This window comes from Pseudomonas sp. WS 5410, assembly GCF_012985645.1.
GTDB classification, from domain to species: Bacteria; Pseudomonadota; Gammaproteobacteria; order Pseudomonadales; family Pseudomonadaceae; genus Aquipseudomonas; species Aquipseudomonas shahriarae.
Map to the genome: position 1 here is coordinate 56,604 of NZ_JAAQWS010000009.1, position 113,952 is coordinate 170,555.

Sequence of the window (113,952 nt, forward strand, 5' to 3'; positions counted from 1 at the left end):
TGGTGATTTTTGCCGCCGGTACCGGCAACCCGTTCTTCACCACCGACTCGGCTGCCTGCCTGCGTGCCATCGAAATTGATGCCGACGTAGTGCTCAAGGCCACCAAGGTCGATGGTGTCTACACTGCCGATCCATTCAAAGACCCGCATGCCGAGAAGTTCGATCATCTGACTTATGATGAAGTGCTGGATCGCAAGCTGGGTGTGATGGACCTGACGGCAATCTGCCTGTGCCGCGACCATAAGATGCCGCTGCGCGTATTTAACATGAACAAGCCCGGCGCCCTGCTGAATATCGTACACGGCGGCGCAGAAGGGACTCTGATCGAGGAAGGCCAACAATGATCAATGAAATCAAGAAAGACGCCCAAGCGCGTATGCAAAAATCCCTGGAGTCTCTGAACCACGCGTTTGGCCAGATTCGTACCGGCAAGGCCCACCCAAGCATCCTGGGCAGCGTGATGGTGCCTTACTACGGCTCCGACACCCCGCTGAGCGGCGTGGCCAACGTGACCGTAAAAGACTCGCGCACCCTGCAGGTCGTGGCCTTCGAGCGCAACATGCTCGCTGCCGTCGACAAGGCTATCCAGAGCGCTGGCCTGAACCTCAACCCGACCAACCTGGGTGAGTTGCTGCTGATCTCCATGCCGGCCCTGACCGAAGAAACCCGCAAGGGCTTCACCAAGCAGGCGCGCAGCGCAGCTGAAGATGCTCGTGTTGCCGTGCGCAACATCCGTCGCGATGCCTTGGGTGACCTGAAGAAGCTGGTCAAGGACAAAGAAATCAGCGAAGACGAAGAGCGTCGTGCAATCGCCGATATCGATAAGTTGACCAAGGAATCCGAGGCCCTGATCACCAAGGCCACGGAAGAGAAAGAAAAGGACCTGATGGCCGTATAAGGGGTCAGGACGCCTTCATGGAAAAGACCAAGCAGACTGTGCCCTCTGTGGTGCCGCGCCATGTCGCGATCATCATGGATGGGAATAATCGCTGGGCGAAAAAACGCTTTATGCCGGGTGTCGCCGGGCATAAAGCGGGTGTCGATGCGGTACGGGCCGTGATCGAGGTGTGTGCCGAGGCCAAGGTCGAGGTGCTGACCTTGTTTGCCTTCTCCAGTGAAAACTGGCAGCGCCCGGCCGAAGAGGTCAGCGCCTTGATGGACCTGTTCTTCAAGGCCTTGCGTCGTGAGGCCAAGCGTCTGAACGACAACAACATCAGCCTGCGTATCATCGGCGATCGCTCGCGGTTCCATCCGGAACTGCAGACGGCCATGCGTGAGGCTGAGGCTATCACTGCTGGCAGCAACCGCTTCGTCCTGCAAATCGCCGCCAACTATGGCGGGCAGTGGGACATTGCTCAGGCCGCCCAGCGCCTGGCGCGTGAAGTGCAGGCCGGTCATCTGCGGCCGGAAGACATCACGCCCGAGTTGTTGCAAACCTGTCTAGTGACCGGCGACCTGCCGTTGCCGGACCTGTGCATCCGTACTGGTGGCGAGCACCGCATCAGCAACTTCCTGTTGTGGCAGTTGGCCTATACCGAGCTGTACTTCTCCGACCTGTTCTGGCCGGACTTCAAACACGATGCCATGCGTAATGCGCTGGCCGATTTCGCTTCCCGTCAGCGTCGCTTCGGTAAAACGAGCGAGCAGATCGAAGCTGGAGCCCGGGTTTAATGCTTAAACAACGAATCATCACGGCACTGATCCTGCTGCCGATCGCCCTGTGCGGGTTTTTCCTGCTCGAAGGCGCAGGCTTTGCGCTGTTCATTGGTCTGGTCGTGACCCTGGGCGCCTGGGAATGGGCGCGCCTGGCAGGGTTTGCCGAACAACTGCCGCGGGTGGTGTACGCCGCCGTTGTCGCGTTGTTGCTGTTCCTGATGTACATCCTGCCGGATGTCGCACCCTGGGTGCTCGGGGCGGCGGTGCTGTGGTGGGCGTTGGCGACATTCCTCGTATTGACCTATCCGCGGACCAGCAGCAAGTGGTCCAGCGTCGCCTGCAAGCTGGTGATCGGCCTGCTGATCCTGCTGCCGGCCTGGCAGGGCCTGGTCTATATCAAGCATATGGCCCTGGGCAACTGGTTGATCATGGCGGTGATGGTCCTGGTCTGGGGCGCGGATATCGGTGCGTACTTCTCCGGCCGTGCCTTTGGCAAGCGCAAGCTGGCCCCGGCGGTCAGCCCCGGCAAGAGCTGGGAAGGGGTATACGGCGGGCTGGCCCTGACGTTGTTGATTACCCTGGTTGTTGGCGTTATGCGTGATTGGGGGGGCAAACAAATCCTCCTGGCCCTGATGGGCGCGGCGGTGGTCGTACTGATCTCGGTGGTCGGCGACCTCACCGAAAGCATGTTCAAGCGCCAGGCTGGCATCAAGGACAGCAGTAACCTGCTGCCGGGCCATGGCGGTGTGCTGGACCGCATCGACAGCCTGACGGCGGCGATCCCGGTGTTTGCCGTATTGTTGTGGATGGCCGCTTCGTGAGCCGCCTGCAGCAGGTAACCGTGCTGGGGGCAACCGGCTCGGTCGGATTGAGCACGCTGGATGTGATTGCCCGTCACCCTGAGCGCTACCAGGTATTTGCCCTGACCGGCTTCAGTCGCTTGAGCGAGCTGTTGGCGCTGTGCGTGCGGCACCGGCCGCAGTTCGCAGTCGTGCCGGATGGGACCGCTGCCCGTGGTTTGCAGGACGATCTGCGGGCTGCGGGTCTGTCGACCCAGGTGTTGGTCGGTGAGGAGGGCTTGTGCCAGGTATCCGCTGCCTCTGAAGTGGATACCGTGGTCGCTGCTATTGTCGGCGCCGCGGGTTTGCGTCCAACCCTCGCAGCGGTGGATGCTGGCAAAAAGATCCTGTTGGCCAATAAAGAAGCGCTGGTCATGTCCGGCGCGCTGTTTATGCAGGCCGTGCGCAAGAGCGCAGCGGTACTGTTACCGCTGGACAGCGAACACAACGCGATTTTTCAGTGCATGCCGGGCGATTTTGCCCGCGGCCTGAGTCAGGTCGGCGTACGGCGTATCCTGCTGACAGCCTCTGGCGGCCCGTTCCGTCAGACGCCGCTGGCCGAGCTGGAGCACGTCTCTCCCGATCAGGCTTGCGCTCATCCCAATTGGTCGATGGGGCGCAAGATCTCGGTGGATTCGGCCAGCATGATGAACAAGGGCCTGGAACTGATCGAAGCCTGCTGGTTGTTTGATGCCCGCGCCGATCAGGTCGAAGTGGTGATTCATCCGCAAAGCGTGATTCATTCCCTGGTCGACTACGTGGATGGCTCGGTGCTGGCCCAGTTGGGTAACCCGGACATGCGCACGCCGATTGCCAATGCCCTGGCATGGCCAGAGCGGATTGACTCGGGTGTGGCGCCCCTGGACCTGTTTGCTATTGCCCGCCTGGATTTCGAAGCACCGGATGATCAGCGCTTCCCTTGCCTGCGCCTGGCACGTGAGGCGGCAGAGGCGGGCAACAGCGCTCCGGCGATGCTCAATGCGGCGAATGAGGTCGCGGTTGCTGCGTTTCTTGATCGGCGCATCCGCTTTCCACAGATCGCGAGTATCATCGAGGAAATTTTGAGCCTTGAGCCGGTGGTTGCCGTGAATGATTTGGGCGCCGTGTTCGAGGCGGATGCCAAGGCCCGGGTCTTGGCCGAGCAATGGTTGAAACGCCACGCAGGTTAGTCGGCAGGCGCTGGATTGGAATGCGGAGAGATTAGATGAGTGCGCTCTACATGATTATCGGCACCCTGGTTGCTCTGGGTGTGCTGGTCACTTTCCACGAATTCGGTCATTTCTGGGTGGCGCGCCGTTGTGGCGTCAAAGTCCTGCGTTTTTCCGTGGGTTTTGGCATGCCGCTGCTGCGCTGGCACGACCGCAAGGGCACCGAATTCGTGATTGCCGCTATTCCCCTGGGTGGCTACGTCAAGATGCTCGACGAGCGCGAAGGCGAAGTGCCGGCTGATCAGTTGGATCAATCTTTCAATCGCAAGACCGTTCGTCAGCGGATCGCTATCGTGGCTGCCGGCCCGATCGCCAACTTCCTGCTGGCCATGGTGTTCTTCTGGGTCCTGGCAATGCTGGGCAGCCAGCAAGTGCGGCCGGTCATCGGTGCGGTGGAGGCGGGCAGCATCGCCGCCAAGGCCGGTTTGAGCGCCGGGCAGGAAATTGTTGCTATTGATGGCGAGCCTACTACAGGCTGGGGGGCGGTCAATCTGCAGTTGGTTCGCCGCCTGGGTGAGAGCGGCACCGTACAACTGGTGGTGCGCGAGCAGGGCTCCACGGCCGAGACACCGCGCGAGCTGGTCCTGGACAAGTGGCTCAAGGGCGCTGATGAGCCTGATCCGATCAAGTCCCTCGGCATTCGTCCATGGCGCCCGGCACTGCCGCCGGTGTTGGCTGAGCTCGATCCGAAGGGGCCGGCCCAGGCCGCCGGCCTGAAGACCGGTGATCGTTTGCTGGCCCTGGATGGTCAGGTGCTAGGTGACTGGCAGCAAGTGGTCGATCTGGTTCGTGTACGTCCTGATACGAAAATTGTGCTGAAAGTTGAGCGCGACGGTGCTCAAATCGACGTCCCTGTTACCCTCGCGGTGCGTGGAGAGGCCAAGGCAGCCGGCGGATACCTGGGTGCCGGGGTCAAAGGTGTCGAATGGCCGCCATCGATGGTGCGGGAGGTCAGCTTCGGGCCGTTGGCTGCAATTGGCGAAGGTGCAAGACGCACTTGGACCATGAGTGTGCTGACCCTCGATTCGCTGAAGAAAATGTTGTTCGGCGAGCTCTCGGTAAAAAACTTGAGTGGACCGATAACCATTGCTAAAGTGGCGGGCGCTTCTGCCCAGTCGGGCGTTGCTGATTTCCTGAATTTCCTGGCTTATCTGAGTATTAGCCTAGGAGTTCTGAATTTGTTGCCCATTCCAGTATTGGATGGGGGGCATCTGTTGTTTTATCTCGTCGAGTGGGTGCGTGGTCGCCCCTTGTCGGATCGGGTGCAGGGTTGGGGGATACAGATCGGTATCAGTTTGGTGGTCGGGGTGATGTTGTTAGCCTTGGTCAACGATCTGGGACGTCTGTAACGCTTCGCTGAATTGCGAATCTGCCGCATTTTGCGGCAGTTTGTTTATTGCCAGTTGGAATAAGAAAGGACTTCATGAAACGTCTGCTGCTAACTGCGGTTCTCACCGTATTGATGATCGCCGAAGTTCACGCCGAGTCCTTCACCATCTCCGATATTCGCGTCAACGGCCTCCAGCGGGTTTCCGCGGGTAGCGTCTTTGGCGCCTTGCCGTTGAACGTTGGGGAACAGGCTGACGACCGTCGCCTGGTGGAATCCACTCGTGCGCTGTTCAAAACCGGCTTCTTTCAAGATATCCAACTGGGTCGTGAAGGCAACGTCCTGGTCATCACTGTCGTCGAGCGGCCTTCTGTCGCCAGTATCGAGATCGAAGGTAACAAGGCGATCTCCACTGAAGACTTGATGAAGGGTCTCAAACAGTCCGGCCTGGCCGAAGGCGAGATCTTCCAGCGTGCCACCCTCGAAGGCGTGCGTAACGAGCTGCAACGTCAATACGTTGCCCAGGGCCGTTACTCCGCTTCCGTGGAAACCGAAGTGGTGCCGCAGCCGCGCAACCGTGTCGGCCTGAAGGTCAACATCAACGAAGGCACTGTGGCGGCGATCCAGCACATCAACGTGGTGGGTAACACCAAGTTCGCCGACGACGACCTGATCGACCTGTTCGAACTCAAGACCACCAACTGGCTGTCGTTCTTCAAGAACGACGACAAGTACGCCCGTGAAAAACTCTCCGGTGACCTGGAGCGCCTGCGTTCCTACTACCTGGACCGTGGCTATATCAACATGGATATCGCTTCGACCCAGGTGTCCATTACCCCGGACAAGAAACACGTGTACATCACCGTCAACGTCAACGAAGGCGAGAAGTACCGCGTTCGTGACGTGAAGCTCAGCGGCGACCTGAAAGTGCCTGAAGACCAGGTCAAGTCCCTGCTGCTGGTCCAGAAGGACCAGGTGTTCTCGCGCAAGCTGATGACCACGACTTCCGAGCTGATCACCCGTCGCCTGGGTAACGAAGGCTATACCTTCGCCAACGTCAACGGCGTGCCGACCCCACACGATGATGACCACACTGTGGACATCACCTTTGTCGTCGATCCAGGCAAGCGTGCCTACGTCAACCGCATCAACTTCCGTGGCAACACCAAGTCCGAGGACGAAGTGCTGCGTCGTGAAATGCGTCAGATGGAAGGTGGCTGGGCTTCGACCTACCTGATTGACCAGTCCAAGACCCGTCTTGAGCGCCTGGGCTTCTTCAAGGAAGTCAACGTCGAAACCCCGGCCGTACCGGGTGTGGATGACCAGGTCGACGTGAACTACGCCGTGGAAGAACAAGCCTCCGGCTCGATCACCGCCAGTGTCGGTTTTGCACAGAGTGCAGGCCTGATCCTTGGTGGCTCGATCACCCAGAACAACTTCCTGGGTACTGGTAACAAGGTTTCCATCGGCCTGACCCGCAGTGAATACCAGAGCCGCTACAACTTCGGTTATGTGGACCCCTACTGGACTGCTGATGGTGTGAGCCTGGGCTACAACGCTTTCTACCGCACCACCGACTACAAAGACCTCGACGTCGACGTTGCAAGCTATGCGATCGACAGCCTGGGTGCCGGTGTCAACGTGGGCTACCCGATCAGTGAGACTTCGCGTCTGACCTTCGGCCTGACCGCGCAGCAGGATGAGATCAAGACCGGTGTCTACACCGTGGACGAGATCTTCGACTTCACCCGTCGTGAAGGTGACAAGTTCCTCAACTTCAAGGCCTCGGCCGGTTGGTCCGAGTCTACCCTGAACAAAGGCGTGCTGGCGACCCGTGGTCATTCCCAGAGCCTGACCCTGGAAGCCACCACCCCAGGTAGCGACCTGTCGTTCTTCAAACTCGACTACCGTGGCCAGTTGTTCACGCCGTTGAGCGATAACTACACCATGCGCCTGCACACGGAATTGGGCTATGGTGATGGCTACGGTTCGACCGATGGCCTGCCGTTCTACGAGAACTACTACGCCGGTGGTTTCAACTCGGTACGTGGCTTCAAGGACAGCACCCTGGGTCCGCGTGGTACGCCAAGCCGTGGTGTTGCCGAAACCGGTAACGTCGGCACCGTGCGTGACTCGGACAATGATCCGCTGCCATTCGGTGGTAACGTGCTGATTCAAGGTGGTGCTGAAATTCTGTTCCCGCTGCCGTTCGTCAAGGACCAGCGTTCCCTGCGGACCTCGGTCTTTTGGGATGTGGGTAACGTATTCGACTCCAAGTGCGAGCAGATCCGTAACCCAAGCGGCTTGAAGTCCAACACCCAGTGCAACGACGTCAGCTTGAGCAATCTGGCCAGTTCCGTGGGTGTGGGTGTGACCTGGATTACTGCCCTGGGTCCGCTGAGCTTCGCCTTGGCGATGCCAGTCAAGAAACCGGATAACGCTGAAACCCAGATTTTCCAATTTTCCCTCGGCCAGACGTTCTAAGCGTCCGACCCAAGATAACGACAACGGATTCTGTAGGAGTGCATCGTGCGTAAGTTGACTCAATTGGTTCTTCTGGCAACTGTGCTGGTAGCGACCCCGGCGTTTGCCGAAATGAAAATCGCCGTCCTGAACTATCAGATGGCTCTGCTGGAATCCGATGCGGCCAAGAAGTACGCCGTGGATGCCGAGAAGAAATTTGGTCCGCAACTGACCAAGCTCAAGACCCTGGAAAGCAGCGCCAAGGGCATCCAGGATCGTCTGGTCGCCGGTGGCGATAAAATGCAGCAAGGCGAGCGCGAGCGTCTGGAGCTTGAGTTCAAGCAAAAGGCCCGTGACTATCAGTTCCAGTCCAAGGAGTTGAACGAAGCCAAGGCTGTTGCTGACCGTGAAATGCTCAAGCAACTGAAGCCAAAACTCGACAGCGCCGTGGAAGAAGTCATCAAGAAAGGTGCCTTTGACCTGGTCTTCGAGCGTGGCGCCGTGATTGACGTCAAGCCTCAATACGACATCACCCGCCAGGTGATCGAGCGCATGAACCAGCTGAAGTAAGCCATGACCGCGACTATCAAACTCGGTCAATTGGCCGAGTTCCTGGGGGCTACCTTGCGTGGCTCCCCGGAGAAGGAAATCACTGGGCTAGCCACCTTGCAGGAGGCTGGCCCAGCTCAGTTGAGCTTCCTCGCAAATCCCCAATACCGTAAATACCTGGGCGACAGCCAGGCTGCAGCTGTATTGCTGAAGGCCGCTGACGCCGAGACGTTTGCCGGGGATGCGCTGGTGGTGGCTGACCCTTACGCGGCTTACGCGCGGGTGTCGCACCTGTTCGATCCGAAACCCAAAGCGGCTCCTGGTATCCATCCTTCTGCTGTCATCGCCGATGATGCTCAGGTAGATCCTGCGGCGAGCATCGGGGCGTTTGTGGTGATCGAGAGTGGTGCGCGCATTGGCGCCGGTGTGACTGTCGGAGCCCATTGCTTTATCGGTGCCCGCAGTGAAGTCGGTGCAGGTGGCTGGCTCGCCCCGCGCGTGACCCTGTACCACGATGTGCGTATCGGGCAGCGAGTGGTGATTCAGTCGGGGGCCGTGATCGGCGGCGAAGGCTTTGGCTTCGCCAACGAGAAGGGCATCTGGCAGAAGATCGCCCAGGTCGGCGGTGTGCTGATCGGTGATGATGTGGAGATTGGCGTCAACACTGCCGTCGATCGCGGGGCCCTGGCCGATACCGTGATTGGCAATGGTGTGAAGCTGGACAACCAGATCCAGATCGCCCACAACGTACAGATTGGCGATCACACGGCCATGGCTGCGTGTGTCGGTATCTCTGGCAGCACCAAGATCGGCAAGCATTGCATGCTGGCCGGCGGTGTCGGCTTGGTGGGCCATATTGAAATCTGCGACAACGTATTCATTACCGGCATGACCATGGTGACCCACTCGATTACCGAGCCAGGGGCCTACTCTTCCGGTACAGCGATGCAACCCGCGGCCGAGTGGCGCAAGAGCGCGGCCCGTTTAAGGCAGCTCGACGACATGGCGCGGCGCCTGAAACATCTGGAAAAGCGTGTTGGGGACGTGACCCCTGGCAGTAATGTTTCATCAGATGGCTGATACCATTTCCATATCAAGTGTGCACAGCAGCTAGACTGCCTTCTTGATTTGCTAGAGGGGCGTGCCTTAGTCCGCGCGCTCCCAATCTTTATTACAGGCTTCCCCCCGAAATGATGGACATCAACGAGATTCGCGAATACCTGCCTCACCGTTACCCGTTCCTGCTGGTGGACCGTGTAGTGGAACTGAATGTTGAGGAAAAGCGCATTCGTGCCTACAAGAATGTCAGCATCAACGAACCATTCTTCAACGGTCACTTTCCCGCGCATCCGATCATGCCGGGCGTGTTGATCATTGAGGCAATGGCCCAGGCCGCTGGTATCCTCGGTTTTAAAATGCTCGACCTCAAGCCTGCCGATGGCACGCTTTACTATTTCGTGGGCTCCGACAAGCTGCGCTTCCGCAACCCGGTCACCCCAGGTGACCAGTTGATCCTGGAAGCCAAGTTCGTGAGCTGCAAGCGCCAGATCTGGAAATTCGAATGCCAGGCCTCCGTTGACGGCAAGCCTGTGTGTTCCGCCGAAATCATCTGTGCGGAACGCAAACTATGAGTTTGATTGACCCTCGCGCAATCATCGATCCGACGGCCGTGCTGGCCGCCGACGTTGAGGTCGGCCCCTGGTCGATCATCGGCGCAGGTGTGGAAATCGGCGAGGGGACTGTCATCGGGCCGCACGTGATCCTCAAGGGTCCGACCCGCATTGGCAAACACAACCGCATCTACCAGTTCTCCTCGGTAGGCGAAGATACGCCGGACATGAAGTACAAGGGTGAGGAAACCCGCCTGGTAATCGGTGATCACAACATCATTCGTGAAGGCGTGACCATTCATCGTGGCACAGTGCAGGATCGGGCGGAAACGACCCTGGGTGATCACAATCTGGTGATGGCCTACGCCCATATCGGTCACGACAGTGTGATCGGCAACCACTGCATCCTCGTCAATAACACTGCGCTGGCCGGCCATGTGCACGTTGACGACTGGGCGATTCTTTCCGGTTTCACCCTGGTGCATCAGTACTGTCATATTGGTGCCCATAGCTTTTCCGGCATGGGTACCGCTATTGGCAAGGATGTACCGGCGTTCGTCACGGTTTTTGGCAACCCTGCCGAAGCCCGCAGCATGAACTTCGAAGGCATGCGCCGACGTGGTTTCAGCGAAGATGCCATCCACGCCCTGCGCCGCGCTTACAAAGTGGTGTATCGCCAGGGGCTGACGGTTGACCAGGCGCTGGCCGAGCTGGCCGAGCCGGCGGCGCTGTTTCCAGAAGTTGCCATCTTCCGCGATTCGATCCAGGCATCGACTCGCGGTATCACCCGCTGATCATGGCCACGCTGCGTATTGCATTGGTGGCCGGAGAAGCTTCCGGCGATATCCTCGGCGCTGGCCTGATGCGCGCCATCAAGGCGCAGCATCCAGCCGTTGAATTCATTGGGGTCGGCGGCCCGCTGATGCAGGCCGAAGGCCTGACTTCCTACTTTCCCATGGAGCGTTTGTCGGTCATGGGGCTGGTGGAAGTGCTGGGGCGCCTGCGCGAGCTGCTGGCTCGGCGCAAACTGCTGATCCAGACCCTGATTGCAGAAAAACCGGACGTCTTTATCGGTATCGACGCACCGGACTTCACCCTCAATATCGAACTCAAACTGCGTCAGGCCGGGATCAAGACCGTGCATTACGTCAGCCCGTCCGTATGGGCGTGGCGGCAAAAGCGTGTGCTGAAGATCCGCGAAGGCTGCGACCTGATGCTGACCCTGCTGCCTTTCGAGGCGCGGTTCTACGAAGAGAAGGGCGTGCCGGTCAGGTTTGTCGGCCACACCCTTGCCGATACCATCCCGCTGCAGGCTGATCGCGCCGCCGCCCGCGCCGAGTTGGGCCTGCCCGACGGGCCGCTGGTGGCGTTGATGCCCGGTAGCCGTGGTGGTGAAGTCGGGCGCCTGGGCGCACTGTTTTTCGATGCGGCCGAGCGTCTGCTGGCCTTGAAGCCCGGGGTGCGGTTTGTACTGCCGTGCGCGAGCCCGCAACGGCGTGCACAGATCGAGGCCTTGCTGGTAGGACGTGACCTGCCGTTGACCCTGCTCGACGGTGGTTCGCACCTGGCCCTGGCGGCCTGTGATGCGGTGTTGATCGCCTCCGGTACCGCCACGCTGGAGGCTTTGCTCTACAAGCGGCCGATGGTTGTGGCCTATCGCCTTGCGCCGCTGACCTACTGGATTCTCAAGCGCATGGTCAAAAGCCCGTACATCTCCTTGCCCAACCTGCTGGCCCAGCGGTTGTTGGTGCCGGAGTTGCTGCAGGACGCTGCTACCCCCGAGGCCTTGGCCCAGAACATTCTGCCGTTGATCGACGGTGGCGAAGAGCAAACCCGCGGCTTTGACGAAATTCACCGTACCTTGCGCCGTGATGCGTCGAACCAGGCCGCAGACGCCGTGTTGACCTTGATCGGCCGCCAGCAGGAAACCCTATGAAGACGCAAATGGGCCTGGATTTCAGCCTGGTCGCCCAAACCCACGAACTGGTCGCCGGTGTCGATGAAGTAGGGCGCGGCCCGTTGTGCGGCGCGGTGGTCACGGCGGCGGTGATTCTTGATCCGAATCGTCCGATCCTCGGTCTCAACGACTCGAAGAAGCTCACCGAAGCCCGTCGTGAAAAGCTTTTTGATGAAATTTGCGAAAAAGCCCTCAGCTGGCATATCGCCCGGGCCGAAGTCGAAGAAATCGACGAACTGAACATCCTGCATGCCACGATGCTGGCCATGCAGCGCGCCGTCGAGGGCCTACACATTACCCCCAAGCTGGCGATGATCGACGGCAATCGCTGCCCGAAGCTGGCGATGCCGGCCGAGGCGGTGGTCAAGGGTGATAGTAAGGTGCCGGCAATTGCCGCCGCCTCCATCCTGGCCAAGGTCAGTCGTGACCGTGAGATGGCGGCGTTCGAATTGATCTATCCGGGCTACGGCATAGGCGGCCATAAAGGCTACCCGACGCCCGTTCATCTGGAAGCCCTGGCTCGATTGGGCCCGACGCCGATCCACCGCCGCTCGTTTGCCCCGGTACGCCAGGCTTATGAGGTGCGCGAAAGCCTGGTCGAGCTTTAGGCGCAGGCTGATGTTTTACTCAAGGCCCGGTACAATCCGGGCCTTGTTGTTTTCACACGTATCTAGACAGGATCACTATGCCGGCTTCATTCGTTCACCTGCGCCTGCACACTGAATACTCCCTGGTCGACGGCCTGGTACGGATCAAACCGCTGGTCAAAACCCTGGTGGGCATGAATATGCCGGCCGTGGCGGTGACCGACCAGAACAACATGTGCTCCCTGGTCAAGTTCTACAAGAGTGCCATGGGCGCCGGCATCAAGCCGATCTGCGGCGCCGACTTGTGGCTGTCCAACAAAGACCCCGATAACGCCTTGAGTCGCATCAGCCTGTTGGCGATGAACGGCGTGGGTTATCGCAACCTGACTGAACTGATTTCCCGCGGTTTTATCGACGGCCAGCGCAACGGCTCGATCATCATCGAGCGCGAATGGGTGGCCGAGGCCAGCGAAGGGCTGATTATGCTGTCGGCTGCCAAGGAAGGGGAGGTCGGCCTCGCCTTGCTGGGCGGCAATCCCCAGGAGGCAGAAGTGCTCGCCCGGGAGTGGATGGCGGTGTTCCCTGACCGCTTCTACCTGGAAGTTCAGCGCACCAATCGCCCCAACGACGAAGAGCACCTGCACGCTGCCGTGGCCCTGGCCGAAAAGCTGGGTGCGCCGCTGGTCGCCACCAACGATGTGCGTTTTATCAAGAAGGAAGACTTCGAGGCCCACGAAACCCGCGTGTGTATCGGCGAAGGCCGGGCGCTGGACGATCCGCGTCGCTCGAAGAACTACAGCGAAGAGCAGTACCTCAAAAGCGCCGAGGAAATGGCTGAGCTGTTCAGCGACTTGCCCGAGGCCCTGGAAAACTCCGTCGAAATTGCCAAGCGCTGCAATATCGAAGTGAAGCTGGGCAAACACTTTTTGCCCAACTTCCCGATTCCCGATGGCATGACCATCGACGAGTATTTCCGCAAGGTGTCGTTCGATGGTCTGGAAGAGCGTCTTTCCGTCCTGCTGCCCAAGGACACCACCGAAGACTACGAGGCCAAGCGCCAGGTGTATGTCGACCGGCTGAACTTCGAGCTGGATATCATTATCCAGATGGGGTTCCCGGGTTACTTCCTGATCGTAATGGACTTTATCCAGTGGGCCAAAAGCAACGGCGTACCGGTGGGCCCTGGCCGGGGGTCGGGTGCCGGCTCGCTGGTGGCTTATGTGCAGAAGATCACCGACCTCGACCCGCTGGAATATGACCTGCTGTTCGAACGGTTCCTGAACCCGGAACGGGTATCGATGCCCGACTTCGACGTCGACTTCTGCATGGATGGTCGCGACCGTGTCATCGAATATGTGGCCGAGAAATATGGCCGTAACGCTGTAAGCCAGATCATCACCTTTGGTTCCATGGCGGCCAAGGCGGTAATTCGTGACGTGGCGCGGGTGCAGGGCAAGTCCTACGGCCTGGCGGATCGTCTGTCGAAGATGATCCCCTTTGAAGTCGGCATGACCCTGGAAAAGGCCTACGAGCAGGAAGAAATCCTGCGCGACTTCATCAAGGTCGATGAAGAAGCCGCCGAAATCTGGGACATGGCGCGCAAGCTCGAAGGCGTGGTGCGTAACGTTGGTAAGCACGCCGGTGGCGTGGTAATCGCGCCGACCAAGCTGACAGACTTTTCGCCGATCTATTGCGACGAAGAAGGCGATGGCCTGGTAACCCAGTTCGACAAGGATGACGTGGAGGCGGCCGGCCTGGTGAAGTTCGACTTCCTCGGCCTGCGTACCTTGACGATCATCGACTGGGCGCTCAAGACCATCAACCGTGAGCGCGCCAAGGTTGATGAAGCGCCGCTGGATATCGCTTTTATCCCACTGGACGACAAACCTACCTACGCGCTGCTGCAAAAAGCCGAAACCACTGCGGTGTTCCAGCTTGAATCCCGTGGCATGAAGGAGCTGATCAAAAAGCTCAAGCCCGACTGCCTGGAAGACTTGATCGCACTGGTGGCCCTGTTCCGTCCGGGCCCGCTGCAATCGGGCATGGTGGACGACTTTATCAACCGGAAGCACGGGCGCGCCGAACTGGCTTACCCGCACTCCGACTACCAGTACGAAGGCCTCAAGCCGGTACTGGCACCGACCTACGGCATCATCCTGTATCAGGAACAGGTGATGCAGATCGCCCAGGTCATGGCCGGCTACACCCTTGGCGGTGCGGACATGCTGCGCCGGGCCATGGGTAAGAAAAAGCCCGAGGAAATGGCCAAGCAGCGCGGCGGCTTCATTGAGGGTTGCGCCACCAACAATATCGACGCCGACCTGGCCGGTAACATCTTTGACCTGGTGGAAAAATTCGCCGGTTATGGCTTTAACAAATCCCACTCTGCCGCCTACGGCCTGGTGTCGTACCAGACTGCCTGGCTGAAGGCCCACTACCCGGCGCCGTTCATGGCGGCGGTGCTGTCGGCGGATATGCACAACACCGACAAGGTCGTGACCTTGATCGAAGAAGTGCGGACCATGAAGCTGCGCCTCGACGCGCCGGACGTGAACGCCTCGGAGTTCAAGTTCACGGTGAACGACGAAGGTCGCATCATCTATGGCCTGGGCGCGATCAAGGGCGTGGGCGAAGGCCCGGTTGAGGCGATTACCGAGGCGCGCCAGGACGGTCCGTTCAAGGACCTGTTCGACTTCTGCGCCCGGGTCGACCTCAAGCGCATCAACAAACGTACCCTCGATGGCCTGATCCGCAGCGGCGCACTTGACCGTCTTGGTCCGTACTTCCATGACGAGCCGAAGGCCTACCAGGCCAATATCGACCGTAACCGTGCGGTACTGCTGACCGCCATGGAAGAGGCGATCAAGGCCGCCGAACAAACCGCCCGCACCCATGACAGTGGGCATGCCGACCTGTTTGGCGGGTTGTTCGTCGAAGAAGATGCCGATGTGTACGCTAACCACCGCAAGGCCAAGGAGCTGACCCTCAAGGAACGCCTCAAGGGTGAAAAAGACACCCTGGGCCTGTACCTCACCGGCCACCCGATTGACGAATATGAAGGTGAAATCCGGCGTTTTGCCCGCCAGCGCATCATCGACCTGAAACCGGCGCGTGATACCCAGACCGTGGCCGGGATGATCATTGCCCTGCGGGTGATGAAGAACAAAAAGGGCGACAAGATGGGTTTCATCACCCTCGACGACCGCTCCGGGCGTATCGAAGCGTCGCTGTTTGCCGATGCGTTCCATTCCGCGCAGTCGCTGTTGCAGACCGATGCGATGGTGGTGGTGGAGGGCGAGGTCAGCAACGATGACTTCTCCGGCGGCCTGCGCCTGCGGATCAAACGCGTAATGAGCATGGAAGATGCCCGCACCAACCTGGCCGAAAGCCTACGCCTGAAGGTGAAAACCGAAGCGCTAAAGGGCGATCAGCTACGCTGGCTGGGGGATCTGCTCAAACGTCACCGTGGTGCGTGCCCGGTGACCATGGAGTACACCGGCAGCGATGCCAAGGCGATGTTGCAGTTTGGCGAGACGTGGCGAATTGACCCGGCTGATGGCTTGATTCAAGCATTGCGTGACCAGTTCGGGCGTGACAACGTCTTCCTCCAATACCGTTGACGGTCAGGGCTGCCCTTGTACCCCTGACCTCGACTCGACATTTAATCTCGACCTTGACGCGCCTCTCCCTTAAGGTAGGGCGCGAATAGACAACCGGCTGGCCAGGCACTCCCTGGCCGTCGACCCAAGACGGACGCTTATGAACCCGAATTTTCTTGATTTCGAACAGCCGATCGCTGACCTGCAAGCCAAGATCGAAGAGCTGCGCCTGGTCGGCAATGACAATTCGCTGAATATCGGCGATGAAATCTCCCGCCTGCAAGACAAGAGCAAGACGCTCACCGAAGACATCTTCGGCAAGCTGACCAGCTGGCAGATCGCGCGCCTGGCCCGCCACCCGCGCCGTCCGTACACCCTGGACTACATCGACCACATCTTCACCGAATTCGACGAGCTGCATGGCGACCGCCACTTCTCCGATGATGCGGCGATTGTCGGCGGTATTGCCCGCCTGGATGACCAGCCGGTGATGGTGATCGGTCACCAGAAAGGCCGTGAAGTGCGCGAGAAAGTGCGTCGCAACTTCGGCATGCCGCGTCCTGAAGGCTACCGCAAGGCCTGCCGCCTGATGGAAATGGCTGAACGTTTCAAAATGCCGATCCTGACTTTTATCGACACCCCTGGCGCCTACCCAGGCATCGACGCTGAAGAGCGCAACCAGAGCGAAGCGATTGCCTGGAACCTGCGGGTGATGGCGCGTCTGAAAACCCCGATCATCGCGACTGTGATCGGTGAAGGCGGTTCCGGTGGTGCGCTGGCCATTGGCGTCTGCGACCAACTGAACATGCTGCAGTATTCCACCTATGCGGTGATTTCGCCGGAAGGCTGCGCCTCGATCCTGTGGAAAACCGCAGAAAAGGCCCCGGATGCTGCCGAAGCCATGGGGATCACCGCTGATCGCCTGAAAGGCCTGGGTATCGTCGACAAAGTGATTGCCGAACCCCTGGGCGGCGCTCACCGCGATCCGGCGGCCGCATCGGCCACCATCCGCGCCGAACTCTGCGCGCAGTTGGACATGCTCAAGAAATTCGACAACGAGGCGCTACTGGCCCGTCGTTACGAGCGCCTGATGAGCTACGGTCTCTAAGCCACTGCATTACCCCTGTGGGAGCGGGCTTGCCCGCGATAGCAATGTGTCAGTGCCAGATGGGTTGACTGGTACACCGCTGTCGCGGGCAAGCCCGCTCCCACATTGGCGTTGTGTTTGCTTGGCTAACGTATTCCAGTTTTGCGGCGGTAACGTGCGATGAAATCAACTCTAACCGCCAAACTCCTGCAAACCCTGGCCCCCTGGCGCGACGCCCCGGCCTGGCAGATCGCCTACTCCGGCGGACTCGACTCCACGGTTCTGCTGCACCTCCTTGCCGACCTGGCAAAAACCCAACCCTTGCCGCCACTGCAGGCTATCCATGTTCACCACGGCCTCCAGGCTGCGGCCGACGCGTGGCCAGCCCATTGCCAGGCGGTCTGTGATGCCGCCGGTGTGCCGCTGCGGGTCATGCGTGTGCAGGTGCCATCGGGTGCAAGCCTGGAGCGTGCGGCCCGTGACGCGCGCTACCAGGCGTTCGCCGAGGCAATCGGCCCAGGTGAGTTGCTACTCACTGGCCAGCACCGTGACGATCAGGCCGAGACCTTGCTGTTTCGCCTGCTGCGGGGCGCGGGAGTGCGGGGCCTCACCGGCATGCCCGCCCAGCGACCTTTGGGTGGGGGGCACCTGATGCGGCCGCTGCTGGAGGTGTCGCGAGCCGAACTGGAAACTTACGCCCGCGAGCAGCAGTTGAGCTGGATCGAAGATCCCTCCAACGGCGACCCACGCTTTTCCCGGAATTACCTGCGCCATCATGTGTTTCCCGTACTTACGGCGCGCTGGCCCCAGGCCGTGAATAGCCTGGCCCGTACTGCCGGGCATCTGGCGCAGGCCCAGGAGCTGCTCGATGAGTTGGCGCAACTGGATATGCAGGCCGCTCAACTGCCGTCGGCGTTTCCCTGGCTGGCGCTGCCATCGTTGGCACTTGCGCCACTGCGCGATCTTTCCGACGCCCGGCAGCGCAACGTCCTGCGCTATTGGCTGGCGCCGTTGACGGCGATGCCCGACAGCGAACATTGGGTTGGCTGGAGCGCCTTGCGCGATGCCAAGGAGGACGCACAGCCGGTGTGGCGTTTGGCTGACGGCCAATTACTGCGTTGCAACGATCGTATCTGGTGGATACCTACCAATTGGTCAGAGTTTTCCGGCAGTCCTTTGAGCTGGTCGCACCCGCAAAACCCACTACAGTTACCTGGCAACGGGCAGTTGTATTTCAGCGGGCATGCCCCTGAAGGCCCTTTGAGCATCCGCTACCGCCAGGGCGGTGAAGTCATGGACGTGCCCGGCCGTGGCCGGCGCGACCTCAAGCGTCTGCTCAACGAAACGGCTGTACCGGGCTTTATCCGTGGCAGATTGCCGCTGCTGTACCAGGGTAGCCGTCTGGTGGCCGTGGCCAACCTGGCAGGGGCCTCGACAGGGCAGGGGGATGACTGGCAATTACATTGGGCGCCACCAACCTGCGATCAAGGTTTGAGCTGATAGCGCCTTTCCGGTAGACTACGCTCCCTTCTTGATACAACTTCTGTGGATTCTCCTGAAACACAGTTGTTGCCGATTACCAAGCAGTCTTTGCTGGGCGATTCCAAAAAATGTGTAGCGATCAACGTACCGGTGTTCCATTGCTGGTCTGTCACAACGCGGCGGTTTTTTTGAAAGGTGCACTGTGATTAATGCAGGTGATCGGGGGCTTCGGCCTTCCTTCGCTTTCCCCGGCGGCTCCGACCGCTTTAACGCAGACTTCTAGGGTTTTTCATGACGCGCTACATATTCGTCACGGGCGGTGTTGTTTCTTCATTGGGGAAAGGCATTGCCTCCGCTTCGTTGGCGGCCATCCTGGAGGCGCGGGGACTTAAGGTCACCATGCTCAAGCTGGACCCGTACATCAACGTCGACCCGGGCACCATGAGCCCGTTCCAGCACGGTGAAGTGTTCGTCACCCACGACGGCGCCGAGACCGACCTGGACCTGGGCCACTACGAGCGGTTCATCCGCACGACCATGACCCAGAACAACAACTTCACCACCGGCCGTGTCTACGAGCACGTGCTGCGCAAGGAGCGCCGTGGTGACTACCTGGGTGCAACCATCCAGGTGATCCCGCACATCACCGACGAAATCAAGCGCCGCATCATCAAGGGTGCAGGCGATGCCGACGTGGCGATGGTCGAGATCGGTGGCACCGTGGGTGACATCGAATCCCAACCGTTCCTCGAAGCCATCCGCCAGTTGCGTTTCGAAGTCGGCGCCAAGCGCGCGATGCTGATGCACCTGACCCTGGTGCCGTACATCGCCACCGCTGGCGAAACCAAAACCAAGCCTACCCAGCACTCGGTCAAGGAACTGCGTTCCATCGGCCTGCAGCCGGACGTGCTGGTATGCCGCTCCGATCACCCGATCGACATTTCCTCGCGTCGCAAGATCGCCCAGTTCACCAACGTTGAAGAACGTGCGGTGATTGCCCTGGAAGACGCCGATACCATCTACAAGATCCCAGGCATCCTGCATTCCCAGGGCCTGGATGATTTTGTGGTCGAGCGTTTCGGCCTGCAGTGCAATGGCGCGGACCTGTCCGAGTGGGAAGCGGTGGTTGACGCCAAGCTCAACCCTGAGCACGAAGTCACCATCGCCATGGTTGGCAAGTACATGGAGCTGCTGGACGCGTACAAGTCGCTGATCGAAGCGATGAGCCACGCGGGCATCAGCAACCGTACCAAGGTCAACCTGCGCTACATCGACTCTGAAGACATCGAAAACCAGGGCACCGCGCTGCTCGAAGGTGTGGATGCGATCCTCGTGCCAGGCGGTTTCGGCCTGCGTGGCGTGGAAGGCAAGATCACTGCCGTGCAGTACGCTCGTGAGAACAAGGTGCCTTACCTGGGTATCTGCCTGGGCATGCAAGTGGCCGTTATCGAGTTCGCTCGTAACGTACTGGGCTGGAAAGACGCCAACTCCACCGAGTTCGATCACACCAGCGGCCACCCGGTCGTGGGCCTGATCACCGAGTGGGAAGATGCCACCGGCGCTGTCGAAACCCGTACCGAAAGCTCCGACCTGGGCGGCACCATGCGCCTTGGCGCACAGGATTGCCTGCTGGAGTCCGGCTCGCTGGTGCACGACTGCTACGGCAAGGACGTGATCGTCGAGCGTCACCGTCACCGTTACGAAGTGAACAACAACCTGCTGCCGCAGATCAAAGCGGCTGGCCTGAAAATCTCCGGTCGCTCCGGTGATGGCAAGCTGGTTGAAGTGGTCGAAGCCCCGGATCATCCATGGTTCGTCGCTTGCCAGTTCCACCCTGAGTTCACTTCGACGCCGCGCGACGGTCACCCGTTGTTCAGCGGTTTCGTTAAAGCAGCACTGACGCAACATCAGAAGAAGGCGTAAACCTGATGGCCCAGAAGATCATTCGCGTAGGCGACATCGAAATTGCCAACGACAAGCCCATGGTGCTGTTTGGCGGCATGAACGTGCTGGAAAGCCGCGACATGGCGATGCAGGTCTGTGAAGAGTACGTAAAGGTTACCGAGAAATTGGGCATCCCTTATGTATTCAAGGCCAGCTTCGACAAGGCTAACCGTTCGTCCGTGACCTCCTATCGCGGCCCGGGCCTTGAAGAAGGCATGCGGATCTTCCAGGACATCAAGCAAGCCTTCGGCGTGCCGATCATCACCGACGTCCACGAGCCTGAACAGGCTGGTGTGGTCGCCGAGGTATGCGACATCATCCAGTTGCCGGCCTTCCTGTCGCGCCAGACCGACCTGGTCGTCGCGATGGCCAAGACCGGCGCTGTGATCAATATCAAGAAAGCCCAGTTCCTCGCGCCCCAGGAGATGAAACACATCCTGAACAAGTGCGTGGAAGCGGGTAATGACCAGTTGATCCTCTGCGAGCGTGGTTCGAGCTTCGGCTACAACAACCTCGTGGTGGACATGCTCGGTTTCGGCATCATGAAACAGTTCGAATACCCGGTGTTCTTCGACGTGACCCATGCGCTGCAAATGCCTGGTGGTCGCGCCGATTCCGCCGGTGGCCGACGTGCCCAGGTACTGGATCTGGCCAAGGCCGGTATCAGCCAGTCCCTGGCTGGCCTGTTCCTGGAAGCCCACCCGGATCCGGACAATGCCAAGTGCGACGGTCCTTGCGCTCTGCGCCTGGACAAGCTGGAGCCATTCCTGGCCCAACTCAAGCAATTGGACGAACTGGTCAAGAGTTTTCCGACGGTAGAGACCGCGTAACCCGCGTTTCTCCGGTAAACTTTCCGCGCTTTATGCTCAGGCCCCCGGGCCTGAGTCTTGTCGTCTGCAAGCCTGCCCCGTTGTTCCACCCTTGCGGTCGGTCAAAAGATTTCCTTCAGCTGCGTCGTTTTCGTCAACTTTGGAGTGTTTACAACAATGGCAAAAATCGTCGACATCAAAGGTCGTGAAGTTCTCGACTCCCGTGGCAACCCCACCGTCGAAGCCGACGTGCTTCTCGATAACGGCATCATCGGCAGCGCCTGCGCGCCGTCCGGTGCTTCCACCGGTTCGCGCGAAGCGCTGGAACTGCGTGATGGCGACAAGAGCCGTTACCTGGGCAAGGGTGTCCTCAAGGCAGTAGCCAACATCAACGGTCCGATCCGCGACCTGTTGCTGGGCAAGGACCCGCTGGACCAGAAAGCCCTCGATCACGCGATGATCAAGCTCGACGGCACTGAAAACAAAGGCAGCCTCGGCGCCAATGCGATCCTCGCTGTATCCCTGGCAGCTGCCAAGGCTGCCGCCCAGGATCAGGACCTGCCGCTGTACGCGCACATTGCCAATCTGAACGGCACTCCGGGCGTGTACTCGATGCCAGTCCCAATGATGAACATCATCAACGGTGGCGAGCACGCAGACAACAACGTCGATATCCAGGAATTCATGGTGCAGCCAGTGGGCGCCAAGACCTTCTCCGAAGGCCTGCGCATGGGTACCGAGATTTTCCATCACCTCAAAGCGGTACTGAAGGCCCGTGGCCTGAGCACAGCAGTGGGTGACGAAGGTGGTTTTGCACCGAACCTGGCGTCCAACGAAGATGCACTGAAAGTGATCTCCGAAGCCGTGGCCAACGCTGGCTACAAGCTGGGCACCGACGTGACCCTGGCCCTGGACTGCGCGGCCAGCGAGTTCTACGAAGATGGCAAGTACAACCTGTCCGGCGAAGGCCAGGTGTTCAACTCCGAAGGTTTCGCGGAATACCTGAAGGGCCTGACCCAGCGCTACCCGATCATCTCGATCGAAGACGGCCTGGACGAGTCTGACTGGGACGGTTGGAAAATTCTTACCGACAAGATCGGCGAGAAGATCCAACTGGTCGGTGACGACCTGTTCGTGACCAACACCAAGATCCTGAAAGAAGGCATCGACAAGAAGATCGCCAACTCGATCCTGATCAAGTTCAACCAGATCGGCACCCTGACCGAAACCCTGGAAGCCATCCAGATGGCCAAGGCTGCGGGCTACACCGCCGTGATCTCCCACCGCTCCGGCGAAACCGAAGATTCGACCATTGCCGACCTGGCTGTGGGCACCTCGGCGGGCCAGATCAAAACCGGTTCCCTGTGCCGTTCCGACCGCGTTTCCAAGTACAACCAATTGCTGCGTATCGAAGAGCAACTGGGCGGAAAAGCCAAATACAACGGTCGTGGCGAGTTTCGCGGCTGAGTAGTTGATGGTAAAAAGACAAAGGATTGTGTCGGAAAACTCGCTGTAGAGTGAATTTGCGCACTAATCTGATGCCTATCAAGCACAAGCCTGGGTCTTCCAGGCTTCGTGCTATCAGTTGCTTCAAAAGTTTTGCATGGCTGTCTTTTTTCACTGGATACCCGATATTCGATGCGCAGTCCCAATTGGTTGTTCCTCGTCCTGCTCTTGCTGCTGGCTGGCCTGCAGTACCGCCTTTGGGTGGGCAATGGCAGTCTGGCGCAGGTGACCGACCTGACCCAGCAAATTGCCGCGCAGCACGCCGAGAACGAGGTGTTGCTGGAGCGCAACCGTGTGCTCGATGCCGAAGTGCTTGAGTTGAAAAAAGGCATGGAGACTGTTGAAGAGCGGGCTCGTCATGAGTTGGGCATGGTCAAGGAGGGCGAAACCCTCTACCAGTTGGCCCAATGAGCGCCTGTTTGCCGGCCTTCTGGGCCGTGATTCCTGCCGCGGGCGTCGGTGCCCGTATGGCCGCGGACCGTCCCAAGCAGTATCTGCAGTTGGGCGGGCGCACTATTCTCGAACACAGCCTTGGCTGTTTTCTCGACCATCCGAGCCTCAAGGGGCTGGTGGTCAGTCTGGCGGTCGATGATCCTTACTGGCCCAACCTGGCGTGTGCTGCCGACCCACGTATCCAACGTGCGGATGGCGGGGCAGAGCGCTCAGGCTCGGTGCTCAATGCTCTGTTGCAGCTCAATGCCCTGGGCGCCGGCGATGACGACTGGGTGCTGGTGCACGATGCTGCGCGGCCGAATCTGAGCCGCGAAGACCTCGACACGTTACTGACGCAGTTGGCGGACGACCCGGTGGGTGGCTTGCTCGCCGTACCGGCCCGCGACACCCTCAAGCGTGTCGACAAGCGGGGGCGGGTGGTGGAAACCATTGACCGTAGCCTGATCTGGCAAGCCTACACCCCGCAAATGTTCCGCCTCGGCGCCTTGCACCGCGCGTTGGCCGATAGCCTGGTGGCTGATGCGCTCATCACCGATGAAGCCTCGGCCATGGAGTGGTCTGGCCAGGCGCCACGCCTGGTGGAAGGGCGTGCGGACAATATCAAGGTGACGCGGCCGGAGGATCTGGAGTGGCTTAGGTTGCGGTGGGCTAATCGCCGGTAGGCTGCTGGAACGAGGTGACTTCATCGCTGGCTTGCCTGCGATGAGGCCAGGCCTGACACCCCAGATCACCCGCCATACTCTGGCCGCCCAGCCAACCCCTCCTTCAAGAACTCCACCAACTTGCGCACCTTTGGCGATAAATGCCGCTGTTGCGGATACAGCGCCCACACTGCCGTATTCGGCGGTTGATGGGCTTCAAGCAGTGAAACCAGCGCGCCGCTGTGCAAGTGCTCCAGCACGTAATAGTCCGGCAACTGGCACAACCCCACCCCTTGCAGCGCCGCATCCAGCACCGCTTGCCCACTGTTGCAGCGCCAGTTTCCCTGCACGCGCTGGGAAAATTCGCGTCCATCCTGCGCCAGTTGCCAAATATCCGAACTGCCGATCAGGCAGTTATGCCGGCTCAGTTCCGACAAGCTATGGGGGCGCCCGTACCGCTCCAGGTAGGACGGCGACGCACAGAGATACATGCGTCTCGGCGCCAGGCGGCTGGCGACCATTCGTGAATCCTGCAGGCGGCCCAGGCGAATCGCCAGGTCCAGGCCTTCATGCACCAGGTCGAGGGGGCGGTTGCTCAGTTCAATATCCACCCGCAACTGCGGATAAAGCCCCATGAAGCGTGTTACCAACGGCACGATAAAACGTTCGCCATAAGCCACGGCGCAGGTCATGCGCAACATACCCTTGGGTTCACTGGTCAGGTCGCCCACCGCGCGCAAGGCTTCTTCGCGTCCGTCTTGCAGGCGTTGGCAATGTTGCAGAAAGGTCTGCCCGGCCTCGGTCAGCGTGACGCGCCGGGTGCTGCGATAGAGCAGGCGGGTTTGCAGGCGTTCTTCCAGGCGTGCCACCTGGCGGCTGATATGGGACGAGGACACGCCCAGGCGTTCGGCGGCAGCGGTAAATTGGCTGCACTCGGCCACGGCGACGAACTCATCAATGCCTTCCCAGCGGTTTTCAAGCATGGTGATTATCCCAGTGCAGCAATAATGTTTTGCTTTTGCCTGGATTATTAATCAATGAGCCATGTTTTACACTGCCCGTCTTACTTTTTAAGCCCCAGGAGAAACCCGGATGATCAAGTCACGCGCCGCTGTCGCCTTTGAAGCCAAGAAACCACTGGAGATCGTGGAAGTGGATGTCGCCATGCCCAAGGCTGGTGAAGTCCTGCTGCGCGTGGTTGCCTCCGGGGTTTGCCATACCGATGCCTACACCCTGTCGGGCGCCGATCCGGAGGGTATTTTCCCGTCGATCCTCGGCCATGAAGGCGGTGCGGTAGTCGAAGCGATTGGCGAGGGTGTGACCTCGGTAGCCGTGGGTGACCACGTGATCCCGCTGTACACCCCGGAGTGCGGCAAGTGCAAGTTCTGCCTGTCGGGCAAGACCAACCTGTGCCAGGCCATCCGCGCAACCCAGGGCAAAGGCCTGATGCCGGACGGCACTACGCGCTTCTCCTACAAGGGCCAGCCGATTTTCCACTACATGGGTACTTCGACCTTTTCCGAATACACCGTGTTGCCGGAAATCTCCGTGGCCAAGATTCCTAAAGAAGCTCCGCTGGAAAAAGTCTGCCTGCTGGGCTGCGGCGTCACCACCGGTATCGGTGCGGTGATCAACACCGCCAAGGTCAAGCCGGGCGATACCGTGGCCATCTTCGGCCTCGGCGGGATTGGCTTGTCGGCTGTGATCGGTGCAGTGAAGGCCAAGGCCGGCCGTATCATCGCCATCGACATCAACCCGGCCAAGTTTGAAATCGCCAAGCAACTGGGCGCCACCGACTGTATCAACCCGAAAGACTACGACCGGCCGATCCAGGACGTTATCGTCGATTTGACCGACGGCGGCGTGGACTTTTCCTTCGAGTGCATCGGCAATGTCCAACTGATGCGCGCGGCCCTGGAGTGCTGCCACAAAGGTTGGGGCGAGTCGGTGATCATCGGTGTCGCCGGGGCCGGCCAGGAAATTTCCACCCGTCCCTTCCAGCTGGTGACCGGTCGCGTCTGGCGCGGTTCGGCTTTCGGTGGCGTGCGTGGCCGCAGCGAGTTGCCAAGCTACGTGGAAATGGCCCAGAGCGGTGAAATCCCGTTGGATACCTTCATCACCCACACCATGGGCCTGGAAGATATCAATAAGGCATTCGACCTGATGCATGAAGGCAAAAGCATTCGTACCGTCATCCATTTCTGAGGTCGGCCATGAGTCTGCAAAACCTGTCATGCCAGAAGAGCTTCGGCGGCTGGCATAAGCGTTACAAACATCATTCCGATGTGCTGGACTGCGACATGACCTTCGCCGTCTACCTGCCACCCCAGGCGGAGCAGGGCGGCAAGTTGCCGGTGCTGTACTGGCTGTCGGGGCTGACCTGCACCGATGAGAACTTTATGCAAAAGGCCGGCGCGCAACGTATGGCGGCCGAACTGGGAATGATCATCGTCGCGCCGGACACCAGCCCCCGTGGGCCGGGCGTGCCGGGCGACCCTGACAATGCCTGGGATTTTGGCCTGGGTGCCGGGTTTTACTTGAATGCCACGCAAGAGCCGTGGAGCAAGCACTATCGGATGCATGACTATGTAGTGCAGGAATTGCCGGCGTTGGTTGAAGCGCATTTCCCGGCTTCCGACAAGCGTGGCATCAGCGGGCACTCCATGGGCGGCCACGGTGCGCTGGTGTGTGCCTTGCGCAATCCTGGGCGCTACCAGTCGGTGTCGGCGTTCTCGCCGATCAACAATCCGATGGATTGCCCTTGGGGGCAGAAGGCTTTTTCCCGCTACCTGGGGGAAGAGCGTTCGAAGTGGCGCGAATGGGATGCCTGCGTGCTGATCAGCGAAGCCTCGGAAAAACTGCCGTTGCTGGTGGACCAGGGCGATCGCGACGACTTCCTCGCCACCCAGCTCAAGCCCGAGGCCTTGCAACAAGCCGCCAAGGCCGCCGGCCATCCACTGGAGCTGCGCCTGCAGCCGGGTTATGACCACAGCTACTTCTTTATCGCCAGCTTCATCGAGGACCACTTGCGTCATCATGGACGTGCTTTGCTCGGTTAATGTCCGGCAAAAGTAGGTAGAATCACGCCCTGAATTAACTCGGGGCGTTTTTTTATGCGTATTGGCCACGGCTATGATGTGCACCGTTTCGCCGAAGGCGACTTCATCACCCTGGGCGGCGTGCGCATTGCGCACCACCATGGGTTGCTGGCTCATTCCGACGGCGACGTTGTGCTGCATGCCTTGAGCGATGCCTTGCTCGGCGCGGCGGCGTTGGGGGATATCGGTAAACACTTTCCGGACACCGATCCCACCTTCAAGGGCGCGGACAGTCGCGTGCTGCTGCGGCATGTGGTCGGCCTGATCCATGCCAAGGGCTGGAAGGTCGGCAATGTCGATAACACCATCGTCGCCCAGGCGCCCAAAATGGCCCCGCATATCGAGTCGATGCGCGCAGTGATTGCCGCCGATCTGCAAATAGAACTGGATCAAGTCAACGTGAAAGCCACCACCACCGAAAAACTCGGGTTTACCGGTCGAGAAGAGGGCATCGCCGTGCACTCCGTCGCCTTGTTGCTGCGCGCATGAACGACCTGCAACTGTTGGGGCCACGGGCCTATGGTGAAGCACTGGGCAGCGCGGTACTCAAGGCGACGGCTGAGGACTTCCAGGTGGACGAGGTGCTGGATATCCCGCTGACCGGCGAAGGCGAGCACCTGTGGCTGTGGGTGGAAAAGCGTGGCCTGAACACCGAAGAGGCCGCGCGGCGCATTGCCAAGGCTGCCGGCGTGCCCTTGCGCACGGTCAGCTATGCCGGCCTCAAGGATCGCCAGGCGCTGACCCGCCAGTGGTTCAGCGTGCAACTGCCCGGCAAGGCCGATCCAGACCTGAGCGCGGCGGAAAACGACACCCTGAAGATCCTCAAGACCGCCCGCCACAAGCGCAAGTTGCAGCGTGGCGCCCATGCGGCCAACGGTTTTACCCTGCGCCTGACCCAACTGGTCGGTGACCACGCCGCGATCGATGCGCGCCTGCAACTGATCGCCCAGCACGGTATCCCCAACTATTTCGGCGCCCAGCGGTTTGGCCATAACGGCGGCAACGTCGTCGATGCCCGCGACTGGGCGGCCCGCAAGGCCTTGCCGGAGCAGCGCAATGTGCGTTCGCGCCTGCTGTCGACCGCGCGCAGCTTTGTGTTCAATAAAGTGCTGGCGGCGCGGGTCGCCGATGGTTCATGGCAGCGCGCCCAGGTCGGTGACTTGCTGGCGTTCACCGACAGCCGCAGCTTTTTCCCGGCCGGGGAGGCGGAGTGCAGCGACCCGCGCCTGGCCATCCTCGACCTGCATCCCACCGGCCCGCAGTGGGGAGAAGGCGAATCGCCCGCCAGCGGCGCCACCCATGCGCTGGAGCAAACCGTCGCAGCGAGCGAAGCAGACCTGTGCGATTGGCTGGCCAAAGCCGGCATGAGTCAGGAGCGACGCATTCTGCGACTGCCCATTGGCGGGTTGACGTGGCATTATCCCGAGACTGACATTCTGCAATTGGAATTCGTCCTGCCGGCCGGATGCTTCGCCACTGTTTTGGTGCGCGAGCTTGTTGATCTGGTGCCGGTGGGGCAGACGGACAGCCCATGCGTATTCTGATATCTAACGACGACGGGGTCACCGCACCCGGCCTTGCCGCGCTTCATGCTGCGCTGGCCGATTACGCCGAGTGCGTGGTGGTTGCCCCGGACCAGGACAAAAGCGGCGCCAGCAGTTCGCTGACGCTCGACCGTCCTTTGCACCCGCAAACGTTGGCCAACGGCTTTATCAGCGTAAATGGCACGCCGACCGATTGCGTGCACCTGGCGATCAACAGTTTGCTGGCCGATGAGCCGGATTTAGTGGTTTCCGGGATCAACCTGGGCGCCAACCTGGGCGATGACGTGTTGTACTCCGGCACCGTGGCGGCGGCCCTTGAAGGGCGTTTCCTGGGGCGCACGGCATTTGCCTTTTCGTTGGCGTCGCGGCAGGTGGATAACCTGGCGACCGCCGCGTACTTCGCGCGCAAACTGGTGGAGGCCCACGACACCCTGGTGCTGCCGCCACGTACAGTGCTCAACGTCAATATCCCCAACCTGCCCCTGGACCATATTCGCGGTATCCAGTTGACCCGCCTGGGCCATCGCGCCCGCGCCGCGGCACCGCTGAAAGTGGTCGATCCCCGTGGCAGGGAAGGCTACTGGATTGCTGCAGCGGGCGACGCCGAGGATGGCGGGCCGGGCACGGACTTTCATGCGGTGATGCAAGGTTATGTTTCGATTACCCCGTTACAACTTGATCGCACCTTCAATGATGCCTTCGGTGGTCTCGACCCCTGGCTGGAGGGGCTGCGCTGATGGCTCGTGAACAGGACGACCTGTTGCGCCGTGGCATCGGCATGACCTCCCAGCGCACCCGTGAGCGATTGATCCAGCGGCTCTACGAAGAGGGGCTGTCCAACGCCCAGGTGTTGGAAGTCATCCGTCGTACCCCGCGTCATCTGTTTGTCGATGAGGCCCTGGCCCATCGCGCCTATGAAGACACCGCGCTGCCCATTGGCCATAACCAGACCATCTCCCAGCCCTACATGGTGGCGCGCATGAGCGAGCTGCTGCTGGCGGCGGGCCCGCTGGACAAAGTGCTGGAAATCGGCACCGGCTCCGGCTACCAGACCGCCGTGCTCTCGCAGCTGGTGGAGCGGGTGTTTTCCGTCGAGCGGATCAAGGTCCTGCAGGACCGGGCCAAGGAGCGCCTGGTGGAGTTGAACCTGCGCAATGTGGTGTTTCGCTGGGGGGACGGCTGGGAGGGCTGGCCGGCATTGGCGCCCTATAACGGCATCATCGTGACGGCCGTGGCCACGGATGTGCCTCAGGCGCTTCTCGACCAACTGGCCCCGGGCGGGCGCCTGGTGATTCCGGTCGGGTCGGGCGAAGTACAGCAACTGATGTTGATTGTGCGCGAAGAAGAGGGTTTTTCGCGGCATGTCCTGGGGGCAGTGCGTTTTGTGCCGTTACTTAATGGGCCGCTGGCCTGATCATTTATGACGGCGTACTGAATTCTATTGCCGGGTATGTGTCTTACAGCGGGGTTCATTGAGTCAACATCAAGTTGGGTAGTTACTCAACGAGATGAATTTTTCGTTTCTACCTTGTTGCCGGTTAACGTCCGGCAGCCAGTTATACTTGCGACATATTTCAAGCCTGATACAGGCGTTCATGTTTCAGCCACCACAAAGGGAGCGGCGGGTGAGTCTCACAGTCATTGCGCAGCGTATGAGTAAAACGAGCTTTCAGCGACTGGTGATTGGCCTTGTCTTGAGTTCCTTGTTGGCTGCCTGTTCCAACACAGGCGGCGGGGCGCGGGTCGTCGACCGCAATAGCGCGGCACCGCAGCGGCCTACGGTGACCACCGGGCAGTACGTGGTGCGCAAGGGCGATACCATGTTCTCGATCGCCTTCCGTTATGGTTGGGATTACAAGGCGCTGGCCGCGCGGAACAACATCCCAGTGCCCTATACGATTCATCCGGGGCAAACGATACGCTTCGATGGGCGCACGGGTTCGGCACCCACGGCAGTTGTGACAAAATCCGGTTCCTCGGCTTCTTCTTCCAGCAAGACGACGGTCTTCACCCGGCCTGCAGGCACCGCTGCGCCGGCGGCTGCGAGCAAGCCGGCAGCCGCGCCGTTGCCACCTGCGGGGCCTGCGCCGAAGGGTTGGGGATGGCCCTCAAATGGCATTCTTATTGGAAAATTCTCTTCAAACGGTAGTTTGAATAAAGGCATTGATATCGCCGGGGATTTGGGACAGCCTGTTTTAGCTGCGTCTGATGGGACTGTTGTATACGCCGGGAGTGGTCTGCGGGGTTACGGCGAATTGGTCATCATCAAACACAGCGATACCTACGTCAGTGCCTACGGTCATAACCGCAGGTTGTTGGTTCGGGAGGGGCAGCAGGTCAAAGTCGGACAGACAATTGCCGAAATGGGGTCGACTGGTACAGACCGGGTGAAACTGCACTTTGAGATTCGCCGCCAAGGTAAGCCTGTAGATCCACTGCAATTCCTACCCCGGCGTTGATGTGTTGTCAGCCTGTTCCCTCACGTAGAAGGAACAGGCTCCAGCGTTGCCAAGGATAAAGGCGTCGCTTGAGCTTGAGGTCGAACTCACCAAAGGACTATAACAATGGCTCTCAGTAAAGAAGCGCCGGAGTTTGACATCGACGATGAGGTTCTCCTTATGGAGACCGGCATCGGTACGGATTCGATGTCGAATGAGGGACCCGCTGTACCTTCAGTTCGTACCAAGTCCAAAAACTCCACAGCGTTAAAACAGCATAAGTACATTGATTACACCCGGGCGCTCGATGCGACCCAGTTGTATCTCAATGAAATCGGCTTTTCCCCCTTGCTCACTCCAGAAGAAGAAGTCCATTTTGCGCGACTGTCGCAAAAGGGCGATCCTGCTGGGCGCAAGCGCATGATTGAAAGTAACCTGCGACTGGTGGTGAAAATCGCCCGACGCTATGTCAATCGTGGGCTGTCCCTGTTGGACTTGATCGAAGAGGGCAACCTCGGCCTGATCCGGGCAGTGGAGAAGTTTGACCCCGAACGGGGTTTTCGCTTCTCGACCTACGCTACGTGGTGGATTCGCCAGACCATCGAACGGGCAATCATGAATCAGACCCGGACCATCCGGTTGCCGATTCATGTCGTCAAGGAGCTTAACGTGTACCTGCGGGCAGCACGTGAGCTCACTCAAAAGCTGGATCATGAACCATCGCCTGAAGAGATCGCCAACCTGCTGGAAAAACCGGTGGGAGAGGTCAAGCGCATGCTGGGTCTTAATGAGCGTGTGTCTTCGGTCGATGTCTCGCTGGGTCCGGATTCGGATAAAACCCTGCTGGACACCCTGACGGATGACCGACCAACGGATCCGTGTGAGCTATTGCAGGACGATGACTTGTCGCAGAGCATCGACCAATGGCTTTCAGAACTGACGGACAAGCAGCGCGAGGTGGTGATTCGCCGCTTCGGTCTGCGTGGCCATGAGAGCAGTACCCTGGAGGATGTTGGCCTGGAGATCGGCTTGACCCGCGAGCGGGTGCGGCAGATCCAGGTTGAGGGTCTCAAGCGCTTGCGGGAGATCCTGGAGAAGAATGGCTTGTCGAGTGAGTCGTTGTTTCAGTAACGGCTTGTAAGGTAGCTATGAGAACGCCCGGTGCATGGGAGTGCACCGGGCGTTTTGCGTTGTGGGAGCCCGGCTTGCCGACGATGGCGACCTTGAGGGCGGCTCTCGCTGGCAAGGGCAGCATCAAATTCCAGGCATAAAAAAACCCCGCTTTTAAGGGCGGGGTTCTTTCGACTAAGTCAGTACAAGTTAGATAACTTGAACTTCTTCAGCTTGCATGCCTTTCTGACCGCGGGTAGCGATGAAAGAAACCTGTTGGCCTTCTTTCAGGCTTTTGAAGCCGTCGGATTGGATAGCTTTGAAGTGAACGAACAGGTCGTCACCGGATTGTGGAGTGATGAAGCCGAAGCCTTTTTCATCGTTGAACCACTTAACGGTACCAGTTTGGCGATTAGACATGGTGTATCTCCTTGGACAAAGTTAACTGCGACTCAGGAAAAGCCCTGGCCGAGACTGAGTGCAAAGAGCAGGAAAAATTCTTGGAGATGGTTGGATCGAAATTCAACATATCGTGTAGAGATTCTCAGTGACACAAGCAGCACAGTGGCGCCACCTTAACCCTTTTTCCGGAACGTGCCAATGGTATTTCCGAAGGTTTCTCTATTTTCGTGACTGGCGGTGCCTTTTACAGGCCTGCGGCCCTTTAATTCAGGGGCAGGGCCCGCCCCATACGGCTGACAGTGATCGGGCGCAACTTAATCAAGAAAAACCCCTGCGTCCTTTGAACCGCGAGGCCAGCCCCGGTAAGATGCCCAACAGAATTTTCCACCTCGCTATTCAGGACACCCGCCATGAGCATCAAATCGGACAAGTGGATTCGCCGCATGGCGCAAGAGCACGGCATGATCGAACCCTTCGTCGAGCGCCAGATGCGCGGAGAGGGCGCCGAGCGCCTGATTTCGTTCGGGGTTTCCAGTTACGGCTACGATGTGCGTTGCGCCGATGAGTTCAAGGTGTTCACCAACATCAACTCGGCCACCGTCGATCCGAAAAATTTCGATGAAAAGAGTTTCGTCGATGTGAAGAGCGACGTGTGCATCATCCCGCCAAACTCCTTTGCCCTGGCGCGCACTGTCGAGTTCTTCCGTATTCCGCGCAATGTGCTGACCATCTGCCTGGGCAAGAGCACCTACGCGCGCTGCGGCATTATCGTCAACGTGACTCCGCTTGAGCCGGAATGGGAAGGCCACGTGACCCTGGAGTTCTCCAACACCACCACCTTGCCGGCCAAGATCTACGCCAATGAAGGCGTCGCACAAATGCTGTTCTTCGAATCCGACGAAGAGTGCGAAGTGTCCTATAAAGACCGTGGCGGCAAGTACCAGGGCCAGCGCGGCGTCACCCTGCCACGCACCTGATCGAAACGTCTTACAGAGCAAGGGAATTTGTCAGCGGGCAGGCACTCTATTGGGAGTACTGCCTCGGCGCGTGCACAGCGCGCCGAGCCACGCTTGAGGAGTACCCTATGAAGATCGACCCGCGAATCAGCGCCGAACTTGCCCGGCTTGAACCCAACCAGATTGGTGTTCTGGCCTGGTCCCTGATGGCCGACCCCGCCGCCGGCGGCATCCCTGGCCAGCCTGACCCCGATACCCCGGAACAACCCACCGAGCCTGGTGTGCCGACCCTGCCGGATGAGCCACCACCCGCGCCAGTGGCCTGACAGGCCTCCACAAACCGCTGGTAGCTTTTGTGGTGGCGAGCGGGCTTGCCCGCGTTGGGCTGCGCAGCAGCCCTGAAACCTGGCGCCGCGGTGTATCTGAAGACAGGCGGCAACGTTACAGGGGCTGCTACGCAGCCCGACGCGGGCAAGCCCGCTCGCCACAGTAAGGCCTCTTGCCTTGGCCTCTTACTTCAGATTGCCACTTAGAAACTGCCGCAAACGCTCGCTTTTCGGGTTGCCCAGCACGTCTTCCGGCGTGCCTTCCTCCTCCACCAGCCCGTGGTGCAAAAACAGCACCTGGCTGGAAACCTTGCGCGCAAAACTCATCTCGTGGGTCACCATGATCATGGTCCGCCCCTCTTCAGCCAGGCCCTGGATCACCTTCAGCACTTCGCCCACCAGTTCCGGGTCGAGAGCCGATGTCGGCTCGTCGAACAGCATCACCTCCGGCTCCATCGCCAGGGCGCGTGCGATCGCCACTCGCTGTTGCTGGCCCCCCGAGAGGAACGCCGGATACTGCTCGGCCACCCGTGCCGGCAGCCCTACCTTGTCCAGATAACGCCGGGCACGGTCCTCGGCGTCCTTTTTGCTGCAGCCCAGGACCCGGCGCGGGGCCATGCTGATGTTTTCCAGCACGCTCATATGGCTCCACAGGTTGAAGTGCTGGAACACCATCGCCAGGCGGGTGCGCAGGCGCTGTAGCTCGGCTTCGTCGGCCACGCGCATGCCGTGGCGGTCGCTGACCATACGGATCGGCTGGCCATCCAGGCTAATGGCGCCGTCATTGGGTTGTTCAAGAAAGTTGATGCAACGCAGGAAGGTACTTTTCCCCGAGCCGCTGGCGCCGATCAGGCTGATCACATCACCGCTTTTGGCCTTTAGCGAAACACCTTTGAGCACTTCATGGTCGCCATAGCTTTTATGCAGGCCTTCAACGGTCAGTTTGTACATGGGGCGTGCATCCTCAAGGCGATAGTAAATAGCCGCTGCGATAGGGCGTAAGGCCGGCGACATGGGCAATCACCATGCCGGCCGTGGCCATGCGCCTTAGCGAGCGGGCATACATCAGGCCGGCATGGCGGCAGTGAACGGGGGTGACGCGGTCGTGAATGGGGTCAATGACCTCGGCGACCAACTGCCCGGCCTCCAGGTATTCCCCTGGCAGCGCGTGGAACACCAGCAAGCCACCTAGCGGGGTTGCCACCGGTTCGACGGCAGCCAGCGGCGTGGCGGGGTAGGGCAAGTCGGGCAGGGGTGCAGGTTCGCCGCTGATTGCGCCAAATTGGATCAGATAGTCGATGATCGCCTGGCAATCGAGACTGGCCAGGCCGTGATTGACATCGCCCTGGCCGCGCAACTCCAGGGTCACGGAAAAACTGCCCTGGGGAATCTCGAAGCGCTCGCCAAAACGTTGCTGCAATTGCCACCAGAGCAGGGTGAAACACTCATCGAAGGATTGTCCCCCGGAATCGGTGGCCAGCAGGCAGGCTTCGGCGCCGATGTAACGGGCTAGCGGCTCGACCTGCGGCCAGGCCTCGGGGGTGGTGTAAAGGTGGGCGACGGCTTCGAAGTCGCAATGCAGGTCCAGCACCATATCGGCATCACAGGCCAGGCGTTGCAGCACCAGGCGCTGGGATTGCAGCTGCGTGGCCGGTACATGGCGGTCGAGGGCCTGGCGCAGGCTGTCGCGGATCAGCGCGACGTTGCGCCTTGGATCATCCCCCAGCCGGCCCTCGACCTGATTGCCGACCTCGTCACTGAGGTCGACAAACAGGCGATTGAAATTCTGCCCGCTCTCCAGCTCGTAGCGGCCCAGGGGAATGTCCATCAGCACTTGCTCCAGGCCCACTGGATTGGCCACCGGCACCAGCACGATTTCGCTGCGCAGGCGGCCGGCTGCAGCCAGTTCCGCCAGGCGTACCTTCAAGTGCCAGGCCACCAGCATGCCGGGCAGTTCGTCGGCGTGCAGCGAGGATTGGATGTAGATTTTGCCTTCGGCCTGCTCTGGCCCGAAGTGAAAACTGTGAATCTGCCGTGCCGTGCCTGGCACGGGGGCGAGGAGGGGATGAATCTGTTGCCGCATAGGGGCTCCTTAATGTCTCGGCCCGAGAAAGGCCAGCCAGCGCCGCTCCGCCAGACGAAACAGACCGACCAGGGCAAAGGTCACGGTCAGGTAGATCAGCGCAGCGATACCAAACGATTGGAAAGTCAGGAAGGTGGCCGAGTTGGCGTCCCGGGCGACTTTGAGGATGTCCGGGATCGTCGCGGTAAAGGCTACCGTCGTCGAGTGCAGCATCAGGATCACTTCATTACTGTAGTACGGCAATGAACGGCGCAGGGCCGACGGCATGATCACGTAGGCGTAGAGTTTCCAGCCGCTCAGGCCATAGGCTTTCGCCGCTTCGACCTCACCATGGGCCATGCTGCGGATGGCTCCGGCGAAGATTTCCGTGGTGTAGGCGCAGGTGTTGAGGGCAAAGGCCAGAAGGGTGCAGTTCATCGCGTCGCGAAAAAACGCATCCAGCAATGGTTGTGCGCGAACCGCAGCGAGGCTGTAGATACCGGTGTAGCAGATCAGCAGCTGGATATAGAGCGGTGTGCCGCGAAACAGGTAGGTGTAGAACTGCACCGGCCAACGGACCCAGCGCTTGGGCGAGACGCGGGCAATGGACAACGGGATCGACACCACGAAACCCATGCAGATAGAGGCCGTGAGCAGCCACATCGTCATGGCCAGGCCGCTCATATGGTTGCCATCGCTGTAGAGGAAAGGCCGCCAGTACTCCTGCAACAGTTCGATCATCGCACTGCCTCCCGTGAGCCGGCGGCGTAACGGGCTTCCAGCCTGCGCAGGACGAAGTTTGATGCGCTGGTAATGGCCAGGTAGATCAAGGCCGCCACCACCAGGAAAAAGAACAGTTGGTAGGTACTTTTGCCAGCATCCTGGGCAGCCTTGACCACGTCGGCCAGGCCGATGATCGACACCAGCGCCGTGGCCTTGAGCATCACCATCCAGTTATTGCCAATGCCCGGCAAAGCGAAGCGCATCATTTGCGGGAAGGTCACGTAGCGAAAGCGCTGCCCGCGCTTGAGGCCATAGGCCGTGGCGGCCTCGAGCTGGCCGCGGGGCACGGCGAGGATCGCGCCGCGAAAAGTCTCGGTGAAATACGCACCGTAGATAAAGCCCAGGGTAATCACCCCTGCGCCGAACGGGTTGATCTCGATGTATTCCCATTCCATGTAGTCGGTGAAGCTGGTCAGCCAGGTTTGCAGGCTGTAGAAAATCAACAGCATCAGCACCAGGTCCGGCACGCCGCGAATCAAGGTGGTGTACAGCTGCGCGGGAATGCGCAGCAGCGCCAGGCTCGACAACTTGGCGCTGGCGCCGATCAGTCCCAGCAGCACGCTGACGGCCAGGGACAGCACCGACAGCTTGATGGTCATCCAGGTGCCTTGCAGCAACAGCGGGCCAAACCCTTTCAAGCTGAACGCGCCAAGCCCGAGGGTCTGCAACAGGTCTTCAAACATGGGGTACGCCTTTGGCAATCGGTAGTGCGCCCACCCCTTGGAGCGGCGGGCGCCGCAGCGTTATTTGCCGCTGTACAGGTTCAGATCGCCGAAGTGTTTTTTCTGGATGGTGGCGTAGGTGCCATCATCGTGTAACGCTTTGATACCTTTATCCAGGAGGGCTTTCAGCTCTTTGTTACCTTTTGCGATGCCGACAGCCGTTTTGGAGGGCAGCATTTCGCTGTCTACGGGCTTGCTGACTTCATAGTCCGCCCCTTGTGGCGATTTCAGAAAGCCCAGTTCGGCCTGCAGCATGTCCTGGATCGACGCATCCAGGCGGCCCGAGGTCAGGTCGGCATAGACCTGATCCTGGTTCTGGTAGGCCTGGGTTTTCACTCCGGCCTTGTCCAGCACAGCCTTGGCGTAGGCTTCCTGGATGGTGCCTTGTTCATAGCCGACGGTCTTGCCCTTGAGAGAGGCCATGTCTTCGCTCAGGCCCGAGCCTTTCTTGAATACATAGGAGGTCGGCCCGGAAAACAGCTCGCTGGAGAAGTCGATGACCTTCTCGCGGGCCGGGGTCACGGTCATGGACGAAATCACACCGTCGAACTTCTTGGCTTTCAGGCCCGGGATCATGCCGTCAAAGTCACTTTCCACCCACTTGCACGTGACCTTCAGCTCCGCACAAATGGCATTGCCCAGGTCGATATCGAAGCCCACCAGGCTGCCGTCGGCGGCCTTGGATTCAAATGGCGCGTAGGAAGGGTCCACACCAAAACGCAATTCTTTGTATTCCTTGGCCAAGGCGGTACCGGCGGCCATGCACAGTGCGAGTGCAGAAAGGGTCAGCAATGCTTTTTTCATTAGGTAATCCCTGGGAACCAAGATAAGCGCTTGTGGCGCGATTAGGACTGTTACTGAACGGTGTCAGACGAATCGCAAGTAGCAATTTCTGCACCATAGTTCTGAACAGTCTTTTTAATTGGCGGGATTACACGAAGGGTAACGTAGGAAGCGCCCGATATCGGGCGCTAGAAATCTTCAGCACCATTGCAGTGCGGGTGGGTCGCCTACGTGGGATTACTTTCCCGGAACCAGGGTCAGACGAGTCTTGCCATACACCTTTTCAAAGTTCTGTGGCTGCATCGGGAAGCTCAGGTATTGCGCCTTGAGCCACGGATCAATGCCATTGGCATAGTTCGGGCTGGCAGGGTTGCCGGATTGGCCGATCCCGCCTTGACCCATCATTGGTTCCACCTGGCCGAAATCGACAATCATGCGCAGGGCCTGGACTTGGCTGGTGGCGAAATCCTGCCCCCAACTGTAGGGCGCTGCGTTCAACGTACTGTGATCGCCGCCGGCTGCCAATGGGCCGCGAATCGTCTGCCCGCCGGTGTTTTTCCAGGTGTAGCTGTGCAGTTTGCCCCATTGCCAGGCCTTGTGATCTGCGCCCAACTGGCTGTCGCCGGCGGTGATTGCAGCAGCCAGGCTGCGGGCGAGAATCGCCGGCTTGTCTTCTTTGCCTGGGGTGCGCAGGTCGTCCCAGAACGGGCTGTCTTCACGCCCCAGCAGATGGTCGGCCTGGGCCGCGTAGGACAGGTTGGCGTTGCTGACAAAGGCTTTCCAGGTGGCGCTGGATTCCGGGCCCAGCTCGTCGAGGAAAATCTGCCTGGCGCTTTCCTGCAGGAACAGTTGGTAGATCGCGGCGTCGGCCGAGGTGGCTGCCAGCCGCCCGTCGAACGCCATCAGGCGGCCCAGGGCCTGCTGCGCCTTGGCCCGCTCAGCGGCAGGCAGGGCATCAATCGCCTGCTTCAGTGGCTGGGCCATGCCCGGCGCCTGGAACATGCTTTTGAGTTTGACGGCGAACAGAGTGGTCTGGTCGTACTGCATGGCGATCACGCTGCGGCTGTCGTGCTTGCCGTTGCCGGCCAGTTGCGCCAGGCGTTCGCTGCGCTCCGGCGCGGCCCAGGAATTGGACAGTTGCATGCCGTAGCCGTGGGGCACCGTACGCTGGTTGGCCGTGCCGACCCAGCCCTGTGGCGGGTCCTGGTCATAGGGGTGCAGCATCGCATCGGCGTAGCCATCCCAGTCAAAGCGCCCGTCCCAGCCCGGCGAGGGCAGCAGGCCTTCACCTTCGCGGCGGTTGGGGAAACGCCCGGTGACCTGCCAGCCGATATTGCTGGCGTCGGCAAATACCATGTTCAGGGCGATGGCCCGAATCTCGCGGCTGGCGTCCGAGGCTTTTTCCACATTCTGCGCCCGGGACAGGTCGAAAAACGCATCCAGGCTCTTGTCGTCCTTGAAACTGGCGGTTTGCAGGGCCAGGCCGTAACCGCTGGTCAGCGACTGGGCGCTGTTGAGCAACGGTCCGTGGCGGGTTTCGTACACCGCCTCGCGAATCGGCCGCTGACCCTTGGCGAAGAAGGTTTCGTTACGCACGATTGTCGGCAGCCATTTGCCGTTGTGCTCGTAGTACAGCGCGCTGCCCTGGCGTTTGACCTTCTCCAGGAACAGGTCCTGGGTATCGCCGGACACCTGGCTCATGCTCCAGGCCACCTTGCCGTTGAAACCGGACAGCAAGGTAGGAATCCCGGCAATCGACACCCCGACCGCCTGGTATTTCGGCGCGCGGATTTGTACGAAATTCCACAGGGACGGCGCCTGCATAGGCGTAGACAGGTCGTTGGCCAACAGGCTGCGACCACTGCGGCTGCGTTGCGGGGCGATGGCCCAGTTGCTGGAGGTGGAAACCCCAAGGGTGTTGAGGCTGCCCAGGTGTTCGTTGATGCTGTTGAGCGTGGCAAGGCCGGGAATCTGCCCGAGATTGACGCCCTTGAGCTTGTCGGACTCCGCCACAGGCAGCGGTTCGTCCGGGTAGCTTGGGGTCAGCCAGGCGAGTTTGTCGGCGCCGACTTTTTGCGCCAGTACCAGGGCTGACAACTCTTCCTGCAGGTTGGCCGACTCACTGAAATTCAGCAGGCAAAACAACAGCGCCGAGTCCTCTGGCTTCCAGTACTCGGGCTTGTAGCCAGTCTGGGCCAGGTCCGTCGGCAGTTTGTCGCGGTAGCGGAACAGGTAGGCGTTGACGCCGCGGGCATACACTTCAAAGAAGCGCTTGAGGCGCGGCGACGAGGCGTTGTACAGCTCGCTGGCGCTTTTCTTCAGGTTGACGGCGCGCATGAAGCGGTCGACATCCAGCACGTCCGGACCGGACATCTCCGCCAGTCGGCCCTGAGCCAACAGGCGCAGGGTAACCATCTGGTTGATCCGGTCGCTGGCGTGCACATAACCGAGGGTGAACAGCGCGTCGTGGAAGGTACTGCTTTCAATCAGCGGCATGCCCTGGCTGTTACGCCGTACGGAAACATTCTGCGCCAGGCCCTTGAGCGGCTGCACGCCGGAAACGGGGGGCAGGGTGTCCCGGCTGTTCAGTGACTGGCAACCGGCCAGGCCCAAGGCACTGGCCACTGCCGCGGCAACGCCGAACCGGGGAAGAAAACGTGAGAGGGCTGGCGAGGCCATGGCAAAGCTCCTGCGGGGGGTAGCGTCAGTAAAGGCGCTACGTTAGTGAGCGCGGCGAACCGACGCAAGCGGGAGGCGATGCTAATTTTCAGGATTTGATTGAGCAGATGTGCGAGCTGTCGAGCTTTAGCCAGGCTGCGATAGGAACATCGCGCTGTATCTGGCAGCCCCAGCGCCTGCATCGCAGCCTCGCCGGGGCTCGACAGCTCCCACAGGGGGGAAGCGTGCATCAGGGTTTCGGCGGGTTGACCTTCTGCACCAGGTCATAGGCCCGCACTGTCGCCGGGCGTTCTTTGATCAGGTTGAACCAGCGATGCAGGTGGGGGAAGTCTTCCAGGCGCTGGCTCTGCCATTTGTGGGACACGATCCACGGGTAGATCGCCATATCGGCAATGCTGTAGGTCTCGCCGGCAACGAAGCTGCGGTCCGCCAGGCGCCGGTCGAGCACGCCATAGAGGCGCGCGGTTTCATCGACGTAGCGTTTGATCGCGTAGGGGATTTTTTCCGGGGCGAACTGGCTGAAATGGTGATTCTGCCCGGCCATCGGACCCAGGCCGCCCATTTGCCAGAACAACCATTGCAGCACTTCCTGGCGACCGCGCAGGTCCTTGGGCAGGAACTGACCGGTTTTTTCCGCGAGGTACAGCAGGATGGCTCCGGATTCGAACAGCGAAATCGGCGCGCCACCGTCGCTCGGGTGCTGGTCGACAATGGCAGGAATGCGGTTGTTGGGAGCGATCTTCAGGAAGTCTGGCTTGAACTGGTCGCCCTGGCCGATGTTGATCGGGTGCACCTCGTAGGGCAGGCCGGCTTCTTCCAGGAACAACGAAATCTTGTGACCGTTGGGGGTGGTCCAGTAATACAGGTCGATCATGAAGCTCTCCAGGATTGGTGATGCTTGAACGGGCAGGACGCCCGCTGATGTGCCTGTAGGTATAGGTAGTGCTCAGCTACCGAAAATTCAATGAAATATTTGCGTCTAACGATAGAACTGTAGGAGCCGGCTTGCCGGCTCCTGCGGGACGCGTATCAGGCGCCGTGGCACTTCTTGAACTTCTTCTCGCTGCCGCATGGGCATGGATCGTTGCGGCCAACGTCCTTCAGGGCGTTGCGCACCGGTTCCTGGTGGGCATGGCCGCAGTTCGGGCCGTGGACATGACCATGGTCGTGATCGTGGTGATCGTGATCGTGGTTGCAGTCAGGACCATGGACATGGGGTTGCTGAGTCATTGGTGTCGCTCCGGAATAAAATCGCCGGGGATTATCTCGCCATTGCGCATCACGTGCACGTCGTTACCGATGAGTAATCCGGTTTTCAACTCACCTTCCAGGCGATAGGGGATGGGGCGGTGCGGATTTTTCAGCAGGTCGGCGATCTCCCGCACCTGTGGCCACAGGTTGGTGCGCACCGTGACCTTGAAAAATCCCCGGCCATGGGGCGGTATGGTCAGCCACTCGTTGGATTCGCCCTCGGTCAGCTCCACGTCAGCCAGGCTGATCTTATAGATCAGGCCGCGCACGGTGAGGTCCGAGTCGTCACGGTTATCCACGCGAAAGTGCAGCTTGAATTTCTGCTCCAGCAGCTTGGCCCGCAGCAACTCGACCTTGACCAGATGGATCTGTGGCGGCGGCGTGTCATCGGCGAACCAGGACGCACAGCCCGAGAGGCCAACGGTCAATACCATTAAACAGCTGTAGGTTCGTAATCGGCTGACCATGACGCAATCCCTTGTAGGAGCCGGCTTGCCGGCGATGGTCGTCAACGATGACGAGGGTTGTGTGGTTTAGCGCGGTGTCCGTGGTTTTACAGGTAACTGGAACAGCACTTCTTGAACTTCTGCCCACTGCCGCACAGGCAGGCATCATTACGCCCGGCCTTCACCTCCACCGTAGGATCAATAAAGTACCAACGCCCATCGTTCTGTACGAAAGACGACTGTTCGCGGTGGCTGTGTTCGCCGGTGCTGTCATGCCAGCGTGCGGTAAAAGTGACAAAGGCATGTTCCGGCTGCCCACCAAACACCTCGGAGCTTTCCACTTCCAGGCCGAGCCAGGTGCTTTGCGCGCTCCAGGCCCCGATGGCATCACGGTCGAGGCCGTTCTGTTGTGCCGGTAGCGTAGTGGCCACCAGATAATCCACCAGCCCCAGCACATAGGCGCTGTAGCGTGAGCGCATCAACGCGGTGGCGCACGGCGCGGGGTGGCCAGTGTGGTAGTGGCCGCAACAGGCATCCAGCAGGTTGCCGCTGCCGCAAGGGCAAATGGATGTACTCATGGTTACCACCAATACTTTCCGAAATTTTCCGGGTTGGCCCAGAACCGGGCATTCAGCCAGTCCGGCACTTGTTTGTATTCAAGCAGATCGTAGGTAAACAGCGTCAGTACCTGATTGTCGCGGCAAAACTGCTCATTGGTCTGCAGGGCCAGGGAGAAAAAGTCGGTGTCCTTCCAGCCGCAGGCGGCAAGGTCGGCGAGAACGGCGATGCGGCTGGCATTGAGGTTGCGCACGCCGCCCAGCAGCTCCAGACCTGCACGTTTTGACAGGTGCTCCAGGCAATCGACCACCAGGGCCAGGTCAAATCGCTGGGCGGCCACCTCAGGTGGCAATGGCCCAGGCCCGGCGACGCAGACCACGGTGTCAGGGTGCGCCTGCTGGAATGCCTCCAGCGCCGGGAAGTGGCCGGCGCCCAACACCAGCAGGCGTTTGGGGGCTTGGCGATCAAGCAGGGCAGCGAGTGCTTGCTGCGGAGTACGGGAAGAATTGCCGGCGGTCATCGAAGATCCTCACATCAGAACCTTCAAGACTAGCCTGCTTGAGCGTGCGGGCCTAGAGCGGGCGCTCGCCTGTCGACCGGAAAAAGCGGCCTCGTCCAATGAATACGGGGGTGTGGCCGGCTGGCGCAGATGAAAAGAGCGGTCTTTACTCCACCCATCGGCTTGCGGCCGATCCCCTCAGGAGAAATCAAATGAGCATCATGCGGACAGCTCTACCCTTGGTTCTGCTAACCGGAGTATTGACAGGTTGCGCAGGCTTGCAAAAAACCGACTGGCCCACCTGTGCCGCCCTCGGCGGCGTAACCGGGGCCGCGCTGGGCGCTACCGAAAGCTCTTCATGGGCTGGCGGTGGCGCATTGTTGATTGGCGGCATGGCCGGCGCCTATTGCTGGGTGCATGGCGACGGTGACGAAGACGCGGATGGCGTCCCGGACAGTCGCGACAAGTGCCCGGGCACCCCGAAGGGCGTGCAGGTGGATGCCAACGGCTGCCCGCCGGTACCTGAGGCGGTCGTCGTCGAGGAAGTGGTCGTGGTCCAGGAAGAGACCATCGTGATTCGTGATGTGCACTTCGAGTTCGATTCGGCCCGGCTGACGGCCGCCGACAAAACCAAGCTCGACACGGTTGCCACACGCCTGAAACAGGAAGCACCGACTGCGCAGTTGCGGGTCAGCGGGCACACCGACAGCGTCGGTAAAGATGCCTACAACCAGAAACTTTCGGAAAAACGCGCCCGTTCGGTGACCGAGTACCTGGTCAGCTCCGGCGTGCCCCGCAGTAACTTTGTGTCGGTGACGGGGGCCGGTGAGAGCCATCCGGTGGCCGACAACAAAACCGCCGACGGCCGCGCCCAGAACCGTCGCGTGGAAATTCAAATCAACCGCTAAGACATTTCTGATATGCCCCTGGGTGGTGCCAGGGGCATTTCTTACAGCTGTATCAGACGATTCTCGGCGATCTGGCCGCCAAGTCGCAGCCTTCTCAAGTTTTTTAATCCTTCACTGGCAAATCGCCTGTAGAACTCGTTACTGTGCGCCCAAAGAATAATGTGCAAGGGGGCGTAGGGCATGAAGCTGTTGCTAGGATTGGGGAAGTTGCTGGCGATGCTGTTCTGGACGGTGGTGCTGGTCAACCTGTTCAAACCGCTGACTAATCCATTTCATCTGTTGGTCAACCTGGTCGGCAGCCTGTTGTTGCTGGTCCATCTTCTGGAGTTGGTGTTGTTCAACGCCAGCGTCAAACATCGTGCTCACCCCTGGCGTGACCGCCTGCTGATCCTGTTGCTGGGGATGTTCCATATAAAGAGCCTGCCTGCGCCTACGGCTAACCAAGACAACAAGGATGCCAATCATGCGTAAGGTTTTTCTCCTGGCCCTGCTGGTCAGCCCCATTGCCCTGGCCGAAAGCGTCAGTGTCGAGACCCACTCGCTGATGCGCTTGCCCAACAGCACCAGCGTGCTGCAGTTGGAGCGCCTGGAAGTGGCGGACTATGGCACCTTGTTGATTCCGGCCAATATCACCCAGGTCACTGTCGACGAACTGCACCTGGGCCGCGAAGCGCGGATTGCCATCGTGCCCAGCGCCTCGGCCCTGCAGTTGCAGGTGCGGCACGCGCAGTTGGAGCATGGCAGCCAAATCACCTCCCGTGGCGCGCCCGGCACCCATGAAAAACCGGCCCGGCCGGGGCGTGACCTGACCCTGCGGATCAATGGGTTGATTGCAGAAGAACTGTCCGTCGATGCCCGTGGTGGCACCGGTGCCCAGGGTTACAGCGGCCTGGATGGTGCCAATGGCGAAGACCCTGGTTGCACCTGGGGGTCGGCCGGACGTGGCGCCAATGGCGACAACGGTGGCGACGGGCTGCCGGGGGCTGCGGGGGCGGCGGTGCGCATCGAGTTGCCGCGGGATTATCCGAGTGAGCAGATCAAGGTCTGGGTCGAGGGTGGTGCGGGTGGTTTACCGGGTGTGGCCGGCAAGCCGGGCAAGGGCGGGGCGTCCAAGGGTTGCCTGGTGTACCGCGCCGACGGCGGCGAGAAAGGCCGGCCGGGTCTGGAAGGCCAGGCGGGGCCGGCGGGGCCTGCCGGTACGGTGACCATCCAGCGGCTTTGAGCTATCGGCACTGGCCCATCGCGGGCAAGCCCGCTCCCACATTTTTAAGGTATTCACAAATCAAAGTGTGGGAGCGGGCTTGCCCGCGATGAGGCACTGAGGAACAACCTCAGAACATCGGCCGAGCCGAAGCCACGCCCACCACCACCAACCCGACAATCAGATTGATCCCTACCAGCTTTCGGATTCTTCCCAGCACCTGCGCGCCCGTCGCCCAGTCCTCGGCCGCCACAGCCGTGCGCAGTTCAGGCAGTTGCAACGCCTGGATGCGGATAAACAGCGCGGTCATTACCACATACAAGCCCATCATCACTTGCACATAACGCGGCGCGGTTTCAAACCCGTTGAAGCGCAGTTGCAACACGCCGACGCCACTGATCGGCAAGATCAGCACCGCGACCCAGACCCACACGAAAAAACGCTGAAACACATTCATCCACAATTTCAGCCGTGGAGGGCCGTCGAGCGCCGCCATTGCAGCCGGGCGCAGGATCATCCAGGCGAAAAACATACCGCCAACCCATACCAGGGCGGCCAATACATGCAGGGTGTAGGCAAGGCTAAACACGGTCATTGAGGTACTCCGTTCTGCGCGGGATTAATTAGCGGGGTATGATAGCGGCCGATCCGAACCACTGAAAATTTATCCAGCGTTTTTTGCGCCCGACTATCCATGATCAGCACTGAACTCAAAACCACGATCCAGGGCGCCTACTCGCGTTTTCTCGAAGCCAAGAGCTTGAAACCGCGCTACGGCCAGCGCCTGATGATCGCCGAAGTGGCCAAGGTCCTCGGGGATATCGACACCGACGACGAAGGCCGGCGCAGTGGCGACCCTGCGGTCGTGGCCGTCGAGGCCGGCACCGGTACCGGCAAGACTGTGGCCTACAGCCTGGCGGCGATTCCCACTGCCAAGGCCGCCGGCAAGCGCCTGGTGATTGCCACCGCCACCGTGGCCCTGCAAGAGCAGATCGTCTACAAAGACCTGCCGGACCTGATGCGCAACAGCGGCCTGAGCTTCACCTTCGCCCTGGCCAAGGGCCGTGGCCGCTATATGTGCCTGTCCAAGCTGGATGTGCTGTTGCAGGAAGGCCACGCGCAAACCGCCACGGCCTCGCTGTTCGAAGAAGAAGGCTTCAAGATCGAAGTCGATGAGGCCAGCCAGAAGCTGTTTACCAGCATGATCGAGAAGCTGGCCGGCAATAAGTGGGACGGCGACCGCGACAGTTGGCCCAACGCCCTTGAAGATGCCGACTGGGCGCGCCTGACTACCGATCATAGCCAGTGCACCAACCGGCACTGCCCCAACTTCGGCCAGTGCGCCTTCTACAAGGCCCGCGAAGGCATGGGCAAGGTCGACGTGATTGTCACCAACCACGACATGGTCCTGGCTGACCTGGCCCTGGGCGGCGGCGCCGTGCTGCCCGACCCGCGCGACACCCTCTACGTGTTCGATGAAGGCCATCACCTGCCCGACAAGGCCATCGGCCACTTTGCCCACTACACACGCCTGCGTTCCACCGCTGACTGGCTGGAAACCACCGCCAAGAACCTCACCAAGCTGCTGGCCCAGCATCCGCTGCCGGGCGACCTGGGCAAGTTGATCGAACAGGTGCCGGAGTTGGCGCGGGAGATCAAGACCCAGCAACAGTTCATGTTCAGCGCCTGCGAACAGGTGGCGGACTTCAAGCCCGGCGAAGACGTTGAAGGTCGCGAGCGGCCACGCCATCGCTTTGTCGGCGGGCTGATCCCCGAGCATATGCGCGAGATGGGCGTGGAGTTGAAGAAGGGCTTCTCACGCCTGACCGACCTGTTCACCCGCCTCACCGACCTGCTCAAGGAAGGCATGGACGGCGAGGTCAATATCGGCATCGCCAGCAACCAGGCCGAAGAGTGGTATCCGTTGTTTGGCAGCCTGTTGTCCCGTGCCCAGGGCAACTGGGAGTTGTGGACGGCCTTCACCGTTGAAGACCCGGAAGACAATCCACCCATGGCCCGCTGGCTGACGCTGTCGGAGAGCGGTGCGCTGTTCGATATCGAGGTCAACGCCAGCCCGATCCTTGCCGCAGAAATGCTCCGGCGCAACCTGTGGAATGTGGCCTACGGCGCCCTGGTGACCTCGGCCACCCTGACGGCCCTGGGCACCTTCGACCGCTTCCGCATGCGCGCCGGCCTGCCGAAAAAAGCCGTCACTGCCGTGGTCCCCAGCCCGTTCCATCACGCCGACGCTGGCGTGCTGCGGGTGCCGGACCTCAAGGCCGACCCACGGGATGCGCCGGCCCACACCGCGGCAATCATTCGTGACCTGCCGTCGCTGGTGGAAGGCTCCAAGGGCACCCTGGTGCTGTTCTCGTCGCGTAAACAGATGCAGGACGTGTTCGACGGCCTCGACCGCGACTGGCGCAAACAGGTGTTTATCCAGGGCAACCTGTCGAAACAGGAAACCCTGAACAAGCACAAGGCGCGGGTTGATGGCGGGGACTCCAGCGTGCTGTTCGGCCTGGCGAGCTTTGCCGAAGGTGTCGACCTGCCCGGTGCCTACTGCGAGCACGTGGTGATCGCCAAGATCCCGTTCTCGGTGCCGGATGATCCGGTCGAGGCTGCGCTGGCCGAGTGGATCGAAGCCCGGGGCGGTAATCCGTTCATGGAGATCTCGGTACCGGATGCCTCGTTGAAGCTGGTCCAGGCCTGTGGTCGCTTGCTGCGTACCGAAGAAGACCGGGGCACCATCACCTTGCTCGACCGCCGTCTGGTCACTCAGCGCTATGGCAAGGCGATCCTGAATGCCTTGCCGCCTTTCCGGCGCGAAATTTCTTAAGCCGCAGTGGGCGAATTCGCCCACTTCGTGGTCTATCTCATGTATGTCATCAGGCCATTCACCGGCCAATTGGGAGAACCTTGTTCGTATGATCCGCACGCTGCCTGCTCTTTTTGCCTTGTTGTTCGCTGCGCCATTGCTGGCCGCGCCGGCCGGGCAACAGACGCTGTTCAACTTTGTCCGGCCGGCCGATGTGGTTAAGGTGGCGACCCAGGACGCCAGCCTGCCGCAATACAACGCCGAACAGACCCCGGAAGGCGAGGTGTTGCGCCGCATCACCTTCAACCCGGCGGCGGAACCGAGCCTGGTGCTCAGCCCGCAGAGTGGCGTGTGGGACTGGTCGCAATCGAGTGCCATGAGCCTGCGTATCCAGAGTGCGATGGACTGGGCGCTGACCTTGTACGTCAAGGTGCAGAGCAGCGACGGCAAGACCCTGGTCAGCCGGATTGATTTGCCGGCGGGACCTGCGCAAACGCTGCTGGTGCCACTGCAAGCCAATTCGCCCTTGAGCCAGGGTATGAAAGCCGGGCCGCCGATGCCGATCACCGTGGACGGTCAGCGCGTGATGCTGGCCGGCAGCGCTGGCGAGCTCGACCGCAGCCAGGTGGTCTCGGTCACGCTGTCGATGATCCAGCCGGCTGCGCCGCAAAGTATCCTGCTGGAGCGCTTTGGCGTGCAGGACAGCGAGCCGGTGCTCAAGGCTGCCTACAGTGAGTTGGTGGATGCCTACGGGCAGTCCAACCGCGCGCGCTGGCCGGAAAAGGTCAGCAGCGACGAGCAGTTGAAAGCCGCGGCCGCCAAGGAGCAGCAACAGCTCAAGGGCTGGCTTGCGGAGCGTGACAAGGCGGGCCTGGACAAGTTTGGCGGCTGGACCAAGGGCCCGGCCTTTGACGCCAGCGGCTTCTTTCGTACCGAAAAGCGTGATGGGCGCTGGTACCTGGTGACACCCCTGGGGCATCCGTTCTACTCCCTGGGCGTCAACACGGTGACCCCGGACAACAGCCAGACCTATGTCGCCGGCCGCGAATGGATGTTTGGCGCGTTGCCCAAGGCGGGTGAGCCCTTCGACAAGTATTACGGCAGTGGCGACAACCGTGGCGGCAATGGCGCGGATGTAGGGCGTGGCTTCAATGTGGGGCGCTGGTATGACTTCTACGGCGCTAACCTGCAACGCACCTATGGCCAGGCGTGCGACCCGGCAGCCCAGGCCCAGCCCTGCACAGCCCAGGGGTTTGACCAGGCGCGCTGGGTTAGCCACACCCTGGACCGCCTGCAGGCCTGGGGTTTCAACACCGTCGGCAACTGGAGCGCCCCGCAACTGGTTGGCGCGGATCGCGTGCCTTACACCTTGCCGCTGTCGATCATTGGCGACTACACCAGTATCAGCACCGGTATCGACTGGTGGGGCGGCATGCCCGATCCCTTCGACCCGCGCTTTGCCATGGCCACCGAGCGGGCGGTCGCGATTGCCACCCGTGACCATCGCGACGACCCCTGGTTGATCGGCTTCTTTGCCGATAACGAACTGGCGTGGGCCGGTCCTGGCAACGATGCGAAATCCCGCTATGCCCTGGCCTACGGCACCCTGCGAATGACCACCGATGTGCCGGCCAAGCGTGCGTTCCTCAAGCAACTGCGCGATAAATACCGTAACGAAGATGGCCTGTCCAAAGCCTGGGGTATTCAATTGGCGGGCTGGGAGTTGATGGAAGATCCAGGCTTCGAGCCGCCCGTTCCCAACCCCGAGCACCCGGAAATCGAAGCCGATTTCCAGTACTTCCAGAAGACCTTCGCCGACGCCTACTTCAAGACCATCTCCGATGCGCTGAAATGGCATGCGCCCAACCAACTGCTGCTGGGTGGCCGCTATGCGGTCAGCACCCCGGAAGCCGTGGCGTCCTGCGCCCAGTACTGTGATGTACTGAGCTTCAATATGTACACCCTCAAGCCCCAGGACGGTTATGACTTCGCCGCCCTGCGCGGGCTGGACAAGCCGGTATTGATCAGCGAGTTCAACTTCGGCTCGACCGACCGTGGCCCGTTCTGGGGTGGCTTGACGCCCTTGGCCAGGGAGGAGGCGCGTGGCCCGGCTTACGCGACGTTCCTCAAGCAGGCCATGGCCGAGCCGTCGATTGTTGGCGTGCACTGGTTCCAGTACCTCGATCAGCCGGTGACCGGGCGATTGCTGGACGGTGAAAATGGCCATTTTGGCCTGGTGGGAATCACCGATGTGCCCTTCCAGGGTTTTGTCGACAGTGTGCGTAAAAGCAACCTGGCGGCGATCCAGCAATTGGGCCGCAAAGCTGAAAAAGCCAAGGTCGCCCAGGCTGCCACGGGTTCCCAAAGCCAGTAATGGCTGGAACAATGAGCGCCATTTAACGCAGGACTTTTCCGAGGGGGGATGCAGGTGCAGATTCAGGGTCATTACGAGCTTCAATTCGAAGCAGTGCGCGAAGCCTTCGCCGCGCTGTTTGACGACCCTCAGGAGCGTGGTGCGGCGCTGTGTGTACAGATTGGCGGGCAAACCGTCCTTGATCTGTGGGCCGGCACTGCCGACAAGGACGGTGCCGAGGCCTGGCACAGCGACACCATCGCCAACCTGTTCTCCTGCACCAAGACCTTCACCGCCGTCACCGCGCTGCAACTGGTAGCCGAGGGCAAATTGCAGTTGGACGCCCCGGTTGCCAACTACTGGCCGGAGTTCGCTGCGGCAGGTAAACACAACATCACCCTGCGCCAACTGCTTTGCCATAAGGCCGGGCTGCCCGCGTTGCGTGACATATTGCCTGCCGAGGCCCTGTATGACTGGCCCTTGATGACTGCCGCCCTGGCCGCCGAAACCCCCTGGTGGACACCCGGCGAAGGCCATGGCTACGCGGCCATCACTTATGGCTGGCTGGTCGGTGAACTGCTGCGCCGCGCCGATGGGCGTGGGCCGGGGGAGTCGATTGTGGCGCGGGTTGCCCGGCCACTGGGCCTGGACTTCCATGTCGGGTTGGCGGACGAGGAATTTTATCGTGTCGCCCACATTGCCCGGAGCAAGGGCAATATGGGGGATGCGGCAGCCCAACGGTTGTTACAGGTCACCCTGCGTGAGCCCGAAGCAATGACTACCCGGGCGTTTACCAATCCGCCTTCTATACTAACCAGCACTAACAAGCCTGAATGGCGCCGCATGCAGCAGCCTGCGGCAAATGGTCATGGCAATGCGCGCAGTTTGGCCGGGTTTTATAGTGGTTTGTTGGACGGAAGTTTGTTGGAAGCCGATATGCTTGAACAACTGACCCGCGAGCACAGTGTTGGGCCGGATAAAACCTTATTGACGCAAACCCGCTTTGGCCTGGGTTGCATGTTGGACCAGCCAGACGTGCCCAACGCGACGTTCGGCCTTGGCCCACGTGCATTTGGGCATCCTGGGGCCGGTGGATCCGTGGGCTTTGCCGATCCGGAACATGATGTAGCATTTGGTTTTGTGACCAATACACTGGGGCCGTATGTACTTATGGACCCGCGCGCACAAAAGTTGGTAAGAATATTGGCCGGTTGTCTGTAAATAGCTTGCTGTCTGGCGTTTTTTTGTTAAAAAGGCACCTACAAAAGACGCTGGAAAAGTATTGTTACTTTAAACTTCGTGAAGCGTCCGTTTAACGGGTCATTCAGACCCCTGTGTTTTCTCATTTTGTGGATATCTCATGTTATCGAACAAGTCCTTGGCTCTGGCGCTTTGCCTCACTATTACTGGCTGTGCACAAAACCCACAAAATGATGCGTCTGGCGAGCATTGGTGGTCATTCGGGTCCGACAAGGCGGCGGCCAAGGACGTTACCGCCAAGGCCGATGCCAAGGCGGCTGACGCCAAGGCTGATCTCAAGGCCGATCTGAAGGCGGCAACACCTGCTCCCGCTGCGGCGCCGGTAGTGGCCAAGGCTGAAAGCGACACCAAATGGTGGTGGCCGTTTGAAAGCAAGCCAAAACCCCTGAACAAAGTCGATGTGACCAACATCCCGATGCCAGACCCGAAAATCACCCAGGCCTGGTTGGATGACTACGAGCCACGCCTGCGCGCCGCGATCAAGGACAGCAACCTGCAACTGGAGCGTCGCGACAACGTACTGGTGGTGATTGCCCCGGTCGATGGTTCGTACAACCCGAAGCGCCCGGCGATGTTGTTGCCGGTGACCCTGGGTCCGTTTACCCGTGTCGCCAAGGCCGTTGAAAAGGATCCGAAGACTGCCGTGCTGGTCCTGGGCCACATCGACACCGTGCAGAACCAGGCCCTGACCAAGGAGCGTGCCCAGTCCATTGCTTCGATCTTCAGCCTCAGCGGCCTGAAGCAGGACCGCCTGATGTTGCGTGGCATGGGCGACCTGATGCCCCGCGCCGCCAACGACAGCACCCAGGGCCGCGCCCTGAACCGGCGCATGGAAATCATGTTCACCCAGCGCACCACCATGCTGGCACTGCTGAGCAAGTACAACTCGCCAAACCCGCCGAAGCCTGAACTGGTAGCGGTACAGGACGTCGTTGCTCCTGCGCCGGTGGCCAAGAAAGCCGTGGCCGCGAAGAAAACCCCGGCCAAGAAGACCGCCGCCAAGCCAGCCGCGAAAAAAGCCGCCGCCAAGCCGGCAGCCAAAAAACCGGTGGCCGCCAAGGCAGCGGCACCTGCGAAAAAAGTAGCGGCAAACGACCAGGCGAAAAACTGAGCAGTTGAGCGAGAAGGATAAAGCCCCATGAACCAGGCATTGGCGGATATGCGCCGTGACTACACGCGGGACGGTTTGAGCGAGGCCCAGGCCCCGGACGAGCCGTTTGCCTTGTTCCACCAGTGGTTCAGCGATGCGGTCAAGACCGAGCAAGCGCCGGTGGAGGCCAACGCGATGACCCTGGCGACCGTGGACCAGGAGGGCCGGCCTCACTGCCGAGTCCTGCTGCTCAAGGGCCTGGATGCCCAGGGTTTTACCTTCTTTACCAACTACCAGAGCGCCAAGGGTCAGCAAATGGCAGCCCGCCCGTTTGCTGCCATGACCTTCTTCTGGCCGACCCTGGAGCGCCAGGTGCGCATCGAGGGGCGGGTGGTCAAGGTCACGCCTGAGGAATCGGATGCCTACTATCAGGTGCGACCCCTGGGCAGCCGCATCGGTGCCTGGGCTTCCCCGCAAAGCCAGGTGATCCGTGATCGCCAGCAATTGCAGGACTTGCTCACGCTGACCGAACAGCGCTTCAGCGATACCCAGCCGGCGTGCCCGGAGCACTGGGGGGGGTATCGCCTGCTGCCGGAACGCATCGAGTTCTGGCAGGGCCGGGCGAGTCGCTTGCATGACCGCTTGAACTATCGCTTGCAGGGTACCGACTGGACCCGCGAGCGCCTGGCGCCCTGAGTGCGCCTTTAGACACCTGTAATCCATATGGGCGCTGTGGCCTGGAGTCAGGTGTTCCTGCCGAAGTCTCTACTCCGGGGCTTGTGGTGTGTATTGCCGTGCTGCGTCCTGCAGCCATTGTGGTAAATCCTTACGCTTGACCTTCTCTGCCTTGGCGCGGTCCAACTGTTGCAGCATAAAGTTGCGCTTGCGCTGATCGTCTCCAGCCAGGGACAGCGCCAGGTCGCGATCTACCCAGCGCTTGATCCGCCGGTAGAGCCACCAGTGGAAGTACAGGCCGGCGGCGGTGGTAGCTACAATGATGAAGTAGTCCATGAAATTCCTTGTCTGGGTGTAGGTGCTACCGTTTGTCGGGTTTTGCGGTACAGCCTGTCTGTACTGGGGCTGAATGAAAGCAATTTTCTCCGGGCCGTGCCGTGACAGGCGTCAAGCAGCGGAGTCTAATAAAGATATGTCCTTTGGAGTTGATGCTATGCGTAAGTCTGTTCTGCTGGTTGCCTGCTTTACCACCATGTCGTTGCTGCTGGGTGGCTGCGCCTCCAGTCTGACCGGCGACTCGTACTCCCGTGACGAAGCCCGTCGTGTGCAAAGCGTGCGCATGGGTACCATCGAATCCCTGCGTCCGGTCAAGATCGAAGGCACCAAGACCCCAATCGGCGGCGCAGCAGGCGCGGTCATCGGCGGTGTTGGCGGTAGCGCCATCGGTGGCGGTCGCGGCAGCATCGTGACTGCCGTTATCGGCGCCGTGGCGGGCGGCCTGCTGGGCTCGGCCACCGAAGAAGGCCTGACCCGTACCCAGGGCGTGGAAATCACCGTGCGCGAAGACGACGGCAGCATGCGCGCCTACGTCCAGGCGGTGCAGGAAAACGAAATCTTCCGCATCGGCGACCGGGTGCGCATCATGACTGTAGATGGGACCAGCCGCGTTACCCGCTAAGCGTCATACAGTAAAAGAAAAACCCCGACCGGGTGACTGGTCGGGGTTTTTTTCGGTTCGGCTAAGGATTTTCTTAATGTGATTTTTGATTTCGACCGGGCGCGTTAAACGTTGCAGGTAAGTTGGAAGTGATGAGCAGAGTCATCTATTGCTCTGCCGGCCAAGGTTTCTATAGCCGTTAGTTGAGCGGGGGCAGGTTGTAGACCTCCCAGCCATGTTGCTCGACTACAAACGCCTGGAGGTCAGTAACCTTATCGAAGGCTGCAATCAGATATCTCATGGTGCGAATCTTCTTTGTTCTTTTGGATTTTCGTAGAGAGGATTTGGCGAACACGCCCCCGACAGCAGGGGGCTGTCCTTGTTGTTGGCCATCCTGCCCACCTGGCCGTGACATCCGTTCTTGCAGGCGGGTGTGCGACGTTAGGGGAGGCGCAGGAGAAAGAAGGTAGGAAGGTGCTGTAAGCGAGGGGGGAAGAGGCTGAAACAGCGCATGGGGGCAAGACAGGCCTGCCCCCACATGACGTGTTAAGCGTTGACTGTCACCTGCTTACGACTGGCCATCGCCGTCACGGCATAACCAATCAATGCCGCGAGGATCGAGCCGGTGAGAATGCCCATCCGGTCCATCCCGGCGTATTCGCTACTGCCCGGCAAGAACGCCAGTGAGCCGACAAACAGGCTCATGGTGAAGCCGATGCCACACAGGATGGCGACACCCATGACCTGGCCCCAATTGGCGCCGGTCGGTAGGGCGGCCAGCCCGGTTTTCACGGCGAGCCAGGTCAGGCCAAACACACCGACCGTCTTGCCCACCAGCAAACCTGCCGCGATACCCATCGGCACGTGGTGGGTGAAGCTTTCCAGATTGACCCCGGCCAGCGACACGCCAGCGTTGGCAAAGGCGAACAGCGGCAGGATGCCGTATGCCACCCACGGGTGCAGGGCGTGTTCCAGGCCGAGCAGGGGCGAGGGCTCGGCGTTCTTGGTGCGCAGCGGAATGCAGAACGCCAGGGTGACGCCGGCCAGGGTGGCGTGAACACCGCTCTTGAGCACGCAGACCCACAGGATCAAGCCGATGATCAGGTACGGCCCGAGCTTGACCACGCCCAGGCGGTTCATGGCGATCAACGCGACAAGGCAGGCGCCGGCGCCCGCCAGCGACGCGCTGGACAGTTCGCCGGAGTAGAAAATCGCAATGACGATGATGGCGCCCAGGTCATCAATGATCGCCAGGGTCATCAGGAACAGCTTCAGCGACACCGGTACACGCTTGCCCAGCAGTGCCAGCACGCCCAGGGCAAAGGCGATATCGGTGGCCATCGGGATGGCCCAGCCGCCGAGTGCCGCCGGGTTATCCTTGTTCAAGGCCCAGTAGATCAGCGCCGGCACCACCATGCCGCCGATGGCCGCAGCCCCTGGCAGCACAACCTGGGAAGGCTTGGACAAATGGCCATCGAGCAGCTCGCGCTTGACCTCCAGGCCGATCAGCAGGAAGAACAGGGCCATCAGGCCGTCGTTGATCCACAGTAGCGATGGCTTGGCGATTTGCAGGGCGCCGATCTGTACGGCGACGGGCACTTCAAGAAAGCTGCTGTAGAACGACGACAGCGGCGAGTTGTTGATGATCAGGGCCAAGGCGGCTGCAGCGATCAGTAACAGACCGCTGGCCGCTTCGAGCTGGAAGAAACGGGTAAACGTGCTACGCAGAGGCAAGGGACGCTCTCCAATCAAGGTTCAATAGGGGCGTACCCTAACCCGTACTGTTAGTTGTTAAAACAAAAGTTATATTCTTTTTTGTTATATAAAAGTGCGGTGCTAGGGATTGGCTCAAAGCCTAGCAATTCTGTATCGAATTAAGTCATGACTGTATCTGTGTGCAGTGTAGGAAACACCCTAAGATCAAGCCTGAAAATTTAATGGAACTTGAGCATGAGCGACCACCGTCAGTGGGCCCGAGAGGCCATTCGTATTATTGAAGCGGACTTCCAGCGCAGCGCCGACACCCACCTGATCCCACTGGCATTGCCGGGCTTGCCGGGGATCGAATTGTATTTCAAGGATGAGTCCAGCCACCCCACCGGTAGCCTTAAGCACCGCTTGGCCCGCTCCTTGTTCTTATATGCGCTGTGCAACGGCTGGCTCAAGCCCGGCGCGCCGGTGATCGAGGCCTCCAGTGGCTCCACCGCGATTTCTGAAGCGTACTTCGCGCGCTTGCTGGGCCTGCCGTTTATTGCGGTGATGCCGGCCACCACGTCCCAGGAAAAAATTGCCCAGATCGCCTTCTATGGCGGCAAGAGCCACCTGGTGCAGGACCCCACGCAGATCTACGCCGAATCCGAGCGCCTGGCGCAGGAAAGCGGTGGGCACTTCATGGATCAGTTCACCTATGCCGAACGGGCTACCGACTGGCGGGCGAACAACAATATTGCCGAGTCGATCTTCCAGCAGTTGCGCTTCGAGCGGCATCCAGAGCCGAGCTGGCTGATTTCCAGCCCGGGTACCGGCGGTACCACGGCGACTCTGGGGCGCTATGTGCGTTACCGCCAGCATTGCACCCGAGTGTTGTGTGCCGACGCCGAGCGTTCGGTGTTCTTCGATTATTACCAGAGCGGTGATGCCAGCTTGCGCCTGGACTGCGGCTCACGGATCGAAGGCATTGGTCGGCCACGGGTGGAAGCGTCGTTCCTGCCCAAGGTGATTGATGCAATGGTCAAGGTGCCGGATGCCTTGTCGCTGGCCGCCATGCATTACCTGGCGCAGCGCTTGGGACGGCGGGTCGGGGGATCCAGCGGCACCAACCTGATCGGCGCGTTGATTGCTGCGCAGCAGATGCAGGCGGCGGGGGAGTCGGGGTCTATCGTGGCGATTCTGTGTGACGGTGGCGAGCGTTATGCCACGACCTACTATGACGATGCGTGGCTGGTTGGGCAGGGGTATGCGCTGGAAGAGTTGATCGACGCGGTTGCCGCCAGTGTCGAGCGTGGCGAGCCGTTGCCGGACAGCGTATTGCGCGCCAATATCTAAACTGCCTGGCGCATGACGATCACTGTGGGAGGCGGGCTTGCCCGCTCCCACAATGGAGCGCGTTTACTCAGGCTTCGATCCCGAGGATGTTGCGCGCCACGGCTTCGGCAATCCGAATCCCATCAACGCCTGCCGACAGGATCCCGCCGGCATAACCTGCGCCTTCACCCGCCGGGAACAGACCTTTCACATTCAAGCTCTGCATCGACGCGTCGCGGGTGATCCGCAGTGGCGACGAAGTGCGGGTTTCGATCCCGGTCAGGACTGCGTCATGCAGCGAGTAGCCCTTGATCTGCTTCTCAAAGGCCGGCAACGCTTCGCGGATGGCCTCGATGGCGAAGTCTGGCAAGGCCAGGGCCAAGTCGCCGAGGGCAACGCCTGGCTTGTAGGAAGGTTCCACGCTACCAATAGCGGTGGACGGCTTGCCGGCGATGAAATCACCCACCAGTTGCGCCGGTGCTTCGTAGTTGCTGCCGCCGAGGATGAACGCATGGGATTCCAGGCGCTCCTGTAACTCGATCCCGGCCAGCGGGCCGCCCGGATAGTCCACTTCCGGGGTGATACCGACCACGATCCCGGAGTTGGCATTGCGCTCGTTACGCGAGTACTGGCTCATGCCGTTGGTCACGACCCGATTTGGCTCGGAAGTGGCCGCCACCACCGTACCGCCCGGGCACATGCAGAAGCTGTACACCGAACGGCCGTTCTTGGCATGGTGCACCAGCTTGTAGTCGGCCGCCCCCAGTTTTGGGTGCCCGGCATACTTGCCCAGGCGCGCGGCGTCAATCAGCGACTGCGGGTGTTCGATACGGAAACCCACCGAAAACGGCTTGGCTTCCATGTATACGCCACGGCCGTGGAGCATGCGGAAGGTGTCGCGGGCACTGTGGCCGAGGGCGAGGATCACGTGCCTGGAGAGGATCTGCTCGCCACCATCGACGACCACACCATTTAACTGGCCGTCCTCGATCAGCACGTCGGTGACCCGCTGTTCGAAACGCACCTCACCGCCCAGGGCGATGATCTGCTGGCGCATGTTTTCCACCACGCCGGTCAGGCGGAAGGTGCCGATATGCGGTTTGCTGACGTAGAGGATTTCGTCTGGCGCGCCGGCCTTGACGAACTCGTGCAGCACCTTGCGCCCGTGGAACTTCGGATCCTTGATCTGACTGTAGAGCTTGCCGTCGGAAAAGGTCCCGGCGCCGCCCTCGCCGAACTGCACGTTGGACTCGGGGTTGAGTACGCTTTTGCGCCACAGGCCCCAGGTGTCCTTGGTGCGCTGGCGCACTTCGCGGCCACGCTCGAGGATGATCGGCTTGAAACCCATCTGCGCCAGCAACAGCCCGGCAAAAATCCCGCAAGGACCGAAACCGACCACAATCGGTCGCTCGCTCAGGTCGGCCGGCGCCTGGCCGACTACCTTGTAGCTGACATCCGGTGCAGCGTTGATATTGCGGTCGTCGGCGAACTTGAGCAGCAGGGCGGCTTCGCCCTTGACCTCAAGGTCGACGGTGTAGATGAAGCACAGCTCCGATGATTTCTTGCGCGCATCGTAGCTGCGTTTGAACAGGGTGAAATCGAGCAGATCATCACTGGCGATGCCCAGGCGCTGCACAATCGCAGGCCGCAGGTCTTCTTCGGGATGGTCGATGGGCAGCTTGAGTTCGGTGATTCGTAGCATGACAGGATCCGGTATGCGGCGTTTGGTAGGGCCGGCGGTTTTGCAAACCGGCGATTATAAGCCCCAACGGCGGTTTCCCGTCATGCTAAAACAGCGCAGGGCCGAATCAGTCGTCTCGCGAGCCGCCAAACGCCGCGCAGCCACGCTGCACCTGGCCGTTGATCCGAAGTTCGGCGCTCATGTGCTGCAGGCTGCCGCTGACGCTGTCGATGCAGCGCTGGGGCGCGACCCACAGTTCGATGTTCTGGCCGTTGGCTTCGGTGGTGAGGTTGAAACGGCCATCGCCCAGTTGCTCTTCCACATAAGGTACCGGCAGCGGTGGCTGGCCCTCGCGCTGCAGGACCATGCCCTTGTTGGTGACATTCAGCGCCCACGCGGGTTTGTGGCCGTTGGCGCGCAGGATCATGCGCTTGAAGTCCGGGTCGTCACAGGCCGAGGTCGAGCGTTCGACGCGGTACAACTGCTGCAGCTCCACCTGGCCCTGGGTGCCGCTGGCGACCCCGGAGAACTTGCCGCGCAAGTCGGCAAACAAGGCCCCTTGCTGGCCGGCCAGGGACGCCGCTTCCTGGAGGATGCTGGTGCCGCCGGTATCGTTGACCACGTAGTTGCGCTGGTCATGGCAGGGCTGGAACAGCAGTTTGTCGCCGATGGCGGTCAACTCGCCCTGCATGCGGGTCAGGCCCGCCGTGGACGGCTTGGCCGGGTCGCGCTCAAACACCTGGCAGGCGGTGAACAGGGGCAGTAGGGCAAACAGAGCAAGGATACGGGCGGCACGCATTATCGGGTCTCCTGACAAGTGCCGCCACGTTACGCAGGCTGGCGCTGCATCACAAGTCGGTGATGGGCGAATAGGTTGCAGCATTTTAACGGAGCCTGAAATTAAGCCTTTTCCCGTGGATGTTACGGAAGCCTTATGCCAAGTTTAAGTTTTTCGAAAGGCGCATTCATATGAACATTCGATGGGCCCTTTTCGCCCTGGCCTGCGTGGCACCCCTGGCCTGGGCCGAGGTGCCGGCCAAGCTGTTCTATACCTCACAGACCGACTTCACCGATATCACCTTGACCCTGAAAAAAGCCCAAGCCCTCCACCCCGAGTTTATCGAGGTTGATGTGACGCTGACACCGCAGGCCCAGGAGCGCACGAAGGCGCTGTCCCAGGCGGCCATGCATAAACAGATGGCCCTGTACCTCAATGGCCGGCAGCTCAATACGGCGACGGTCCAGGGTGTGCTCGACGGTCCGAGCCTGAGGTTCTCCATCCCCCGCGATCAGTTGTTGGAGATGATGCCGTCGCTGATCAAGTGATCAGCCGACGATGTAAGTCTGCCCGGTCTGTAAGCCTTCCACACTCTTGGCGTAGGCCAAAGCTACATCTGCCGCAGGCACCGGCTTGAAGCCCCGGAAATAAGGCGCATAGCTGCCCATGGCCTCCAGCAGTACGTTGGGGCTGACCGAGTTGATCCGCAGGCCCCGTGGCAGTTCAATTGCCGCCGCTTTGACGAAAGCATCAATGGCGCCATTGACCAGCGCCGCCGAGGTGCCGGTGCGGATCGGGTCGCGGTTGAGGATGCCGCTGGTGAAGGTGAAGGACGCACCGTCGTTGGCAAATTCGCGGCCGATCAGCAGCAGGTTGACCTGGCCCATCAGTTTGTCTTGCAGGCCGAGGTCGAAGTGGCTGGCGTCCATTTCGCCCAGGGGCACAAAGTTGACGCTGCCGGCGGCGCACACCAGGGCGTCGAACTTGCCGGTTTGTGCAAACAGTCGGCGGATCGAAGCGCTGTCGCTGATATCGACGTGAAAGTCGCCGCTCGTGCGACCAATGCTGATCACTTCATGGCGCTGGGACAGTTCGGCCTTGACCGCTGAGCCCACCGTGCCGCTGGCGCCAATCAACAGGATTTTCATGTGTCGTTCCTCTAGAGGTTCAGGTGAGCCTTGAGTCTAGAGTGGTTTTTTCTGCGGATAAGCGCACTAATAGGCAACCTTTGGTTTTCAAATGGAAACAATCCATGAGCGAGATGGATGATCTGGCGGCGTTTGCGGTGTTGATCGAAGCCGGCAGTTTTACCCTGGCCGCCCAGCAACTGGGGTGCAGCAAGGGCCAGTTGTCCAAGCGCATCAGCCAGTTGGAGGCGCAGTTTTCGGTGGTGTTGCTGCATCGCACCACCCGCCGTTTAAGCCTCACTGCCGCCGGCGCGGCGCTGTTACCCCAGGCCCAGGCATTGGTAATCCAGGTCGACCGCGCGCGTCAGGCATTGGCGCGGCTCAAGGACGATGTGGCAGGGCCGGTGCGTATGACCGTTCCGGTTTCCCTGGGTGAAACCTTCTTCGATGGTCTGTTGCTGGAGTTTTCCCGGCAGTACCCGCAAGTACAGATCGAGCTGGATCTGAACAACAATTATCGTGACCTGGCGCGGGACGGTTTTGATCTGGCAGTACGCTCGGCGGTGGCCAACGATGAAAGGCTGGTCGCCAGGCCGCTGTTGGCCTGGCATGAAATGACCTGCGCCAGCCCGGCCTATCTGGAGCAACACGGGGAACCGCTGACACCGGCGGAGCTGGTCGGCCACCGTTGCTTGCTCAACAGCCACTACAGTGGTCGCGAAGAGTGGCTGTATCACCAGCAACACGAATTGCTGCGGGTCCGGGTGGATGGCACGTTTGCCTCCAACCACTACAACCTGCTGAAAAAGGCTGCGTTGGTGGGTGCCGGCATCGCACGGCTGCCCTCCTATCTGTTGCAGATGGAATTGGCTGACGGCCGGCTGCGTTGGCTCCTGCGTGATTATCAGACTCGTAGCCAGCCGATGTACCTGGTCCACCCCTATCAGGGCGGGTTGCCACGCCGTACCCAAGTACTGGCCGATTACCTGGTGGGCTGGTTCAAACGCAATGGCGAGGCACTGGACCGGCTTTAGCGCCAGCGCCGGGCAATCCAGTGATCTATGGACACCCGTCCTGGCCCCTTGGCCATCAACAGCAGCAGCAAGGCGATCCAGGTGCCGTGGGTCGGGTAGGCGTCGGGGTAGACAAACAACTGGATCACCAGGGTCATACCCAACAAGGCCAGGGCCGAAAAGCGCGTGGCCAGCCCCAGCAGAATCAGGACCGGGAAAAAATGCTCGGCGAACGTAGCCAGGTACGCCGCCACTTCTGCGGGCACAAACGGTACGTGGTATTCACTTTTAAACAACGGCACGGTGGAGTTGGCCAACTGCGGCACACCCAGTTCGAAGGTGCCGTCTATCAGGTCGACGGCAAAGCCCTGGACCTTGGTCTGGCCGGACTTCCAGAACACCGCCGCCATGGAAAAGCGTGCAATAAGGGCGATCAGGCTGTAGGGGATGTTCCCGAAGGTTTGGGTGGCGCGTGCAATCAGGCGCGTAGCGGCAGTGTTCATGGTTGTACCTTGATATGGGTGATGGCGCGGTGGTTGATCAGCAGTCCCAGGCAGTGGTGCAGGTCAAATTCGCTCGCTGCGTCGAGGGCGTACGCCACCGCCATTTCCAGGGGCCAATCGTTGGCCAGGCTGTTGATAAACGTCACGCAGCCGCTGTCGATGCCGAATACCTCGACCTCCAGGCCGTTGCGCAGGATCAACGCGCTTTGCTCCTGCCAGGGGTTGAGGCTGGCGACGGTGTCGGTGGTTTGATGCGCGGCCCATAACGCCACCACGGCATAGTTCGACTGCAGGGTGCTGACGCTGGGGTGCAGGTGCAGGCGTACGTTGCCCAGGCTGGGCAACTGTTGCAGTTGGTCGATGACGGCCTGGGGCTCGGCGACGGGTGTGTCGGCGGCGTGATAGGCGTTGATCCGCAAGTGCTCCAGTCGCGCGACGTCCGCCAGGTAAGGCACGCTGGCGGCGGGGGCGAAGCCCTGGATAAAGGCGGCAAGGTCGCTGCCGTACTCGTTGAGCAGTGGGCTGGTGGGTGGATAGGCCTGGACATACAACCCGGCCATGGCGCGGAAAAAACCATCGCCCACCAGTTGCCGGGTTACTGGGTAACTGTCGGCCAGGGCGCTGATTAACGAACTGTGGACGTTGTTGCGATACACCGCAAAACGGCTGGCGGGATCGGCGCCGTTGTGGCTGAACAAACCCTCCGGACATGGCTGGCCCGGCGCCAACAGGGCCTTTGCAAATTGTTCGAGCACATTCATGGGCGCACCGCCGCAGCCAGCAAGTGGCGCTCGGCTTGCCGGGCTTCGGCGTGCAATACGCTGAAGGCCGGTACATCGTTGTCGCGCTCGATCAGCGTCGCAACCGGCCCGGTGCGTTGCAAGGCCTGCTGATACAACTGCCAGACGGCGTTGTCGATGGGCGCGCCGTGATCATCAATCAGCAGGCGATCACCAAGGCTGTCGCTGTCTTCGGCAAAGCCTGCCAGATGAATCTCGCCCACCGCGTGCAAAGGCAACGCATCGAGGTAGGCCAACGGATCCTGCTGATGATTGATGCAGGACACATACACATTGTTTACGTCCAGCAACAAGCCGCAGCCGGTGCGCCGGATGACCTCGCGGATAAAGTCGGTTTCATCCAGGGTGGAGCGTTGGAACTGCAGGTAGGTCGACGGATTCTCCAGCAACATGGGCCGCTTGAGGGTGGTTTGTACCTGGTCCACGTGTTCGCACACTCGCTTGAGAGTTGCGTCGTCATAGGCCAGGGGCAGCAGATCGTTGAGAAACACCGGGCCGTGGCTGGACCAGGCCAGGTGTTCGGAAAAGGATTGGGGTTGATAGCGCTCGATCAGTACCGCCAGGCGCGCCAGGTGAGCCTGGCTCAGCGGGCCTTCGCCGCCGATGGACAGGCCGACGCCATGCAGCGACAGCGGATACTGCTCGCGGATCAAGCCCAGGTAGTGATGAAAAGGCCCGCCGGCCACCATGTAGTTTTCGGCGTGGACTTCAAAAAAACCAATATCGGGCAGGGTGGCGAGCACTGTATGCCAGTGTTCGCTCTTGAGCCCCAGCCCGGCCCGGCGCGCAAGGCCGGGTGCCTGAGCCTGGGCGACATCAGGCAGGGATGAAAGCGTCATCGTCAGTACTCAGGCAGGGGTGATTCAGGACTTGGCCTTGAAGGCTTCCAGTTGGCCAAAACCTGTCGGCGAGGTTTGGCTTTCCATCTTCACGCAGGTGCCTTCAGGGACCAGGTTCCAGGCGTTGGCCTGGTAGTCGGTTTTCGAGGTGCCCGCACAGGTAGTGCCGGGGCCTGCGGCGCAGTCATTCTTGCCTTTGAGGGCGACGCCGAAGCATTTTTCCATCTTCGCGTCGTCGGCATGGGCGACAGTGGTCAGGGTGCTCAGGCTCAAGGCCGACCCCAGGGCGAGGACGAGGGTGGCGGCGGACAGCGAACGGGTGGTCATGGTGTTTCTCCAGCAGTGAGGTGGGTAAGCAAGCGTTTGTGCTTGCATACCCCACTAGAGAAAGGGGGGAGGGGATCGTTACAGGTGGTTCGAAGAAAAGTTAAAACAATGCAAATTCTACGGTTCACACAAAGCAAATGTGGGAGCGGGTTTGCTCGCGATAGAAGTGTGTCAGCCAAACCATCCGGCACTGACACACCGCCTTCGCGGGCAAGCCCGCTCCCACATTCAGACCCTAGCCGCCGAGGTAAGCCTCGCGCACTTTCGGGTCGGTCAGCAGTTGTTCGCCGCTGCCCTGCATCACTACCCGGCCGTTTTCCAACACATAGGCGCGGTCGGCAATTTTCAGTGCCTGGTTGGCGTTCTGTTCCACCAGAAACACCGTCACACCGTCCTTGCGCAGTTGCTCGATGATGTCGAAGATCTGCTGGATGATGATCGGGGCCAGGCCCAGGGACGGCTCATCCAACAGCAGCAGCTTGGGCTTGCTCATCAGCGCACGGCCGATGGCAAGCATTTGCTGTTCGCCACCGGACATGGTGCCGCCGCGCTGGCTGAAGCGCTCCTTGAGCCGAGGGAACAGGTGCAGCACCTTGTCCATCTGCTCCTGGTAGTCGCCCTTGTCGGTAAAGAACCCACCCATGGCCAGGTTCTCTTCCACGGTCAGGCGGGCAAACACCCGACGGCCTTCCGGGACCACGGCAATGCTCTTGCGCATGATCGCCGCCGAATGCTGGCCCACCAGTTCCTCACCCATGTAGCGGATGCTGCCGCTGTGCGCCTGGGGCGAGCCGCACAAGGTCATCAGCAAGGTGGATTTGCCGGCACCGTTGGCACCGATCAGGGTGACGATTTCGCCCTGGCGCACTTCCACGTTGACCTCGTGCAGGGCCTGGATCTTGCCGTAGAAAGTGGAAACGTTTTCGAATTGCAGCATTTACGCTTCCCCCAAATAGGCTTTGATCACTTCCGGGTTGTCGCGGATCTGCTCCGGCGTCCCGTTGGCCAATGGCGTGCCCTGGTTGATCACGACGATATGGTCGGAAATGCTCATGACCAGTTTCATGTCGTGTTCGATCAGCAACACGGTGGCGTTGTTTTCTTCACGCAGCACACCGATCAACGCCTTGAGGTCTTCGGTTTCCTTGGGGTTGAGGCCGGCAGCCGGTTCGTCGAGCATCAGAATCCGCGGGCGAGTCATCATGCAGCGGGCGATTTCCAGGCGCCGTTGCTGACCGTAGGCCAGGGTGCCGGCCGGGCGGTTGGCAAACTCGGTCAGGTTGACCTTGTCCAGCCAGTACGCGGCGTACTCCATGGCCTCGCGCTCGCTCTTGCGGAACGCCGGGGTCTTGAACAGGCCCGCGAAGAAATTGGTGTTCAGGTGCCGGTGTTGGGCGATCAGCAGGTTTTCCACGGCGGTCATGTCCTTGAACAACCGCACGTTCTGGAAGGTCCGCACCACGCCCTTGCGGGCGATCTCGTGACCGGCCAGGCCTTGGATCGGCTGGCCGTCCAGCAGGATGCTGCCACCGGCCGGTTTGTAGAAACCGGTCAGGCAGTTGAACACCGTGGTCTTGCCGGCGCCGTTGGGGCCGATCAACGCGACCACTTGTTTCTCTTTGACGGTCAGGGCGACGCCATTGACCGCCAGCAAGCCGCCGAAGCGCATGCTCAGGTTTTCGACTTTCAGGATCTCGCGGCTCATTTGCGCAGCTCCATATGTGGACGTTGCATGGGCAGCAGGCCTTGAGGGCGCCAGATCATCATCAGCACCATCATGGCGCCGAACATCAACATGCGGTACTCACTGAATTCACGCATCAGTTCCGGCAGCAGGATCATCACGATGGCCGCAAGGATCACGCCCAACTGCGAGCCCATGCCACCCAATACCACGATGGCGAGGATGATTGCCGACTCGATGAAGGTGAACGATTCCGGTGTCACCAAACCTTGGCGAGCGGCAAAGAAGCTACCGGCAAAACCGGCGAACGCGGCACCCAGGGTGAAGGCCGAGAGCTTGATGATGGTCGGGTTCAGGCCCAGCGCGCGGCAGGCGATTTCGTCTTCACGCAGCGCTTCCCAGGCACGCCCGATCGGCATGCGCAGCAGGCGGTTGATCACGAACAGCGCGGCCAGGGCCAGCAACAGGGCGACCAGATACAGGAACACCACTTTGCTCACCGGGTTGTAGGCAATCCCGAAGTACTCGTGGAAGGTCTGCATGCCTTCGGCAGCGGAGCGATCAAACGACAAGCCGAAGAACGTTGGCTTGGGAATGCTGCTGATGCCGTTGGGGCCGCCGGTGATATCGGTGAGGTTACGCAGGAACAGACGGATGATCTCACCGAAGCCCAGGGTCACGATGGCCAGGTAGTCACCGCGCAGGCGCAACACCGGGAAGCCCAGCAGGAAGCCGAAGGTGGCCGCCGCCATGCCGGCCAGTGGCAGGCAAATCCAGAAGCTCCAGCCCAGGTAGTGCGAGAGCAGCGCGTAGGTGTAGGCACCCACGGCGTAGAAGCCCACATAACCCAGGTCGAGCAGGCCGGCGAGGCCCACCACGATGTTCAGGCCCAGGCCCAGCAGCACGTAGATCAGGATCAGGGTGGCGATATCCACCGCACCACGGGAGCCGAAGAATGGCCAGATCAACGCGGCCACGATCAGGCCGATGATGATGTAGCGCTGGGTGCGCGGCAGGGTCAGGAACTGGCTGACCTTGGGCGAGACCAGCGGGCCACGGTTGGACTTGAGCAGCGCACCGACCTGCTGGGTGAACAGCACCCGCAGGAACATCAGCACCGAGCACAGGGCAATGATGGTCAGGGTGACTGGCCCGGTGCCGTGTACTTCAAGGTTGATCCCGACAATGCTCAGCTTGAGCCCGAGTACCGGAAAGGCCACGGCCCATACCAGCAAGGCGCTGAAAAACGCCGATTTAAGATATCTGCTCATACTTTCTCAACCTCCGGACGGCCCAGGATGCCGGTCGGCCGGAATAACAGCACCAGAACCAATAGACCGAATGCCACCACGTCCTTGTACTGGTCGCCGAAGATATCGGCACCAAAGGCTTCGGCCACACCCAGCACCAGCCCGCCGAGCATCGCGCCCGGAATACTGCCGATGCCGCCGAGGACCGCCGCAGTGAAGGCTTTGAGCCCCACCAGGAAGCCGGCGTTGGGGTTGATCACGCCATACTGCATGCTCAGCAACACGGCAGCGACGGCGGCCAGTGCGGCGCCGATGACGAAGGTCAGGGCAATGATGTTGTTGGTGTTGATACCCAGCAGGTTGGCCATCTTGATGTCTTCGGCGCAGGCCCGGCAGGCGCGCCCCAGACGGGAGCGGGAGATGAACAGGGTCAGGCCCAGCATGGCCACCAGGGTGACGACGAAGACCAGGACCTGCATGTAGGAAATCAGCACTTCTTCTGCACCACCTGGACCGAAGGAAAAGCTCCCCGGGATCAGGTTGGGAATGGACTTGTCCTTGGAGTCCTGGGACAGCAATACGGTGTTCTGCAGGAAAATCGACATGCCGATGGCGGAAATCAACGGGATCAGGCGGTTGCTGCCACGCAAGGGGCGGTATGCAACACGTTCGATACTGTAGCCGTAGGCACTGGTTACGACGATTGACGCAAGGAACGCGGCAGTCATTAACAGCGGCAGGGAGTGGATACCCATCATGGCCAGCCCGGCAATGGCAATGAACGCCACGTAGGAGCCAATCATGTACACCTCGCCGTGGGCGAAGTTGATCATTCCAATGATGCCGTAAACCATTGTGTAGCCAATGGCTATCAAGGCATAGGTGCTGCCAATGGTCAGGCCATTAACCAGCTGTTGGAAAAAATGATAGATCTCAGGCATTACAGCGCTCCTAAAAACCCGATACGCATTTCACTGGTGGAGTCATCTTCCTGCTCGGTGCTGTGTTCTGTGAGCACATTTGCACAAAGCATTTGCCAGCGAACCGCTGGTGACGGTTTTAAGATTTTCAGGTGAACCAGCGCCCGGATCGCGGGTGCGTGGCCCATAAACCTCGTAAAACAAAACCCACTGCTTGCACAGTGGGCTTGTTGTCCAGTAACGCCTGGCTTACTGAGGGGAAACTTCGGTTTTTGGTTGACCGAAGTGCCATTCGTAGACCACGAACTTGAAGTCTTTCAGGTCGCCGTTCTTATCGAAGCTCAGGTCGCCGGTCGGGGTCTTGAAGGTACCCGCGTGGATGGCCTCGGCCACTTTGGTGGTGTCTTCGCTTTTGGCAGCTGCGATGCCGCCCGCGATGATTTCAACCGCCGAGTAGGCTGGGAACACGAACGGACCGCTTGGGTCTTTGCCGTCAGCCTTGAGGGCGTCGACGATGGCCTTGTTCGCAGGGTCGGCGTCGAAGGATTTCGGCAGGGTGACCAGCAGGCCTTCGGAGGCTTTCTGGGCGATTTGCGAGATGGAGTCGTTGCCCACGCCTTCCGGGCCCATGAACTTGGCTTTCAGGCCTTTTTCCTGGGATTGGCGCAGGATCAGACCCAGTTCTGGGTGGTAGCCGCCGTAGTAGACGAAGTCGACGTTGGCTTGTTTGAGCTTCTGGATAATCGAGGAGAAGTCCTTGTCACCGGCGTTCAGGCCTTCGAACACGGCAACCTTGGTGCCTTTGCTCTCGAGGGTCTGCTTAACGGCGGTGGCGATGCCTTCACCGTATTGTTGCTTGTCGTGCAGGACTGCAACGACCTTCGGCTTGACGTGGTCGGCGATGTAGTTGCCGGCCGCTGGGCCCTGGGCGCTGTCCAGGCCGATGGTACGGAAGATCAGCTTGTAGCCACGGGAGGTGATTTCCGGGCTGGTAGCCGCCGGAGTGATCATGATCACGCCTTCGTCTTCGTAGATGTCGGTTGCAGGTTGAGTGGAGCTGGAGCAGAGGTGGCCGACCACGAACTTGACGCCGTCGTTGACCACTTTGTTGGCGACGGCAACGGCTTGTTTAGGGTCGCAAGCGTCGTCGTATTCCTTGGCCTCAAGCATTTTGCCATCGACACCGCCCTTGGCGTTGATGTCCTTGATGGCTTGCTTGGCGCCCATGAACTGCATATCGCCGTATTGGGTCACAGGGCCGGTTTTAGGGCCGGCAATACCGATCTTGATGGTGTCAGCTGCGAACGAATGGCCGGCAACCCCAGCCAGGACCATAGCGGCAAACAGTTTGGAAATCTGCTTAGTAGCCTTATTCATAGTGCTCCACTCTTACTGTTGTATTTTTTATAGTTCTAGCGGCCTTGTGGGCTACAGAACCGGATCAGATATCTCGGATATCCCCCGGCAGCGGCCTGGCAACTGTACCGGTACAGTGTAGAGCGCCGGTTGATCGCTTGAAAAGCTGGCTGCTGGGGGCAAACGCCGGGTATGTCGCTTAAATGAAAGAAAAAGACAGAATAGCGGCGGGTGCTTGCCAGAGTCTCGGGCAATCCTTGGCGTTCCTGACACTTTCAATCGGTGCCTCAATTGCAACTGGGTTTTTCTGGGGAAGCCTCGACGGTATGATTGCGCCGATTTTTTCCTCAGGTGAGTTCCCATGACGCAAGAACCTAGCACCCTCTATGCCAAGCTGCTCGGCGAAACCGCGGAAATTTCCTGGAAGGAGCTCGAACCGTTCTTTGCCAAGGGTGCCCTATTGTGGGTCGACGCTGGCCTGGATTTGATCGAAGCGGCCGAGGGAATGGCCGAGGACAACCGTGACAAAGTGGCCGCCTGGCTGGCCTCCGGGAGTCTTGGCGAAGTGTCTGCGACGCGGGCATTGGACCTGGTGGAGCGTGATCCGAGCTTGTGGGCGGTGGTGGTTTCACCGTGGATTCTGATCCAGGAAAGGGCATCGAACTAAACGCGCGCACCGAAATAGTGCGAGTTGCGCGCCATTAAAAGTGTGTAGCGGAGTAACCGCTTTGCCCATGATGGCAACTGGCCGTGAAGAAAGGTCACAGGCGAGGGTGACGTAAACGTCAGGGGAACAGTTTTGCGGGCCGCGGATGGCCCGGGGAATTGTTTCTTGGTGTGGCAAGGTTAGGGGTATTTGTTGCCGGTTAGACCGCTATCGCAGACAAGCCAGCTCCCACATCCAGCCGCATTCCAAGAGTGGAACTCGGTCAACTGTGGGAGCGGGCTTGCTCGCGATGGGCGCACCTCGGTCTAGGCGGTCTTGCCCGTATGGTTGTTCAGCGAGATCACCTTGGTCTTGCCAATCCGGTGACGATAAATCTCACGCAGGTACTTGATCGCCTTCTTCACGCAATCGCGCGACAGGCGAATGTCGTTGATCGAGACAAACTTCTCTTTGTCGTTGATCAGCTCGCGGTACTTCTTCTCATACATCGGCTTGATCGCGTACCAGTTGGTATCGAGGATCTTCGCCGGGTTCTCGAATTCGTTGAGTAACTCGTCGATACGGTCCTCGTCGAAGTCTTCATGGATGATGAAGTCCAGGATCGAGTTGTCCAGGGTCTCGTCGAAACGGTACGGGTTGCGGGCAAAGCAGCGCTTGATAAAGGCCACGATCAACGTCAGGAAGTCATCCGACAGGCAGGGGCTCTTGGCGATCAGGGTGGTCAACGACAGGTTGGCCGAAGCACCGATCACCAGGGCGTAGCGCTTGAGGGTGGTGTTGGGGAACAGGCTGTTGAGGTGGGTCTTGAGCCGGTTCAGGTCCATATAGGACAGTTTGTAGTCCTTGGGCAGGGAGACGATGGACACCACCGACGAGCAGTTCTTGAAGAAGTGCAGGTCATGCAGGGCCGCTGCGTCATAGCCGGAGTTCTTGTACTGCTCCAGGGATGCCTTGTAGCGCTTGGATTCGATCGGCAACAGGCTGATGCCTTCGATGGCCTGGGTGACTTTATTGAAGTGGGGCAGGTCGATGGAACGGAAGAACAAATCGTCGATGTTCAGGCGCTGCGGCTCTTTTTCAAACACCTTGAACTTGTCGTTGCTCGGCGCCGGGGTTTCCGGGACCACCGACTCGGCGTAGGCAATTGCCACCGGCCCGGCCAGGCTCATGAACAGGTCGTTGGCGTCCAGGCGAATGGTTTCACCGATGTCGATGCCGGCGCGGCGGAAATAGTTCTGGTCATAGTCGGTCGTCACCGCCTGAGCCGTCAGGATGTTGAAGATCTGCTGTGAGATGTATTGGTTGGCGTGTTTTTCCATGGCATTGACGTCAATGTTCTGGATGTTGCCGTCGTCGCTTTCTTCGGCGTAACGCATGATGTCGTTGGAGATCAGCATCATCGCGTTCCACGGGCGGATACGGCCTTTGACACTGGCCTCGCTGCTGTCTTCATTGTCGAAGTTGTACGAGAAATCCCATTCCTCCGACAGGTACTTGCACAGCAGCCGACCGGCGTTGATATGCAGTGCCTCGGACATTTCGCTGCGGTGATCGGAGATGTTCGGCAGCACGCAGATCCCGCTGGTGAAAATCGGCTCGAACACAAAGGCATGGCCGCTCTTGCTGTCATGCTCGTCGGCAGGTTTGGTGTCGAAGGTCTTGTTCATGTACGAGTGTTGCTGGGCCAGGCCAAACTCCGAGGCCATGCCCGAGCCGGTGCCGCCGCCGGCGCTGAAGATCGAGAAGTACAGGCGCGACTGGTTGGCCTTGATCCCGCAGGAGTCGATCAGGTACGAATGGATCATCTTCCAGTCAGGGCTGGAAAAACGCTGGGTGTCTTTGTTGAGGATGATCTTGGCCAGGTACTGGCCGAGGATCGGTGCGTTACCGGCGCCACCGGCATGCACTTCCGACAGGTCCATGATTTTCATTTTGCTGTAGTCGCGCAAAAAGCCGCTTTTCTCGCCCTTGCGCGAGAAACGGATGCGTCCGGCGATGTCTTTGTCCAGGTCGCCGAGCATCACCAGCGGCTCGACCAGAAACACCGGCTTGCTGGCCTTGCTGGCGCCCAGGCGCAAGTTGTTACGGATCCACTGGGCTGGGCTGTAGCCCTTTTCAACGTAGGATTTGTCTTCGGTGCTGAACTCGTTCAGATAAAACTTGCGGGCGTTGTACACCAGTTCCGCCACATCCAGGGCGATGTTGGAGCCACAGCGCCCCAGGCCGATCAGGCAGACCGAGGGAAACTCCTGCTCACTGTGCAGCTCGCTGTCACCGTCAAGGTGCGGCGGGCGCGGGAACACCATGTCGCGCAGGCCATCGAGGTTGTCGAGGATGCGGTCGGTGTTGGTTTCGGTGAAGTACAGGTATTGCTGGGTGCCCAGCGCACGTTGACTGGTCAATGACTTTGAACCTGAGGGTTTTTCCGCAGGCGCTGTCAGCAACACGTCGGATACCGCGGTAACAGGATTATTTTTAGAAGTCATTGTGCGCCATGTGCCTGGACGGATGGCCGGAAAACATCAAAGAGCCATCACCGAGTGAGAGTTCGCGACTTTACCCGATAGGGTTTAACCCTAGGTTTTCTAGGGAAAAGCTACGTTGGACTCTCATGAATCGGCCGTTCGTCGGCGTTCTTTAATCAAATACTGGCGATTTGCCCTGATGCTGGCGTTTCAGCGAATAGGGCGGACTACCGAAGAACCCGTCGATGAACCCTTGGCGCTGGTCGTGTCCTTGCTGCCCGCCAGGCCCGGCGGGTTGCGTTGGTCAAGTGCCGTGATCACGGCACTGATTTCACTGGCCGGCACCGCTGCACTGAGCAGGTAACCCTGCACGTAATCGCAGCCATGTTTGATCAACAGCTCCAGTTGCTGCTGGGTTTCCACGCCTTCGGTAATGACTTGCAGGTGCAGGGTGTGGGCCATGCCGATGATCGCCTGGACAATCTCCATATCGGTGGTGGACTTGGGAATGTCCTGGATAAAGGAGCGGTCGATCTTCAGCGTGTTAAGGGGCAGGCGCTTGAGGTAGGAGAGGGAGGAGTAGCCAGTGCCGAAGTCGTCGATGGACAGCGCCACACCCAGCGCGCGGATTTGCCGCAGCAGGATCAGGGTGCTGCTGATGTTGCCCATCAAGGCATTTTCGGTCACCTCCAGCTCCAGGCGGCTGGCGGCGATGCCACTGCTGCGCAAGGCGTATTCGATTTCATCTGCCAGTTCGTCACGGGCCAGGTTCAGGGCCGAACAATTCACGGCCATGACCAGCTCCGGGTGCCCCTGGTCCGTCAGCCAACCCAGGTCGGCACAGGCCTGGCGCAGCACCCAGTTGTCCAGCTCGGCGATCAGGCCGTTGTTTTCGGCGATGCCGATAAACCGTTCGGGCGCCAGTAGCCCATGTTGCGGGTGTTGCCAACGCACCAGGGCTTCGAGGCGGGTGACCTTGCCTTTGTGCAGGTCCAGAATCGGTTGGTAGTGCAGGACCAGTTCCTTTTGGTTGCGCAATGCACTGCGCAATTCCTCTTCCAACTGCAGTTCGAGAAAGGCTCGGGTTTTCAGGTTGGAGCTGAAGAAGTTCAAGCTGTTGCGCCCGCCATCCTTGGATTGATACAGCGCCAGGTCGGCGGTTTTCAGCAGTTCCTCGCAGGTGGTCCCGTCCTCAGGAAACACGCTGATACCGATGCTGGTGGTCATCACCATGCGCCGGCCAGCCAGCTCGATGGGCTCTTTCATTTTCTGCATGATGCGCTGGGCCATGTGCCGCGCTTCGTCGCGATGATGGATGTTGATCAGGATGCAGAATTCATCGCCGCCAAAGCGCGCCACTACATCATTGTGACTGCGTATCGAACTCTTGATATGGCCGGCCAGGACTGTCAGCAGCTCATCGCCGGCATCATGGCCGAGGCTGTCGTTGATCCGCTTGAAGTGGTCGATGTCGAGGAAGATCACCGCCAGCATGCCCTCGGCCTGGGCTTTCTGCGCGAGGTTTTCGGCGAAGATCTGGTTGAAGCCCCGGCGATTGAGCAGGCTGGTCAGGGCGTCGTAGTGGGCCACTTGCTGCAGGGATGCGCGCGCCTGGTCCAGTTCGGTCAGCAGGGCATTGACCCGACGCAGGTCGCGTTCCTTGTGCTGCAGTTTCTTGTCGGCGAGGGCCGCGCTGATGCTGCTGCCGATGACCAACAACGTGATGACGGCCACCGACAGGCCCAGTTGCGTCGGGTTGTTGTCGATGGGCAATGCCGGCACGGCCCCGGTGGGCAGCAGCAATTGCATGGCTGCCATACCGGTGAAGTGCATGCTGATAATGCCGGCGCCGAGCACCAGGCTGGCAGCGTACTTGAGCAGTTGGTGGAACATTCCACTGCCATTGCGCAGGTAGCGGGACAACAGCAAGGCGGCCAGGCTGGCGCCAATGGCAATGGCCACCGACAACCCGAACAGCCCGCTGGAAAAATACACCTGGGCCTCGGAGCGCATGGCGGCCATGCCCACGTAGTGCATCAGGGCGATGCCCAGGCCCATGCAGGTGGCCGCCGTCAGGTACTGATGAAAACGCATTCGGGCATGACTGAGGGTTTGCAGGGCGAACAACGAAGCGATCAACGCGATCGCCAATGAAGCCAGCGTTAGGAACCATTCGTAATGGATAGTGATGGGCGCCTGGAGCGCCAGCATGCTGATGAAGTGCGTCGACCAGATCCCGCCGGCCAGGCAACCGGCGCCGATCCAGCGCCAATGGCGTTTTGCCGTCAGGTTATCAACGTGGCCGACACGCTCGGCCATGTCCAGGGTGCCAAAACTCGCGGCGCAGGCAACCAGGTACGCCAGTAGCACCAGGAAGGGGTTATGGGTGCAATTAAGTAATAAATACCCGCTCTCGGGAAGCGGGGTAAAAAAATGCAGACCCAGCCATTCCATAGCACGTCCCGTTGCAGAGTCATCTCGTGTCACTGCGCGTGGCGATGACCTATGGAATCGAGTATAGAAGGCTCAGCGGAAGCGCAAGCGGTAATGGCATTTTGATTGCTTTGATTTTGGCATGCTCGCCATAGCCAATGGTGCTAAGCACTGATGGGCAGCTCGAACTCGTAAGGCGGTTGCTCCAGCGGCGCCAGGCCGAATGCGGCGCGGGCGGCGTCGCAATCGACGTTCACTTCACCCTGGCTCCACGAGGCCTCGAATTCCCGGCACACGCTGGAACGCTGCTCGTAGATCGAACAACGGGTGCCGCTGCCCACTTCGCCCTCAAGGCTGCAACAGCGTGCCGGTTTCTGGTCGGTGCCGATCATCGCCACCCGGCTGGGGTTGATCTGTACCACCAGTTCATCGGGCACGGTGCCGCCTGATGAGGCGCATTCGCCCCAAAAGAAAGACACGCGAAAGTGTGAACAACAGGCACCGCAATTCAGACACGGACTGGCATCGGACATGGCACGTCATCAATAAGAGGTAAGGGGGAGCTGCGGAAGGCTCGCTATTCTATGCCTGCCAAGGCGCTTGGGAAGGGGGGCGCGTGCTTATTTTTTTAGCGGGAAAATCTGGCTGTCCTGGATGAAATTACGCCCTATCAGCTTTACGAATCATTACAGACAACCGCGCCGCGCCTGACTAGATTGCAGGTTCCGGGCAGGATGCGTCGGCATCGAGCCTCTATAACAATAAAAGAGACGGACCCATGCAGAACTCGACCCAAGCGGCGAATGCCTGGCGCATTCTGTTCCTGCTGTTCCTGGCCAACCTGTTCAACTTCTTTGATCGCACGATCCCGGCGATCATCATCGAGCCGATCCGCATGGAATGGCACCTCAGTGACTTCCAGCTCGGCATCATCGGCACTGCATTCACCATCGTCTATGCGATTGCCGGCTTGCCCCTGGGGCGCCTGGCCGATACCGGCTCGCGCAGCAAGCTGATGGGCTGGGGCCTGGCGAGTTGGAGCGCGCTGACGGCGGTCAACGGCATGGTTGGCAGCTTCTGGACCTTTCTGCTGGTGCGCATGGGCATCGGCATTGGTGAAGCCAGTTACGCGCCGGCCGCCAACTCGTTGATCGGCGACCTGTTCCCGGCTCACCGCCGCGCCCGGGCCATGGGGATTTTCATGCTGGGCCTGCCCCTGGGCCTGTTGCTGGCGTTCTTCACCATCGGTGCGATGGTCAAGGCGTTCGACAGCTGGCGTGCGCCGTTCTTTATTGCGGCCATCCCGGGGCTGATCCTTGCGGTGTTCATGTTCTACATCAAGGAGCCCAAGCGCGGCGCCGCCGAAACCGTGCAAGTCTCCCAGGAGAAAGTCGACCGGCCGATCCGTCGCGTGCTCGCGGTGCCGACCTTTCTGTGGCTGGTGCTGGCGGGGCTGTGCTTTAACTTTGCGACCTATGCATGCAACTCGTTCCTGGTGCCGATGCTGCAACGTTACTTCCTCATGCCCCTGCAGGAAGCGGCCGTGGCGACCGGGGTGATTGTCGGCGTGACCGGTCTGTTCGGCCTGACCTTGGGCGGCCTGGTGGCGGACAAGATTCACCAGCGCATTGCCAACGGCCGCTTACTGTTTGCCGCCTTCAGCCTGATTATCTCCACCGTATGCACTGCCTGGGCCCTGCATGCGGGGCGCATCGAGATCGGGGTGTTTGTCGCGGTGTTCAGTGTGGGCTGGTTGTTTGCCTATAACTTCTACACCTGCGTGTACACGGCGATCCAGGATGTGGTGGAGCCGCGCCTGCGCGCCACGGCCATGGCGCTGTTCTTCGCCGGCCTGTATCTGCTGGGGGGTGGCATGGGACCGGTGGTGGTGGGCGCGCTGTCTGATCACTTTGCCCATGCGGCAATGTACGCGGCGGGTGCCGAGCAAATGACCGAGGCGTTCAAGGCGGTGGGGCTGCATGACGCCATGTACCTGATTCCGGTGGCGTTGTTCCTGACCATGCTGTTTCTGTTCCAGGCTTCGCGGTGTTTTGTGCGCGATGCCAAGCGGATGAAGGATGGGTTGGGGAGGGTTGAGGTGCCGGCGGCGGTAGCTACTGCTTGAAACCGAGGTGACGCCAGCGCAGCATAGGTATCTACATAACTCTTTTATCTGGTGTTTATTGGGTTTGTGTACATATCCGTTGCTGCGGTCACGGCGGCTATTGGTTCCGCCCTTACGGCGGGTCACTTTCGAAGAGCGCGAAAGTAACCAAAGCGCTTTTGCCCCACCACTCGGTGCCTCGCCTAGGCTCGGCATGCCCGCAGTCAGGCATTGCTCCGTGGGCCCGCCGCGATCGGCCATCCATGGCCGTGTCGCGGCTACCCCGGCATCCATGCCGGGGTGCCCACTGCGCAATACCTGCCTGCGGCCATCGCGGTTTAACGGGGCGCCTGAGATCAAGATCAAAAGCAGAGCAACAGCAAAGCAAGAGCGTGAAGCTGCATTCCCCTGTGGGAGCGGGCTTGCCCGCGATGACGGTGTATCAGTCGATAAATCTATTGGCTGACCTGCCGCCATCGCAGGCAAGCCAGCTCCCACAGAAGGACGCGCACGCCTCGAAGGTCAGGCCGCCTCGCTTTGCTTTTGATCTTGATCTGAGGCGCCCCGTTAAACCACGCTGGCCGTCATCCGATATTGATTTGGGGGGTAAACCGGCAGGACACCCCCATAAAAAAGGCCCGCATTGCGCGGGCCTTTTTGTTCATCAGGGCAGGGCGCGGATCAACCGGCGACCAACACCCGAATCGCCTCCAACCGCAGCGCCGCCTTGTCGAGCATGGCCAGGCCTTGCTCGCGCTGTTGGCGCAGGGCAACCAGTTCGCTGTCGCGTACGGTCGGGTTGACGGCTTGCAGGGCGGTCAGGCGCGCCAGCTCTTCGTCGGTGTCTGCCGCCAGGCGACGTTGCGCCTCGGCCACACGTTCGGCGTGGCGCGGGGCGATTTTCTCTTCGCCGGCGTTGATCCGTGGCGTCAGCTGATCGCGCTGGGCCTGCACGAACTTGTTGGCGCTGGCCCGTGGCACGCTTTCCAACTGGTCGTTGAGGGTGGTGAAGGACACCCGGCCCGACAAGTCATTACCATTGGCATCCAGCAGGCAGCGCAGAGCCGCCGGGGGCAGGTAGCGACCCAGTTGCAGCGAACGCGGTGCCACCACTTCACTGACATAGAGCAGTTCCAGCAACACAGTGCCCGGCTTCAGCGCCTTGTTCTTGATCAGCGCCACTGCGGTGTTGCCCATGGAACCGGATAGCACCAGGTCCATGCCGCCCTGGACCATCGGGTGCTCCCAGGTAATGAACTGCATGTCTTCGCGAGACAGCGCCTGGTTGCGGTCGTAAGTGATGGTCACGCCTTCGTCGTCGCCGAGGGGGAAGCTGGCGTCGAGCATTTTTTCGCTGGGCTTGAGGATCAGCGCGTTTTCCGAATGGTCTTCGCTGTCGATGCCGAACGCGTCGAACAGGGTTTCCATGTAGATCGGCAGGGTGAACTGATCGTCTTGCTCCAGGATGTCCTCGACCAGCGCATCACCTTCGCCAGCGCCGCCGGAGTTGAGCTCCAGCAAACGGTCGCGGCCGGTGTGCAGCTCGGCTTCGAGGCGCTCGCGCTCGGTGCGGGCTTCGTCGATCAGGGCTTGCCATTCGCCGTCGTCGGCATTTTCCAGCAGCGGCAGCAGGCGCGGGCCGAACTGGTGCTGCAAGGCGTTGCCGGTCGGGCAGGTATTAAGGAAGGCATTCAAGGCTTCGTGGTACCACTGGAACAGCCGCTCTTGCGGGCTGGTTTCCAGGTACGGCACGTGCAGCTCGATCACATGCTTCTGGCCGATCCGGTCCAGACGCCCGATGCGCTGCTCCAGCAAGTCCGGGTGCGATGGCAGGTCGAACAGCACCAGATGGTGGGCGAACTGGAAGTTGCGGCCTTCACTGCCGATTTCCGAACAGATCAGCACCTGGGCGCCGAACTCTTCATCCGCGAAGTAGGCGGCGGCACGGTCCCGTTCGAGGATGTTCATGCCCTCGTGGAACACCGTGGCCGGGATGCCTGAACGCACGCGCAGGGCGTCTTCCAGGTCCATGGCGGTTTCGGCGTGGGCGCAGATCACCAGGACTTTGGTGCGCTTGAGCATTTTCAGCTGGTCGATCAGCCACTCGACGCGCGGGTCGAAGCGCCACCAGCGGTTTTCTTCTTCTATATCCGGTTGCGACTGGAAGCTGACTTCCGGGTACAGCTCGGCATGCTCGCCCAGCGGCAGTTCCAGGTACTCGTCCGGGCACGGCAGCGGGTAGGCGTGCAACTTGCGTTCGGGGAAGCCTTGTACGGCGGCGCGGGTGTTACGGAACAGCACGCGGCCGGTGCCGTGGCGGTCCAGCAGCTCACGCACCAGGCGCGCACTGGCTTCGGTGTCGCCATCGTTGACGGCAGCCAGCAGCGCTTCGCCTTCGTTGCCGAGGAAGCCCTGGATGGTCTTGTGCGCGGCCGGCGAGAGGCGACCCTTGTCCATCAGTTCCTGGACGGCTTCGGCGACCGGGCGATAGTTCTCGCTCTCGGCGCGGAAGGCTTTGACGTCATGGAAACGGTTCGGGTCCAGCAGGCGCAGACGGGCGAAGTGGCTGTCCTGGCCCAGTTGTTCCGGGGTTGCGGTCAGCAGCAGCACGCCGGGAATGGTCTCGGCCAGTTGCTCGACCAGTTGGTATTCAGCGCTGGCCTTTTCTTCGTGCCAAACCAGGTGGTGGGCTTCGTCGACCACCATCAAGTCCCAGCCGGCGGCAAACAGCGCGTCCTGGGCTTTTTCGTCGTCCACCAGCCATTCCAGAGCCACCAGCGCGAGCTGGGTGTCTTCGAACGGGTTGCTGGCATCACTTTCGATAAAACGTTCTTCGTCGAACAGCGCGACCTGCAGGTTGAAACGCCGGCGCATTTCCACCAGCCATTGGTGCTGGAGGTTTTCCGGGACCAGGATCAGTACGCGATTGGCGCGCCCGGACAGCAGTTGGCGATGGATCACCAGGCCGGCTTCGATGGTCTTGCCCAGGCCCACTTCGTCGGCCAGCAGCACCCGTGGCGCGATTCGGTCAGCCACTTCACGGGCAATGTGCAGTTGGTGCGCAATCGGCTGCGCACGCACGCCGCCCAGGCCCCAGAGCGAGGACTGCAACTGGCGGCTGGTGTGTTCCAGGGTGTGGTAGCGCAGGGAGAACCAGGCCAGCGGGTCGATCTGGCCGGCGAACAGACGGTCGCTGGCGAGGCGGAACTGGATGAAGTTCGACAGTTGGGTTTCCGGCAGGGTGACCTGCTCGTTCTGCCCATTGAGGCCGTGGTAGACCAGCAGGCCGTCGACATCGTCGACTTCGCGCACGGTCATCTTCCAGCCTTCGAAGTGGGTGATGGTGTCACCCGGCGAGAACCTCACGCGAGTGAGGGGCGCATTCCGTAGCGCATACTGGCGAGTGTCGCCAGTGGCCGGATAGAGCACGGTCAACAAGCGGCCGTCCTGTGCCAGAACGGTGCCTAACCCCAGCTCTGCTTCGCTGTCACTAATCCAGCGTTGCCCCGGTTGATACTGCTGCGCCATGCTGCCTGACTCCCGCCGTGAAAAAGCCGACTATTCTAACGGAACAAGGCCCCCAGCCAAAGGACTCTGACAAAAACTACTCCGCTTGCCGGAGTGAAAGAGGGCGATTCGACGGGTGGCAGGGCACTGGCGACTGACGACTGGGTCACAAGTTGGCAGCCCCAGGCTCAAGTCGCTGGTACAGCAGCCGACAGCCTGCTGACAGGAGACCAATAATTATGCTGCCACCGATCTTGCCCTTGAGTGTTGTGCCGGTCACGTCACAACTCGACCCCGTGCGCCCCAAACCCGATATCCCGCCGGTGGTGCCTGCGCAGGCGAGTTCCAACGAAAGCACCATTGACCTCAAGCACCGCGACGCCGAGCAATCGACCCTGATGCTGCGCGAGGAACAACGACGCCAGCAGGAACAGCAAAAACGCCGGCGCGAGGCCGACGAAGATCCCGAGCAGCACCTGGCCGTTCCTGGTGACGAACTGAATGCCGATAACACCGTGCCGGTCGCGCCGCTGATTGAGGATGCACCCCGCCAGGGGTTGTGGGTGGACGTCGAGGTTTGACCCCTGGGCGGGCCAGGACGCATTATTGAGTCAATCCAGCCACCACGTAAGCCATGCCATGAGTGACGACAAGCTGATCGACCTGACTGCCGAACGCGCCAAACGGGTCCACGATCTCAATGACAAGCGCCTGAATGACGTGCGCCAGGCGTTCGAGCAGGCCATGCCGCTGGGCAAGGCGAAGAAAAAGTCGAAAAACAAACCGAAAAAGCGCTGAAATGCCCTGAATCTATTGATTCAGGTCAGTTATCGCCCTTCTTTACGCCCCGTTGCGGGCGACATTGATCCCCGTCAATTTCTGCCCCCGACTTCTTGGTTAACTTAGCCCTATCGCAACAGGGCAAGAGCAGGAGGCCGGTCATGTTTTTCGATAATGTGGTTTTTGCCGGGGTGCTGACTGTCGGCCTCATGGTGCTGTTTTTTGTAGGGTTTGGATTTTTTATCTGGAAAGACGCGAACAAGCGTAAAAAACCATAGGTTTTTCCGGGTTACATGAGCACGCAAGGCATTTTGGGCGACTTCGGTCGCCCTTTTTTTTGCCCGATGTTTAGCTCCCTAGCCACAAAAGCACAAAAAAAGGCGTGACCCTCGCAGGTCACGCCTTTTTTAATTGCGTTGTCGGTTAACTGCCCAACGCCGTGGACGCCAGCCAGAACAAGCCGGCCGACAGGCTCACTGTGGCTGGCAGGGTCAGGATCCAGGCCATCAGGATGGTCTTCACGGTGCCGCCTTGCAGGCCGCTCTTGTTCGCGACCATGGTCCCGGCCACGCCCGACGACAGCACGTGGGTGGTGGACACCGGCAGGGCGAAGATATTGGCAAAGCCAATCATGGTGGCGGTGGTGATTTGCGCCGACATGCCCTGGGCATAGGTCATGCCCTGCTTGCCGATCTTCTCGCCAATCGTCAGTACCACGCGCTTCCAGCCCACCATGGTGCCCAGGCCAAGGGCCAGGGCCACGGCGAGGATTACCCAGAACGGTGCGTATTCGGTGGTGGCGGTCAGGTCTTTGCGCAGTTTTTCCAGGTCCGACTTCTCGCGGGAATCAAGGCCTGGCAGCTTGCCGACTTTCTTCGCGGTGTCGTCCAGGCACAACAGGTAGCGACGGACCTCAATGCGCTGGTCGGAGGTCAAGGAATGGTAGTCAGAGACACCCTTCAATGTGCCGAGGAGGGCGTTGATGGTTGGCTCGGTCTGTTGCGGGTTGCAACGGAACTTGCCTGGCAGGTCGTCTCTGACACTTTTGCCCAGGGCAAGGAATTCGCCGAGGGTTTCGTGGTTGCGCTGGTAGAACTGGTTGAGGTGCAGGGTGGCGTCGCGGGTTCGCTCGATCTGGTAAGTAGTGCTGCCCAGATCGAGTACAAACTGCGCGGGCACGATACCGATCAGCACCAGCATGATCAGGCCAATACCTTTCTGACCGTCGTTGGAGCCATGCACGAAACTCACGGCCATCGCGGAGATCACCAGTACCAGGCGGTTCCAGAACGGCGGGTGTTTCTTGTCGTCGAGCTTGCGGCGCTGGTCCGGTGTCTTGTGCATCTTGGACAGCGGACGCCACCATTTAAGGCCAATCAACACCAGGGCTGCGACCAGGAAGCCGGCCATGGGCGAGAACACCAGCGAGGCGCCGATATCAATGGCCTTCTGCCAGTTGACCCCGTCTGCCAGCGGAATATCGTTGATCAAGGCATTGGCCAGGCCGACACCGAGGATCGAACCGATCAGGGTGTGGGAGCTGGATGCCGGGATCCCGAAATACCAGGTGCCGAGATTCCAGGTGATGGCCGCTGCTAATAATGAAAACACCATGGCCAGACCATGGCCGGTGTTTACATTGATCAGCAACTCCACCGGCAGCAGGTGCACGATGGCGTAGGCAACGCCCACCCCGCCGAGCAACACGCCGAGGAAGTTGAACACCCCGGAAAAGAATACGGCCAGGTGCGGCGGCATCGCTTTGGTATAGATGACTGTGGCCACCGCGTTAGCGGTGTCATGAAAGCCATTGATGAACTCGAAGGCGAGGACAAAGGCGAGGGCGAGCAACAGGCTCACAAGAACCCAAGCATCCAGTCCGCTGAATAAATCGATCATGAAGGTTTTATGACCCGGTCGTAAGGGGGCGCGATTATGCCAGAAAACCTCAGTAATCTATGCACTAGCTGCTCGCCGGTAACATTCTTCAACGAATTAATTTGGAGGAGGGGTGCGACTACCAGATATTTCGGTGGTTTGGCAACTCATTGATTTATAAAGAATAGAGGGGCCGTGGCAGGGTGCGACAATTAAGATGAAGGGTCTGAAACAGGTGTATGAAATTTCGTCAGAGCGGCGAAACTGACGATTGCTGGGCAAACCCCGTGCGCCCCTGCCAGGGGGTGCTGGCAGGGCAATGACTTGCCAGGAAGGCTCAATCCGAGAGGCTTATGGCTCTTCGGCCTTGAGGTCCTTTTCGATCTTTTGGATTTCCTGGGCAAACGCCTGGTCGAGCAGACTGGCTCGTTTGCGCCATGGTTTGCGCTCCGGCTCAGGTTGGGCGGCGTAGGTGGTGACTTCCCCGCCGTAAACATCCTTGTAACGTTGTTCCTGGCGCTCAAGTTCCGCGCGCAGTTCGTCTTTCGTCACTTTGTTACCTAATTGAGTTGAGTTTGATTCCGGTGATGCGCGATGACGCAAGTGATGGGCGTATTACACGATCAACCACTTCAGTTATTGCACGCGGCCACGGCACCGGGGAAGAACAGCTGTCGTAGCAACAGTTTTCTTTTTACATCACAAATATGGGCAGGCTGTGGAACTGAATACCCGGTATCTGCAACCCAGGCCAGGACAAGGAAAAGCTGAGGCTTGGTGGGGGCAGGCATGCCCTTGAGGCTAACTCGACCTTGTCACAGGGTGCATTATAGCGGCGCATTTGCATAAGACTATCGTCAACAAGTTAAAAAACGTCAACTTGGCGTAGCTGTATTGCTATTCACCTCATGTCGGGAACTTGACGCCGTACTTGCCTAATACTCTGTGTGTGACAGTTGCACGGTCGTTAATTAAGTCAACATTGCCAGGCCGGACGACGTCAGTTAAGTGAGCGCAACAAATTCAGTGCGGGGACCTGGCAGCGCCCAGCGGCGCAAATTGCGATTATCGAATGACCGTCCGATAATCGCCCAATGTTGGCGCCCTTGCCTTGTACATCCGTTGCCTGCCGGCTTGTAATGGCGCTTGAAAATAAGAGAAAGGACCTGAAATGAACGATCAATTGCGCAACTCCTTTGCCTCAGTGGCGCCGCCGATCGTTGCGTCACCGGCCAAGCGCATCCAGGCGTTTACCGGCGACCCGGATTTCATGACCTCCCTGGCCCGCGGGCTGGCCGTGGTGCAGGCGTTCCAGGAGCGCAAGCGGCACCTGACCATCGCCCAGATCAGCCATCGCACGGAAATCCCCCGCGCTGCCGTCAGGCGTTGCCTGCATACCTTGATCAAACTCGGCTACGCCACCACCGACGGGCGCACGTACTCCCTGCTGCCCAAGGTCCTGACCCTGGGCCATGCCTATCTGTCGTCCACGCCCCTGGCGGTTTCTGCCCAGCCTTACCTGGACCGCATGAGTGAGCAGCTTCATGAAGCCTGCAACATGGCGACCCTGGAGGGCGACGACATCCTCTATATCGCCCGATCCGCTACAACCCAACGCCTGATTTCGGTGGATCTTTCGGTCGGTGGCCGGCTGCCAGCTTACTGCACCTCCATGGGCCGAATCCTCCTGGCAGCCCTGGATGACGCGTCGCTGCAGGACTACCTGGATCATGCCGACCTGCAAACCAAGACCAGCCGCACCCTGACCACGCCGCAAGCCTTGCTTGAATGCCTGCAACAAGTGCGGCAACAGGGCTGGTGCATTGTCGACCAGGAACTGGAGCAGGGTCTGCGCTCCATCGCCGTGCCGGTGTATGACGCGTCCGGCCAGGTATTGGCTGCGCTGAATGTCAGCACCCATGCCGGGCGGGTCAGCCGCAGTGAGCTGGAACAACGTTTCCTGCCGAGCATGCTCTGCGCCAGCCAGGAGCTGAGTGCCCAGTTGTTTGCTTAAGCTGTTCGGTGACCGCACAGATCCCGGTTTGACGAATTGACGGTGTTTCCCCTGGCTCATTAATGTCGCGGCAGCGTGATTGACCGCGACAGCTTCTACCGCTGCGGTTTCGGTTTCGCCCCAATAATAATGACGACTCGCCGTCGTCCGCCCGCCATCGGTGTGGAAATAAAAATAATGAATCAGCCTTCGCCTTCTGTTGGTACATGTCTGGACGTGCAGTCCTTTATCAATGCGCAACCGCTGTCCCGCTATCAATGGCGGGTGGTGATCCTGTGCTTCCTGATTGTCTTTCTCGACGGCCTGGATACTGCGGCCATGGGCTTTATTGCGCCGGCACTGTCCCAGGATTGGGGGATCGACCGTGCCAGCCTCGGCCCGGTGATGAGTGCCGCGTTGATCGGCATGGTGTTTGGCGCCCTGGGTTCAGGCCCGTTGGCCGACCGTTTCGGACGCAAGGTGGTGTTGGTCGGCGCCGTGCTGGTGTTCGGTGCGTTCAGCCTGGCCTCGGCCTATAGCAGCAACGTTGATCAGTTGCTGGTATTGCGCTTCCTGACCGGCCTGGGCCTGGGCGCTGGCATGCCGAACGCCACGACGTTGCTGTCCGAATACACCCCGGAGCGCCACAAGTCGTTGCTGGTGACCAGCATGTTCTGCGGCTTCAACCTGGGCATGGCCGGTGGCGGGTTTATCTCGGCCAAGCTGATCCCGATGTTCGGCTGGCATAGCCTGCTGCTGATCGGCGGCATCCTGCCCTTGATCCTGGTCGGCGTACTGGTGCTATGGCTGCCGGAGTCGGCACGCTACCTGGTGGTGCGCAATCGCGGCACAGACAAGGTGCGCAAGGCCTTGTCACCCATCGACCCGGCCACCGTCGCCCAGGCTTCCAGCTTCAGCGTCCCGGAACAGAAAACCGTCAAGGCGCGCAATGTGTTCGCGGTGATCTTCTCTGGCACCTACAGCGCCGGCACCCTGTTGCTGTGGCTCACCTACTTTATGGGTCTGGTGATTGTGTACCTGTTGACCAGTTGGTTGCCGACCCTGATGCGTGACAGCGGCGCCAGCATGGAGCAGGCGGCTTTTATCGGCGCGTTGTTCCAGTTTGGTGGAGTACTCAGCGCCGTGGGCGTGGGCTGGGCCATGGACCGGTTCAATCCGCACAAGGTCATCGGCACTTTCTACCTGCTGGCTGGGGTCTTTGCCTACGCCGTGGGCCAGAGCCTGGGCAATATCACCCTCCTGGCCACCCTGGTGTTGATCGCCGGGATGTGCGTCAACGGTGCGCAATCGGCCATGCCTTCGTTGGCGGCGCGGTTTTACCCGACCCAGGGCCGGGCGACCGGGGTGTCCTGGATGCTGGGGATTGGCCGTTTTGGCGCGATCCTCGGTGCGTGGATGGGAGCCACGCTGTTGGGGCTGGGTTGGAACTTCGAGCAAGTGCTGACGGCACTGGTGATTCCGGCTGCATTGGCCACTACGGCGGTGGTGATCAAAGGCCTGGTCAGCCACGCCGACGCCACCTGAGACTTAAAGCAGGCACGGTTGAAAAATGTGGGAGCGGGCTTGCTCGCGAAGGCGGTGGCTCAGGACAAAAAAGTGTTGACTGACACACCGCCTTCGCGAGCAAGCCCGCTCCCACAGGGACGCTGTTCGCGTGGAAAGCAGGGGTGTTTGGAGGAATGTTAGCCAGGTAACAATCTGTTCGATTATCGAACGGTTAGTCGATTATCGGATTGTTTGACCCCTGACCCCGGCTTACTCTTCAAGCACTTCGGCGCTGCCTCCAGCGCCTTTTTCGACCTACACCGGGAGCCCAACCCCATGGCTGAAATCCTTTCGCTGGCTGATGCGGTAAAGCAGTTCGTCAATGACGGCGATACCGTCGCGCTCGAAGGCTTTACCCACCTGATCCCTACAGCGGCAGGTCATGAAATCATCCGTCAGGGCAAGAAAGACCTGACGCTGGTGCGCATGACGCCCGACCTGATCTACGACCAACTGATCGGGGCCGGCTGTGCGCGCAAGTTGATTTTTTCCTGGGGCGGCAACCCGGGCGTAGGTTCCCTGCATCGCCTGCGGGATGCGGTGGAAAAGCAATGGCCGCAACCGTTGGAGATCGAAGAACACAGCCATGCGGACCTGGCCAACGCCTACGTGGCCGGCGCCTCCGGCCTGCCGTTCGCGGTGCTGCGGGCGTATGCCGGTTCTGACTTGCCCAAGGTCAACCCGCTGATCAAGACCGTGACCTGCCCCTTCACCGGCGAAGTGCTGGCGGCGGTGCCGTCGGTGCGCCCGGACATCACCGTGATCCACGCGCAAAAGGCCGACCGCAAGGGCAACGTGCTGTTGTGGGGGATTCTCGGGGTGCAGAAAGAGGCGGCATTGGCGGCCAAGCGTTGCATCGTCACCGTCGAAGAAATCGTCGACGACCTCAACGCCCCCATGAACGCCTGCGTGCTGCCGACCTGGGCCCTGACTGCCGTGTGCCATGTACCGGGGGGCGCGCACCCTTCCTACGCCCACGGTTACACCGAGCGTGACAATCGCTTTTATCAAGCCTGGGATCCGATCGCTCGGGACCGTGGGACGTTTACCGCATGGATCAATGAATACATCCATGGTACCGCTGACTTCAGTCAATTCCAGGCCAAACTGGCTGCCGCGCAGGAGGCCAAGTAATGACTTACTCGACCAATGAAATGATGACCGTCGCCGCCGCGCGCCGCCTGAAGAACGGTGCCGTGTGCTTCGTCGGCATCGGCCTGCCGTCCAAGGCCGCCAACCTGGCCCGCCTGACGTCGTCGCCGGATGTGGTGTTGATCTACGAGTCCGGCCCGATTGGCGCCAAGCCCTCGGTCCTGCCGCTGTCCATTGGCGACGGCGAGTTGGCGGAAACCGCCGACAGTGTCGTACCCACGGGTGAGATTTTTCGCTACTGGCTGCAAGGCGGGCGCATTGACGTCGGTTTTCTCGGCGCAGCCCAGGTCGACCGCTTCGGCAATATCAACACCACGGTGGTTGGTGATTACCACCAACCCAAGGTGCGCCTGCCGGGTGCCGGTGGTGCGCCGGAGATTGCCGGCTCCGCCAAGAGCGTGTTGATCATCCTCAAGCAGTCGTCCCGTTCGTTTGTCGACAAACTGGATTTCATCACCTCGGTCGGCCATGGCGAAGGCGGCGACTCGCGCAAGCGCCTCGGCCTGCCAGGCGCAGGCCCGGTCGGGATTATTACCGACCTGTGCATCATGGAGCCGGAGGAGGGCACCCACGAATTTGTGGTCACCGCCTTGCATCCCGGCGTGACCCGCGAGCAAGTGATTGCCGCCACCGGCTGGGCGATCCGCTTTGCCGAGCAGGTCAGCACCAGCGCCGAACCCACGCCAGTCGAACTGAACGCCTTGCGCGATCTTGAAGCCCGTACCGCCGCGGCCCATGGCCAAACCCCAGGAGAAGCCTGATGCGCGACGTGTTTATCTGTGATGCGATCCGCACCCCCATCGGCCGTTTCGGCGGTGGCCTGTCCACGGTGCGCGCCGATGACCTGGCGGCCCTGCCGATCAAGGCCCTGATGGCGCGCAACCCGTCGGTAGACTGGAGCGCGGTCGACGAAGTGTTCCTCGGCTGCGCCAACCAGTCCGGCGAAGACAACCGTAACGTGGCGCGCATGGCTGCGCTGCTGGCCGGCCTGCCGCCGAGCATTCCCGGGGTGACGGTCAACCGCTTGTGCGCCTCGGGCATGGACGCCATCGGCACCGCGTTCCGCGCCATTGCCAGTGGCGAAATGGAGCTGGCGATTGCCGGTGGTGTCGAGTCGATGTCCCGTGCACCGTTCGTGATGGGCAAGGCAGACGCCGCGTTCTCGCGCAACATGAAGCTGGAAGACACCACCATCGGCTGGCGCTTTATCAACCCGTTGATGAAGGCCCAGTACGGCGTGGATGCCATGCCGCAGACCGCTGATAACGTGGCAGATGATTACAACGTCTCGCGCGCCGACCAGGACGCCTTCGCCTTGCGCAGCCAGCAACGCACAGCCATGGCCCAGGCCGCGGGGTTTTTCGCTGAAGAAATCGTCCCGGTACGGGTCGCCCATAAAAAAGGCGAGACCCTGGTGGAGCACGACGAACACCCGCGTGCCGATACCACCCTCGAAGCCCTGACCAAGCTCAAGCCGGTCAACGGCCCGGACAAGACCGTCACCGCCGGCAACGCTTCCGGGGTCAACGACGGCGCCGCCGCGTTGATTCTGGCCAGCGCGGACGCGGTGAAAAAGCACGGCCTGACCGCCCGCGCCCGGGTGTTGGGCATGGCCAGTGCCGGGGTCGAACCCCGGGTGATGGGCATCGGCCCGGTGCCAGCGGTGCGCAAGTTGGTAGAGCGCCTGGGCCTGGCGGTCAGCGACTTTGATGTGATCGAACTCAACGAAGCCTTCGCCAGCCAGGGTTTGGCGGTGCTGCGGGAGTTGGGCCTGGCGGACGACGCACCCCAGGTCAATCCCAACGGCGGCGCGATTGCCTTGGGTCATCCCCTGGGCATGAGCGGTGCGCGCCTGGTCTTGACGGCCCTGCATCAACTGGAAAAAACCGGCGGCAGCAAAGGCCTGGCGACCCTGTGTGTCGGCGTCGGCCAAGGCTTGGCGTTGGCCATCGAACGCGTTTGAGACCTACAAGAAAAAGAGGAATGCTCCATGAGTGACAAGCCCGGATACCGGCGCCCGCAAGCGGGTACTCAGCCTGATTACCTGCACCCGGCGTACCAGTCGACGAACCTGCGTTCGCCGTCCAAGCCGCTGGTGTTTTTGCCCCATTCACTGTCGGAAATCACCGGCCCGACCATCGGCGCCGAACGCATTGCCGAGCACGACAACGACCTGACCGCCCAGCACGAGGGCGAGCCCCAAGGCGAGCGCATCATCATTCACGGCCGGGTCCTGGATGAAAACGGCCTGCCTGTGCCGGGCATCCTGGTGGAGATCTGGCAGGCCAACGCCGCCGGTCGCTACAACCACAAGCGCGACCAGCACGACGCGCCCCTGGACCCGAACTTCACCGGCACCGGTCGCACCGTCACCGATGCCGATGGCTGGTACCAGTTCCAGACCATCAAGCCCGGTGCCTATCCGTGGGGCAATCACCACAACGCCTGGCGCCCGGCGCATATCCACTTCTCGCTGTTCGGCCCCAGTGTGCTGACGCGCCTGGTGACCCAGATGTACTTCCCCGGCGACCCGCTGCTGGCCTATGACCCGATCTACAACTGCGTGCCGGACACCTCGGCCAAGGAACGCCTGATCGCCCGTTTCGACCTGGAAAAGACCGTGCCGCACTATGCCCTCGGCTATCGCTGGGACATCGTCCTGCGCGGCCGCGACGCCACGCCGATGGAGAAATGACATGACCCTCAACGCAACCACGTCCCACACCGTCGGGCCGTACTATCACATCGGCCTGACTTGGTTGAACTGCGAAGACCTGGCGAATGCGGGCACCCTCGGCGAGCGTGTGGCCATCACCGGGCAGGTGGTGGATGGCAATGGCGAGGTGGTCAACGATGCCATGCTGGAAGTCTGGCAGGCCAACGCCGCCGGTAAATATGACCACCCCGAGGACGACCAGGACAAAGCCCTGGACCCCAATTTCGCAGGCTTTGGCCGGGTGCCGGTGGATGCGCAAGGGCGTTTCCGTTTCAGCACCATCAAGCCCGGTAGTGTGCCGGGCCTGAAGGGTACGACCCAGGCGCCGCATTTGGTGGTGTTGGTGTTTGCCCGTGGTTTGGTGAAGCACTTGCTGACGCGGATTTATTTCGACGGCGAAGCGGCCAATGGCGATGACCCGTTGCTGGCGTGTGTGCCGGCAGAGCGGCGCGGCACGTTGGTTGCCAAGGCGGATGCGTCGGGGGTGTATCAGTGGAATGTGGTGCTTCAGGGCACCGATGAAGAGACGGTGTTTTTCGATTATTGAGTTGCCTGCCAGGGCGCTGTCGCGGGCAAGCCCGCTCTCACAGTGGAATGCGATCACCTGTGGGAGCGGGCTTGGCTGCCATTCAAAGGTCTGCTTGCGGAACGAGGTTGTTGCAAAGTGTGTCTAGACTCTAACCCGTTCCCTACGAGTGAAAACAACATGACAACGAGTACCAGTCACTACACCGGAGAAGAACGCAGCAAACGGATTTTTGCGATTGTCGGGGCCTCTTCCGGCAACCTGGTCGAATGGTTCGACTTCTACGTCTATGCCTTCTGCGCGATCTATTTCGCTCCGGCGTTTTTCCCCTCCGACGACCCCACGGTGCAGCTGCTCAACACCGCTGGCGTGTTCGCCGCAGGCTTCTTGATGCGCCCCATCGGTGGCTGGCTGTTTGGCCGGGTCGCCGACAAGCACGGGCGCAAGAATTCGATGATGATTTCGGTGCTGATGATGTGCGCCGGTTCCCTGGTCATCGCCTTTCTACCGACCTACAAAGACATCGGCGCCTGGGCTCCGGCCCTGCTGCTGATGGCGCGGCTGTTCCAGGGCCTGTCGGTGGGGGGCGAGTACGGCACCACGGCGACCTACATGAGTGAAGTCGCGCTCAAGGGCCAGCGCGGCTTCTTCGCCTCGTTCCAGTACGTGACCCTGATTGGCGGGCAACTGCTGGCGGTGTCGGTGGTGGTGATCCTGCAACAACTGCTCACCGAGGACGAGCTGCGGGCCTGGGGCTGGCGCATTCCGTTTGTGATCGGGGCCGTGGCGGCGGTGATTTCGCTGTTGCTGCGCCGCTCCCTGAAAGAAACCACCAGCAAGGAAATGCGGGAAAACAAGGACGCCGGCAGCATTGCCGCGTTGTTCCGCGATCATAAGGCCGCGTTTATCACCGTGCTCGGCTACACCGCCGGCGGCTCGCTGATCTTCTACACCTTTACCACTTACATGCAGAAGTACCTGGTGAACACCGCCGGCATGCACGCCAAGACCGCCAGCTACATCATGACCGGCGCGCTGTTCCTCTATATGTGCATGCAGCCGCTGTTCGGCATGCTCTCGGACAAGATCGGCCGCCGTAACTCGATGCTCTGGTTCGGCGCGCTCGGGACCTTGTGCACAGTCCCGATCCTGCTGACCCTGAAAACCGTGACCAGCCCGTTCCTGGCCTTTGTATTGATTACCCTGGCGCTGGCGATTGTGAGTTTCTACACCTCCATCAGTGGCCTGGTAAAAGCCGAAATGTTCCCGCCACAAGTGCGCGCTCTCGGTGTGGGCCTGGCCTATGCGGTGGCCAACGCGATCTTCGGTGGTTCGGCGGAATACGTGGCCCTGGGCCTGAAATCCATTGGCCTGGAAAACACCTTCTACTGGTACGTGACCGGCATGATGGCGATTGCGTTCCTGTTCAGCCTGCGCCTGCCGAAACAGGCTGAGTACTTGCACCACGATCTGTAAGGGATGACTTATGACACTGCGCACGAGCAACCAACTGTTCGACGCTTACTTCACCGCCGACAGCATGGCCGAGGTGTTCTGTGACCAGGGACGCTTGCAGGGCATGCTGGATGTCGAAGCCGCACTGGCCCGGGCGCAGGCGCGGATCGGGTTGATTCCCCAGGCCGCCGTCGCGCCGATTGCCCAGGCATGCCTGGCCTCGTTGTACGACGTGGATGCCCTCGGCGCGGCGATTGCCACGGCGGGCAATTCGGCGATCCCGCTGGTCAAGGCCCTGGGCAAACTGATTGCCAGCGAGGACGCCGGCGCCGAGCGCTATGTGCATCTGGGCGCCACCAGCCAGGATGTGATGGACACCGGCCTGGTGCTGCAACTGCGGCGGGCGCTGGAACTGATCGACACGGACCTGGCCCGGCTGGGCGCGGTTCTCGCGGCCCAGGCGCAGCGCTATGCCGACGTGCCGTTGGCCGGGCGTACCTGGTTGCAGCACGCAACGCCGGTCACCCTGGGGATGAAAATCGCCGGTTGGCTGGGGGCGGTGACGCGCAATCGCCAACGGTTGGTGGAGCTGCAGCCGCGCCTGCTGGTCCTGCAGTTCGGCGGCGCGTCCGGCACCTTGGCTGCACTGGGTGAACACGCCATGCCGGTGGCGCAAGCCCTGGCAGCGGAGTTGCAACTGACGCTGCCCGAACAACCCTGGCACACCCAGCGTGACCGTCTGGTGGAGTTCGCCAGCGTGCTGGGCCTGATCGCCGGCAGCCTGGGCAAGCTCGGGCGGGATATCAGCCTGCTGATGCAGACCGAAGCGGCGGAAGTGTTCGAGCCGTCAGCCCCAGGCAAGGGCGGCTCCTCGACCATGCCGCACAAGCGCAACCCGGTTGGCGCGGCGGTGTTGATCAGCGCTGCTACGCGGGTGCCGGGGCTGGTGGCGACGATGTTCAGCGCCATGCCCCAGGAGCACGAGCGCAGCCTGGGCCTGTGGCATGCCGAATGGGAAACTCTGCCCGAAATCTGCCGCCTGGTGTCCGGTGCCTTGCATCAGGCATTACTGGTGAGTGAAGGCCTGGAAGTCGATGCACAACGCATGGGCCACAATCTCGACCTGACCCAGGGCCTGGTGCTGGCCGAGGCCGTCAGTAGCACATTGGCCCAGCGCCTGGGCCGTGAAACCGCCCATCACCTGCTGGAACAGTGTTGCAAACGCGCGGTCGCCGAGCAGCGCCATTTGCGCGCGGTATTGGCCGATGAGCCGCAAGTCACCGCCGAGCTGTCGGCGGTGGAATTGGATCGCCTGCTGGACCCGGCGCATTACCTGGGCCAGGCACAGACCTGGGTCAGCCGCGCCGTGGCTGAGCACTTTGCTTTTTCTGCCTGAGGAGGCTGCTGTGGGATTTGTACGACTCGCCGATGGCGAACTGAATTACCAACTGGAAGGTCCTGAAGGCGCGCCGGTACTGGTGCTGTCCAATTCACTGGGCACCGACCTGCATATGTGGGATACCCAGATGCCGGCCTTCACCGAGCATTTTCGGGTGCTGCGCCTGGACACCCGTGGCCACGGCAAATCCCTGGTCACCGAGGGCCCCTACAGCATTGAGCAACTGGGGCGTGACGTGCTGGCGTTGCTGGATGCGCTGGATATCCAGCGTGCGCATTTCTGCGGTTTGTCCATGGGCGGGTTGATTGGCCAGTGGCTGGGCATCAACGCCGGTGAGCGCTTGCTCAAGCTGGTGCTGTGCAACACGGCAGCCAAGATCGGCACTGCGGACATCTGGAACCCGCGGATCGAAATGGTCCTGCGCGAGGGCCAGGCGGCAATGGTCGGCTTGCGTGATGCGTCGGTTGCGCGTTGGTTTACTGCCGATTTTGCCCAGGCTCATCCCGCTCAGGCCAAGCGCATTACCGACATGCTCGCGGCCACATCGCCCCAAGGCTATGCCGCCAACTGTGGCGCGGTGCGCGATGCGGATCTGCGTGAGCAACTGGCGTCTATCAAGGTGCCGACGCTGGTGATTGCCGGTACTGAGGATGCCGTCACACCGCCGGCCGGCGGGCACTTTATTCAAGAGCGTGTCGCGGGCGCCGAGTATGCCGAGTTTTATGCGGCGCACTTGTCCAACGTACAGGCCGGGGCTGCGTTCAGCGAGCGGGTACTGGCGTTCTTGTTGGCGGGCTGATGGTCCAGGCGAGTAGCGCTTGTTGTGGCACAGTCATTAATGGTTGGTTTTAGGAGGTTTTGTGGACGAGAAACAACGTTACGCCGATGGGCTCAAGGTGCGGCGTGAAGTGCTGGGCGATGCCCATGTCGATCGCAGCCTCAATGCCTTGACCGAGTTCAACAGCGAGTTCCAGGAAATGATCACCCGCCATGCCTGGGGTGATATCTGGACCCGCCCGGGCTTGCCCCGGCACACCCGCAGCCTGATCACCATTGCCATGCTGATCGGGATGAACCGCAACGAAGAGCTCAAACTGCACCTGCGCGCCGCCGCCAGCAATGGCGTGACCCGTGCCGAGATCAAGGAAGTACTGATGCAGAGCGCAATCTACTGCGGGATCCCGGCGGCCAATGCGACGTTTCACCTGGCCGAGTCGGTGTGGGATGAGTTGGGGGTCGAGTCGCGGGATTGACGACGATTTACCCCCGCCTGGAGCCGCTCACCCCTCGTCAGGCGGAAAGTAAGCATCCCGCCGCGCAGTACCCGTTTCTTCACGCAGTGCGTTTTCATTAAAGGGGTTGGGGTTGGTAGTCGTCGGGGGGGTCGACGGGTCGTTGTCAAAATCAAAGGCGGGGGCATTGGTCTCTACCCCGACGGCTTGGCGCTCCGGATTCGGTTCATCTGCGGTTTTGCCGGGTAAAAAGGTGCCATTGGCGCCGTTATAGGCGTGGGCCATTTCATGGTAGAGGCTGATGACCGGAGGCTCACGGAAGATGAGGCCGGGATTGTTGTGTATCTTTGCCCCCGTGGCGACCGAGCCTTTGGTGTTGCCGTGTATGAAACCCAATTGGGGCGATTCTGCGAGGTCGTCATATTCTTTTAATTGTTTGTCGTGTTCTCTGGTGAAGTTGTTGGTGAATGTATAATTGGGGCGGACGGTAGTCTCTCGGATTGTTATGGGGGAACCGTTGCGCTCGGCGGCCCGGTCCAGTTCACTCAGCATTTTTTGTGCCGTTGGTGAGTTTCTGAAGAATTCAAGATCATCCTGGGTTTGTTGTTTGAATTTGCTTGAGCCCTCGATCTTGAACGCTTTATGACCCGCATTGCTGATGTTGACTTTTTTATATCGGGTGCCGGGAATACTGGTGACGAGGTCATATTTCTTGGCATAGATAGTATCGTTTGCATTGTATGAGTTGACACGATCCCGACCTCGCCCTGTATAGAACACGGTCTGTGCCTTTCCTGTCATCAAATCATCACCGGGGCCGCCATGCATGACATTCATCGGGCTTTCGCTGACCATCGTGTCGTTGCCGTTGCCACCATCCATATAGCTGAATGTGCCTTCGCTGCCAGTCCCGGAGGACATAGTGTCGTTGCCGTTATTCCCATACATGACGGCTATTCCTGATCCGCCCTTCATTGTGTCATTACCGTCATTCCCTTCGGCGTAGCCGTTGCCGCTACCCAGCGTGATGTTGTCGTTCCCCGCTCCTCCGTAGACACGGGTATCACCACTGCCAAGGGCTTCAATCCGGTCTCGACCTTTACCGCCCTCGATCGTAATGGGGATCGTCACGCGCGGATTAACCCGAATGTGATCATCGCCGCCTTTTGACTTGATGTGCAGTTCTTCAGGGTAACTTTCGTGATTGTTGATTTTTAATGTGTAATGCCTGTCGTTGACTTGCAGCTGGACTTCATTGTTCGAAGATTGATTGACTTTTATAACGTCGGGCTTTTCACCTGTTTCGATTTTTATGACGTTGCTTCTGTTTGTGCGTTCATTGTCGCTGACCGTCTCCCAAGTGGTTTTATGGGTTATTTTGATAAGGTCGTCCTTATATAAAGGAGCAGAGTTTGTATAGGTTGGATATTTTTCTACGTAGTGTTGGTCTGGTGTTAGTTTTGATTTCGGTGTGAAAGTCGCATTTGAGTTTTGTAGCAGGGGAACTTCAATGGAAATGGGGTTTTGCAGGGCGTTAGCAGCCGGTGTTGGACTGAGTGCGGATGAGGAGAATACGTTTGGATACTGTGCAGGGGCTGAGATGGACATTGCATCGTCTCGCGATAGGGGGTTTGGAGATGAGTGGTTGGCCGCCTGAACAGGATTCCGCCTAACTTCAATACCGTTTTTTTCGGACCACACATGAACGCGTAGAACTTCGCGGTCGCGCACGGTTATGTATCATTGGCCTACCTTAAAACAAGGAGCGTCAGGTATAGCGATCGCGCAGATTAAGTCCCATTTCTTTGCGTAAAGAGTTTTCCGTGAAGGGGGCGGGATTGGTGGCGGTCGGCGGGGTGAGTGGATCATGGTCAAAGTCGAACGGCTCGGCACCCGTCGGCAGACCGACAGCCTGTCGTTCAATATTGGGTGTGTCTTCAGGAGGTTCACCCGCGACCGGCTCCTCGGTCGTTCCGGGGAGGAAGGAACCCGTGGCGCCGTTATAGGCATGCACCATTTCATGGTAGAGATTTGTTATCGGAAAACCGCCTGATACAGGGGCGTCAAACGTACTGGAAGGGGAGTAGCGCACGACGCCATCGGTGATTGGCGCGCCCTGTACCCCGTTGTGAACATAACCTTTTACGGGGGCCTCAGGATCCAACTGATCCGGCTCTTGCTGGTTGAACGCGTAATCTGTCCTGTCTCTTTTTCCGCCATCCTGAAGGGTTACCGGTACTCCATTTCTGTCAGCGGCGGCGTCCATCTCGGCAAGCATTTTCTGGCCTGCCGGCGAGCAGCGTAAAAGCTCCAGGTCATCTTCGACGCGTTGTTTGAACTCTGCTGTGCCTTGGACGTTAAACCCTCTTTTACCGGCTTCACTGGGTGTGACCGCCATCAACTTCGCGTGCGCAGAGTTCAGGAACCTGTCGCTGGGTTTTGCGTAGATAAGGTCGTCCCGATTGTTGGAACGGATCGTGTCGTTACCTTTGCCGCTGTAAAAGGTGGTTCGATCGCGACCCAGCATCACATCGTCACCCCGGCCGCCATTCATAATCGTGTGGCCGTTGCCGGCATACATTGTGTCTGAGCCGCTGCCGCCGTCCATGTGGCTTTTTTTGCTGGCTGCCCCAGGCCCCGCATACATCCAGTCGTTGCCGTTATTGGCGTACAGGATGGCGTTACCGGAGCCGCCTATCATCATGTCGCTACCCTCATTGCCTTCGGCATAGCCTGCACCGCTGCCCAACTGGAGAAAGTCGTTGCCATTGCCTCCCAGCAGGCGGCTTGGACCACCTCCCGCCCTTACGTGATCATTGCCATCCCCCGCTTCAATCGTTACGTAAAGCATGACATCGGCATCGACCTTTATCTTGTCGTCACCACCGTTACTTTTAATCACGAGTTTTGTGGGGACTTCATCTTTCGCGTCTCTTGCGTCAAAGATGTATGACTTGCCATTGACCTCTACATTGAGTCGTCCGTCGGTACGGTTACTGACATGAATAGTGTCTGAGGTATTACCTGTTTCAAGCGTCAGCTTATCGTCCAGCAGGGTGGGTTTATCCAGGTCATATTGCCGGGTGCGGATTGAATGCCGGGCAATCAGATTACCGTCATCGACCAGTATCGCTTCCTGTTCTTGCGATGGGCGAACGCGTCTCGCAGGCGGAGCAGGGCTTTCTCCAGTGTCCTGCGCCAAGGAGGGCGCTTGACGGCGCTCCCTCTTGGCGGGGGCGGGTGCCGAGTGTGTGGAAGGCTCAAGGGAAGGGAGGGGCAGACTGTGGTTCAGTGGCGCGATAGTGTTCATCAGAGAACCTTTCTATTCGAGATAGGGGGCTCTCTGTAGGTTGATGATTGGAATAAAAGGGTTCCGCCATACTGGCCGATGCTTTGTGTCCTGGCGTAATGAAATTTGCTCGCGCCCGCTGCACACGTCGCTAAATCGTCTGGGGTGTCGGTTAACGAAACACGGCTCTGTGGTCGGGTTGGATCATTGGGGGGCGGCGTCCCACACCCAGTCCCACATCCCCGGTAAGTGCACGGCTTGGCTGGCATCCTTCACCGTGCGCGCCAGGGCCCCGCGCTCCAGTGCCGAGCGGTCGGTGTAGAACGGTTCGGCGGCGGTCTTCAGGCCATTGGCCTGGGCGCTGTCCATCAGGATCTGCAGGTACTCCTGCAGATGCCGTGCGGTGTAGCGATTGATGTCGTGAAAGGTCACCACCACCGGGATCACCCCTTCTACAGTCGGCAGTTCGCCCAGGGCAATGCGTTCGCGCACCAGCGACAGCTGCCGCAGCAGGTTGGCCCGACGCCGTGGGCTGGCATTGAAGCCCCAGATCTTGCCGTCATTGGCGCTCAGGTCGGTCAGCAAAATCTGCATGCCGTGGCGCTGGTAGGCGGCGAAGGTGCGTTTGTCGTAGTTCCAGAAGGGCGGGCGTATCAGGTTCGGCGCAGCGCCGGTGATCGAGGCGATAGTCGCGGCGCCCAGGCTCAAGGTCTGCGTCAGCTCTTCGTCGTTCAACAGGCGATGATTGCTATGCCAGCGCGTGGCGGTGTGAAACGCCAGGATATGGCCGGCGGCGTGCTCGCGCTCCATGGTCTTGCGCCCGCGCGGGCTGCCGCCAGAGCGCCAGGCCTCGGTCTGCAAAAAGAAGATCGCCTTGATTCCCGGTTGCACCGGGTTGTTGGCCAGGCTCTCGATGACCAAACGGCTAGGGTTGGCGTAGCCCGAGGCGCTGGGGCCGTCATCGAACGTCAGCAGGAAACGGATCGGGGCCTGGGCGTGCAGGCGCTGTTCGGTCTGGGGTGTCAATGCCACGGGCGCGCCGATGCAGGCGCTGAGGCTCAGTGCCAAAGCGAACACGGCGGCGGTGATGGCGAAGGATTTCATGGTATGGGCCGGGCTCTGACACAGATTGCGCCTAAGGAGAGGCCGCAACAGGCGGGCACCATACAGCAAGAATAACCGGGGTGATCATCTGGCTGACGAACTACAACGGCCGGCCATCTCTTCATTGAGGCTAAACGCTGGTGGGCCGGGGCGCTACTCGCGGCAAGTGGCCCCTTCAGCGCTGACACTGAAGGGGGGGGGCGGCAGCGGTCGGCAGGCCGACGGCCCGAAGTTCGCCGTTGGGCGCATCTCGCGCAGGTTTGTCGCCGGCCTGCTCCAGGGGGGCCTGGTACCCCTAGTCAGTGCGAGGCAGCCTACAGCAGGCTAAGGGGATAACTGACAATCAACCGATTCTCATCAAACTCATTGTTGCTGAAGTCGCGCCGGATGCTGGAATTGCGCCAGCGCAGGGTCAGGCTTTTCAGGCTGCCGCTTTGCACGGTGTAGCCCACTTCGCTTTCCCGCCCCCATTCCTTGCCATCGCTGACGGTGGCGGTGTGCACGTTGCTGCCGCTGATGTAGCGGTTCATCAGGGTCAGGCCCGGCACGCCGAGTGCGGCGAAGTTGTAGTCGTGGCGCAGCTGCCAGGAGCGTTCTTCGGCGTTGTCATAGCTGGCATTGAAGCTGTCGTTGGCCAGGGTGCCGCCGCTGGTGCCATTGACCCGCATCCAGGCGCTGTTGCCATTGAGTTTTTGCAGGCCGACATAGAAGGTGTGGCCGCCGTACCTGGCCGAGAACAGGCCGGACCAGGTCTGGTTGTCCAGGTTGCCGGCACGGGCGCTGCCGTCGTCCTGGCCATAGAAGAAGCCGAGGTTGGCGCCCAGGGTCCAGTCGCCCACGGGCTGGCTGTGGGTCAGGTTGAGGTATTGCTGGCGGTAGATGTCCTTGAGCTGGGCATTCCACACGCCGACCTGGGTGCGCTTGTCGTTGAACGCATATTCGGCGCCCTGGAAGTTGAAGCGATCGGAGGTGAACGCAGTTTTACCGAACATCGACATGTCCGTCATGCTGCTGTCGTCTCGCGGGCTGTTGGCGCGGAACTGGCCGCCATACAGGGTCAGGCCGGCGATCTCTTTGGACGTGATCTGCCCGCCGCGCAGGGTTTGCGGCAGGGAGCGGCCATCGTCCGCACGCAGGATCGGCAGCACCGGCATCCACTCGCCGACTTTCAATTCGGTCTGGGAAATCCGTGCCTTGAACGCCACCCCCAGGCGGCCGAAGTTGTCGGCCGGTTTGCCATCGTGATCCAGGGGCAGCAATTGGGTGCCACCGGAGCCGCCGCCGCCATCGAGCTTTTGCGCGTACATGCCCAGCACATCCACCCCGAACCCCACGGTGCCCTGGGTGAAACCGGACTTGGCGTCGAGGATGAAACTCTGCGTCCACTCCTGCGCGCCGCCCTGGGCCTTGGTCGGGTTGGTGAAATTGCGGTTGAAGAAGAAATTGCGCAGGTTGAGGTTGGCGCTGGCATCTTCCAGAAAGCCGTGTTCCTCGGCGACGACTGGGAGGGCAAGGCTGGCGACAGCGGTAGCCAGCAATAGCCGGCGAGGGTGCAAGGTGCTCATGGCGTGGGACCTGTTGTTATTGGTGGTTTTCAGGTGCGGGCCATGGTGCGGGGCGTTGCCGGGGCGGTTCAATTGGGGGAGGGCGGGTTCTGGGCGGTGATCGAACGGAACTGTACGCCCATGAAAAAGCCCACCAAAAGGTGGGCTTCCTGTGTTGCTACGCCGATCAGAACAACTTGAGCTTCGGCGCTTCTTCTTTCACCGGCTCATTCTGCGCCGTCTGTTCGTTCCAACCGCCACCGAGGGCCTTGTACAAGGTCACTTCGCTGGTCAGTTGGGCCAGGCGGTCGGTGATCAGCGTTTGCTGGGCAGCGAACAGCTGGCGCTGGGCGTCGAGGAAGGTCAGGTTGCTATCAACCCCGATGCGGTAGCGACGCTCGGCCAGACGGTAGTAGTCCTGGTTGGCCGAGACGAAGTCACGCTGGGCCTGCAACTGTTGGTTGTAGGTCGCACGTGCTGCCAGGCCGTCGGAGACTTCCTGGAACGCGGTCTGGATCGACTTCTCGTAGGTCGCGACGTTGATCTCTTTCTGGATCTTCGAGTAGTCCAGGCTTGCGCGCAGGCTACCGGCGTTGAAGATCGGGATGTTGATCTGCGGTGCGAACGACCAGGTACCCGAGCCGCCCTTGAACAGGCCGCCGAGGTCCGGGCTCAAGGTCCCGGCATTGGCCGTCAGGCTGATGCTCGGGAAGAACGCAGCCCGTGCCGCGCCGATATTGGCGTTGGCAGCCTTGAGGTTGTGCTCGGCCTGGAGGATGTCGGGGCGACGTTGCAGCAGGTCTGAAGGCAGGCCGGCCGGTACTTCGCTCAACAGGTCGTCGGACAGCGGCTGAGTGACGAGATTCGCCGGCAGACCGGTGCCCAGCAGCAGGGTCAGGTTGTTTTCATCCTGGGCCACCTGGCGGGTGTAGCGGGCCAGTTGCACGCGGGCGCTTTCAACCGAGGTCCGCGCCTGGCTCAAGTCCAGGGCCGAGGCCACGCCGACTTCGTTGCTGCGCGAGGTGAGCTTGAAGCTCTGCTCGTAGGCGGCCAGGGTGTCCTGGGTCAGCTTCAGCAGTTCCTTGTCGGCCTGCCAGGTCAGGTAGGCATTGGCCACGCTGGCCACCAGGCTGATCTGCGTGCTGCGGCGTGCTTCTTCAGTGGCGAAGTACTTCTGCAACGCTTCTTCGCTCAGGCTGCGCACCCGGCCGAACAGGTCCAGTTCGTAGGCGTTGATCCCGAGGGTCGCCGAGTAGGAGCTGGTGATGTTCGATTCGCCGGTTTGCGAGGCCCGTGCCGGAACGCGCTGGCGGCTGCCGCTGCCATTGGCGCCGACGGCCGGGAACAGGTCGGCACGCTGGATGCGGTACTGCGCGGCAAAGGCGTCGATGTTCAGCGCGGCGACGCGCAGGTCACGGTTGTTGACCAACGCGACCTGAATCAGTTGCTGCAGGGCAGGGTCGTGGAAAAACTGCTTCCAGCCTTGCTCGGCCGCGGCCTGGCTCGGTGCCTGGGCCGACGAGTACGCCGGCCCCTGCGGGAACTGGGCGGCCACCGGCGCTTCAGGCTGCTGATAATCAGGGATCAGCGAGCAGCCACTGAGCACAAATGCCGTGACTGCCAGGGAGAGTAGCGACTTGCGCATTAGCCAGCCTCTTTAGGAGTATTCGGTGTATCGGACTTGTCAGTTTTTTTCCGGCTGCCAATGGCGGACACGGTCACGAAGAACAGTGGCACCCAGAAGATAGCCAGAACAGTGGCGGTGATCATACCGCCAATTACGCCGGTACCGATTGCGTGTTGGCTGCCCGAACCTGCACCCGAGGAGATCGCCAGCGGCAGTACGCCGAGGATGAACGCCATGGACGTCATGATGATCGGACGCAAACGCATGCGGGACGCCTCGATGGCCGCCTCGACGATGCCCTTGCCCTGTTCATGCAGTTCCTTGGCGAACTCGACGATCAGGATGGCGTTCTTCGAGGCCAGGCCCACGGTGACCAACAACCCCACCTGGAAGAACACGTCGTTGGACAGTCCTCGCAGGCTGGTGGCCATCAGTGCACCGATCACGCCCAGCGGTACTACCAGCACTACCGCAATCGGGATCGACCAGCTTTCGTACAACGCTGCCAGGCAAAGGAACACCACCAGCAACGACAGGGCATACAGCGCAGGTGCCTGGGAGCCGGACAAGCGTTCCTCATAGGACAGGCCGGTCCAGGCATAGCCCACACCTGCCGGCAATTGCTTGGCGATGCGTTCGACTTCCGCCATCGCATCACCGGTGCTGTAGCCAGGCGCCGGGGTACCGAGGACTTCCATCGCCGCTACACCGTTGTACCGCGACAGTTTCGGTGAACCGAAGATCCAGTTGCCAGAGGCAATTGCTGATAGTGGCACCATTTTTCCGTCGTTGGCGCGCACGAACCATTTGTTCAGGTCTTCAGGGGTCATCCGGCCAGCGGCCTCACCCTGGATGTAGACCTTCTTCACTCGACCGCGGTCGATGAAGTCATTGACGTAGCTGCCACCCAAGGCAATCGCCAGGGTCTGGTTGATGCTCGACAGGCTGATGCCCTGGGCACTGGCTTTCTCGTCGTCGATGGTCAGCTCGTACTGCGGCTCATCGTTGACGCCGTTGGGACGTACGCCGGCCAGGATCTTGCTCTGCGCGGCCATGCCGAGGAACTGGTTACGTGCGTTCATCAACGCTTCGTGACCCACACCGCCCTGGTCCTGCAGGAACACGTCGAAACCGGTGGCGTTACCCAACTCCAGTACCGATGGGGGCACGATGGCAAACACCATGGCGTCCTTGAAGGTCTGGAAGAAGTAGCCCTGGGCACGCTTGGCCACTTCGAACACCGACATGGATGCGTCGCGCTGGTCCCATGGCTTGAGCATGACGAATGCCAGGCCCGAGCTTTGGCCACGACCGGCAAAGTTGAAGCCGTTTACGGTAAATACCGATTGCACGGCCTTGCCTTCACCGGGCTCGCCTTCCTTGTCGTTCAACAGGAAAGCACGCATGTCGTCGATAACGGTCTGGGTGCGTTCGGCCGAAGAACCAACCGGCGTCTGTACCTGGGCGAAGATCACGCCCTGGTCTTCCTCGGGCAGGAACGCGCTTGGGATACGGGTGAACAGCCAGATCATGCCGGCGAAGATGATCAGGTACACCAGGAACGAAGGCGCCTTGTGCTTGATCATGTTGCCCACGCCGCGCTCGTAGCTCAGTACGCCACGGTCGAAGGTGCGGTTGAACCAGCCGAAGAAACCACGCTTGGGTTGGCCGTGTTTCTCGGGGTCGACCGGCTTGAGCATGGTGGCGCACAGTGCCGGGGTGAAGATCAGTGCAACCAGTACCGAAAGTGCCATCGCCGACACAATGGTGATGGAGAACTGTTTATAGATGACCCCCGTCGAGCCGCCAAAGAACGCCATCGGCAGCAGTACCGCCGAGAGTACCAGGGCAATACCTACCAGGGCGCCCTGGATCTGGTCCATGGACTTGACCGTTGCCTCTTTAGGCGACAGATGCTCCTCGGCCATCACCCGCTCGACGTTTTCCACTACCACGATCGCATCGTCCACCAGCAAGCCGATGGCCAGGATCATGCCGAACATGGTCAAGGTGTTGATGGTGAAGCCGAAGGCCGCGAGGATGCCGAACGTACCCAGCAATACCACCGGTACTGTCATGGTGGTGATGATGGTGGCGCGGAAGTTTTGCAGGAACAGGTACATCACCAGGAACACCAGGATGATCGCCTCGACCAGGGTATCGACTACCCCGGAAATCGACTCGGTCACCACTGGGGTGGTGTCATACGGAACCACGGCTTTCATGCCTGGCGGGAAGAACGGCTCCAGGGACGCGACCGTGGCACGGATGGCCTTGGCGGTGTCCAGGGCGTTGGCACCCGATGCCAGTTTGATCGCCATGCCGGAAGCCGGCTTGCCGTTGAACTGGGCACTGATGCTGTAGTTCTGGCCACCCAACTCGACACGGGCGACATCGCCCAGGCGTACCTGGGAGCCATCGCTGTTCACGCGCAGCAGGATCTTTTCAAACTGCTCGGCGCTTTGCAGACGGGTCTTGCCGATGATGGTGGCGTTCAACTGGGTGCCGGGCAGGGCTGGCAGGCCGCCCAACTGGCCGGTGGCCACCTGGACGTTCTGCGCCGCAATGGCACTGCTGACATCCACCGGGGTCATCTGGAAGTTGTTCAACTTGGCCGGATCCAGCCAGATACGCATGGCGTACTGGGAACCGAAGACCTGGAAGTCACCCACGCCAGACGTCCGCGAAATCGGATCCTGGATGTTGGAAACGATGTAGTTGGACAGGTCATCCTTGCTCATGGTGCCGTCTTCGGACACCAGGCCGATCACCATCAGGAAGTTCTTCACCGACTTGGTTACGCGGATCCCTTGTTGCTGCACTTCTTGCGGCAGCAATGGGGTCGCCAGGTTCAGCTTGTTCTGCACCTGAACCTGGGCGATGTCCGGGTTGGTACCCTGGTTGAACGTCGCGGTGATGGTCATGCTGCCGTCGGAGTTACTGTCCGAGGCCACATAACGCAGGTTGTCGATACCGTTGAGCTGCTGCTCGATCACCTGTACCACGGTGTCCTGCACGGTTTGTGCGGACGCGCCTGGGTAGGTCACCTGGATATCAATGGCGGTTGGCGCGATGGCCGGGTATTGGTTGATGGGCAACTTCAGGATCGACAGTGCCCCGACCAGCATGATCACCAGGGCAATTACCCAGGCGAAAATGGGACGGTCGATAAAAAATTTCGACATGTATTACTCCCCTTTGCCAGCGGCGGCGGCAGGAGCAGTACCGGCAGGCTTGGCGTTGGTGGCTTCCTTCGCGTCAACCGTGATGCCCGGCTTGATGAACTGCAAGCCTTCGGTGATCACACGGTCACCGGCATTCAGGCCCTTTTCCACCAGCCAGTAGGCGCCAGCGGTACGGTTGGCCACCAGCACGCGCTGTTCGACCTTGTTGTCGGCGGTCACGACCAGCGCAGTCGGGATGCCCCGGATGTCGCGGGTCACGCCTTGTTGTGGGGCGAGGATCGCCTTGCTGTTCACGCCGGCCTGCAATTGGGCGTGGACAAACATGCCCGGCAACAGGGTGTGATCAGGGTTGGGGAACACGGCGCGCAGGGTTACCGAACCGGTGGTCTGGTCGACCGACACTTCAGAGAATTCCAGCTTGCCCTGTTGCGCGTACTCGCTGCCGTCTTCCAGGGTCAGCTTGACCATGGCCGCGTTTTCACCGGATTTCTGCAGTTGGCCGCTTTCCAGGTCGCGACGCAGCTTCAGCATCTCGGCGGAGGATTGCGTGACGTCGACGTAGATCGGGTCCAGTTGCTGGATCACGGCCATGGCATCGGCCTGGCCATTGCTGACCAGCGCGCCTTCGGTGACCGAGGAACGCCCGATACGCCCGGAGATCGGGGCAAACACCTTGGTGTAGCGCACGTTGATCTGGGCGGTCTGCAGGTTGGCTTCGGAAGTCATGCGGTTGGATACGGCGGTGTCGTATTCCTGGCGGCTGACGGCCTGCTCGTTGACCAGTTGTTTGTAGCGGTCGGCAATCGACTTGGTCTGTTGCAGGTTGGCCTGGGCGCTTTTCAGGGTCGCCTCATACACCGACGGGTCGATCTGATAGAGCTGCTGGCCTTCCTTGACGTCGCCGCCTTCCTTGAACAGACGCTTGAGAATGATGCCGTTGACCTGCGGGCGGACTTCCGCGATGCGGAATGCAGTGGTGCGGCCCGGCAATTCGGAGGTCAGGGTATAGGCTTGAGGTTGAATAGTGACCACGCCGACCTGAGGGGTTTGAGCGGGCGGAGCCGCTTCTTCCTTTTTACATCCGCTGAGCAGCGATGCCAGGGCGACGGCAGTGACCAGAGCGGTAACAGCTGGCTTAAGTTGCATGAAGATCCTCGGGTCAGGCGCGCTCGATGCGCACAAGAAGTGTGGAAGGGTAAAAAACAGGCAGTGAGTAGATAAGTAGCTTGCTAGGCAATATACTTACGTTCATGGTTGTTTGTAAACTCTTGACAGGCTTCGCGGATTCCTTGCAAGGCAGCGCTGAAAGCCTCGATTCTATTACGTTCGGCGCCCTTGACGGTGTCGTCCCATAATTATTCAGAAGGTGGTTATCAACCACCGCTCGTGTCCTGATTGAGGTGTTACTGCCATGGTTCGTCGTACCAAAGAGGAAGCTCAGGAAACGCGCAGCCAGATTCTTGAAGCTGCCGAGCAAGCCTTTTATGAGCGTGGCGTTGCCCGTACTACGCTGGCGGATATCGCGGCGCGGGCGGGCGTGACGCGAGGCGCGATCTATTGGCACTTCAGCAACAAGTCGGACCTGCTGCAGGCGCTGCTGGACACGCTGCACGAGCCCCTGGACGAATTGGCCAGGGCCAGTGAAAGCGAGGATGAGGTAGATCCGCTGGGCTGCATGCGCAAGCTGCTGATCCATCTTTTTCATCAGGTGGCCCTGGACCCGAAAACCCGGCGCATTAATGAGATCTTGTTCCATAAGTGCGAATTTACCGATGAAATGTGTGACATGCGCCGTCAGCGCCAGACCCACAGCCTTGAGTGCAACCTGCGCATTGGCCTGACACTGCGCAATGCAGTCCACCGCGGGCAACTTCCGGAAAACCTCGACACCGCTCGCGGGGCGGTGTGCATTCATGCCTACATCAACGGGCTTATTGGCCAATGGCTACTGGTGCCAGACAGCTTTGAGCTGTATCAGCAGGCCGAGCGCCTGGTGGATATCGGGCTGGACATGCTGCGCTTGAGTCCCAGCCTGCACAATTGATACAAAATGCGTAATTGCGTTCGTTGGTGTCAACAGTAAAGCCTAAGGATGATCAATCGTCCTTCCGACTTATTTGTGGGGTGACGTTATATACGCGCTGGCCCCAGGTTGAAAGGTAGCCGGCTAAGTATTTTGTAGCGATATTGTTTCATTGCTGTGAAGGATTGTTACCGAACCTGTGGGAGCGGGCGCGGTGTTTTCAAGATCCAATAAAAAGCCCCGGCTCTTGCGAGCCGGGGCTTTTGCATTGTTGCGGGTCAGAGCGCCAGGGTCGGGTAGTCGATATAGCCGACCGGGCCTGGGCTGTAGAAGGTTTGCGGGTTCGCTTCGTTTAATGATGCATCGGCCTTGAGACGGGCCGGCAGGTCCGGGTTGGCGATAAACGGCACGCCAAACGCCACCGCATCGGCCTTGCCCGAGGCCAGCCAGGCATTGGCGCTGTCCTTGGTGAAGCGTTCGTTGGCAATGTACGGACCGCCGAACGCGGCTTTCAATTGCGGGCCCAGGCTGTCGCCGGCTTCTTTCTCGCGGGCGCAGATAAAGGCGATGCCACGCTTGCCCAGTTCACGGGCGACGTAGGTGAAGGTTTCTGCCAGGTTGGCATCGCCCATGTCATGCAGGTCGGCCCGTGGCGACAGATGCATCCCCACGCGGCCGGCGCCCCAGACTTCAATCACCGCGTCAGTCACTTCCAGCAACAGTCGCGCGCGGTTTTCCAGGGAACCGCCGTATTCGTCGGTGCGCTGATTGGTGCTGCTTTGCAGGAACTGGTCGAGCAGGTAGCCATTGGCGCCGTGCACTTCCACCCCGTCAAAACCGGCAGCCTTGGCGTTCTCGGCACCCACGCGATAGGCATCGACGATATCGGCGATTTCTGCGGTTTCCAGGGCTCGTGGGGTTGGGTAGTCGGCCAGCGGGCGCACCAGGCTGACGTGGCCGGCGGGCTGGATGGCGCTCGGGGCTACCGGGCTCTCGCCGTTCAGGTACGACGGGTGGGAGATCCGCCCCACGTGCCACAGTTGCAGGAAGATCTTGCCGCCGGCGCCGTGCACGGCCTTGGTGATGTTGGTCCAGCCGCGCACCTGGTCGTTGGACCAGATGCCTGGGGTGTTCGGGTAGCCCACGCCCATCGGCGTCACCGAAGTGGCTTCGCTGAGGATCAGGCCGGCAGACGCCCGCTGCACGTAGTATTCAGCCATCAGCGCATTGGGCACGCGACCGGCGTCGGCACGGCAGCGGGTCAGCGGTGCCATGATGATGCGGTTCGACAGCTGCACATCACCCAGTTTGATCGGATCGAAAATAGTCGTCATCGCAAATACTCGTCTGTTCTAAGTGATTAATGGGTAGCAGGGGCCAGGTCAGCATCGGCGCTCTGGCGGAAGGTGATCAGCGTGACCACCAGCGCCAGGATCGCCAGGGCCGCAGCCGCCAGCGGCACGCTGGTCAGGCCGAAACCGTGGGCAATCACACTGCCGCCGACCCAGGCGCCCAGGGCGTTGCCGATATTGAAAGCGCCGATATTGAGGGTCGACACCAGGTTGGGCGCGGCCTTGCCGAAGGTCACCACGTTGATCTGCAGTGCCGGTACGGCGGCAAACGACGCGGTGGCCCAGAGGAACAGGGTGATTTCGGTGGGGATGATGGCGACGCTGGTCCAGGTCAATGCGGTGGACACCACGGCCATGCTGATAAACACGCCAATCAGGGTCGCCGCCAGGCGTTTGTCCGCCAGTTTGCCGCCGATGATATTGCCCACGGTCAGGCCCAGGCCGATCAGCAGCAGGGTCCAGGTCACGCCTTTGGGCGAGACGCCGGTGACATCACCGAGCAGCGGCGCGACGTAGGTGAAGAGGGTGAACATCGACGCGGCAAACAGCGCGGTCATGCTCAGCGACAACCAGATCCCGGCACCCTTGAGGGCCGCCAGTTCGGCGCGCATATCGAGTTTCTCTTCATCACGCTTGGCCGGCAGGAAGCGGATCAGGCCGATCAGCGCGATCACACCAATCACCGTCACCGCCCAGAAGGTCGAGCGCCAGCCGGCTTCCTGGCCCAGCGCGGTGCCCAGGGGCACTCCGAGCACGTTGGCCAAGGTCAGGCCGGTGAACATCAGGGCCACGGCTGATGCGCGTTTGTTGGCTGGCACCAGGTTGGCGGCCACCACCGAGCCGATCCCAAAGAAGGCACCGTGGCATAACGCGGTTACTACCCGGGCAAACATCAACACGTTGTAGTCACTGGCCAGGGCGCAAAGCAGATTGCCGACGATGAAAATGCCCATCAACGCTACCAGGGCAGCCTTGCGCGGCAGTTTGGCGGTGGCCAGTGCCATGAAGGGTGCACCAATGGCCACGCCCAGGGCGTAGCCAGTCACCAGCCAGCCGGCGCCAGGAATCGACACACCAAGGTCGGCCGCCACATCGGGCAACAGGCCCATGATGACGAATTCGGTGGTGCCGATGGCGAAGGCGCTTAAGGCCAGTATGAGGAGCGAGAGAGGCATGCGGGATCCTTTACAGCGGTGGGCTGAGTTCTTCGGTGATGGCTTGGATAAACGCCTGGATGACGTCTTCATTGCGGCGGAAAAAGTGCCACTGCCCGGCTTTCTGGCTACTGATCAGGCCTGCCCGTTGCAGGGTCGCCAGGTGCGCCGACACGGTGGACTGCGACAGGCCGCAGCGTTGGTCGATCTGCCCGGCGCAGATGCCGTACTCGTGGTTGTGGACTTGTTCGGGGAACTGCACTTTCGGGTCTTTCAGCCAGTTGAGAATGTCTCGCCGTACTGGGTGTGCCAGGGCTTTTATTATTTCGTCGAGGTCAATGGACATGGCAGGGCTCGGTGTGGGTAAAACGTTATATCGCGATGAGGCGAACTTTAAATCGCTATATTCCGATATACCAATACGATTTTGATCTTGCTACTTAATAAATCGGTATATCGGGTTATAACGATACGTTGGCAGCAGTGCTAAACTGCGCGCCATGAATTATCTCGCACATCTGCACCTCGGCGGCCAACTTCCTGCACAACTGCTGGGCAGCCTCTATGGCGATTTCGTCAAAGGCCGCCTGCAGGGCCAGTACAGCCCGCAAATCGAGGCGGCGATCCAGCTGCATCGCTCCATCGACCGTTTCACCGACAGCCACCCATTGGTCGGGCAGGCGTTGTCACGGTTTACCCTGACTCGGCGTCGTTATGCGGGGATCGTCCTCGACGTGTTCTTCGACCATTGCCTGGCGCGGGATTGGGCGTTGTATGCCGATCAGCCACTGGAGCGCTTTACCTCCCAGGTGTACCAGGTGCTGGCGGCCGAACCGCAATTGCCGGGGCGCCTGGCGCAGATTGCACCGTCTATGGCGACGGATGACTGGCTGGGCTCCTACCGCGAGTTTGCGGTGATGGAGCATGTGCTGCGGGGGATTTCCCGGCGTCTGAGCCAACCCCGGGAACTGGACCAGGCGATGCAGGAGTTGCGGGTGCTGTATGAGCCGTTGAGCGAGGATTTCCGGGTGTTCTATCCCCAATTGCAGGCGTTCTCGAATAGCCACTTGGTAATACAAACCTGAATGTGGGAGCAAGCCCCCACATTGGGTACTGCGTTTGCTTCAGGCCGCATACGCCGGCCGAACCGGCACTGGCTGGTTTTGTGGCACCGGCCCGAACAAGGCCTTCTGCACCGCCTGCTGCGCCTGATACGCCAGCGCCGCACGTTCCTGGCCGGCGCAGGCGATGGGCTTGAGCAGATGAATCTCAACGTCGCCCTGATCATTGGCAAACAAACGCATCAGGTGCGAGAGCAAATCATCGTCACCAATAAACGGTGCGAGCGGATCAATCTGTCCATCGCGCAAATAACGGATCGCCACCGGTTGCAGCGCCACCTCGGCATCAATCGCGCTGGCCAGTAGCCGGCCATGGAAGGTGCGCAGGCTGCGGCCATCGGTGGTGGTGCCTTCGGGGAACATCAGCAGCGGGTGTTTTTGCTCGAGATGACGAGTCATCTGTTTGCGAATCAACTGACTGTCCCCCGAGCCACGGCGGATAAACAGGCTGCCGGCCTTCGCGGCCAGCCAACCGGCCACTGGCCAGGTGCGCACTTCGGCCTTGGACAGGAATGACAGCGGCGCCACCATCCCCAGCAGCGGGATGTCGGTCCAGGACACATGGTTGCTGACCCACAGCATCGGCTGTTGCGGCAGCTCACCGTGCACCATCACGCGAAAGGGCAGGGCATTGCTCAGGCGCGCCATGAAAAACCGCGACCAGCGCTGGCGCCGGACCATGGAGTTGGCGATTCCCAGGCGCTCGAACACACCAAACACGCCGGCCATGCTCAAGCCCAGGGCCACCACCAGCAGCACGCGGGCGATCCGCCCGTAGACCCGCAGGCGGCCCATCACATGGCCGCCTTGAAGTGGCGGGCATACCGCGGGCACAACTCGTCGCGTTTGAGCAGGATGAACACGTCGGCCACCTGGAAGTCCTCGTCCCAGCACGGCTCGCCGCAGATCTTCGCGCCCAGGCGCATGTAGGCCTTGAGCAGCGGCGGCATTTCGGCGATGACGTTGGACGGCAAGTCCAGGCTCGGCAGGGGTTTTTTCGGTTCGGCGCGCAGGTGTTCGTTGCACAGATAGCGTTCGCGCAGGCGCTGCATGATCGCATGGGCCTGGATGCCGCCGTCGTGCATCGGGATGCTCGCGCAGCCCATCAGGTAGCTGTAGCCGCCCTGGTTGAGCACCTCGGCCAACTCGCCCCACAGCACCGCGATGGTGCCGCCGTTACGGTAGGCCGGGTCGACACAGGTACGGCCGATCTCCAGGATCGGCCCCTGCAAATGCAGGAGACCGTGGAGGCTGAACTCTTCTTCGCTGTAGAACCGGCCCAGGGTGCTGGCCGCCTGGTGATCCAGCAGGCGGGTGGTGGCCACCAGGCGCCCGGTGTTCAAGTCCCGTACGCCAATGTGGCTGCAGTGAACATCATAGTCATCCATGTCCAGGCCCAGCTCCGCGCCTTTCAGCTTGGCATTGAACTCGCCGCTGAAAACGCTGAAACGCAGGGCCTGGGCTTCCTGCAACGCCTGGGCGCCGATCAGGCGTTCGGCTTGCAGGCGGCGTTCATTGCCGGTGTCACTGATGCGGGCGATCTGAGTCATGGCGAGTCTCCAGGTGCCGGCCAGGGTTGCGGCCAGTCGACTTTGTTGTGCAAAGTCAGGCTATGTACCCCCGGTGTCATCTCCATGAATCTACGGTGACGCTTAGATGACAGCCCCCAAGGAGCCTTCCATGCCCTGGCACGCGTTGCTCGACCGACCTGCCCGACTGCCCGTCCACGCCAACCTGGCCGAGGGCTACAGCGTTTTATTGC

General features: G+C 60.4%; 108 protein-coding genes (2 of these 108 running past the window's edge). 62 read left to right on the forward strand and 46 right to left on the reverse strand.

All coding sequences use genetic code 11. The features are described 5' to 3' along the window. From pyrH to ispD, 21 genes are all read left to right on the forward strand, one after another. Positions 1-344, forward strand: partial view of a UMP kinase gene (gene pyrH / locus HBO24_RS14945; protein ID WP_003172271.1) — the end only. Its footprint begins 400 nt before the window's first position; only the last 344 of its 744 coding nucleotides appear in the window; its start codon lies beyond the left edge, outside the window; it ends in the stop codon at positions 342-344. Continuing rightward, positions 341-898 (forward strand): ribosome recycling factor, encoded by a 558-nt coding sequence (gene frr, locus HBO24_RS14950; protein WP_057439907.1) that lies wholly within the window; start codon positions 341-343, stop codon positions 896-898. Before pyrH ends, frr begins: the two co-directional genes overlap by 4 nt. Before the next feature lie 17 nt (positions 899-915). After that, a complete protein-coding gene (uppS, locus tag HBO24_RS14955) occupies positions 916-1,671 on the forward strand; it encodes a polyprenyl diphosphate synthase (RefSeq protein WP_057439905.1) in 756 nt (251 codons plus the stop codon). Continuing rightward, positions 1,671-2,477 (forward strand): phosphatidate cytidylyltransferase, encoded by an 807-nt coding sequence (locus HBO24_RS14960; RefSeq protein ID WP_057439903.1) that lies wholly within the window; start codon positions 1,671-1,673, stop codon positions 2,475-2,477. Before uppS ends, HBO24_RS14960 begins: the two co-directional genes overlap by 1 nt. Beyond that, positions 2,474-3,664 (forward strand): 1-deoxy-D-xylulose-5-phosphate reductoisomerase, encoded by a 1,191-nt coding sequence (ispC, locus tag HBO24_RS14965; protein WP_057958695.1) that lies wholly within the window; start codon positions 2,474-2,476, stop codon positions 3,662-3,664. Before HBO24_RS14960 ends, ispC begins: the two co-directional genes overlap by 4 nt. Positions 3,665-3,699: 35 nt before the next feature. After that, positions 3,700-5,052 (forward strand): sigma E protease regulator RseP, encoded by a 1,353-nt coding sequence (gene rseP, locus HBO24_RS14970; RefSeq protein ID WP_170059940.1) that lies wholly within the window; start codon positions 3,700-3,702, stop codon positions 5,050-5,052. 74 nt (positions 5,053-5,126) lie between these two features. Continuing rightward, complete coding sequence (bamA, locus tag HBO24_RS14975; RefSeq protein ID WP_057958697.1) at positions 5,127-7,514, forward strand: outer membrane protein assembly factor BamA; 2,388 nt, start codon at positions 5,127-5,129, stop codon at positions 7,512-7,514. A 45-nt stretch (positions 7,515-7,559) separates the two neighbouring features. Next, complete coding sequence (locus HBO24_RS14980; RefSeq protein ID WP_003219314.1) at positions 7,560-8,063, forward strand: OmpH family outer membrane protein; 504 nt, start codon at positions 7,560-7,562, stop codon at positions 8,061-8,063. A 3-nt stretch (positions 8,064-8,066) separates the two neighbouring features. After that, a complete protein-coding gene (gene lpxD / locus HBO24_RS14985; protein WP_170059941.1) occupies positions 8,067-9,122 on the forward strand; it encodes a UDP-3-O-(3-hydroxymyristoyl)glucosamine N-acyltransferase in 1,056 nt (351 codons plus the stop codon). 110 nt (positions 9,123-9,232) lie between these two features. Further along, positions 9,233-9,673 carry a 3-hydroxyacyl-ACP dehydratase FabZ gene (fabZ, locus tag HBO24_RS14990; RefSeq protein ID WP_029297270.1) on the forward strand — a complete coding sequence of 147 codons (441 nt, stop codon included), beginning with the start codon at positions 9,233-9,235 and terminating at the stop codon, positions 9,671-9,673. Continuing rightward, positions 9,670-10,446 carry an acyl-ACP--UDP-N-acetylglucosamine O-acyltransferase gene (gene lpxA, locus HBO24_RS14995; protein WP_032858160.1) on the forward strand — a complete coding sequence of 259 codons (777 nt, stop codon included), beginning with the start codon at positions 9,670-9,672 and terminating at the stop codon, positions 10,444-10,446. The genes fabZ and lpxA overlap by 4 nt, the downstream gene beginning before the upstream one ends. Before the next feature lie 2 nt (positions 10,447-10,448). Further along, the gene (lpxB, locus tag HBO24_RS15000) at positions 10,449-11,588 is read left to right on the forward strand and encodes a lipid-A-disaccharide synthase (protein ID WP_170059942.1); all 1,140 of its coding nucleotides are present in this window, start codon (positions 10,449-10,451) and stop codon (positions 11,586-11,588) included. Next, complete coding sequence (gene rnhB, locus HBO24_RS15005; protein ID WP_057439893.1) at positions 11,585-12,217, forward strand: ribonuclease HII; 633 nt, start codon at positions 11,585-11,587, stop codon at positions 12,215-12,217. Before lpxB ends, rnhB begins: the two co-directional genes overlap by 4 nt. A gap of 77 nt (positions 12,218-12,294) precedes the next feature. Continuing rightward, entirely contained in the window at positions 12,295-15,816 is a 3,522-nt protein-coding gene (dnaE, locus tag HBO24_RS15010; RefSeq protein WP_115127532.1) for a DNA polymerase III subunit alpha, read from the forward strand. 139 nt (positions 15,817-15,955) lie between these two features. Then, positions 15,956-16,903 (forward strand): acetyl-CoA carboxylase carboxyltransferase subunit alpha, encoded by a 948-nt coding sequence (locus tag HBO24_RS15015; RefSeq protein ID WP_029297260.1) that lies wholly within the window; start codon positions 15,956-15,958, stop codon positions 16,901-16,903. Between the two features lie 159 nt (positions 16,904-17,062). Further along, on the forward strand, positions 17,063-18,382 hold the full coding sequence (gene tilS, locus HBO24_RS15020; RefSeq protein ID WP_170059943.1) for a tRNA lysidine(34) synthetase TilS: 1,320 nt from the start codon (positions 17,063-17,065) through the stop codon (positions 18,380-18,382). Positions 18,383-18,655: 273 nt separating this feature from the next. Then, on the forward strand, positions 18,656-20,287 hold the full coding sequence (locus HBO24_RS15025; RefSeq protein ID WP_057439891.1) for a CTP synthase: 1,632 nt from the start codon (positions 18,656-18,658) through the stop codon (positions 20,285-20,287). Between the two features lie 5 nt (positions 20,288-20,292). Continuing rightward, on the forward strand, positions 20,293-21,138 hold the full coding sequence (kdsA, locus tag HBO24_RS15030; protein ID WP_057439889.1) for a 3-deoxy-8-phosphooctulonate synthase: 846 nt from the start codon (positions 20,293-20,295) through the stop codon (positions 21,136-21,138). A 156-nt stretch (positions 21,139-21,294) separates the two neighbouring features. Beyond that, on the forward strand, positions 21,295-22,584 hold the full coding sequence (gene eno, locus HBO24_RS15035) for a phosphopyruvate hydratase (RefSeq protein ID WP_029297253.1): 1,290 nt from the start codon (positions 21,295-21,297) through the stop codon (positions 22,582-22,584). A gap of 171 nt (positions 22,585-22,755) precedes the next feature. Beyond that, positions 22,756-23,034: a cell division protein FtsB gene (ftsB, locus tag HBO24_RS15040; protein ID WP_029297251.1), complete on the forward strand. Its 279-nt coding sequence runs from the start codon at positions 22,756-22,758 to the stop codon at positions 23,032-23,034. Then, positions 23,031-23,738: a 2-C-methyl-D-erythritol 4-phosphate cytidylyltransferase gene (gene ispD, locus HBO24_RS15045; protein ID WP_115127534.1), complete on the forward strand. Its 708-nt coding sequence runs from the start codon at positions 23,031-23,033 to the stop codon at positions 23,736-23,738. Before ftsB ends, ispD begins: the two co-directional genes overlap by 4 nt. 65 nt (positions 23,739-23,803) lie before the next feature. On the opposite strand, the gene HBO24_RS15050 is transcribed toward ispD, so the two are convergent. Then, the gene (locus tag HBO24_RS15050) at positions 23,804-24,700 is read right to left on the reverse strand and encodes a LysR substrate-binding domain-containing protein (protein WP_038446476.1); all 897 of its coding nucleotides are present in this window, start codon (positions 24,698-24,700) and stop codon (positions 23,804-23,806) included. A gap of 109 nt (positions 24,701-24,809) precedes the next feature. Here HBO24_RS15050 and HBO24_RS15055 point away from each other — a divergent pair, with 109 nt between their 5' ends. The 8 genes from HBO24_RS15055 to rpoS all read left to right on the forward strand — a co-directional run bounded on the left by HBO24_RS15055 (position 24,810) and on the right by rpoS (position 31,928). Further along, positions 24,810-25,922 carry an S-(hydroxymethyl)glutathione dehydrogenase/class III alcohol dehydrogenase gene (locus HBO24_RS15055; RefSeq protein ID WP_057439887.1) on the forward strand — a complete coding sequence of 371 codons (1,113 nt, stop codon included), beginning with the start codon at positions 24,810-24,812 and terminating at the stop codon, positions 25,920-25,922. An 8-nt stretch (positions 25,923-25,930) separates the two neighbouring features. Then, entirely contained in the window at positions 25,931-26,776 is an 846-nt protein-coding gene (fghA, locus tag HBO24_RS15060; RefSeq protein ID WP_115127535.1) for an S-formylglutathione hydrolase, read from the forward strand. 54 nt (positions 26,777-26,830) lie between these two features. Continuing rightward, positions 26,831-27,304: a 2-C-methyl-D-erythritol 2,4-cyclodiphosphate synthase gene (ispF, locus tag HBO24_RS15065; protein ID WP_029297241.1), complete on the forward strand. Its 474-nt coding sequence runs from the start codon at positions 26,831-26,833 to the stop codon at positions 27,302-27,304. Continuing rightward, positions 27,301-28,359, forward strand: a complete 1,059-nt coding sequence (gene truD / locus HBO24_RS15070) for a tRNA pseudouridine(13) synthase TruD (protein ID WP_115127536.1) — start codon at positions 27,301-27,303, stop codon at positions 28,357-28,359. Before ispF ends, truD begins: the two co-directional genes overlap by 4 nt. Next, on the forward strand, positions 28,347-29,096 hold the full coding sequence (gene surE / locus HBO24_RS15075) for a 5'/3'-nucleotidase SurE (RefSeq protein WP_169960716.1): 750 nt from the start codon (positions 28,347-28,349) through the stop codon (positions 29,094-29,096). Before truD ends, surE begins: the two co-directional genes overlap by 13 nt. Positions 29,097-29,137: 41 nt before the next feature. Beyond that, positions 29,138-29,773 (forward strand): protein-L-isoaspartate(D-aspartate) O-methyltransferase, encoded by a 636-nt coding sequence (locus tag HBO24_RS15080; RefSeq protein ID WP_169865481.1) that lies wholly within the window; start codon positions 29,138-29,140, stop codon positions 29,771-29,773. Between the two features lie 211 nt (positions 29,774-29,984). After that, on the forward strand, positions 29,985-30,818 hold the full coding sequence (locus tag HBO24_RS15085; protein ID WP_115127538.1) for a peptidoglycan DD-metalloendopeptidase family protein: 834 nt from the start codon (positions 29,985-29,987) through the stop codon (positions 30,816-30,818). 105 nt (positions 30,819-30,923) lie between these two features. Continuing rightward, positions 30,924-31,928, forward strand: coding sequence for an RNA polymerase sigma factor RpoS (rpoS, locus tag HBO24_RS15090; RefSeq protein WP_057958709.1), 1,005 nt, complete (start codon positions 30,924-30,926; stop codon positions 31,926-31,928). Positions 31,929-32,117: 189 nt separating this feature from the next. On the opposite strand, the gene HBO24_RS15095 is transcribed toward rpoS, so the two are convergent. Continuing rightward, positions 32,118-32,327, reverse strand: coding sequence for a cold-shock protein (locus tag HBO24_RS15095; protein ID WP_002554837.1), 210 nt, complete (start codon positions 32,325-32,327; stop codon positions 32,118-32,120). A 392-nt stretch (positions 32,328-32,719) separates the two neighbouring features. Between HBO24_RS15095 and dcd the strand changes: the two genes are divergently transcribed. Further along, complete coding sequence (dcd, locus tag HBO24_RS15100; RefSeq protein WP_003219273.1) at positions 32,720-33,286, forward strand: dCTP deaminase; 567 nt, start codon at positions 32,720-32,722, stop codon at positions 33,284-33,286. 107 nt (positions 33,287-33,393) lie between these two features. Then, positions 33,394-33,591 (forward strand): hypothetical protein, encoded by a 198-nt coding sequence (locus tag HBO24_RS15105; protein WP_029297182.1) that lies wholly within the window; start codon positions 33,394-33,396, stop codon positions 33,589-33,591. Between the two features lie 186 nt (positions 33,592-33,777). On the opposite strand, the gene HBO24_RS15110 is transcribed toward HBO24_RS15105, so the two are convergent. The 11 genes from HBO24_RS15110 to HBO24_RS15160 form a co-directional block, all read right to left on the reverse strand. After that, the gene (locus HBO24_RS15110) at positions 33,778-34,542 is read right to left on the reverse strand and encodes an ATP-binding cassette domain-containing protein (RefSeq protein WP_115127539.1); all 765 of its coding nucleotides are present in this window, start codon (positions 34,540-34,542) and stop codon (positions 33,778-33,780) included. A 13-nt stretch (positions 34,543-34,555) separates the two neighbouring features. Continuing rightward, positions 34,556-35,674, reverse strand: coding sequence for a succinylglutamate desuccinylase/aspartoacylase family protein (locus HBO24_RS15115; RefSeq protein WP_115127540.1), 1,119 nt, complete (start codon positions 35,672-35,674; stop codon positions 34,556-34,558). A 9-nt stretch (positions 35,675-35,683) separates the two neighbouring features. Beyond that, positions 35,684-36,394 (reverse strand): ABC transporter permease, encoded by a 711-nt coding sequence (locus HBO24_RS15120; protein ID WP_170059944.1) that lies wholly within the window; start codon positions 36,392-36,394, stop codon positions 35,684-35,686. Beyond that, positions 36,391-37,119, reverse strand: coding sequence for an ABC transporter permease (locus HBO24_RS15125; protein ID WP_057439877.1), 729 nt, complete (start codon positions 37,117-37,119; stop codon positions 36,391-36,393). The genes HBO24_RS15120 and HBO24_RS15125 overlap by 4 nt, the downstream gene beginning before the upstream one ends. Positions 37,120-37,179: 60 nt before the next feature. Continuing rightward, the gene (locus tag HBO24_RS15130) at positions 37,180-37,962 is read right to left on the reverse strand and encodes a transporter substrate-binding domain-containing protein (protein WP_057439875.1); all 783 of its coding nucleotides are present in this window, start codon (positions 37,960-37,962) and stop codon (positions 37,180-37,182) included. A gap of 216 nt (positions 37,963-38,178) precedes the next feature. Continuing rightward, a complete protein-coding gene (locus tag HBO24_RS15135; RefSeq protein ID WP_170059945.1) occupies positions 38,179-40,620 on the reverse strand; it encodes a penicillin acylase family protein in 2,442 nt (813 codons plus the stop codon). A 229-nt stretch (positions 40,621-40,849) separates the two neighbouring features. Next, a complete protein-coding gene (locus tag HBO24_RS15140; RefSeq protein ID WP_115127542.1) occupies positions 40,850-41,494 on the reverse strand; it encodes a glutathione S-transferase N-terminal domain-containing protein in 645 nt (214 codons plus the stop codon). Positions 41,495-41,649: 155 nt separating this feature from the next. Beyond that, positions 41,650-41,850: an SEC-C metal-binding domain-containing protein gene (locus HBO24_RS15145; RefSeq protein ID WP_003189235.1), complete on the reverse strand. Its 201-nt coding sequence runs from the start codon at positions 41,848-41,850 to the stop codon at positions 41,650-41,652. After that, a complete protein-coding gene (locus tag HBO24_RS15150; protein ID WP_170059946.1) occupies positions 41,847-42,338 on the reverse strand; it encodes an LEA type 2 family protein in 492 nt (163 codons plus the stop codon). The genes HBO24_RS15145 and HBO24_RS15150 overlap by 4 nt, the downstream gene beginning before the upstream one ends. Before the next feature lie 86 nt (positions 42,339-42,424). After that, positions 42,425-42,895: a YchJ family protein gene (locus HBO24_RS15155; RefSeq protein WP_057439866.1), complete on the reverse strand. Its 471-nt coding sequence runs from the start codon at positions 42,893-42,895 to the stop codon at positions 42,425-42,427. Between the two features lie 2 nt (positions 42,896-42,897). Further along, positions 42,898-43,395: a DUF6231 family protein gene (locus tag HBO24_RS15160; RefSeq protein ID WP_057439863.1), complete on the reverse strand. Its 498-nt coding sequence runs from the start codon at positions 43,393-43,395 to the stop codon at positions 42,898-42,900. Between the two features lie 191 nt (positions 43,396-43,586). Here HBO24_RS15160 and HBO24_RS15165 point away from each other — a divergent pair, with 191 nt between their 5' ends. From HBO24_RS15165 to HBO24_RS15175, 3 genes are all read left to right on the forward strand, one after another. Beyond that, positions 43,587-44,282, forward strand: a complete 696-nt coding sequence (locus tag HBO24_RS15165; protein ID WP_115127545.1) for an OmpA family protein — start codon at positions 43,587-43,589, stop codon at positions 44,280-44,282. Positions 44,283-44,462: 180 nt separating this feature from the next. Beyond that, positions 44,463-44,753 (forward strand): DUF1145 domain-containing protein, encoded by a 291-nt coding sequence (locus tag HBO24_RS15170; RefSeq protein WP_057439859.1) that lies wholly within the window; start codon positions 44,463-44,465, stop codon positions 44,751-44,753. Then, entirely contained in the window at positions 44,746-45,504 is a 759-nt protein-coding gene (locus HBO24_RS15175; RefSeq protein ID WP_057958715.1) for a hypothetical protein, read from the forward strand. The genes HBO24_RS15170 and HBO24_RS15175 overlap by 8 nt, the downstream gene beginning before the upstream one ends. Positions 45,505-45,613: 109 nt before the next feature. Here HBO24_RS15175 and HBO24_RS15180 read toward each other — a convergent pair whose 3' ends face one another. Next, positions 45,614-46,078, reverse strand: coding sequence for a CopD family protein (locus HBO24_RS15180; protein ID WP_115127546.1), 465 nt, complete (start codon positions 46,076-46,078; stop codon positions 45,614-45,616). Between the two features lie 99 nt (positions 46,079-46,177). Here HBO24_RS15180 and dinG point away from each other — a divergent pair, with 99 nt between their 5' ends. From dinG to pdxH, 5 genes are all read left to right on the forward strand, one after another. Next, positions 46,178-48,322: an ATP-dependent DNA helicase DinG gene (gene dinG / locus HBO24_RS15185; protein ID WP_032858113.1), complete on the forward strand. Its 2,145-nt coding sequence runs from the start codon at positions 46,178-46,180 to the stop codon at positions 48,320-48,322. An 88-nt stretch (positions 48,323-48,410) separates the two neighbouring features. Next, positions 48,411-50,675, forward strand: coding sequence for a beta-galactosidase (locus HBO24_RS15190; RefSeq protein WP_115127547.1), 2,265 nt, complete (start codon positions 48,411-48,413; stop codon positions 50,673-50,675). Between the two features lie 54 nt (positions 50,676-50,729). Next, positions 50,730-51,875, forward strand: coding sequence for a serine hydrolase domain-containing protein (locus tag HBO24_RS15195; RefSeq protein WP_057439926.1), 1,146 nt, complete (start codon positions 50,730-50,732; stop codon positions 51,873-51,875). A 139-nt stretch (positions 51,876-52,014) separates the two neighbouring features. Continuing rightward, entirely contained in the window at positions 52,015-53,025 is a 1,011-nt protein-coding gene (locus HBO24_RS15200; protein ID WP_057958717.1) for an OmpA family protein, read from the forward strand. A gap of 27 nt (positions 53,026-53,052) precedes the next feature. Next, complete coding sequence (gene pdxH, locus HBO24_RS15205) at positions 53,053-53,700, forward strand: pyridoxamine 5'-phosphate oxidase (RefSeq protein ID WP_057958718.1); 648 nt, start codon at positions 53,053-53,055, stop codon at positions 53,698-53,700. Between the two features lie 69 nt (positions 53,701-53,769). Here pdxH and HBO24_RS15210 read toward each other — a convergent pair whose 3' ends face one another. Beyond that, the gene (locus HBO24_RS15210; protein ID WP_057439854.1) at positions 53,770-54,015 is read right to left on the reverse strand and encodes a hypothetical protein; all 246 of its coding nucleotides are present in this window, start codon (positions 54,013-54,015) and stop codon (positions 53,770-53,772) included. Between the two features lie 157 nt (positions 54,016-54,172). Between HBO24_RS15210 and HBO24_RS15215 the strand changes: the two genes are divergently transcribed. Next, on the forward strand, positions 54,173-54,637 hold the full coding sequence (locus HBO24_RS15215; protein ID WP_029297142.1) for a glycine zipper 2TM domain-containing protein: 465 nt from the start codon (positions 54,173-54,175) through the stop codon (positions 54,635-54,637). Between the two features lie 525 nt (positions 54,638-55,162). Here the strand turns inward: HBO24_RS15215 and nhaA are convergent. Then, complete coding sequence (gene nhaA / locus HBO24_RS15220; protein WP_057439852.1) at positions 55,163-56,350, reverse strand: Na+/H+ antiporter NhaA; 1,188 nt, start codon at positions 56,348-56,350, stop codon at positions 55,163-55,165. 216 nt (positions 56,351-56,566) lie between these two features. Between nhaA and HBO24_RS15225 the strand changes: the two genes are divergently transcribed. Continuing rightward, positions 56,567-57,661, forward strand: a complete 1,095-nt coding sequence (locus HBO24_RS15225; protein WP_057439850.1) for a PLP-dependent cysteine synthase family protein — start codon at positions 56,567-56,569, stop codon at positions 57,659-57,661. 67 nt (positions 57,662-57,728) lie between these two features. Here HBO24_RS15225 and HBO24_RS15230 read toward each other — a convergent pair whose 3' ends face one another. Beyond that, the gene (locus tag HBO24_RS15230) at positions 57,729-59,342 is read right to left on the reverse strand and encodes an NAD(P)/FAD-dependent oxidoreductase (protein WP_057958721.1); all 1,614 of its coding nucleotides are present in this window, start codon (positions 59,340-59,342) and stop codon (positions 57,729-57,731) included. Positions 59,343-59,448: 106 nt separating this feature from the next. Next, a complete protein-coding gene (locus HBO24_RS15235) occupies positions 59,449-60,120 on the reverse strand; it encodes a hypothetical protein (protein ID WP_057439848.1) in 672 nt (223 codons plus the stop codon). 170 nt (positions 60,121-60,290) lie between these two features. Here HBO24_RS15235 and HBO24_RS15240 point away from each other — a divergent pair, with 170 nt between their 5' ends. Then, positions 60,291-60,647: a hypothetical protein gene (locus HBO24_RS15240; RefSeq protein ID WP_057439844.1), complete on the forward strand. Its 357-nt coding sequence runs from the start codon at positions 60,291-60,293 to the stop codon at positions 60,645-60,647. Here the strand turns inward: HBO24_RS15240 and HBO24_RS15245 are convergent, their stop codons facing one another. Then, the gene (locus HBO24_RS15245; RefSeq protein ID WP_057444376.1) at positions 60,648-61,247 is read right to left on the reverse strand and encodes a short chain dehydrogenase; all 600 of its coding nucleotides are present in this window, start codon (positions 61,245-61,247) and stop codon (positions 60,648-60,650) included. It lies immediately after the preceding gene. A gap of 104 nt (positions 61,248-61,351) precedes the next feature. Here HBO24_RS15245 and HBO24_RS15250 point away from each other — a divergent pair, with 104 nt between their 5' ends. Next, positions 61,352-62,260 (forward strand): LysR family transcriptional regulator, encoded by a 909-nt coding sequence (locus HBO24_RS15250; protein ID WP_057439842.1) that lies wholly within the window; start codon positions 61,352-61,354, stop codon positions 62,258-62,260. Here the strand turns inward: HBO24_RS15250 and HBO24_RS15255 are convergent. The 9 genes from HBO24_RS15255 to HBO24_RS15295 form a co-directional block, all read right to left on the reverse strand. Further along, positions 62,257-62,742, reverse strand: a complete 486-nt coding sequence (locus tag HBO24_RS15255; protein ID WP_057439839.1) for a DoxX family protein — start codon at positions 62,740-62,742, stop codon at positions 62,257-62,259. The two genes, HBO24_RS15250 and HBO24_RS15255, sit on opposite strands and share 4 nt — an antisense overlap. Next, positions 62,739-63,503: a DUF2063 domain-containing protein gene (locus tag HBO24_RS15260; protein ID WP_057439838.1), complete on the reverse strand. Its 765-nt coding sequence runs from the start codon at positions 63,501-63,503 to the stop codon at positions 62,739-62,741. The genes HBO24_RS15255 and HBO24_RS15260 overlap by 4 nt, the downstream gene beginning before the upstream one ends. After that, positions 63,500-64,381 carry a DUF692 domain-containing protein gene (locus tag HBO24_RS15265; RefSeq protein WP_170059947.1) on the reverse strand — a complete coding sequence of 294 codons (882 nt, stop codon included), beginning with the start codon at positions 64,379-64,381 and terminating at the stop codon, positions 63,500-63,502. Before HBO24_RS15265 ends, HBO24_RS15260 begins: the two co-directional genes overlap by 4 nt. 24 nt (positions 64,382-64,405) lie before the next feature. Further along, positions 64,406-64,708, reverse strand: coding sequence for a DUF2282 domain-containing protein (locus HBO24_RS15270; RefSeq protein WP_057439836.1), 303 nt, complete (start codon positions 64,706-64,708; stop codon positions 64,406-64,408). Positions 64,709-64,943: 235 nt separating this feature from the next. Then, positions 64,944-65,645 (reverse strand): ABC transporter ATP-binding protein, encoded by a 702-nt coding sequence (locus HBO24_RS15275; RefSeq protein ID WP_057439834.1) that lies wholly within the window; start codon positions 65,643-65,645, stop codon positions 64,944-64,946. Beyond that, positions 65,646-66,413 carry a high-affinity branched-chain amino acid ABC transporter ATP-binding protein LivG gene (gene livG, locus HBO24_RS15280; RefSeq protein ID WP_038446527.1) on the reverse strand — a complete coding sequence of 256 codons (768 nt, stop codon included), beginning with the start codon at positions 66,411-66,413 and terminating at the stop codon, positions 65,646-65,648. Continuing rightward, positions 66,410-67,663 (reverse strand): high-affinity branched-chain amino acid ABC transporter permease LivM, encoded by a 1,254-nt coding sequence (locus tag HBO24_RS15285; protein WP_029297111.1) that lies wholly within the window; start codon positions 67,661-67,663, stop codon positions 66,410-66,412. Before HBO24_RS15285 ends, livG begins: the two co-directional genes overlap by 4 nt. Continuing rightward, positions 67,660-68,583, reverse strand: a complete 924-nt coding sequence (livH, locus tag HBO24_RS15290) for a high-affinity branched-chain amino acid ABC transporter permease LivH (protein WP_057439832.1) — start codon at positions 68,581-68,583, stop codon at positions 67,660-67,662. The genes HBO24_RS15285 and livH overlap by 4 nt, the downstream gene beginning before the upstream one ends. Before the next feature lie 228 nt (positions 68,584-68,811). Then, positions 68,812-69,939, reverse strand: a complete 1,128-nt coding sequence (locus HBO24_RS15295; protein WP_057958730.1) for a branched-chain amino acid ABC transporter substrate-binding protein — start codon at positions 69,937-69,939, stop codon at positions 68,812-68,814. Positions 69,940-70,279: 340 nt separating this feature from the next. Here HBO24_RS15295 and HBO24_RS15300 point away from each other — a divergent pair, with 340 nt between their 5' ends. Beyond that, entirely contained in the window at positions 70,280-70,585 is a 306-nt protein-coding gene (locus HBO24_RS15300; RefSeq protein WP_057958731.1) for a DUF2288 domain-containing protein, read from the forward strand. Positions 70,586-70,890: 305 nt separating this feature from the next. Here HBO24_RS15300 and HBO24_RS15305 read toward each other — a convergent pair whose 3' ends face one another. The 3 genes from HBO24_RS15305 to HBO24_RS15315 all read right to left on the reverse strand — a co-directional run bounded on the left by HBO24_RS15305 (position 70,891) and on the right by HBO24_RS15315 (position 76,016). After that, positions 70,891-73,071, reverse strand: a complete 2,181-nt coding sequence (locus HBO24_RS15305; RefSeq protein ID WP_057958732.1) for a hypothetical protein — start codon at positions 73,069-73,071, stop codon at positions 70,891-70,893. A 189-nt stretch (positions 73,072-73,260) separates the two neighbouring features. Continuing rightward, a complete protein-coding gene (locus HBO24_RS15310; protein ID WP_057439826.1) occupies positions 73,261-75,504 on the reverse strand; it encodes a bifunctional diguanylate cyclase/phosphodiesterase in 2,244 nt (747 codons plus the stop codon). 143 nt (positions 75,505-75,647) lie between these two features. Further along, positions 75,648-76,016, reverse strand: coding sequence for a YkgJ family cysteine cluster protein (locus HBO24_RS15315; protein ID WP_057439824.1), 369 nt, complete (start codon positions 76,014-76,016; stop codon positions 75,648-75,650). Positions 76,017-76,261: 245 nt separating this feature from the next. Between HBO24_RS15315 and HBO24_RS15320 the strand changes: the two genes are divergently transcribed. Beyond that, a complete protein-coding gene (locus HBO24_RS15320) occupies positions 76,262-77,608 on the forward strand; it encodes an MFS transporter (RefSeq protein ID WP_170045312.1) in 1,347 nt (448 codons plus the stop codon). 660 nt (positions 77,609-78,268) lie between these two features. Here the strand turns inward: HBO24_RS15320 and rapA are convergent. Continuing rightward, a complete protein-coding gene (rapA, locus tag HBO24_RS15325; protein WP_057439822.1) occupies positions 78,269-81,115 on the reverse strand; it encodes an RNA polymerase-associated protein RapA in 2,847 nt (948 codons plus the stop codon). Positions 81,116-81,333: 218 nt separating this feature from the next. Between rapA and HBO24_RS15330 the strand changes: the two genes are divergently transcribed. From HBO24_RS15330 to ccoM, 3 genes are all read left to right on the forward strand, one after another. Then, positions 81,334-81,675, forward strand: coding sequence for a hypothetical protein (locus HBO24_RS15330; protein ID WP_057439820.1), 342 nt, complete (start codon positions 81,334-81,336; stop codon positions 81,673-81,675). Between the two features lie 25 nt (positions 81,676-81,700). Then, a complete protein-coding gene (locus HBO24_RS15335; RefSeq protein ID WP_128593654.1) occupies positions 81,701-81,892 on the forward strand; it encodes a hypothetical protein in 192 nt (63 codons plus the stop codon). Positions 81,893-82,035: 143 nt separating this feature from the next. After that, entirely contained in the window at positions 82,036-82,152 is a 117-nt protein-coding gene (gene ccoM / locus HBO24_RS29780; RefSeq protein WP_029297086.1) for a cytochrome c oxidase subunit CcoM, read from the forward strand. A 145-nt stretch (positions 82,153-82,297) separates the two neighbouring features. Here ccoM and HBO24_RS15340 read toward each other — a convergent pair whose 3' ends face one another. Further along, positions 82,298-83,773, reverse strand: a complete 1,476-nt coding sequence (locus tag HBO24_RS15340) for an inorganic phosphate transporter (protein ID WP_170045313.1) — start codon at positions 83,771-83,773, stop codon at positions 82,298-82,300. A 330-nt stretch (positions 83,774-84,103) separates the two neighbouring features. Then, the gene (locus tag HBO24_RS15345; RefSeq protein ID WP_029297082.1) at positions 84,104-84,304 is read right to left on the reverse strand and encodes a hypothetical protein; all 201 of its coding nucleotides are present in this window, start codon (positions 84,302-84,304) and stop codon (positions 84,104-84,106) included. A 619-nt stretch (positions 84,305-84,923) separates the two neighbouring features. On the opposite strand from HBO24_RS15345, the gene pcaR reads away from it, so the two are divergent. The 11 genes from pcaR (at position 84,924) to pcaC (ending at position 95,812) form a co-directional block, all read left to right on the forward strand. Beyond that, positions 84,924-85,766: a pca regulon transcriptional regulator PcaR gene (gene pcaR, locus HBO24_RS15350; RefSeq protein WP_057439816.1), complete on the forward strand. Its 843-nt coding sequence runs from the start codon at positions 84,924-84,926 to the stop codon at positions 85,764-85,766. Positions 85,767-85,943: 177 nt separating this feature from the next. Continuing rightward, positions 85,944-87,290: an MFS transporter gene (locus tag HBO24_RS15355; protein ID WP_170059948.1), complete on the forward strand. Its 1,347-nt coding sequence runs from the start codon at positions 85,944-85,946 to the stop codon at positions 87,288-87,290. Positions 87,291-87,587: 297 nt separating this feature from the next. Then, positions 87,588-88,445: a CoA transferase subunit A gene (locus tag HBO24_RS15360; protein WP_057439815.1), complete on the forward strand. Its 858-nt coding sequence runs from the start codon at positions 87,588-87,590 to the stop codon at positions 88,443-88,445. Next, a complete protein-coding gene (locus HBO24_RS15365) occupies positions 88,445-89,224 on the forward strand; it encodes a CoA-transferase subunit beta (RefSeq protein ID WP_057439814.1) in 780 nt (259 codons plus the stop codon). Before HBO24_RS15360 ends, HBO24_RS15365 begins: the two co-directional genes overlap by 1 nt. Beyond that, positions 89,221-90,426, forward strand: coding sequence for a 3-oxoadipyl-CoA thiolase (gene pcaF / locus HBO24_RS15370; protein ID WP_170059969.1), 1,206 nt, complete (start codon positions 89,221-89,223; stop codon positions 90,424-90,426). The genes HBO24_RS15365 and pcaF overlap by 4 nt, the downstream gene beginning before the upstream one ends. A 27-nt stretch (positions 90,427-90,453) precedes the next feature. Beyond that, the gene (pcaH, locus tag HBO24_RS15375) at positions 90,454-91,158 is read left to right on the forward strand and encodes a protocatechuate 3,4-dioxygenase subunit beta (RefSeq protein ID WP_057439810.1); all 705 of its coding nucleotides are present in this window, start codon (positions 90,454-90,456) and stop codon (positions 91,156-91,158) included. A 1-nt stretch (position 91,159) separates the two neighbouring features. Continuing rightward, entirely contained in the window at positions 91,160-91,726 is a 567-nt protein-coding gene (gene pcaG / locus HBO24_RS15380) for a protocatechuate 3,4-dioxygenase subunit alpha (RefSeq protein WP_057439808.1), read from the forward strand. Positions 91,727-91,885: 159 nt separating this feature from the next. Next, positions 91,886-93,181: an MFS family transporter gene (locus HBO24_RS15385; protein ID WP_057444387.1), complete on the forward strand. Its 1,296-nt coding sequence runs from the start codon at positions 91,886-91,888 to the stop codon at positions 93,179-93,181. A 10-nt stretch (positions 93,182-93,191) separates the two neighbouring features. After that, positions 93,192-94,556: a 3-carboxy-cis,cis-muconate cycloisomerase gene (locus HBO24_RS15390; RefSeq protein WP_057958740.1), complete on the forward strand. Its 1,365-nt coding sequence runs from the start codon at positions 93,192-93,194 to the stop codon at positions 94,554-94,556. A gap of 10 nt (positions 94,557-94,566) precedes the next feature. Further along, positions 94,567-95,358, forward strand: coding sequence for a 3-oxoadipate enol-lactonase (gene pcaD, locus HBO24_RS15395; protein ID WP_057958741.1), 792 nt, complete (start codon positions 94,567-94,569; stop codon positions 95,356-95,358). A gap of 61 nt (positions 95,359-95,419) precedes the next feature. Continuing rightward, positions 95,420-95,812 (forward strand): 4-carboxymuconolactone decarboxylase, encoded by a 393-nt coding sequence (gene pcaC, locus HBO24_RS15400; RefSeq protein WP_057958742.1) that lies wholly within the window; start codon positions 95,420-95,422, stop codon positions 95,810-95,812. Between the two features lie 27 nt (positions 95,813-95,839). On the opposite strand, the gene HBO24_RS15405 is transcribed toward pcaC, so the two are convergent. The 7 genes from HBO24_RS15405 to HBO24_RS15435 all read right to left on the reverse strand — a co-directional run bounded on the left by HBO24_RS15405 (position 95,840) and on the right by HBO24_RS15435 (position 107,686). Beyond that, positions 95,840-97,522: a M91 family zinc metallopeptidase gene (locus HBO24_RS15405; protein WP_170059949.1), complete on the reverse strand. Its 1,683-nt coding sequence runs from the start codon at positions 97,520-97,522 to the stop codon at positions 95,840-95,842. Positions 97,523-97,559: 37 nt separating this feature from the next. Further along, positions 97,560-99,101, reverse strand: coding sequence for a M91 family zinc metallopeptidase (locus tag HBO24_RS15410; RefSeq protein WP_170059950.1), 1,542 nt, complete (start codon positions 99,099-99,101; stop codon positions 97,560-97,562). A gap of 183 nt (positions 99,102-99,284) precedes the next feature. Continuing rightward, positions 99,285-100,184: a polysaccharide deacetylase family protein gene (locus HBO24_RS15415; RefSeq protein WP_057958745.1), complete on the reverse strand. Its 900-nt coding sequence runs from the start codon at positions 100,182-100,184 to the stop codon at positions 99,285-99,287. Between the two features lie 314 nt (positions 100,185-100,498). After that, positions 100,499-101,749 (reverse strand): OprD family porin, encoded by a 1,251-nt coding sequence (locus tag HBO24_RS15420; protein WP_170059951.1) that lies wholly within the window; start codon positions 101,747-101,749, stop codon positions 100,499-100,501. A 166-nt stretch (positions 101,750-101,915) separates the two neighbouring features. Then, a complete protein-coding gene (gene adeC / locus HBO24_RS15425; protein ID WP_057958747.1) occupies positions 101,916-103,373 on the reverse strand; it encodes an AdeC/AdeK/OprM family multidrug efflux complex outer membrane factor in 1,458 nt (485 codons plus the stop codon). Continuing rightward, positions 103,373-106,540 carry an efflux RND transporter permease subunit gene (locus HBO24_RS15430; protein WP_057958748.1) on the reverse strand — a complete coding sequence of 1,056 codons (3,168 nt, stop codon included), beginning with the start codon at positions 106,538-106,540 and terminating at the stop codon, positions 103,373-103,375. Before HBO24_RS15430 ends, adeC begins: the two co-directional genes overlap by 1 nt. Before the next feature lie 3 nt (positions 106,541-106,543). Then, on the reverse strand, positions 106,544-107,686 hold the full coding sequence (locus HBO24_RS15435; RefSeq protein ID WP_057439798.1) for an efflux RND transporter periplasmic adaptor subunit: 1,143 nt from the start codon (positions 107,684-107,686) through the stop codon (positions 106,544-106,546). Positions 107,687-107,951: 265 nt separating this feature from the next. Here HBO24_RS15435 and HBO24_RS15440 point away from each other — a divergent pair, with 265 nt between their 5' ends. Beyond that, positions 107,952-108,584, forward strand: a complete 633-nt coding sequence (locus HBO24_RS15440) for a TetR family transcriptional regulator (protein ID WP_057439796.1) — start codon at positions 107,952-107,954, stop codon at positions 108,582-108,584. 257 nt (positions 108,585-108,841) lie between these two features. Here the strand turns inward: HBO24_RS15440 and HBO24_RS15445 are convergent, their stop codons facing one another. The 3 genes from HBO24_RS15445 to HBO24_RS15455 are packed head-to-tail and all read right to left on the reverse strand — an operon-like array spanning position 108,842 to position 111,415. Continuing rightward, positions 108,842-109,897, reverse strand: coding sequence for an alkene reductase (locus HBO24_RS15445; RefSeq protein ID WP_057439794.1), 1,056 nt, complete (start codon positions 109,895-109,897; stop codon positions 108,842-108,844). 26 nt (positions 109,898-109,923) lie between these two features. Next, the gene (locus tag HBO24_RS15450; protein WP_057958749.1) at positions 109,924-111,090 is read right to left on the reverse strand and encodes an MFS transporter; all 1,167 of its coding nucleotides are present in this window, start codon (positions 111,088-111,090) and stop codon (positions 109,924-109,926) included. A 10-nt stretch (positions 111,091-111,100) separates the two neighbouring features. After that, a complete protein-coding gene (locus HBO24_RS15455; protein WP_029297039.1) occupies positions 111,101-111,415 on the reverse strand; it encodes a helix-turn-helix transcriptional regulator in 315 nt (104 codons plus the stop codon). 154 nt (positions 111,416-111,569) lie between these two features. Here HBO24_RS15455 and HBO24_RS15460 point away from each other — a divergent pair, with 154 nt between their 5' ends. After that, positions 111,570-112,154, forward strand: a complete 585-nt coding sequence (locus HBO24_RS15460; RefSeq protein WP_170059952.1) for an ACP phosphodiesterase — start codon at positions 111,570-111,572, stop codon at positions 112,152-112,154. A 39-nt stretch (positions 112,155-112,193) separates the two neighbouring features. Here HBO24_RS15460 and HBO24_RS15465 read toward each other — a convergent pair whose 3' ends face one another. After that, positions 112,194-112,985, reverse strand: a complete 792-nt coding sequence (locus HBO24_RS15465; RefSeq protein WP_057439790.1) for a lysophospholipid acyltransferase family protein — start codon at positions 112,983-112,985, stop codon at positions 112,194-112,196. Then, a complete protein-coding gene (olsB, locus tag HBO24_RS15470; RefSeq protein WP_057439788.1) occupies positions 112,985-113,740 on the reverse strand; it encodes an L-ornithine N(alpha)-acyltransferase in 756 nt (251 codons plus the stop codon). The genes HBO24_RS15465 and olsB overlap by 1 nt, the downstream gene beginning before the upstream one ends. A 130-nt stretch (positions 113,741-113,870) precedes the next feature. Here olsB and HBO24_RS15475 point away from each other — a divergent pair, with 130 nt between their 5' ends. Next, positions 113,871-113,952, forward strand: the 5' end (the start) of a protein-coding gene (locus HBO24_RS15475; RefSeq protein WP_057444369.1) for an acyl-CoA dehydrogenase family protein. Its footprint extends 797 nt past the window's final position; 82 of the gene's 879 nt are visible here — the first part of the coding sequence; it begins with the start codon at positions 113,871-113,873; the stop codon falls past the right edge of the window.

Excerpts from the sequence above, each read along its gene's own strand:
- frr (WP_057439907.1), top strand. The coding sequence starts at position 341 with ATGATCAATGAAATCAAGAAAGACGCCCAAGCGCGTATGCAAAAATCC.
- uppS (WP_057439905.1), top strand. The coding sequence starts at position 916 with ATGGAAAAGACCAAGCAGACTGTGCCCTCTGTGGTGCCGCGCCATGTC.
- HBO24_RS14960 (WP_057439903.1), top strand. The coding sequence starts at position 1,671 with ATGCTTAAACAACGAATCATCACGGCACTGATCCTGCTGCCGATCGCC.
- rseP (WP_170059940.1), top strand. The coding sequence starts at position 3,700 with ATGAGTGCGCTCTACATGATTATCGGCACCCTGGTTGCTCTGGGTGTG.
- bamA (WP_057958697.1), top strand. The coding sequence starts at position 5,127 with ATGAAACGTCTGCTGCTAACTGCGGTTCTCACCGTATTGATGATCGCC.
- lpxD (WP_170059941.1), top strand. The coding sequence starts at position 8,067 with ATGACCGCGACTATCAAACTCGGTCAATTGGCCGAGTTCCTGGGGGCT.
- fabZ (WP_029297270.1), top strand. The coding sequence starts at position 9,233 with ATGATGGACATCAACGAGATTCGCGAATACCTGCCTCACCGTTACCCG.
- lpxA (WP_032858160.1), top strand. The coding sequence starts at position 9,670 with ATGAGTTTGATTGACCCTCGCGCAATCATCGATCCGACGGCCGTGCTG.
- lpxB (WP_170059942.1), top strand. The coding sequence starts at position 10,449 with ATGGCCACGCTGCGTATTGCATTGGTGGCCGGAGAAGCTTCCGGCGAT.
- rnhB (WP_057439893.1), top strand. The coding sequence starts at position 11,585 with ATGAAGACGCAAATGGGCCTGGATTTCAGCCTGGTCGCCCAAACCCAC.
- dnaE (WP_115127532.1), top strand. The coding sequence starts at position 12,295 with ATGCCGGCTTCATTCGTTCACCTGCGCCTGCACACTGAATACTCCCTG.
- HBO24_RS15015 (WP_029297260.1), top strand. The coding sequence starts at position 15,956 with ATGAACCCGAATTTTCTTGATTTCGAACAGCCGATCGCTGACCTGCAA.
- tilS (WP_170059943.1), top strand. The coding sequence starts at position 17,063 with ATGAAATCAACTCTAACCGCCAAACTCCTGCAAACCCTGGCCCCCTGG.
- HBO24_RS15025 (WP_057439891.1), top strand. The coding sequence starts at position 18,656 with ATGACGCGCTACATATTCGTCACGGGCGGTGTTGTTTCTTCATTGGGG.
- kdsA (WP_057439889.1), top strand. The coding sequence starts at position 20,293 with ATGGCCCAGAAGATCATTCGCGTAGGCGACATCGAAATTGCCAACGAC.
- eno (WP_029297253.1), top strand. The coding sequence starts at position 21,295 with ATGGCAAAAATCGTCGACATCAAAGGTCGTGAAGTTCTCGACTCCCGT.
- ftsB (WP_029297251.1), top strand. The coding sequence starts at position 22,756 with ATGCGCAGTCCCAATTGGTTGTTCCTCGTCCTGCTCTTGCTGCTGGCT.
- ispD (WP_115127534.1), top strand. The coding sequence starts at position 23,031 with ATGAGCGCCTGTTTGCCGGCCTTCTGGGCCGTGATTCCTGCCGCGGGC.
- HBO24_RS15050 (WP_038446476.1), bottom strand. The coding sequence starts at position 24,700 with ATGCTTGAAAACCGCTGGGAAGGCATTGATGAGTTCGTCGCCGTGGCC.
- HBO24_RS15055 (WP_057439887.1), top strand. The coding sequence starts at position 24,810 with ATGATCAAGTCACGCGCCGCTGTCGCCTTTGAAGCCAAGAAACCACTG.
- fghA (WP_115127535.1), top strand. The coding sequence starts at position 25,931 with ATGAGTCTGCAAAACCTGTCATGCCAGAAGAGCTTCGGCGGCTGGCAT.
- ispF (WP_029297241.1), top strand. The coding sequence starts at position 26,831 with ATGCGTATTGGCCACGGCTATGATGTGCACCGTTTCGCCGAAGGCGAC.
- truD (WP_115127536.1), top strand. The coding sequence starts at position 27,301 with ATGAACGACCTGCAACTGTTGGGGCCACGGGCCTATGGTGAAGCACTG.
- surE (WP_169960716.1), top strand. The coding sequence starts at position 28,347 with ATGCGTATTCTGATATCTAACGACGACGGGGTCACCGCACCCGGCCTT.
- HBO24_RS15080 (WP_169865481.1), top strand. The coding sequence starts at position 29,138 with ATGACCTCCCAGCGCACCCGTGAGCGATTGATCCAGCGGCTCTACGAA.
- rpoS (WP_057958709.1), top strand. The coding sequence starts at position 30,924 with ATGGCTCTCAGTAAAGAAGCGCCGGAGTTTGACATCGACGATGAGGTT.
- HBO24_RS15095 (WP_002554837.1), bottom strand. The coding sequence starts at position 32,327 with ATGTCTAATCGCCAAACTGGTACCGTTAAGTGGTTCAACGATGAAAAA.
- dcd (WP_003219273.1), top strand. The coding sequence starts at position 32,720 with ATGAGCATCAAATCGGACAAGTGGATTCGCCGCATGGCGCAAGAGCAC.
- HBO24_RS15105 (WP_029297182.1), top strand. The coding sequence starts at position 33,394 with ATGAAGATCGACCCGCGAATCAGCGCCGAACTTGCCCGGCTTGAACCC.
- HBO24_RS15110 (WP_115127539.1), bottom strand. The coding sequence starts at position 34,542 with ATGTACAAACTGACCGTTGAAGGCCTGCATAAAAGCTATGGCGACCAT.
- HBO24_RS15115 (WP_115127540.1), bottom strand. The coding sequence starts at position 35,674 with ATGCGGCAACAGATTCATCCCCTCCTCGCCCCCGTGCCAGGCACGGCA.
- HBO24_RS15120 (WP_170059944.1), bottom strand. The coding sequence starts at position 36,394 with ATGATCGAACTGTTGCAGGAGTACTGGCGGCCTTTCCTCTACAGCGAT.
- HBO24_RS15125 (WP_057439877.1), bottom strand. The coding sequence starts at position 37,119 with ATGTTTGAAGACCTGTTGCAGACCCTCGGGCTTGGCGCGTTCAGCTTG.
- HBO24_RS15130 (WP_057439875.1), bottom strand. The coding sequence starts at position 37,962 with ATGAAAAAAGCATTGCTGACCCTTTCTGCACTCGCACTGTGCATGGCC.
- HBO24_RS15135 (WP_170059945.1), bottom strand. The coding sequence starts at position 40,620 with ATGGCCTCGCCAGCCCTCTCACGTTTTCTTCCCCGGTTCGGCGTTGCC.
- HBO24_RS15140 (WP_115127542.1), bottom strand. The coding sequence starts at position 41,494 with ATGATCGACCTGTATTACTGGACCACCCCCAACGGTCACAAGATTTCG.
- HBO24_RS15145 (WP_003189235.1), bottom strand. The coding sequence starts at position 41,850 with ATGACTCAGCAACCCCATGTCCATGGTCCTGACTGCAACCACGATCAC.
- HBO24_RS15150 (WP_170059946.1), bottom strand. The coding sequence starts at position 42,338 with ATGGTCAGCCGATTACGAACCTACAGCTGTTTAATGGTATTGACCGTT.
- HBO24_RS15155 (WP_057439866.1), bottom strand. The coding sequence starts at position 42,895 with ATGAGTACATCCATTTGCCCTTGCGGCAGCGGCAACCTGCTGGATGCC.
- HBO24_RS15160 (WP_057439863.1), bottom strand. The coding sequence starts at position 43,395 with ATGACCGCCGGCAATTCTTCCCGTACTCCGCAGCAAGCACTCGCTGCC.
- HBO24_RS15165 (WP_115127545.1), top strand. The coding sequence starts at position 43,587 with ATGAGCATCATGCGGACAGCTCTACCCTTGGTTCTGCTAACCGGAGTA.
- HBO24_RS15170 (WP_057439859.1), top strand. The coding sequence starts at position 44,463 with ATGAAGCTGTTGCTAGGATTGGGGAAGTTGCTGGCGATGCTGTTCTGG.
- HBO24_RS15175 (WP_057958715.1), top strand. The coding sequence starts at position 44,746 with ATGCGTAAGGTTTTTCTCCTGGCCCTGCTGGTCAGCCCCATTGCCCTG.
- HBO24_RS15180 (WP_115127546.1), bottom strand. The coding sequence starts at position 46,078 with ATGACCGTGTTTAGCCTTGCCTACACCCTGCATGTATTGGCCGCCCTG.
- dinG (WP_032858113.1), top strand. The coding sequence starts at position 46,178 with ATGATCAGCACTGAACTCAAAACCACGATCCAGGGCGCCTACTCGCGT.
- HBO24_RS15190 (WP_115127547.1), top strand. The coding sequence starts at position 48,411 with ATGATCCGCACGCTGCCTGCTCTTTTTGCCTTGTTGTTCGCTGCGCCA.
- HBO24_RS15200 (WP_057958717.1), top strand. The coding sequence starts at position 52,015 with ATGTTATCGAACAAGTCCTTGGCTCTGGCGCTTTGCCTCACTATTACT.
- pdxH (WP_057958718.1), top strand. The coding sequence starts at position 53,053 with ATGAACCAGGCATTGGCGGATATGCGCCGTGACTACACGCGGGACGGT.
- HBO24_RS15210 (WP_057439854.1), bottom strand. The coding sequence starts at position 54,015 with ATGGACTACTTCATCATTGTAGCTACCACCGCCGCCGGCCTGTACTTC.
- HBO24_RS15215 (WP_029297142.1), top strand. The coding sequence starts at position 54,173 with ATGCGTAAGTCTGTTCTGCTGGTTGCCTGCTTTACCACCATGTCGTTG.
- HBO24_RS15225 (WP_057439850.1), top strand. The coding sequence starts at position 56,567 with ATGAGCGACCACCGTCAGTGGGCCCGAGAGGCCATTCGTATTATTGAA.
- HBO24_RS15230 (WP_057958721.1), bottom strand. The coding sequence starts at position 59,342 with ATGCTACGAATCACCGAACTCAAGCTGCCCATCGACCATCCCGAAGAA.
- HBO24_RS15235 (WP_057439848.1), bottom strand. The coding sequence starts at position 60,120 with ATGCGTGCCGCCCGTATCCTTGCTCTGTTTGCCCTACTGCCCCTGTTC.
- HBO24_RS15240 (WP_057439844.1), top strand. The coding sequence starts at position 60,291 with ATGAACATTCGATGGGCCCTTTTCGCCCTGGCCTGCGTGGCACCCCTG.
- HBO24_RS15245 (WP_057444376.1), bottom strand. The coding sequence starts at position 61,247 with ATGAAAATCCTGTTGATTGGCGCCAGCGGCACGGTGGGCTCAGCGGTC.
- HBO24_RS15250 (WP_057439842.1), top strand. The coding sequence starts at position 61,352 with ATGAGCGAGATGGATGATCTGGCGGCGTTTGCGGTGTTGATCGAAGCC.
- HBO24_RS15255 (WP_057439839.1), bottom strand. The coding sequence starts at position 62,742 with ATGAACACTGCCGCTACGCGCCTGATTGCACGCGCCACCCAAACCTTC.
- HBO24_RS15260 (WP_057439838.1), bottom strand. The coding sequence starts at position 63,503 with ATGAATGTGCTCGAACAATTTGCAAAGGCCCTGTTGGCGCCGGGCCAG.
- HBO24_RS15265 (WP_170059947.1), bottom strand. The coding sequence starts at position 64,381 with ATGACGCTTTCATCCCTGCCTGATGTCGCCCAGGCTCAGGCACCCGGC.
- HBO24_RS15270 (WP_057439836.1), bottom strand. The coding sequence starts at position 64,708 with ATGACCACCCGTTCGCTGTCCGCCGCCACCCTCGTCCTCGCCCTGGGG.
- HBO24_RS15275 (WP_057439834.1), bottom strand. The coding sequence starts at position 65,645 with ATGCTGCAATTCGAAAACGTTTCCACTTTCTACGGCAAGATCCAGGCC.
- livG (WP_038446527.1), bottom strand. The coding sequence starts at position 66,413 with ATGAGCCGCGAGATCCTGAAAGTCGAAAACCTGAGCATGCGCTTCGGC.
- HBO24_RS15285 (WP_029297111.1), bottom strand. The coding sequence starts at position 67,663 with ATGAGCAGATATCTTAAATCGGCGTTTTTCAGCGCCTTGCTGGTATGG.
- livH (WP_057439832.1), bottom strand. The coding sequence starts at position 68,583 with ATGCCTGAGATCTATCATTTTTTCCAACAGCTGGTTAATGGCCTGACC.
- HBO24_RS15295 (WP_057958730.1), bottom strand. The coding sequence starts at position 69,939 with ATGAATAAGGCTACTAAGCAGATTTCCAAACTGTTTGCCGCTATGGTC.
- HBO24_RS15300 (WP_057958731.1), top strand. The coding sequence starts at position 70,280 with ATGACGCAAGAACCTAGCACCCTCTATGCCAAGCTGCTCGGCGAAACC.
- HBO24_RS15305 (WP_057958732.1), bottom strand. The coding sequence starts at position 73,071 with ATGACTTCTAAAAATAATCCTGTTACCGCGGTATCCGACGTGTTGCTG.
- HBO24_RS15310 (WP_057439826.1), bottom strand. The coding sequence starts at position 75,504 with ATGGAATGGCTGGGTCTGCATTTTTTTACCCCGCTTCCCGAGAGCGGG.
- HBO24_RS15315 (WP_057439824.1), bottom strand. The coding sequence starts at position 76,016 with ATGTCCGATGCCAGTCCGTGTCTGAATTGCGGTGCCTGTTGTTCACAC.
- HBO24_RS15320 (WP_170045312.1), top strand. The coding sequence starts at position 76,262 with ATGCAGAACTCGACCCAAGCGGCGAATGCCTGGCGCATTCTGTTCCTG.
- rapA (WP_057439822.1), bottom strand. The coding sequence starts at position 81,115 with ATGGCGCAGCAGTATCAACCGGGGCAACGCTGGATTAGTGACAGCGAA.
- HBO24_RS15330 (WP_057439820.1), top strand. The coding sequence starts at position 81,334 with ATGCTGCCACCGATCTTGCCCTTGAGTGTTGTGCCGGTCACGTCACAA.
- ccoM (WP_029297086.1), top strand. The coding sequence starts at position 82,036 with ATGTTTTTCGATAATGTGGTTTTTGCCGGGGTGCTGACTGTCGGCCTC.
- HBO24_RS15340 (WP_170045313.1), bottom strand. The coding sequence starts at position 83,773 with ATGATCGATTTATTCAGCGGACTGGATGCTTGGGTTCTTGTGAGCCTG.
- pcaR (WP_057439816.1), top strand. The coding sequence starts at position 84,924 with ATGAACGATCAATTGCGCAACTCCTTTGCCTCAGTGGCGCCGCCGATC.
- HBO24_RS15355 (WP_170059948.1), top strand. The coding sequence starts at position 85,944 with ATGAATCAGCCTTCGCCTTCTGTTGGTACATGTCTGGACGTGCAGTCC.
- HBO24_RS15360 (WP_057439815.1), top strand. The coding sequence starts at position 87,588 with ATGGCTGAAATCCTTTCGCTGGCTGATGCGGTAAAGCAGTTCGTCAAT.
- HBO24_RS15365 (WP_057439814.1), top strand. The coding sequence starts at position 88,445 with ATGACTTACTCGACCAATGAAATGATGACCGTCGCCGCCGCGCGCCGC.
- pcaH (WP_057439810.1), top strand. The coding sequence starts at position 90,454 with ATGAGTGACAAGCCCGGATACCGGCGCCCGCAAGCGGGTACTCAGCCT.
- pcaG (WP_057439808.1), top strand. The coding sequence starts at position 91,160 with ATGACCCTCAACGCAACCACGTCCCACACCGTCGGGCCGTACTATCAC.
- HBO24_RS15385 (WP_057444387.1), top strand. The coding sequence starts at position 91,886 with ATGACAACGAGTACCAGTCACTACACCGGAGAAGAACGCAGCAAACGG.
- HBO24_RS15390 (WP_057958740.1), top strand. The coding sequence starts at position 93,192 with ATGACACTGCGCACGAGCAACCAACTGTTCGACGCTTACTTCACCGCC.
- HBO24_RS15410 (WP_170059950.1), bottom strand. The coding sequence starts at position 99,101 with ATGAACACTATCGCGCCACTGAACCACAGTCTGCCCCTCCCTTCCCTT.
- HBO24_RS15415 (WP_057958745.1), bottom strand. The coding sequence starts at position 100,184 with ATGAAATCCTTCGCCATCACCGCCGCCGTGTTCGCTTTGGCACTGAGC.
- HBO24_RS15420 (WP_170059951.1), bottom strand. The coding sequence starts at position 101,749 with ATGAGCACCTTGCACCCTCGCCGGCTATTGCTGGCTACCGCTGTCGCC.
- adeC (WP_057958747.1), bottom strand. The coding sequence starts at position 103,373 with ATGCGCAAGTCGCTACTCTCCCTGGCAGTCACGGCATTTGTGCTCAGT.
- HBO24_RS15430 (WP_057958748.1), bottom strand. The coding sequence starts at position 106,540 with ATGTCGAAATTTTTTATCGACCGTCCCATTTTCGCCTGGGTAATTGCC.
- HBO24_RS15435 (WP_057439798.1), bottom strand. The coding sequence starts at position 107,686 with ATGCAACTTAAGCCAGCTGTTACCGCTCTGGTCACTGCCGTCGCCCTG.
- HBO24_RS15440 (WP_057439796.1), top strand. The coding sequence starts at position 107,952 with ATGGTTCGTCGTACCAAAGAGGAAGCTCAGGAAACGCGCAGCCAGATT.
- HBO24_RS15445 (WP_057439794.1), bottom strand. The coding sequence starts at position 109,897 with ATGACGACTATTTTCGATCCGATCAAACTGGGTGATGTGCAGCTGTCG.
- HBO24_RS15450 (WP_057958749.1), bottom strand. The coding sequence starts at position 111,090 with ATGCCTCTCTCGCTCCTCATACTGGCCTTAAGCGCCTTCGCCATCGGC.
- HBO24_RS15455 (WP_029297039.1), bottom strand. The coding sequence starts at position 111,415 with ATGTCCATTGACCTCGACGAAATAATAAAAGCCCTGGCACACCCAGTA.
- HBO24_RS15460 (WP_170059952.1), top strand. The coding sequence starts at position 111,570 with ATGAATTATCTCGCACATCTGCACCTCGGCGGCCAACTTCCTGCACAA.
- HBO24_RS15465 (WP_057439790.1), bottom strand. The coding sequence starts at position 112,985 with ATGGGCCGCCTGCGGGTCTACGGGCGGATCGCCCGCGTGCTGCTGGTG.
- olsB (WP_057439788.1), bottom strand. The coding sequence starts at position 113,740 with ATGACTCAGATCGCCCGCATCAGTGACACCGGCAATGAACGCCGCCTG.